The organism is Paenibacillus senegalensis JC66 (assembly GCF_000285515.1).
In the GTDB taxonomy this organism is placed as follows: domain Bacteria; phylum Bacillota; class Bacilli; order Paenibacillales; family NBRC-103111; genus Paenibacillus_L; species Paenibacillus_L senegalensis.
Genome location: NZ_HE610957.1, coordinates 1,425,731 through 1,525,426, shown reverse-complemented (window position 1 = coordinate 1,525,426; position 99,696 = coordinate 1,425,731). Strand labels below are relative to the sequence as shown.

Annotated in this window: 89 protein-coding genes and 1 pseudogene; 53 read left to right on the top strand and 37 right to left on the bottom strand. The window is 48.5% G+C overall.

The genetic code is table 11. The features are described from left to right. Positions 1 to 464 precede the first annotated feature (464 nt). Complete coding sequence (locus tag PSHG_RS07070; protein WP_010271293.1) at positions 465 to 1,418, bottom strand: aldose 1-epimerase; 954 nt, start codon at positions 1,416 to 1,418, stop codon at positions 465 to 467. A gap of 677 nt (positions 1,419 to 2,095) precedes the next feature. Here PSHG_RS07070 and trpS point away from each other — a divergent pair. Next, positions 2,096 to 3,079 (top strand): tryptophan--tRNA ligase, encoded by a 984-nt coding sequence (trpS, locus tag PSHG_RS07065; RefSeq protein WP_010271290.1) that lies wholly within the window; start codon positions 2,096 to 2,098, stop codon positions 3,077 to 3,079. A gap of 76 nt (positions 3,080 to 3,155) precedes the next feature. Here the strand turns inward: trpS and PSHG_RS07060 are convergent, their stop codons facing one another. Further along, positions 3,156 to 3,335, bottom strand: coding sequence for a DUF5325 family protein (locus PSHG_RS07060; protein ID WP_010271287.1), 180 nt, complete (start codon positions 3,333 to 3,335; stop codon positions 3,156 to 3,158). A 234-nt stretch (positions 3,336 to 3,569) separates the two neighbouring features. Next, positions 3,570 to 4,556 carry a metal-dependent hydrolase gene (locus PSHG_RS07055; protein ID WP_010271283.1) on the bottom strand — a complete coding sequence of 329 codons (987 nt, stop codon included), beginning with the start codon at positions 4,554 to 4,556 and terminating at the stop codon, positions 3,570 to 3,572. A 103-nt stretch (positions 4,557 to 4,659) separates the two neighbouring features. Between PSHG_RS07055 and PSHG_RS07050 the strand changes: the two genes are divergently transcribed. The 3 genes from PSHG_RS07050 (at position 4,660) to PSHG_RS07040 (ending at position 9,002) form a co-directional block, all read left to right on the top strand. After that, positions 4,660 to 4,944, top strand: a complete 285-nt coding sequence (locus tag PSHG_RS07050; RefSeq protein ID WP_010271282.1) for a hypothetical protein — start codon at positions 4,660 to 4,662, stop codon at positions 4,942 to 4,944. Between the two features lie 141 nt (positions 4,945 to 5,085). Beyond that, positions 5,086 to 6,891 carry an ABC transporter ATP-binding protein gene (locus tag PSHG_RS07045; protein WP_010271281.1) on the top strand — a complete coding sequence of 602 codons (1,806 nt, stop codon included), beginning with the start codon at positions 5,086 to 5,088 and terminating at the stop codon, positions 6,889 to 6,891. Continuing rightward, positions 6,888 to 9,002, top strand: coding sequence for an ABC transporter ATP-binding protein (locus PSHG_RS07040; protein WP_010271278.1), 2,115 nt, complete (start codon positions 6,888 to 6,890; stop codon positions 9,000 to 9,002). The genes PSHG_RS07045 and PSHG_RS07040 overlap by 4 nt, the downstream gene beginning before the upstream one ends. Positions 9,003 to 9,087: 85 nt before the next feature. Here PSHG_RS07040 and gerQ read toward each other — a convergent pair whose 3' ends face one another. Both gerQ and PSHG_RS07030 read right to left on the bottom strand, forming a co-directional pair. Further along, positions 9,088 to 9,591, bottom strand: a complete 504-nt coding sequence (gene gerQ, locus PSHG_RS29895; protein WP_010271276.1) for a spore coat protein GerQ — start codon at positions 9,589 to 9,591, stop codon at positions 9,088 to 9,090. 42 nt (positions 9,592 to 9,633) lie between these two features. Next, positions 9,634 to 10,056: a cell wall hydrolase gene (locus PSHG_RS07030; protein ID WP_010271274.1), complete on the bottom strand. Its 423-nt coding sequence runs from the start codon at positions 10,054 to 10,056 to the stop codon at positions 9,634 to 9,636. Positions 10,057 to 10,270: 214 nt separating this feature from the next. On the opposite strand from PSHG_RS07030, the gene cyoE reads away from it, so the two are divergent. The 3 genes from cyoE to PSHG_RS07015 all read left to right on the top strand — a co-directional run bounded on the left by cyoE (position 10,271) and on the right by PSHG_RS07015 (position 12,885). Then, entirely contained in the window at positions 10,271 to 11,206 is a 936-nt protein-coding gene (gene cyoE, locus PSHG_RS07025; protein ID WP_010271273.1) for a heme o synthase, read from the top strand. Between the two features lie 135 nt (positions 11,207 to 11,341). Beyond that, positions 11,342 to 11,959, top strand: a complete 618-nt coding sequence (locus tag PSHG_RS07020) for an SCO family protein (RefSeq protein WP_010271270.1) — start codon at positions 11,342 to 11,344, stop codon at positions 11,957 to 11,959. Between the two features lie 2 nt (positions 11,960 to 11,961). After that, positions 11,962 to 12,885 (top strand): AEC family transporter, encoded by a 924-nt coding sequence (locus PSHG_RS07015; RefSeq protein WP_010271268.1) that lies wholly within the window; start codon positions 11,962 to 11,964, stop codon positions 12,883 to 12,885. Positions 12,886 to 12,917: 32 nt separating this feature from the next. Here the strand turns inward: PSHG_RS07015 and PSHG_RS07010 are convergent, their stop codons facing one another. The 3 genes from PSHG_RS07010 to PSHG_RS07005 all read right to left on the bottom strand — a co-directional run bounded on the left by PSHG_RS07010 (position 12,918) and on the right by PSHG_RS07005 (position 15,017). Next, positions 12,918 to 13,277 (bottom strand): toprim domain-containing protein, encoded by a 360-nt coding sequence (locus PSHG_RS07010; RefSeq protein WP_010271264.1) that lies wholly within the window; start codon positions 13,275 to 13,277, stop codon positions 12,918 to 12,920. A gap of 296 nt (positions 13,278 to 13,573) precedes the next feature. After that, positions 13,574 to 13,675: a dihydroorotate dehydrogenase gene (locus tag PSHG_RS31395; RefSeq protein WP_148497659.1), complete on the bottom strand. Its 102-nt coding sequence runs from the start codon at positions 13,673 to 13,675 to the stop codon at positions 13,574 to 13,576. 196 nt (positions 13,676 to 13,871) lie between these two features. Then, on the bottom strand, positions 13,872 to 15,017 hold the full coding sequence (locus PSHG_RS07005; RefSeq protein WP_010271261.1) for an MFS transporter: 1,146 nt from the start codon (positions 15,015 to 15,017) through the stop codon (positions 13,872 to 13,874). 193 nt (positions 15,018 to 15,210) lie between these two features. On the opposite strand from PSHG_RS07005, the gene PSHG_RS07000 reads away from it, so the two are divergent. The 7 genes from PSHG_RS07000 to PSHG_RS06965 all read left to right on the top strand — a co-directional run bounded on the left by PSHG_RS07000 (position 15,211) and on the right by PSHG_RS06965 (position 24,847). Beyond that, complete coding sequence (locus PSHG_RS07000; RefSeq protein ID WP_010271259.1) at positions 15,211 to 15,648, top strand: hypothetical protein; 438 nt, start codon at positions 15,211 to 15,213, stop codon at positions 15,646 to 15,648. 70 nt (positions 15,649 to 15,718) lie between these two features. Continuing rightward, a complete protein-coding gene (locus tag PSHG_RS06995) occupies positions 15,719 to 16,864 on the top strand; it encodes a transglutaminase domain-containing protein (protein ID WP_010271257.1) in 1,146 nt (381 codons plus the stop codon). A 195-nt stretch (positions 16,865 to 17,059) separates the two neighbouring features. Then, entirely contained in the window at positions 17,060 to 19,111 is a 2,052-nt protein-coding gene (locus PSHG_RS06990) for a peptidoglycan D,D-transpeptidase FtsI family protein (protein WP_010271256.1), read from the top strand. Positions 19,112 to 19,953: 842 nt separating this feature from the next. Beyond that, a complete protein-coding gene (gene asnB, locus PSHG_RS06980) occupies positions 19,954 to 21,843 on the top strand; it encodes an asparagine synthase (glutamine-hydrolyzing) (protein WP_010271255.1) in 1,890 nt (629 codons plus the stop codon). A 94-nt stretch (positions 21,844 to 21,937) separates the two neighbouring features. Further along, positions 21,938 to 22,678 carry a Cof-type HAD-IIB family hydrolase gene (locus PSHG_RS06975; RefSeq protein ID WP_262362337.1) on the top strand — a complete coding sequence of 247 codons (741 nt, stop codon included), beginning with the start codon at positions 21,938 to 21,940 and terminating at the stop codon, positions 22,676 to 22,678. A gap of 39 nt (positions 22,679 to 22,717) precedes the next feature. After that, entirely contained in the window at positions 22,718 to 23,197 is a 480-nt protein-coding gene (locus PSHG_RS06970; RefSeq protein WP_010271252.1) for a DUF456 domain-containing protein, read from the top strand. 27 nt (positions 23,198 to 23,224) lie between these two features. Continuing rightward, on the top strand, positions 23,225 to 24,847 hold the full coding sequence (locus PSHG_RS06965; RefSeq protein ID WP_010271251.1) for a putative polysaccharide biosynthesis protein: 1,623 nt from the start codon (positions 23,225 to 23,227) through the stop codon (positions 24,845 to 24,847). On the opposite strand, the gene PSHG_RS26810 is transcribed toward PSHG_RS06965, so the two are convergent. Continuing rightward, entirely contained in the window at positions 24,833 to 26,332 is a 1,500-nt protein-coding gene (locus PSHG_RS26810) for a DUF2515 family protein (RefSeq protein ID WP_010271249.1), read from the bottom strand. The genes PSHG_RS06965 and PSHG_RS26810 overlap by 15 nt on opposite strands. 520 nt (positions 26,333 to 26,852) lie before the next feature. Between PSHG_RS26810 and PSHG_RS06955 the strand changes: the two genes are divergently transcribed. After that, complete coding sequence (locus PSHG_RS06955) at positions 26,853 to 28,346, top strand: copper amine oxidase N-terminal domain-containing protein (protein WP_010271247.1); 1,494 nt, start codon at positions 26,853 to 26,855, stop codon at positions 28,344 to 28,346. Positions 28,347 to 29,028: 682 nt separating this feature from the next. Here the strand turns inward: PSHG_RS06955 and PSHG_RS26805 are convergent. From PSHG_RS26805 to PSHG_RS06915, 6 genes and pseudogenes are all read right to left on the bottom strand, one after another. Next, entirely contained in the window at positions 29,029 to 29,643 is a 615-nt protein-coding gene (locus PSHG_RS26805; RefSeq protein ID WP_052310047.1) for a PepSY domain-containing protein, read from the bottom strand. A 156-nt stretch (positions 29,644 to 29,799) separates the two neighbouring features. Continuing rightward, positions 29,800 to 30,408 carry a PepSY domain-containing protein gene (locus tag PSHG_RS29200; protein WP_010271240.1) on the bottom strand — a complete coding sequence of 203 codons (609 nt, stop codon included), beginning with the start codon at positions 30,406 to 30,408 and terminating at the stop codon, positions 29,800 to 29,802. Between the two features lie 373 nt (positions 30,409 to 30,781). Then, positions 30,782 to 32,131 carry a sensor histidine kinase gene (locus PSHG_RS06935; protein ID WP_010271237.1) on the bottom strand — a complete coding sequence of 450 codons (1,350 nt, stop codon included), beginning with the start codon at positions 32,129 to 32,131 and terminating at the stop codon, positions 30,782 to 30,784. Further along, positions 32,128 to 32,825: pseudogene (locus PSHG_RS26795) on the bottom strand (response regulator transcription factor). The gene PSHG_RS06935 and the pseudogene PSHG_RS26795 overlap by 4 nt, the downstream one beginning before the upstream one ends. A gap of 737 nt (positions 32,826 to 33,562) precedes the next feature. Further along, entirely contained in the window at positions 33,563 to 33,769 is a 207-nt protein-coding gene (locus PSHG_RS06920) for a hypothetical protein (RefSeq protein ID WP_010271232.1), read from the bottom strand. Positions 33,770 to 33,779: 10 nt separating this feature from the next. After that, positions 33,780 to 34,628 carry an SPFH domain-containing protein gene (locus tag PSHG_RS06915; RefSeq protein ID WP_010271230.1) on the bottom strand — a complete coding sequence of 283 codons (849 nt, stop codon included), beginning with the start codon at positions 34,626 to 34,628 and terminating at the stop codon, positions 33,780 to 33,782. Positions 34,629 to 34,835: 207 nt separating this feature from the next. Here PSHG_RS06915 and PSHG_RS06910 point away from each other — a divergent pair, with 207 nt between their 5' ends. The 11 genes from PSHG_RS06910 to PSHG_RS06855 all read left to right on the top strand — a co-directional run bounded on the left by PSHG_RS06910 (position 34,836) and on the right by PSHG_RS06855 (position 48,868). Next, complete coding sequence (locus PSHG_RS06910) at positions 34,836 to 35,180, top strand: thioredoxin family protein (RefSeq protein WP_010271228.1); 345 nt, start codon at positions 34,836 to 34,838, stop codon at positions 35,178 to 35,180. A gap of 229 nt (positions 35,181 to 35,409) precedes the next feature. Beyond that, positions 35,410 to 36,354, top strand: coding sequence for a COX15/CtaA family protein (locus tag PSHG_RS06905; RefSeq protein WP_010271226.1), 945 nt, complete (start codon positions 35,410 to 35,412; stop codon positions 36,352 to 36,354). 394 nt (positions 36,355 to 36,748) lie between these two features. Continuing rightward, positions 36,749 to 39,127: a hypothetical protein gene (locus tag PSHG_RS26790; RefSeq protein ID WP_010271224.1), complete on the top strand. Its 2,379-nt coding sequence runs from the start codon at positions 36,749 to 36,751 to the stop codon at positions 39,125 to 39,127. A 110-nt stretch (positions 39,128 to 39,237) separates the two neighbouring features. After that, positions 39,238 to 40,611 (top strand): extracellular solute-binding protein, encoded by a 1,374-nt coding sequence (locus tag PSHG_RS06890; RefSeq protein ID WP_010271221.1) that lies wholly within the window; start codon positions 39,238 to 39,240, stop codon positions 40,609 to 40,611. A 333-nt stretch (positions 40,612 to 40,944) separates the two neighbouring features. Continuing rightward, positions 40,945 to 41,520, top strand: a complete 576-nt coding sequence (locus PSHG_RS06885) for a cache domain-containing protein (RefSeq protein WP_026021223.1) — start codon at positions 40,945 to 40,947, stop codon at positions 41,518 to 41,520. After that, entirely contained in the window at positions 41,517 to 43,280 is a 1,764-nt protein-coding gene (locus PSHG_RS06880; protein ID WP_026021222.1) for a helix-turn-helix domain-containing protein, read from the top strand. The genes PSHG_RS06885 and PSHG_RS06880 overlap by 4 nt, the downstream gene beginning before the upstream one ends. Positions 43,281 to 43,452: 172 nt before the next feature. Beyond that, positions 43,453 to 45,081, top strand: coding sequence for an extracellular solute-binding protein (locus tag PSHG_RS06875; RefSeq protein ID WP_010271218.1), 1,629 nt, complete (start codon positions 43,453 to 43,455; stop codon positions 45,079 to 45,081). 156 nt (positions 45,082 to 45,237) lie between these two features. Further along, positions 45,238 to 46,200: an ABC transporter permease gene (locus tag PSHG_RS06870; protein ID WP_010271215.1), complete on the top strand. Its 963-nt coding sequence runs from the start codon at positions 45,238 to 45,240 to the stop codon at positions 46,198 to 46,200. Positions 46,201 to 46,212: 12 nt separating this feature from the next. After that, positions 46,213 to 47,091 (top strand): carbohydrate ABC transporter permease, encoded by an 879-nt coding sequence (locus PSHG_RS06865; protein WP_010271213.1) that lies wholly within the window; start codon positions 46,213 to 46,215, stop codon positions 47,089 to 47,091. A gap of 114 nt (positions 47,092 to 47,205) precedes the next feature. Further along, complete coding sequence (locus tag PSHG_RS06860; RefSeq protein ID WP_010271211.1) at positions 47,206 to 47,859, top strand: Cthe_2314 family HEPN domain-containing protein; 654 nt, start codon at positions 47,206 to 47,208, stop codon at positions 47,857 to 47,859. A 214-nt stretch (positions 47,860 to 48,073) separates the two neighbouring features. Continuing rightward, the gene (locus PSHG_RS06855; protein ID WP_010271210.1) at positions 48,074 to 48,868 is read left to right on the top strand and encodes an SDR family oxidoreductase; all 795 of its coding nucleotides are present in this window, start codon (positions 48,074 to 48,076) and stop codon (positions 48,866 to 48,868) included. A gap of 71 nt (positions 48,869 to 48,939) precedes the next feature. Here the strand turns inward: PSHG_RS06855 and PSHG_RS06850 are convergent, their stop codons facing one another. Then, a complete protein-coding gene (locus PSHG_RS06850) occupies positions 48,940 to 49,185 on the bottom strand; it encodes a NifU family protein (protein WP_010271208.1) in 246 nt (81 codons plus the stop codon). A 101-nt stretch (positions 49,186 to 49,286) separates the two neighbouring features. Between PSHG_RS06850 and PSHG_RS06845 the strand changes: the two genes are divergently transcribed. After that, positions 49,287 to 49,541 (top strand): YuzB family protein, encoded by a 255-nt coding sequence (locus PSHG_RS06845; protein ID WP_010271207.1) that lies wholly within the window; start codon positions 49,287 to 49,289, stop codon positions 49,539 to 49,541. A gap of 11 nt (positions 49,542 to 49,552) precedes the next feature. On the opposite strand, the gene PSHG_RS06840 is transcribed toward PSHG_RS06845, so the two are convergent. Together PSHG_RS06840 and mqnE are read right to left on the bottom strand one after the other, a co-directional pair. After that, positions 49,553 to 50,620 (bottom strand): NAD(P)/FAD-dependent oxidoreductase, encoded by a 1,068-nt coding sequence (locus PSHG_RS06840; protein WP_010271204.1) that lies wholly within the window; start codon positions 50,618 to 50,620, stop codon positions 49,553 to 49,555. 209 nt (positions 50,621 to 50,829) lie between these two features. Beyond that, the gene (gene mqnE / locus PSHG_RS06835) at positions 50,830 to 51,930 is read right to left on the bottom strand and encodes an aminofutalosine synthase MqnE (protein WP_010271201.1); all 1,101 of its coding nucleotides are present in this window, start codon (positions 51,928 to 51,930) and stop codon (positions 50,830 to 50,832) included. Positions 51,931 to 52,270: 340 nt separating this feature from the next. Between mqnE and PSHG_RS29890 the strand changes: the two genes are divergently transcribed. The 4 genes from PSHG_RS29890 to PSHG_RS06815 all read left to right on the top strand — a co-directional run bounded on the left by PSHG_RS29890 (position 52,271) and on the right by PSHG_RS06815 (position 54,029). Beyond that, a complete protein-coding gene (locus PSHG_RS29890) occupies positions 52,271 to 52,438 on the top strand; it encodes an aspartyl-phosphate phosphatase Spo0E family protein (RefSeq protein WP_010271198.1) in 168 nt (55 codons plus the stop codon). Between the two features lie 118 nt (positions 52,439 to 52,556). Next, on the top strand, positions 52,557 to 52,919 hold the full coding sequence (locus PSHG_RS06825) for a HesB/IscA family protein (RefSeq protein ID WP_010271196.1): 363 nt from the start codon (positions 52,557 to 52,559) through the stop codon (positions 52,917 to 52,919). A 339-nt stretch (positions 52,920 to 53,258) separates the two neighbouring features. Next, positions 53,259 to 53,600: a hypothetical protein gene (locus PSHG_RS06820; protein WP_026021221.1), complete on the top strand. Its 342-nt coding sequence runs from the start codon at positions 53,259 to 53,261 to the stop codon at positions 53,598 to 53,600. Between the two features lie 243 nt (positions 53,601 to 53,843). Then, positions 53,844 to 54,029, top strand: a complete 186-nt coding sequence (locus PSHG_RS06815) for a DUF7167 family protein (protein WP_010271188.1) — start codon at positions 53,844 to 53,846, stop codon at positions 54,027 to 54,029. 151 nt (positions 54,030 to 54,180) lie between these two features. Here PSHG_RS06815 and PSHG_RS06810 read toward each other — a convergent pair whose 3' ends face one another. Further along, positions 54,181 to 55,179 carry an NAD(P)/FAD-dependent oxidoreductase gene (locus PSHG_RS06810; protein ID WP_010271187.1) on the bottom strand — a complete coding sequence of 333 codons (999 nt, stop codon included), beginning with the start codon at positions 55,177 to 55,179 and terminating at the stop codon, positions 54,181 to 54,183. A gap of 392 nt (positions 55,180 to 55,571) precedes the next feature. Between PSHG_RS06810 and PSHG_RS06805 the strand changes: the two genes are divergently transcribed. Beyond that, entirely contained in the window at positions 55,572 to 56,762 is a 1,191-nt protein-coding gene (locus PSHG_RS06805) for an NAD(P)/FAD-dependent oxidoreductase (RefSeq protein WP_010271185.1), read from the top strand. A 34-nt stretch (positions 56,763 to 56,796) separates the two neighbouring features. Beyond that, positions 56,797 to 57,048, top strand: a complete 252-nt coding sequence (locus PSHG_RS06800) for a hypothetical protein (protein ID WP_010271183.1) — start codon at positions 56,797 to 56,799, stop codon at positions 57,046 to 57,048. A gap of 74 nt (positions 57,049 to 57,122) precedes the next feature. On the opposite strand, the gene hemQ is transcribed toward PSHG_RS06800, so the two are convergent. Further along, complete coding sequence (gene hemQ, locus PSHG_RS06795) at positions 57,123 to 57,869, bottom strand: hydrogen peroxide-dependent heme synthase (RefSeq protein ID WP_010271181.1); 747 nt, start codon at positions 57,867 to 57,869, stop codon at positions 57,123 to 57,125. 283 nt (positions 57,870 to 58,152) lie between these two features. Here hemQ and PSHG_RS06790 point away from each other — a divergent pair, with 283 nt between their 5' ends. The 3 genes from PSHG_RS06790 (at position 58,153) to dnaI (ending at position 61,151) form a co-directional block, all read left to right on the top strand. Beyond that, positions 58,153 to 58,395, top strand: coding sequence for a YuiB family protein (locus tag PSHG_RS06790; protein WP_042121524.1), 243 nt, complete (start codon positions 58,153 to 58,155; stop codon positions 58,393 to 58,395). 182 nt (positions 58,396 to 58,577) lie between these two features. Beyond that, the gene (locus PSHG_RS06785; RefSeq protein WP_026021220.1) at positions 58,578 to 60,050 is read left to right on the top strand and encodes a DnaD domain protein; all 1,473 of its coding nucleotides are present in this window, start codon (positions 58,578 to 58,580) and stop codon (positions 60,048 to 60,050) included. Positions 60,051 to 60,188: 138 nt separating this feature from the next. Then, positions 60,189 to 61,151, top strand: a complete 963-nt coding sequence (gene dnaI / locus PSHG_RS06780) for a primosomal protein DnaI (RefSeq protein ID WP_010271174.1) — start codon at positions 60,189 to 60,191, stop codon at positions 61,149 to 61,151. 219 nt (positions 61,152 to 61,370) lie between these two features. Here the strand turns inward: dnaI and PSHG_RS30260 are convergent, their stop codons facing one another. After that, the gene (locus PSHG_RS30260) at positions 61,371 to 61,514 is read right to left on the bottom strand and encodes a YqzM family protein (RefSeq protein ID WP_010271171.1); all 144 of its coding nucleotides are present in this window, start codon (positions 61,512 to 61,514) and stop codon (positions 61,371 to 61,373) included. A 344-nt stretch (positions 61,515 to 61,858) separates the two neighbouring features. On the opposite strand from PSHG_RS30260, the gene trxA reads away from it, so the two are divergent. Then, positions 61,859 to 62,176 (top strand): thioredoxin, encoded by a 318-nt coding sequence (trxA, locus tag PSHG_RS06770; RefSeq protein ID WP_010271169.1) that lies wholly within the window; start codon positions 61,859 to 61,861, stop codon positions 62,174 to 62,176. A 118-nt stretch (positions 62,177 to 62,294) separates the two neighbouring features. Continuing rightward, complete coding sequence (gene uvrC / locus PSHG_RS06765) at positions 62,295 to 64,172, top strand: excinuclease ABC subunit UvrC (RefSeq protein WP_042121521.1); 1,878 nt, start codon at positions 62,295 to 62,297, stop codon at positions 64,170 to 64,172. Positions 64,173 to 64,328: 156 nt separating this feature from the next. On the opposite strand, the gene PSHG_RS26785 is transcribed toward uvrC, so the two are convergent. Further along, positions 64,329 to 66,056 (bottom strand): CPBP family intramembrane glutamic endopeptidase, encoded by a 1,728-nt coding sequence (locus PSHG_RS26785; RefSeq protein WP_010271166.1) that lies wholly within the window; start codon positions 66,054 to 66,056, stop codon positions 64,329 to 64,331. Between the two features lie 163 nt (positions 66,057 to 66,219). After that, positions 66,220 to 67,125: a LysR family transcriptional regulator gene (locus PSHG_RS06755; RefSeq protein WP_010271165.1), complete on the bottom strand. Its 906-nt coding sequence runs from the start codon at positions 67,123 to 67,125 to the stop codon at positions 66,220 to 66,222. 351 nt (positions 67,126 to 67,476) lie between these two features. Between PSHG_RS06755 and PSHG_RS06750 the strand changes: the two genes are divergently transcribed. The 5 genes from PSHG_RS06750 to sda all read left to right on the top strand — a co-directional run bounded on the left by PSHG_RS06750 (position 67,477) and on the right by sda (position 72,975). Further along, positions 67,477 to 68,130 carry a succinate dehydrogenase cytochrome b558 subunit gene (locus PSHG_RS06750; protein WP_010271164.1) on the top strand — a complete coding sequence of 218 codons (654 nt, stop codon included), beginning with the start codon at positions 67,477 to 67,479 and terminating at the stop codon, positions 68,128 to 68,130. A gap of 20 nt (positions 68,131 to 68,150) precedes the next feature. Continuing rightward, positions 68,151 to 69,923, top strand: coding sequence for a succinate dehydrogenase flavoprotein subunit (gene sdhA / locus PSHG_RS06745; RefSeq protein ID WP_010271163.1), 1,773 nt, complete (start codon positions 68,151 to 68,153; stop codon positions 69,921 to 69,923). A gap of 2 nt (positions 69,924 to 69,925) precedes the next feature. Then, positions 69,926 to 70,690, top strand: coding sequence for a succinate dehydrogenase iron-sulfur subunit (gene sdhB / locus PSHG_RS06740; protein ID WP_026021219.1), 765 nt, complete (start codon positions 69,926 to 69,928; stop codon positions 70,688 to 70,690). 218 nt (positions 70,691 to 70,908) lie between these two features. Beyond that, on the top strand, positions 70,909 to 72,426 hold the full coding sequence (locus PSHG_RS26780) for an ATP-binding protein (RefSeq protein ID WP_010271160.1): 1,518 nt from the start codon (positions 70,909 to 70,911) through the stop codon (positions 72,424 to 72,426). Between the two features lie 390 nt (positions 72,427 to 72,816). After that, positions 72,817 to 72,975, top strand: coding sequence for a sporulation histidine kinase inhibitor Sda (sda, locus tag PSHG_RS29885; RefSeq protein WP_010271159.1), 159 nt, complete (start codon positions 72,817 to 72,819; stop codon positions 72,973 to 72,975). 863 nt (positions 72,976 to 73,838) lie between these two features. Here sda and PSHG_RS06725 read toward each other — a convergent pair. After that, on the bottom strand, positions 73,839 to 74,645 hold the full coding sequence (locus tag PSHG_RS06725; protein ID WP_010271157.1) for a histidinol-phosphatase: 807 nt from the start codon (positions 74,643 to 74,645) through the stop codon (positions 73,839 to 73,841). A 46-nt stretch (positions 74,646 to 74,691) separates the two neighbouring features. Next, positions 74,692 to 75,594, bottom strand: a complete 903-nt coding sequence (locus tag PSHG_RS06720) for a LysR family transcriptional regulator (RefSeq protein ID WP_010271155.1) — start codon at positions 75,592 to 75,594, stop codon at positions 74,692 to 74,694. Positions 75,595 to 75,917: 323 nt separating this feature from the next. Between PSHG_RS06720 and PSHG_RS06715 the strand changes: the two genes are divergently transcribed. Then, positions 75,918 to 76,799: a sugar phosphate isomerase/epimerase family protein gene (locus PSHG_RS06715; RefSeq protein ID WP_010271154.1), complete on the top strand. Its 882-nt coding sequence runs from the start codon at positions 75,918 to 75,920 to the stop codon at positions 76,797 to 76,799. Positions 76,800 to 76,989: 190 nt separating this feature from the next. On the opposite strand, the gene PSHG_RS06710 is transcribed toward PSHG_RS06715, so the two are convergent. Continuing rightward, a complete protein-coding gene (locus PSHG_RS06710) occupies positions 76,990 to 78,474 on the bottom strand; it encodes a sensor histidine kinase (protein ID WP_010271152.1) in 1,485 nt (494 codons plus the stop codon). Beyond that, positions 78,467 to 79,165, bottom strand: a complete 699-nt coding sequence (locus PSHG_RS06705) for a response regulator transcription factor (RefSeq protein WP_010271148.1) — start codon at positions 79,163 to 79,165, stop codon at positions 78,467 to 78,469. The genes PSHG_RS06710 and PSHG_RS06705 overlap by 8 nt, the downstream gene beginning before the upstream one ends. A 192-nt stretch (positions 79,166 to 79,357) precedes the next feature. Here PSHG_RS06705 and PSHG_RS06700 point away from each other — a divergent pair, with 192 nt between their 5' ends. Then, a complete protein-coding gene (locus tag PSHG_RS06700) occupies positions 79,358 to 80,128 on the top strand; it encodes a YheC/YheD family protein (RefSeq protein ID WP_010271147.1) in 771 nt (256 codons plus the stop codon). A 72-nt stretch (positions 80,129 to 80,200) separates the two neighbouring features. On the opposite strand, the gene PSHG_RS06695 is transcribed toward PSHG_RS06700, so the two are convergent. After that, positions 80,201 to 80,995, bottom strand: a complete 795-nt coding sequence (locus tag PSHG_RS06695) for an HAD-IIA family hydrolase (protein ID WP_010271145.1) — start codon at positions 80,993 to 80,995, stop codon at positions 80,201 to 80,203. Between the two features lie 163 nt (positions 80,996 to 81,158). Further along, positions 81,159 to 82,529 (bottom strand): endonuclease/exonuclease/phosphatase family protein, encoded by a 1,371-nt coding sequence (locus PSHG_RS06690; protein ID WP_010271143.1) that lies wholly within the window; start codon positions 82,527 to 82,529, stop codon positions 81,159 to 81,161. A gap of 511 nt (positions 82,530 to 83,040) precedes the next feature. Between PSHG_RS06690 and PSHG_RS29195 the strand changes: the two genes are divergently transcribed. The 8 genes from PSHG_RS29195 (at position 83,041) to PSHG_RS29190 (ending at position 90,234) form a co-directional block, all read left to right on the top strand. Then, complete coding sequence (locus tag PSHG_RS29195; RefSeq protein WP_010271141.1) at positions 83,041 to 83,859, top strand: GNAT family N-acetyltransferase; 819 nt, start codon at positions 83,041 to 83,043, stop codon at positions 83,857 to 83,859. Between the two features lie 215 nt (positions 83,860 to 84,074). Then, a complete protein-coding gene (locus PSHG_RS06680) occupies positions 84,075 to 84,533 on the top strand; it encodes a chemotaxis protein CheX (RefSeq protein WP_010271139.1) in 459 nt (152 codons plus the stop codon). Positions 84,534 to 84,717: 184 nt separating this feature from the next. After that, positions 84,718 to 85,503 carry an SDR family NAD(P)-dependent oxidoreductase gene (locus tag PSHG_RS06675; protein ID WP_010271137.1) on the top strand — a complete coding sequence of 262 codons (786 nt, stop codon included), beginning with the start codon at positions 84,718 to 84,720 and terminating at the stop codon, positions 85,501 to 85,503. A gap of 112 nt (positions 85,504 to 85,615) precedes the next feature. After that, positions 85,616 to 86,590, top strand: coding sequence for an alpha/beta hydrolase family protein (locus tag PSHG_RS06670; protein ID WP_010271136.1), 975 nt, complete (start codon positions 85,616 to 85,618; stop codon positions 86,588 to 86,590). A gap of 74 nt (positions 86,591 to 86,664) precedes the next feature. Next, entirely contained in the window at positions 86,665 to 87,243 is a 579-nt protein-coding gene (locus tag PSHG_RS06665) for an RNA polymerase sigma factor (protein ID WP_010271133.1), read from the top strand. Beyond that, positions 87,236 to 88,066 (top strand): DUF4367 domain-containing protein, encoded by an 831-nt coding sequence (locus PSHG_RS06660; protein ID WP_010271129.1) that lies wholly within the window; start codon positions 87,236 to 87,238, stop codon positions 88,064 to 88,066. Before PSHG_RS06665 ends, PSHG_RS06660 begins: the two co-directional genes overlap by 8 nt. Positions 88,067 to 88,368: 302 nt before the next feature. Next, on the top strand, positions 88,369 to 89,559 hold the full coding sequence (locus PSHG_RS06655; protein WP_162137280.1) for a DEAD/DEAH box helicase: 1,191 nt from the start codon (positions 88,369 to 88,371) through the stop codon (positions 89,557 to 89,559). Between the two features lie 75 nt (positions 89,560 to 89,634). Further along, a complete protein-coding gene (locus tag PSHG_RS29190) occupies positions 89,635 to 90,234 on the top strand; it encodes a hypothetical protein (RefSeq protein ID WP_010271123.1) in 600 nt (199 codons plus the stop codon). Between the two features lie 143 nt (positions 90,235 to 90,377). Here the strand turns inward: PSHG_RS29190 and PSHG_RS06645 are convergent, their stop codons facing one another. From PSHG_RS06645 to PSHG_RS06610, 8 genes are all read right to left on the bottom strand, one after another. Next, positions 90,378 to 90,941: an HXXEE domain-containing protein gene (locus PSHG_RS06645; RefSeq protein WP_010271121.1), complete on the bottom strand. Its 564-nt coding sequence runs from the start codon at positions 90,939 to 90,941 to the stop codon at positions 90,378 to 90,380. Beyond that, entirely contained in the window at positions 90,913 to 91,527 is a 615-nt protein-coding gene (locus PSHG_RS06640) for a TetR/AcrR family transcriptional regulator (protein WP_010271118.1), read from the bottom strand. Before PSHG_RS06640 ends, PSHG_RS06645 begins: the two co-directional genes overlap by 29 nt. 717 nt (positions 91,528 to 92,244) lie before the next feature. Next, positions 92,245 to 93,336: an efflux RND transporter periplasmic adaptor subunit gene (locus tag PSHG_RS06635; protein ID WP_010271116.1), complete on the bottom strand. Its 1,092-nt coding sequence runs from the start codon at positions 93,334 to 93,336 to the stop codon at positions 92,245 to 92,247. Between the two features lie 80 nt (positions 93,337 to 93,416). Further along, positions 93,417 to 94,781, bottom strand: coding sequence for an ABC transporter permease (locus PSHG_RS06630; RefSeq protein WP_010271114.1), 1,365 nt, complete (start codon positions 94,779 to 94,781; stop codon positions 93,417 to 93,419). Next, positions 94,778 to 95,476, bottom strand: coding sequence for an ABC transporter ATP-binding protein (locus tag PSHG_RS06625; protein ID WP_010271112.1), 699 nt, complete (start codon positions 95,474 to 95,476; stop codon positions 94,778 to 94,780). The genes PSHG_RS06630 and PSHG_RS06625 overlap by 4 nt, the downstream gene beginning before the upstream one ends. Positions 95,477 to 95,667: 191 nt before the next feature. Further along, positions 95,668 to 97,269, bottom strand: a complete 1,602-nt coding sequence (locus PSHG_RS06620) for an FAD-dependent oxidoreductase (protein WP_010271109.1) — start codon at positions 97,267 to 97,269, stop codon at positions 95,668 to 95,670. A 296-nt stretch (positions 97,270 to 97,565) separates the two neighbouring features. Beyond that, positions 97,566 to 98,873: an aminotransferase class I/II-fold pyridoxal phosphate-dependent enzyme gene (locus PSHG_RS06615; RefSeq protein WP_010271106.1), complete on the bottom strand. Its 1,308-nt coding sequence runs from the start codon at positions 98,871 to 98,873 to the stop codon at positions 97,566 to 97,568. A gap of 141 nt (positions 98,874 to 99,014) precedes the next feature. Next, a partial coding sequence (locus tag PSHG_RS06610) for a pyridoxamine 5'-phosphate oxidase family protein (RefSeq protein WP_316244835.1) occupies positions 99,015 to 99,696 on the bottom strand: 682 nt, incomplete at its 5' end.

Below are 99,696 nucleotides of genomic sequence, written 5' to 3'. Positions count from 1 at the left end.
GAGGAACAGGAACAAAAAAAGAAGAAAGCCCCTACAAGCATCCAACGTGTCGGATAAGGGCTTTACATGGAGAGGTGGGCATGATAGGCTAGTTCGCCTGGCGAAGCGTTAGTTTCCCCTTCGCCGTGTTCGCTCGAAATCATGCCCATAGAGGCTCCATGTCAAGCCCGGCACCTCAGCTTCGCCCTTCTAACCGAGAAGCATTTTACACACAATTTAGGACTTGACCGGGATTGAGGTGCGATTGCCCGGATTTGAACGAAAAATCGTCTGAGTGCAGAGCTTCGCCGGGCTTACTGACTGCGTTTTGAACGAAACATGGCCGCCTGGTCACAACTCCTGCATGACTATATTCAAGGTGTTAGAGTAAGGTTTAGAGTTAAAATTAAAAAATCGCATTCATCTCGCTTCTGCCAGCGATCCAAGCCGATGCTTCCATACATCGGGACGAATTATATAATAAGTTAGCTGTGCCGAATTTCCAAAAGCACTTCCAGCTCGAGCTTTTTACCCGGATCAATAGTGCGGAAGCCGGTTGTATCTGCATCCAAAGACAGATTAGGGGCATTGGTAACCCATGTGTAGGGCTCCAGGCAGATTACGTCCTCCGTCACTCCTTTTGTGTAAATAACCCATTGTTTAAATTCGGCTGAAGGAACATAGCGAATTTCATAATTATCGCGACGAAGCACAGCCAGCGGAGTGTATTCCCCAATCTGGAACACATCATCGAGGTTGCGGTTCTGCAAGTTAATTCCGTTAGTTAGTTCTGCTAGGTCTCCGAGAGGGAGCAGGTTGCCGGTTGGAGTCAGATCTGAGCCGAGCTCCCAGGAGGCTGATACGGGAAGCTGCAGCTGCCATTTCTCCGGTTGATGGTCAAGCAAAAACCAAGTATGTAAACCAAAACCGAACGGGGCAGGCTTAGAACTGTCGTTACGCACGACAACCTTTTGCAGTAAAGCTGAGCCTGAAAGCTCATAGGTCATTTCCATTAAAATTTCATGGGGGTACTGCTCAAGCAGCTCCGGGAAATCCGCAGTGCTGAACTCAGAAGTGATCGTTAGCTTGTCCTCTCCTTTGCTGGCCCCCGTCACTTTCCATGGACGGCCTACGGAAAAACCATGAATATGATTGCCGGTATTGTTTTTCTCGTTGCGTTCCAGGCGATACTCTTGCTCGCCCACTTTGAAATAGCCGTTCTTGATCCGGTTAGGCGGCGTTAAAACAGGAGTTCCGTAATGAACCGGGCTAGCAGCTAACACAGAAGGATTATCCGGTACACGGAGTACTTCCCGCTGAGCAGCTTTGTCAAATAAGCGATAACCGTTATTGCCTATAGAAGGGCACAACGAAAAGGAGAGCTGCTCGTTCTCCAGCACATAAATATCGACACCATGCCACTGCTGCTTAGTAATCATCTAAAGTTCGTTCTCCTTTGTCTATAAGAATTAAGTATAATTACATTACAGTTACTTCCTTATATTGTAACAGAGGCACTTTCGTGTGCCAACACGTGCTTAGTGCCAGCAGGGGCTGCTGCCCACACGATCTACTGGAGTTATTGTACTGCTGTTGCCAAGCACATGTGCTAGTGCCAACACGTGCTAGTGCCAGCAAGGGGAGGTGCCGCCACGGGCCGCTACCCGGACGAGCTGGCGTCAACACGGACCTGCCTGCCAGCACCAGCTGCGCCATGAGCGTATACAGAATTCGTTTGACAACAGGCTTGCAGGACTATACAATATAAGACAATATTCTGACACGTGACGACAGGAAAGAGTAAACGGCGTGAATGATGCAGAGAGCCGGTGGGTGGTGAAAACCGGTGAAATTCAACCGTTGAATGGATCCTCGAGCGTTGACCTGAACCTTCTGATGATAGGGTGTTTTGACCGCGATGTATCAGATCAGTAGGGGATACGGATGCTCTCCGTTACAAGAGCTTTAAGGCCTTTATAGGACTCCGGCAGCTCTTACTTACCTGCCGGAACGAACATAGGCGAATTAGGGTGGCACCACGGTCTCTCGTCCCTTGCGGAGAGAGGCCTTTTTATTTTGTTCAATGATTGCAAGCAACAAAAGGAGGAAGGAAAAAGTGAAAAGAGTATTGTCAGGTATTCAGCCCAGCGGAAAAATGACGTTGGGAAATTACATTGGAGCTATGAAAAATTTCGTCGAACTGCAGGACGATCATCGCTGTTATTTTATGGTCGTTGACATGCATGCGGTGACCGTTCCCCAGGAGCCGGAAGATTTGCGTGAACAGACGGAAATGCTGGTAGGACTCTATTTGGCTCTTGGCCTTAATCCCGATCGGGCCAGCATATTCCTGCAATCTCATGTCCCTGCCCATGCGGAATTAGGCTGGCTGATGACAACTCTCGCCTATATGGGAGAGCTAGAAAGAATGACCCAATTCAAAGACAAGTCGCGCGGGAAGGAATCCATAGGAGCAGGTTTATTCGTCTATCCTGCCCTCATGGCAGCGGATATCCTGCTCTATAATGCAGATTTGGTTCCGGTAGGGGATGACCAGAAGCAGCATCTGGAACTGACCAGAGACCTTGCTCACCGCTTCAACCAAAGATACGGGGAGACGTTCCGGGTTCCCGAGGTGTTCACCCCGGAAATAGGGGCCAGAATTATGTCTTTGGATGACGCCTCCAAAAAGATGAGCAAAAGCAATCCGAATCCAGGCAGCTATATCGCGCTTCTGGACCCTCCTGACACGATTCGTAAAAAAGTAAGCCGGGCTGTTACTGATTCGGGGCGGGAGGTGCGCTTCGATACGGCAAACAAACCGGAGGTCAGCAATCTAATGAGCATCTACGCGCAATGCTCCGGGCTGTCGCTGCAGGAAATCGAGGCGAAATACGAGGGACAGGGTTATGGTACCTTCAAAAAAGAGCTCGCTGAGCAAATTGTTAGCCTGCTAGAGCCGATTCAAGAGAGATACCATGAAGTCCGGAGCTCTGGCGCCATCCATGACGTCCTGAAAAAAGGGGCAGGAGAGGCAGCTGAAATCGCAAATGAGACTTTAAGAGAGGTCAAGCAAAAAATGGGCTTTGTTCTAGGCTAAAGTCTATAGTTTGGCAGCCATTTAACAGCCATTTAACAGCCATTCAAGCATTATTGCTTGGTACCCGAGCTTAGCTTTAAGAATTATTCCGTTTTCGGGCTTTGGCCTTATAGACGAAGCCCAATCCTATAAACAAGATGGTGGCCAGGGAGAAGACGAGCACAAGCCAAGGCTTGTGAAGGCTAATTGAAACGCTGATGCCGATCATCAGCAGGACACCGATTACCGAGAAAATCAGGGCCGGGATGCGCTGCATACCACTAACCTCCTTCTGTGGAGAAATAAACGATTATGATGTTTCATCATAATACAACTTTCCCGCTAAAGAAAGTGCAGAATTGTACTTTCCAGCCGATGAATCAGCTTGGGAAAAGCGGACCATTCATGCCAGACCCGTGAAAGAACAAAGCACCATGCATGGTTTTATACCCACAAGGGCGGTCCCGTAACGGGACCGCCCTTGGAGTAAAGCAACACAACAGCAGCAGCTTTAAGATAATGAATCGATGCGAAGCTTCTTTTCCAGGCGTGAATCACTAACCCAGCCAACGTAGGAATCAATCGGCTTCAAGTTCTTGTTGAGCCTCAAGACAGCCACGAATGGATACTGCTTGCGGTGCCGGTAGCGCACATCAGCCCATCTCACTTCGTACCCCCACTCATATTCCTTAACTTCCGCGCAGGCGAATGAAGAAAAATATAAGAAAGAAGCAACGCTTGGGTGAGACTTGGATGCGGTAATGGCTGGATGGCTCATGCACTTCACAGAGTCCAGCCATTGCAGCTGATTGTTCTTCCATTCTCCGAGTGTGTAGGCTCCGTCTCCATGACTCTTTACAATATTCCACTGGTTCAGGTGCACCGTCGGGAGCGCATAGTAATGGTCATTGGGAAGACGGTAGGGGTCATGCTCAGGCAAGCTTTTCTCCAGACGGTAATGAACGACGGACCTCCATACATAGTACAGTGCAATTAATGCATAAAGACCCGGGAACAAAACGGTAGGCGGCGCAAGCTTCATTACCCAAGCGAATATGGCGGCGAGATGGGAGAAAAAAATAAAGGGATCAAAAATGTGGATAATATTCCACGCGATCCATTTCTCAGAAAAGGGCCTCATCGCCTGAGTACCGTAAGAATTAAACAAATCGGTGAACACATGGAAGCAAACCGCCGCAAACACCCACAACGTAATATTAACAATGGGCAGTCCGGTAAAGAATAGGGCCAGCCCTCCCGAAATTAACACAGTCCATAAAAGAATGGCAGGCAAAGAATGGGACAATCCGCGGTGATTTTTGATATATACGGCATTGCCTTTAAGGCGCAGCAATCCATCAAAATCAGGAGCCTGCGACCCCAAAACCGTACCGATCAGCACGGCAATAGAAGTGGTAGTGCTCGCAGAAACAGCTGGATCAAGCTGGGCAAGACCGGCTAAGCCTACTCCAATAACAAAATGTGTGCCAGTATCCAAAAGCTTTCCTCCTGTAATGTGTGTAATCTTTTATTATATACATAAAGCGTTACATAATGATTGTATCATGTTTGCTGAACAAAAAAATGTGTGGGGGTCTAAGATGAATTTAGTCTTTGTTGAATACCGCGTATTTGATACATCGAAAAAAGCGTTTTTAAAGTTTATTCGAAATTGCCCCGGCCATGAGCGCATGGAATTGTTTGAGAGCCCTGAGCAGCCTGGTTTATACGTAGAAATTTGGAAAAATATGAGTGAAGAGGACTATAGGGAGCTGAAGGAGAGCAGACAGAAAGGCAGTGGAGAATGGGAGAAAATGAACGGTTTTTTGCAGGGGGGGCTGGAAAGAGTGCATATATGGCTGTTTACTCCAGTGCTGGAGGGATGAACGTATAGGAATGCATAGGGATAAATTGGAATGATAAGATAGTCCAGTTTTTTTGGTAAGTAAATCCATGGTAACTCCACCAATCAGAGTGTAACCTTACTATTGCAGGCCATTTAACGGCGTACTTTCAAGGGGGACACCATGGACAGGAAATCAATATTTCGCGAATATATTTTGCAGAATCGGTGGCTTTACTTGCTTGGTTTTGCCTTGGTGGCGGTTTCCAGCTTGATCCAGCTTATGATTCCCAGGCTGCTTGGCGAGTTTACCGATAAACTCGAGCAGAACTTGTTAATCAGGGAAGAGGTTATTCACTTTGCCTTTTGGCTAATCCTTACAGGCATTGGGGTAGCCTTTTTTCGTTCGGTCGGGCGGATTTACATCTTTCGCATGGGCCGAACTCTTGAGATGAGGGTCCGTAATGACTTGTTTTCCCATTGGGAGCGCTTATCTGCCCAATATTTCAATAATCGCCGCGTTGGCGATCTGATGTCTCACGCAATCAATGATGTAAATGTGATTCGCGAAGTTATGATGATGGGCATGTTCAATACGATGGAAGCGCTATTCCTGATTACGGTGACAACCATTGCCATGGTATATACCGTCAATCCCTGGCTTACTTTGCTGACTATGCTGCCGCTTCCCTTGCTAAGCCTGCTGGCCTATCGCTTTAATCGCAGAATTCAGCGGCAGTCTGTCGACGTTCAGGAAGCAGTCGGCCGTTTAACGAGCAGAGTTCAGGAATTCACCTCCGGTATCCGTGTGGTCAAGGCTTTTGTTCAAGAAAAAGAGGAACAGCAGCTGTTTACCCGGGATAATCAGCATGCGGTACAAATGAACCGCCGTTTCGTTCGCTCAAACTCTTTATTCACTTCTTTAAGCGCGGGTATCGTTGGACTCAGCTTTCTTGTTTCAGTAGTGCTGGGAGGATTGATGGTGCTACGAGGCACTATTACGCTGGGGGAATTTGTTGCCTTCAATACTTATTTGGCTCTTTTAATGGGACCGATTGAAAATCTGGGGAAGGTTGTCAACCAGCTGCAGCGGGGCCGTGCGTCGGAGGGAAGGATTCTTGAGATTCTGAATACGAAGCCGGATGTGGCGGATGATGGCCAGGCTGATATGCAGATTAAGGAATTGAAGGGAAACATTGTGATTCGCGGATTGACCTTCACTTATCCGGAGGCTAGGCACCCTTCCCTAAGAGATATTTCCCTGACTATCCCCCAAGGCACTAGTCTAGCTATTGTTGGCAGAATCGGAAGCGGCAAAAGCACCCTGGCCAATCTGCTGGTCAGAGTGTTTAATCCTCCGCCGGGAACTATATTTATTGACGGACATGATATTCATGCCATTCCGCTGGAGGTTTTGAGGGGACAGGTCGGAATGGTGCCGCAGGACCAGTTTCTGTTCTCTTCCACGATTAAGGAAAATATCGGATTTGATCCCAAACCCTATACAGATGATGAAATTGAGAATGCCGCGAAAATAGCCCAGGTGTATGACAATATTAACGAATTTCCATACCGGTTCGATACGGCCTTGGGGGAAAGAGGCGTATCCTTGTCCGGGGGTCAGCGGCAAAGAGTCAGCATAGCCCGCGCGGTGATTAAAAAGCCATCGATCCTGATTTTTGACGACAGCCTGTCTGCGGTAGATACGATTACGGAAGAGCTGATTTTGGAGGGGCTCCGTTCGGAAAGGAATAACCGCACCACGATCATTATTGGACACCGGATTTCTTCCGTGCAGGACGCAGACCAAATTATCGTTTTGGACGAAGGACGCATTGTGGAGAGAGGGGCACACGAGGAACTGGTTCAGCTTAACGGTATTTATGCAGATATGTATCATAAACAGCTGCTGGATCAGGAAGCCGAGTCTGAGGATAAAGCAGCGTCTGCAAGGCTCGCAAAAAACCGCTGGGGAGGGGTACAGGCATGAGCATTCACCAGGAAAAAGAAATCGTCCCTATTAAGGACTCTCAGATGCTCGCAAGAATGCTAAAGTATGCAGCCCCTTACTGGAAAATGATCCTGTTGGGCATCGGGCTCGCCTTCTTGATAGTGGTCGCTGATTTGGCAAGACCCTATTTGCTCAAGCTGGTCATTGATGATACGGTTAACGGCATCAGCAAGCCAATGGTCGCTGTGCAGGAGGATCAGGCTCATAGGCTGGAAGGTTATGGCGCTTTGACATTGTGGGATGGCAGAGCTTATGCGAGGCTTTCCTTGGAGCAGGCGGCATCGGACCCGGTCCTTCCCGAGGAAGCAACCATATGGCAAATTATCACCATAGAAGGAACAGAATGGATGGTTGAAGGGTGGATAGATCCCCGGGAGAGATCACTGCAGACAGTACAAAAGGAAGATCAGAATACGTTTGTGCAGGCGGGCAGTGATTTGCTGCCGGCAATCATGCTTAGCAGCGAGGCCAAGAGCGAATTTCGCGAGCAGGATTATTCTAGCCTGATGACGATCGGAATCTTATTTTTGATTACGGTGGCCGGGGGCTCCTTGCTCACTTATGTTCAGGGCAATCTGCTGCAATTTACGGGACAAAAGATTATTTTTAATATTCGTCAGCAGCTGTTCCGCCATTTGAACAGGTTGTCTTTGTCCTTTTTTGACCGCAATCCTTCCGGCCGCATAGTCGTGCGCGTAACACAGGATACAGAAGCCTTAAATCAGCTGTACTCCCAGGTCGTCGTGAACTTGGTCAAGGATATTATCGTGGTGCTTGGCATCATCGGTATGATGCTGTTTATGAGCGTAAAGCTATCCTTGCTGGCATTCGCCGTACTGCCTGTTCTGGCGGTCATAACATTCTGGTACCGCACGATCATCCGTAAAGGACAGCGGCGCGCCAGACTAATCCTGTCGAGGCTGAATTCTTTCCTGGCCGAAAACTTGTCCGGCATGCGCATTACCCAGCTGTTCATCAGAGAGAAAAAGCAGTATGAGCAGTTTAACAAGATGAATCGGGATTATTACCGGGCAGGGATGTTTACTTCAACGGTAAACTCGATTTTTCAACCCGTGATCGGCTTTCTGGGCAATTTGGCCATTGCTCTTTTGGTCTGGTACGGAGGGATCCATGTCATAGACGGAGCCCTTACCTTTGGAATTGTGTATGCGTTCACTCATTACATCCGGCAATTTTTCCAGCCGCTGATGAGTCTTGCTGAGAAATATAATCAGATTCAGACGGCAATGGTTGGTGCTGAACGGATTTTCGAGTTGCTGGACGAGAAGCCGGCGATTGCAGATGCTCCGGATGCTAAACCGATTAAAGGAGCAGTGCGTGGAGAGATTGAATTCAAAAATGTCTGGTTTGCTTATCAGGACGAAGACTGGGTGCTGAAGGATGTTAGCTTTAAGATCGAGCCCGGACAGACGGTAGCCTTCGTTGGGGCGACCGGTGCCGGCAAAAGCTCCATTATTCAGCTGCTTAACCGGTTCTATGACATTCAGAAGGGCTCCATCACACTTGACGGGGTCGATATCCGCAAGCTGCCGCTTGATGATTTGCGCCGCAAAATCAGTGTTGTTCAGCAGGATGTATTTCTGTTCACCGGGGATATCGCCTCGAATATCCGTCTGAACAACCAGGCGATTACGGAGGAGCAGATCAAGGAAGCTGCCCGTATGGTTCATCTCGATCCCTTCGTATCGAGTCTTCCTGACGGTTATGCGACTCTTCTCGGCGAGCGTGGCATCACCTTGTCGCTAGGCCAACGCCAATTGCTATCCTTCGCGCGAGCGATCGCCTTCAAGCCGCAAATCCTGATTCTCGATGAAGCGACATCAAACATCGATACCGAGACAGAGCTTATTGTTCAAGATACGCTGCATAAGGTATCGAAGGGAAGAACAACTGTCATTGTCGCTCATCGGCTGTCAACGATTCAGCACGCTGATCAAATTATAGTGATGCATAAGGGGCGGGTACGGGAGGTAGGCAACCATTATCAGCTGCTTTCTCAAAAAGGCTATTATTACCGTTTATACGAGCTGCAGTACAAAGAACATAACAAAGTCCGGCATGCCAGATGATGCCGGACTGTATAGCACCACGGCCCGCGGCAAAGCAGAGCCCTTCCATTGGAGCTGCTAGATCCCGTTTAGCAGAGTGATTCTGTCAGCCTTCTAGAAATTCCTGTTCAAACTCACGGTAAGGGTACTCGTAGTTTATCGGTTCGTCAAATGTAATGTAGTTGAGGAAAATGCTCAAAAGAATATATCGTTTTCCGGTTTGCGGGTCGCTTAAAATAATGTGATCCCTTCCGGCGGCTTCGACACGGCCGCGGAAAATTTTGGCATTCCATTCCCGGTTTCCTTCAAAAGTCATATAGACTGTAGCGATCTTGCCAAGATTTAATCTAAGTATGTTTTCGATGTATGATTCCTGCCTCGGCGGTACGGCTACTCCTGTGGGCGAGATTCCTTGTCCTGATAAGGTCGGGGGTGCAGGCTGGGGCATAGGATACCCGTTGAAGAACGGTGCGGCCTGCTGATTGCTTTGCGCCATTGGGTTTACATTTTGGGCCATTGGAAACGTGTTAACATTTTGCGGTATGAACGACGGTTGAACATTTTGCGGCTGCATGTTTTGCGGCGGGACATTGCGGAACAAATTGAACATTAGTTTCTTTCCTCCTCTTGGGTTTGAAGTTCATGAAACAACCTAATACACCTGCGGACAATCTTCACCGGACGGTGCAAAGAAGCAGTGCAGCTTAAAGCGGCCGACGTTGGCCTGATTGTACCAAGTTGCCGGACAATCGCCTTGCGGGCGGAAAAACCACAAAGAGTTGCTGGCGGGATGGAACCTTTCTCCCCTAATGACTCTTCGGGCTAAGCGGATATCCTGTTCTCTGGCAGGCTGATAGAAGTATCCCTTTTGAGTCGCCTCAAATCCGCCAGGGCTTTGGTATACCATATGCTCAATGTTGCGGATGTCGCGGAAATCCAGACAATCAGCCAGCACGCGGTTAACACCTACATTTCCGACCATCAGCATACCAAGCTGTCCTTCCCCCTCCGCTTCCGCTCTCATCAGGCGGGCTAACAAGCGCACATGTTCAGTCGTATGCGGAACAACAGCCATCGATTCACCTCCTTCTTTTGCAAGCAGCAGCACCTCTCTATAGGCTAATGCCCTTCTGACAACAGCTTATAGCGGATGCTGCCGTTTGGTGCCTGACCGGTTAGCAAAAACGACAAAATGATGAAAAAGCGCAGCTGTTGTTGTAATAAAATAAACGCATTGGTATTATAGAAGAAGTGCTTGGAATGAAGGAATAGGAGGGGTTTAGGCAGTCGTGGACAATCCAGTTGGTTACACAAATACGGCGGAGTCAACACAAGAAGCCAGTAAAGAAGCTGCGAGATCGGCAACCTGGAGAGACTTTGTAAGCTTGGCGAAGCCTGGAATTTTATTTTCGAATTCAATTACAACCTTTGGCGGGTTTTGGATAGCATCCCAGTGGAATATTCATTGGCCAACGATGATCTGGGTTTTAATAGGCACCATTCTGGTAATGGCGAGCGGCTGCGTGCTTAATAACTACCTGGACCGGGATCTGGACATCAAGATGGAACGCACCAAGAACAGGGCGCTGCCTTCCGGTGTTCTGCAGCCTCCCACCGTTATGGTTTATGGGATTGTGCTGGGGGTAGCCGGGCTTACTGTCCTGGGGCTTCTGGTCAACGTTTTGGCTGCGCTGCTTGGTCTGTTCGGTCTTTTCGGGTATGTTTGGATCTACACGGCCTTGTTAAAGCGCTCGTCGGTTTGGAACACAACCGTTGGAGCCGTTTTTGGCGCTGTTCCTCCGGTCATCGGATATGTCGCTGTAGCAGGAACGTTGGACACTACGGCGTTAATTTTATTTGCCATCCTGTTTTTCTGGCAGCCCCCGCATTTCTGGGCGCTTGGCATTCGGCGGATCGATGATTACCGCAATGCCGGTTATCAGATGCTTCCCGTAGTTAAGGGCACTTATCAGACCAAACTAAGCATGATGAGATACATTGTGCCGCTTGTACCGACCTCAATGCTGCTCTACTTTACGAATAATACGGGAACCCTATATTTACTAACCGCTTCCATTCTGGGTCTGATCTGGATTTGGAAAGGAGTTCAGGGCTTTAAAGCAAAGGATGAAACGCTCTGGGCTAAAAAAATGTTCGTGTTCTCCATAAATTATTTAACCATTTTGTTCATTGTCATGATCATTGATACGGTATCGACTAAATAATTTCTGATGTGGTCAGAAATACAAAACCAATCCCGTCATTCACCATGGGATTGGTTTTGTTTACCACAATAGAATTAACAGGTACCCGAGTCCTTACATTAGGGAGAGAAGAGAGACAGGGGAGGATTATGCATCATGCGGCAATTTATTAAACAGCATTGGTTTAAGCTGAACTTTGTGGTGCTAGTTATGGTCATTATCGGAATTTCAATTTATCAAATTAATGCCCAATCTGCCAAGCAGGAGTTTAAGCGTTTGGGGGCAGCCCCGGCCTTTCAGTTGGAAAACCGGGATGGCAATATGATGTCTTTGGATGACACCAGCGGCAAGGTTAGATTGATCTATTTTTACTTCTCCACATGTCCGGATGTATGCATGCCGACTACCGCTTTATTGGCAGAAGTACAGGAAGAGCTGAGGAAGAAAAAAGCGCTCGGGGATAAAGCTGTCATGCTGTCCGTTTCCTTTGACCCTGAGAATGATACCAAGGAGAGACTGGAGGAGTATTCCAGCTTCTTTAACGCAGATCCGGACGCCTGGTTTTTCCTGAGAGGCGATTCCGAGGAACAGATGAAAGAGCTTGCTAACGAATATAGCATTCTAGTGGAAAAAGATCAGGACGGCAACTTTGTGCATAACAACAACTTCATTCTAGTAGACAGCCAAGGTGAAATTCGGCATTTTTACTCCGTTGATTTAGAAACGAAAGCGGATCAGATTGCGAATGACATGGTTGCTCTATATAACGAGTAGACATGGAATACTTTTTATATATTTTACTTAACAATATCATACCTTTGTCTGTCCTGATTGCTCTTGGTGTTTTGCTGCAAGTCATTTTTAAGCTGGATATAAAGACTTTATCGAAGCTGAACTTTTATTTGTTTTCTCCCGCAGTCATATTTAAGATGCTGTATGAGTCGGAGATTTCCCTTAACGTATTGATGCAGGTGCTGCTGTTCTTTGTCATTTTTATTGTGCTGTTATTTGCTATGGTAGAAGTGATTATCCGAATCAGAGGCTACCGCAGGGATATGAAAAGCGCGATGCGCAACAGCGTTATTTTTTATAACAGCGCCAATTATGCGATCCCGCTCAATCAGCTCGTCTTTGTTGGGGATACATTTACATTATCGATCCAGATCATCATTATGATGCTGCAAAGCCTGCTGCCGAACACCTATGGAATATATTCCGTTAATGCCCACAAAGCGAGTACAAGGGATACGCTGAAGCGCATCTTTTCCTTGCCGGTCATTTATGTCATTCCTATCGGATTTCTGATGAGAGGATTTGAAGTGCCTATTCCCGATCCGGTTTATCAGCCGATCAATCATATTGCCAATGCCTTCATTGCTACTGCGCTGCTTACATTGGGGGTCCAGCTCGGCAGCATGAAGTGGAAGCTCAATCTGTCCGATGTGGCCATTTCCAATACGCTAAGATTGCTGATTGCTCCCGCCCTTGGTTTCGCTGTTGTATGGATGCTAGGAATAGAAGGGATCATGGCACAGGCGCTGGTATTGTCCTGCGCGGTACCAACCTCGTTAAGCAGTGTTTTGCTGGCGGTAGAGTTTGACAATGAGCCGGAATTTTCTTCACAAGCGGTATTCTCTTCGACTGTGTTTAGTATTTTTACGGTAACGCTTGTCATTTATTTGCTGCAGTACATCCCATAAGCCGCATTGGCTTGTACCCGCTTAAGCTCAAGTTAAGTCGGATACTGGAAGGCAGGGGGAGGGTAAATAATATACTCTTCGAGCCCTGCCTTTTCTAATTGCTCAATTAAATATTCCTCAGGGGTTCCTTCAACACCTGCATAGCCTTTACGTGTGTAGATCGGTTCGGCATCCGGAAAGGCGTCGCCGAGAATAACGCGAATGCGTTTGCCGGAGGAATCATTGTCGGTAAATACATAAATAGTGGAATAAACATTCAGCTTTTTTTTCAGCCGTTCGACGGACTGAGTGCCTGGTGTTCCAAAGGTGCATTCGATATGTACTGCAGAGGAAAGCACTTTCCTCAACTTTTTACGGTCATTCTTGCCTTCAACGATAATAGCGATGGACATAGCTCCTCCTTGAAACATCTGCTATATAGTAAATGGTAAGACTCGGCAGGGAATATGATGCCAATCATGCCGTATCTCCATAATAGGTCATTTTGCTTTTATTTCCCAGGAAATTGTCGAAATACCTCGTCCGTATTTTAATTAATCGTTGATGCGGGAAATTAAATGAAACTTAGCGCTAGCCTGATTAGTATATATTATCACAAAGAATGAGAACAAAAGAAATGGCGGCCTGCCGGGTTGGTCAAGCCGCTTTAAAATGGGAGGAGTTATGCCAAGTTATCCGAAGAAACAGCTTAGATCCAGCAGGCGCAAGCCACAATTACGAGAAGAATAAACAGAACTAGTATTACTCCGCTGGAAGTCCAGCCACCGAACCCTCTTACTTCTGCACTCATATTCAGCACCCCTTTCCAAGAAAACCTTTCGTTTGCTTGCAATTATAGTTTATGTAGATAGGTAAAAGTGGTCTGTGCATAAACCCAGTAGCAGAAAAAATGGGTTTTTGCCCTGTAAGAGCAAATGGCGGATCGACAGGCAGCTGCAGGTTCTTTTGCAGCTTGTGCAGACTGCTATAGGGGAAGCAGCCAGCTGTCAGGCCGTTACAATAGGCCGGCTTTTTCCGTAGGGCAGCAGCGTAAGTCCTATCATCAAAACCAGGAAAGCAATATAATAAGGGGATATGACGCTTCGCAGCTGACCAGCTAGTACAGGACCGATAAAAGATCCGACGGAAAAAGCGACAGAAAGAATGGAAAAAATTCTGCCATAGCGGCTGCTGCTGGTTGAGCTGGCCAGGTAAGTGGAAATCGCGGGCAAAATGATGCCTTTGGCCATACCGATCATAAACAAGGATACATAAAGCGGGATCGGCCATTTAACAGCCAGCACGAAGAATATCATCGCTAGCGCAAAGCAGCCGATCAAGGTCCGCATGTAGGGAGAATAACGATGCAGGAATAACAGGCTCAAGGTGGTTAAGGCGCCCAAGCTGACCAAGGAAAACAGCAAGCCGGAGGTAAGAATCGACTGCTCGGCGCTGGCCATTAAAGGCAGCTCAAAAAACAAGATGCCCTGGGAGCAGGAAATGCCCAGCGGAGCGAGGTAGAACAGCCAGGGCACAGCTGCTGGCGGCTCTTCTGTCTCTGTCATTGTCCCGGCCTGGAGGCTGGACAGGACAGGAGCTGCGGAGCTCTTGCTTTCTTTAACAAAGAATATAGCGAGAAATCCGGTAAGGAGCAAGCCCCAGCCGAGCCATGTAAAAGATGCTGTAAATCCGAGCTTTGCAACGAGCATGGCGCCTGCGGCCGGAGACACAACAGATGCCAGCGTATGGATGAGACCGTTCCCGGCCATCAGCTTGCCCTGCTGAATTTGGTCTTTGGCGATTTTGGCCAGCATAGCCAGACATGCCGGAGATAAAAAAGCCAGCACAAAGCCGCTGATCGAACGGATGACGAGTAGCTGCCACGGATCATGGACTTGTGCTTGCAGCAGCAGGAGTATGCCGGCTCCGATCAGGCTGATAACGAGAAACGGCTTGCTGCCGTAACGGTCTACTCCGTACCCGGCAAGCAGGTTTCCGGGAAGATGAGTGATCGAATACATGCCGAGCAAAAGACCTATGAAGGAAGGCGTGGCTCCTAAGGACACGGCAAATGGAGATAAGATCGGATACTGCGCGTGCAAATCAAAGAAAGCCACAAAAATAAACAAATAGAGCCAAACGGCTGTTTTCACAATAGGACACCTCCCGGGAGGATAAGATCATCATTACTACGTTTACGCTGCTTGTCTAAAACATATTCCGCCATAACGGGGATCTTAGCTTCATCGAAGCAGGAAGTTTGCTGATTTAGTCATTATGCTAGGTTCACCGATAGTATAATAGAAACAAAAAAGCCAACAATGAACAAAATAGGGGGATAAAGCAATGGACCAATTGACATTATTTCTGCAGGAGCGATGGTATATTGTCGTAATAGGACTGGTGGTCCTCTTTCTGGCAATAAAATTGATTAGAACGGTTGTGAAATGGGTAATTGTACTGGCCTTGATTGCGGTAATTGTAATCTATGCCGCCAATTATACTGAGGAACTTGGAGCCTGGGCCTCTACTATCCAGGACAATGTGACTGCAGAGGTTAAAGAGCAGGCGGTTCAGGCTATGCGGCAGGAAACCGAGGAAGCAAAATATAAAGCGAATTCAGATGGTTCTTTTACGATTACAACCAAAAACCTTCTAGTGGAGGTCCCGCCTGGATCTTTAAATGCCGAGGTCACCTACCTGGGACAATCCTTTACCATTCCAATCGACTCGATGGTACAGGGCTTTATCGATCAAGCGATGAAGGCATCCAATAAGGACTAATCGGCTCGGGCTCGGCATCTGGCGGCGCGGTTAAAGCATAACAAGCAGTATTATATGAAAGGAGTCTGCTATGGGTAATTGGATAGAGCAGCTGTACAATCTCAATTGGGTATCTTTGCTCATTGCAGGCTTGGTTTGCATTTCAGCATGGCAGGGAGCGAAGAAAGGAGCTGGACGATCGGCCAAGCAGCTTATGGTTCTGGTTTTGGAAGCCGCCGCTACTATAGCAGCGATTGCCGGATCCTGGAAGCTGATGGAATGGGGCTCGCCTCTCATCAAAGAGTGGCTTGTGCAAAAGGATATTGCCATCCCCAGGGAGAGGATGGGCGGAGTCCAATCGTTTTATTATACGTTTATCACAACGGTGCGCGACTTTTCCTTAATGCGTTCAGGACTGTTGTTTTTGCTGGCCTATTTGCTCATCAAACCGATATTGGGCATGGTTTTGTACCGTTCCTTCGGGGTGTTTACGCAGGAAAGCGCTGCTGGCAGAAGCCAGCCGCAGGGCTGGTTCAGCAGTATTCTTGGCGGCGGGATCGGGGCGGTTACCGGTGTTGGGCGGGCAATGCTTGTTATTGCCGTTTTATTTATATTTACGGTATTAATGCCCCATTCTTCCTTTGCAGGATATGTGCAGCAGTCCGAGCTCTATAGGAAGGGAGCCAACGAAGTCATACAGCCGTTCACCGGAGATTTTCTGCAGCGGAATCTGCCGGTATTCACGCGGGCCGTAGAAGAAGAGTTCCATCATATTCTGCAGCGCAAATATGAAGTGCTGGATGCACATGTGCCGGATGATATCGTGCTTGCGGCTGAGCAAATCACTTCCGGATTGAATACGGATGAAGAAAAAGCCAAGGCACTCTATGAATGGGTCGGAACCCGGGTCGCCTATGATTGGGAAAAAGTGAGAATGTATGAAGAAGAGCGTTATTGGAAGGAGCAAACACCGGAGGATACGTTTCGCACCCGGGAGGGAGTATGCATCGATTATTCCCGCCTGTATGCATCCATGGCACGTTCCGTAGGCCTCGATGTTAAGGTCGTCACGGGATTGGGATATGATGGCCGGGGCGGCTACGGTCCTCATGCCTGGAATGAGGTGTGGCTGGCTGAAAAGGAAGAATGGGTCCCGCTCGATTCGACGTGGGTATCCAGTGGCGGCAACTGGTTCAATCCTCCGGATTTCTATGAAACGCATGTTAAAGATGTCTAGCAGCCTGTAAGATCATCTTTGGAGCTGGAAAGGTCCTTGAATCCTTAGGTGCTGCTAACCCATGAAATATGCGGCCTTCAGGATGATTTAAGGTTATTAACTATGTTAAACTAAGAGAGCGCATAAAGAGATACAGCGGAATGAAAAGCCGTTAGGAAAAAGCGCACAGTTTTGTTGGGGGGGATATAGCGGTCCATGAGTAACGGTTCCCACGATTCAGATCAGAATAAAAAGAAAATCAGACAGCGCAGAAATTTTTCCATTCGGATTAATGTATTCTTTTTTGCCGTATTTTTGCTGTTCTCTGTACTCATAATCCGTCTAGCTTTTTTGCAGTTTGTTGAGGGAGAGGAGCTCTCCGCTATAGAAAAGCGAAATCTGCGGAGGGATGTGACGATTTCACCGATTCGCGGAAACATCTATGACCAGCAGAACTATCCGATTGCATCCACAACCTCGACGCAATCCTTATCCTACCGCATGGAGCCGGGACCGACTAAGGAAGAGCGAATCGAGCTTGCCTATAAACTGGAAGAAATCTTTCAAAAGTTCGGTGATTCTACCAAAACCCAGCCTACAGCCGAAGAAATAATCGAATTAATGGATGTGGGCCATGATATCAACGGTGAACCTACCAAGGAGGCTAACTATGCTTTTTGGCCAAGACGGATTAAATCCGGATTGACGAAGGAAGAGATCGCCTATATCTCCGAGCATCGTGACGAGCTTCCTGGAGTAGAAGTAGCGGAAGAGAGCACCCGGGTATACGACCATAATCAAATAGCCGTTCAGCTTGTTGGCTATTTGCGGCCTTACTCGACAGCTGTCAATCAGCAGTCAAAACCGCTGCAAATCTACAAGGGGGAAGACGCGGACTACCGGAATGACGAATATGTCGGGTTTGACGGGCTGGAACTGATGTATCAGGATGTGCTGCGCGGGGAGAACGGCCGCCGTTCCTATCCGGTTAATAACCGTGACCAGATTGTCGGCCATGTACAAATTACGCCCCCGGTTAAGGGTAACAATCTGCACCTGACCATTCACAGCAATGTGCAGTTAGCGACCCAGCAGGCTATTACGGATCATCTCCAGCTGCTTCAGACCACAACGAACCGGACTTATGCCCGGGGCAGAAATGCAGTCGCCGGGTATGCGGTCGCAATTGAGGTCGATAGCGGAAGGGTGATTGCGATGGCCAGCATGCCGGACTATGATCCCAATGTATGGATAGGCGGAATCGGTACTGACACCTGGAATGAGATTACGCATCGCTACACGAATGGAACGATCCGTGAGCGCTATGCCGATTTGCCGGCGGATCAGCTTGCCCGTCACCCTTCTTCTCTCGTTCCTCCGGGCTCGGTCATCAAGCCGTTGACGGTTCTGGTGGGCTTGAATGAGGGATTGTTCCGCCCGAATGACACATACAATGATACGGGCTTGTTTACTTATGGAAGAAACAATAATGCCAAAGTAGGAAACTCCGGTGGTGCCCGGAATGGAAGAATTACGCCCGCGCGCGCTATCCAAGTATCCTCCAATACATTCATGGCCGAAATGGTGGGCAACAAGCTCTATATGACGGTACCTGACGCATTGAATGTATGGGATTCCTACATGAAAAAATTCGGACTGGGTGTATCCACGGAAAGCGGCCTGCCTTGGGAAAATCCCGGGGATATTTACTATTTCAGTACAGCCGAAAGGCTGCAGGCACAGTTTCCGCTGGTGAACGCTTCCTTCGGACAAGAAGGGCGTTACACTACGTTGCAATTAGCCCAGTATGCGGCAATGCTTGCAAACCAAGGTATCCGCTACAAGCCTTTGTTTGTCGACCGGATCACAACCTATGAGGGCGAGCTTGTGGAGGAGATTCAACCGGAGATACTAAACCAGGAAGAATTTCCGCAAGCTTACTGGAACGTGCTGAAGGAAGGAATGCGGAGTGCCGTGGACGGGTTCGATAATGTCCCATATACCTATGTTCGCAAAACCGGTACTTCGGAATGGCAGGTTGGCGGACAAAATGTGGATAATGCTGTGTTTATCGGCTATGCGCCTGCCGAAAATCCAAAAATCGCAGTAGCCGTCGTTGTGCCTGAAGGCGGATTTGGTGCTTACGGTGCCGCGCCAATCGCCCGTAAAATTTTTGATGCGTATGATCAATATATCGGGCTGGACGGTGTGCCTAAAGGGGCTTCCCAAGGTGATGAGGATTCTGCTGATGAAGAAGATCCCGAGTGACCGTATCTTCGGGAATAGACACCTCCCGGGACGGTTCTGCATAGTCTAAATTATATGTGTAATACATTTTGACAAGCTGCGTACTTGAAATTGGTTCTTGCCGGATCAAATTGTGGTTTTGATCCGGCATCCAAAACTATCTCCTGAAAAGATCCGGAACAAAACAGCTGGCTAGCTGGCGGTAAGAGGATGAAGCGACAGCCGTTCCGTAGGAGGTAGTTTTTATTTACTGTAAAAGTTTCCTTAAGGAAAAATAATTTATGAATAGAAATATTTTTTCATGTAGTGAAAATGTCTTGGTAAAGCAAAATGCTTTGTATAAAGTGAAAATGCTTTGGCTTTGTGTAAGTAAAAATGTTCTTGTCAGGAGAGTGGGGAATATGGAGATTCGCTTAAAAAAAGCACCACTGTACCGAATAGCGCTAAGTGTATGTTATTTACTAATTATGGCTGAATGTCACGGTGCATGGATTTTCACTTTATGGGGGTGAAGCGTGGCTTCTCTGCCAATTCCCTCTTAGCCGGCATCGCTGTTGCAGTGAAGGATTCACAGAGTTTGTAAACAGGGTGGAGCCGCCTTTAAATAGAAGATGCCAACCACCCTGCGCGCTGCCGGTTAGAGGATAGCAAAATTAATTTTTCCGGGTGACGTTTTCGCAAGCAGCCTAGGGTATGGTATACTTAGACATTGGCAAGCTTTATAGATGTGCAAGATGCATAACAGCGATCAGAAGAATGATCGCGGCTATCTAACAATGATTAGTTTTCACCACAATGCTGGTGCTTTCGTTACATAGTTCGGATTACATATCCATATAAGACAACGTTTGGAGAGGGTAAGCATGTGCGGAATAGCTGGACTGATGTATTTCTCGGAGAGAGAGCCTTCAATAGAGCAACTAAAAGGGATGACGGATATAATAGAGCATCGCGGTCCCGACGATAGTGGATTCTGGACGGATCCGGGCATTGGCCTCGGCTTCCGCCGCTTATCAATTATTGACTTGCAGGAGGGGCATCAGCCGCTCGCCAATGAGGACGATTCGGTTTGGATTGTGTTCAATGGGGAGATTTATAATTATAAAGAATTGCGCCAGGAACTGGAAGGCAAGGGCCACCAGTTTCGAACACAGAGTGATACGGAGACGATTGTCCATTTATATGAAGAGTACGGACGGGAATGCGTGAAGAAGCTTAGAGGCATGTTCGGGTTTGTTATTTGGGACCGCAGAAAAAAACTGCTGTTCGGAGCGAGGGACCACTTTGGCATAAAGCCGTTTTATTACAGCACGTCTCCTGAAAGATTCGCCTTCGGCTCTGAAATTAAAAGCTTGCTGGCTGCCGGTGATTGCGGGCAGGCTGTGGAGCGGGAGGCATTTTACAACTATTTGACCTTTCAGTATGTGCCTGAGCCGATGACGATGTTTGCGGGCATCCGTAAGCTTCCGCCCGGTCATACGATAACCGTAACACCGGATGGAGAGATGTCCATCGAACGCTACTGGGACCCGATGTTTGCACCAGTGTCCAGATCGCTTGATGATTATGTGGAAGAAATCCGGGAGAAGCTGAAGGATTCCGTCATTCATCACATGCAGAGCGATGTGGAGCGCGGCTGCTTTCTTTCCAGCGGGATTGACTCGACCACGATCGCATCGTATATGCGCAGTATAGAGCCGATCCGCACGTTCTCGGTCGGCTTCGAAGGAGCGAACAATGAGACGGTGATTGCCCGCGAAACGGCGCAGGCGCTCGGCACTGAGCATTATGACAAAGTAATTAGCGAGCGGGATTTCTTCGCGTCTGTGCCCAAAGCTATCTGGCATCAGGACGAGCCGGTAGCCGATCCATCGGCTATTGCCCTCTACCATGTGGCCGAGCTGGCACGCCAGCATGTTACGGTCGTGCTTTCCGGCGAAGGCGCGGACGAGCTGTTCGGAGGCTACCGGATCTATCGTGAGCCGCTGGCACTGCGCCCGCTTTCCTGGCTGCCGCTGCCGGTTAAACGGCTGCTGCACCGTATGGCAGCGTGGCTTCCTGCAGGCGTGCCCGGCAAAAATTACTTGCTGAGAGGGACGACACCTCTGGAAGAGCGTTTTTTGGGCAATGCCAAAATTTTCACGGAAGATATGAAAGCAGAGATTGTGCAGGGTGGACGTGAGCTCTTGCGGCAACACCTGCAGCCTGTACAAATTGCCGAACAATTTTACAGCCGGACCCGCCATTTGGATCCGGTCAGCCGGATGCAGTACATTGATATGAACCTGTGGCTGCCGGGTGACATTCTTATGAAGGCAGATAAAATGACGATGGCGCATTCCTTGGAATTGAGAGTTCCCTTTCTCGATAAGGAGTTGTTCGAGCTGGCAAGGCAAATTCCAGCCGATTACCGTCTAATGCAGGGCACGACGAAATATATATTTCGTAAAGCGATGGAAGGGATTATTCCGGAATTTATTCTCCAGCGTCCGAAGCTTGGTTTTCCCGTTCCGATGCGCGATTGGCTGAAGGGAAAAAGCGGAGAGGTCGTGCTTGAACAAATTCTCTCAGGAGGAATAGGGGACTTTGTCAATCTGGACGCTGTTGAGCAAATGGCCCGAAAGCATCGCCAGGGCGAAGGCGATTATGCGAGAAGGCTGTGGGTTCTCTATGTATTTGCTTTATGGCACAGCACTTATATGATGGGACAAAGCGGGCAGGTTATCCGGCCAGCTAGTTCGGGGGCTGTTTAATTCAGCGGGTTGTCCGCGTTCTGGCGAAGAGCTGTGAACGCGGATTCCATTATAAATGAGGTAGCAGCAAAATGAAGTGGAGGGAGAATTCAGCTTGTACAAACTAGTTGCGTTAGACATGGATGGGACGTTTTTAACCAAAGAGCACACGATTTCAGAAGCCAACCGAAAATGGGTTAACAAGGCGATTGACGCTGGTGTCACGGTAATGTTTTCTACAGGGAGAGGGATTCAGAACATCTCCCCTTACATCGAGCAAATGGACTTGAAATCCCCGATCGTTGCCGTAAACGGCGGGGAAGTGTGGGGTTCACCCGGCATTTTGCTGAAAAGAACGTTAATGAAAAACGAATGGATAAGTCAATTGGCTGAGATGGCTAAAGAGTTCGGCGTATGGTATTGGAGCTATGCTGTCGATGGTTTGTATAATAAAGAGAATTGGACCGGCAATGTGGAAAAGCATGAATGGCTGAAGTTCGGGTTTGCGACTGAAGATCTTGAGCGGCTGAAGCAGGTTCGCGACCGCTTGGAGGATTGGGGAATATTTGAGATTACCAATTCGAATTTGACCAATCTTGAGCTGAACCCGAAAGGGGTTAGCAAAGCGAGTGGAATTATGGAGGTGTGCAACCTGCTGGGCATTAAAATGCAGGAGGTCATCGCCATGGGGGACAGCCAAAACGATATGACAATGATTAAAGAAGCCGGGCTCGGCATCGCCATGGGAAATGCCCAGGACGCCGTGAAGCTTGCTGCTGATACCGTTACGGATACGAACGAGGAAGATGGCGTAGCCAAGGCGATTCAGAAATATATTTTTGGCGGGGCCGAGTAATTAAGAAGCGAAATAAGGGTTGAGCGGGAGGGTAAACGCATGGAGATTCTAGGTTGGGCACTGATCATTATCTTGTTTGTCGTAGGGATGCTAGGTACCGTGTATCCCATTCTTCCCGGAGTTTTGGCGGTGTATGCCGCTTTTTTCGTTTACGGCTGGTTTTTTAGCTTTGCCCCTTTCGGATTTTGGTTTTGGGCGATTCAGACGGGCATTGTCGTGGCGGTGATTGTAGCCGATTACTTAATCAGTGCTATGGGCGTTAAAAAGTTTGGCGGCAATCGGGCATCGGTCATCGGCAGTATGATCGGGGTGCTCGTCGGCCCCTTTGTCATTCCGTTTGCCGGATTGATTTTGGGCCCTTTTATCGGCGCGGTGCTCGGAGAGCTGCTGTCCGGAACTCGGCCGGATCTGGCGATCAAATCGGGGATTGGTTCAGTGGTCGGATTTTTCTCAAGTGTGATTGCTAAGATCATCCTCCAGATGATCATGATCGTTCTATTTTTCATCTGGGTGCTGTAAAACGTGAATTAGGAAGAAGGGTTTCAGGTGTCCAAGGATTCCTTAATCAAAGGAACGCTGATTCTCGCTGTGGCGGCGCTGGTCGCCAGAGTGCTGGGAGTGGTGCAGAAGGTGCCGCTGATTCACTTGATCGGTGATAGCGGCATGGCAACCTTCGGCATAGCGTTCAATATTTATACTATATTGATGACAGTAGCTACCGCCGGAATTCCGAGCGCATTAAGCAAAATGGTGTCTGAAAGAATGGAATTGGGAAGGTATGCGGAAGCAGAGCGCGTATACAAGGCTGCGGTGATGTTTGCTATAGCCGCCGGAGCTTTTATGACCATCCTGCTCATTCTGTTTGCCCCGTTATATGCGAGCAAGGTAGGGGATGAATCTGCGGTGCTTGCGATTCGCGCTCTAGCTCCGGCGCTGCTGCTGTTTCCGCTGATTGCGATTATGCGCGGATACTTCCAGGGCAGGCAGCGCATGATGCCGAACGGAATTTCGCAAATTATTGAGCAGGTGCTGCGCCTGATTACGGCGATTGGGCTTGCTTACTTGCTGCTTCAGTTGGACTGGGGGCATGACTGGGCGGTCGCCGGAGCTTCATTTGGCGGAGTGATGGGCAGCGTTGGAGCTTTCGCCATTCTGTACATGTTTTATAAGCTGCTGCGGGCCAAGGATGAGGAGCACGGAAGAACCCCTACTCCATCCGGCTGGGAGAAAGCGCGGCAGCTTTCTTACGGAGTCATCTATCGCGATATTTTCCGTTTGTCGGTGCCGATTGTCTTGTTCTCCATAGCTGTGCCGCTTATTTATTTCATTGACAGCTCCACGGTGATTCCGCTGCTGCAGGATACGATTGGCGCAGACCAGGCCAAGGATGAGCTGGGGATTTTGACTGGACGGGCTCAGTCGCTTGCCGGGATTCCGATCATTCTGGCAATCGCTTTAAGTCAATCGATCGTGCCGATCGTATCGGCTGCTTATGCGCGCAAAGACTTGACTCAGGTCAACCGCCAGGCATCAAAAGCGCTGCAGATATCGCTGCTTACCGGGCTGCCGGTCATTCTGGCTATTGCTGCTGCCGGCCGTTCTGTCAACGGGCTGCTTTTTCCCGATGAGAAGGGAACCGGGGTGATCGTATTTTTGACGCTTACCGCGCTGTTCCAAATTTTGATGCAGACATCAGGCGCTATCTTGATGGGGATCGGTCTAATGCGTCCATTGATCGTCAATGTCGTTGCCGGTATTGTCATCAAGGTCGCTTTCAGCTTTATACTGGCACCTTGGCTCGGAATATACGGGATCGTAACGGCAACCGCGCTCTGCTTTATTACGATGATGCTGTTAAACTTGCGGGTGCTGCGACAGCGGGTAAGATTCCGGGTGCTGACGCTGCCGCGGTGGATTCGCCTGTTGTTCATTGCGGCCGTGTCGTTTACAGCCGGCTTCGCTGTGGAACGCGGTCTGCATGCTTTGATTCACGATTGGCCGTTCAAGCTTGGCTATTTCTTGACCGCAGGCATCACTGGCGGCCTGGTTACAGCGCTGTTCATCGCTCTCCTGATCGGCCTGCGGGTTATCAAACCGGAAGAGCTGGATCGCCTTCCGGGGCCTCTCCGCAAGCTGCTGCGCAAAGGCGCGGCGCTACTCGGCCGCTAGCTCGCGCGCGGCTGCGGCCAGCTCCAGCTTGCGCCAGCAGGCGCTGTGCTCACGCGTGATGTCGACCGGCTCGGCCAGCTTCGCGGTAGTGAGGTAGGCGATCGCAGACAGATCGCCAAACCAGTCATACCGCTCCACCTCGCCGAGTGTCCGGTCGGGCCACGCGTCGCCAAGCGCCGGGCTGGCGTGCCGCTGGGCGGCCGCATGCGCGGCGTCGCGCCCGTCGCCCGCGGCGAGGCTGCTGCGCTGCTGCGCGCCTGCCTGCGCCGCCCGCGTCGGCTCGGCCGCATGCGCGCCCGCCTGTGCGCCCGCATGCTGCGGCTCAGCAGGCCGCACCGCGCCGCGCGCCTGCGCGTCCGCCGCGTGCGCTGGCGCAGCGGTGAATACGTGCGGCCAATAGTCCGCACGAGAGCCGCTGTGCGGCACGGCTTGAGCGAAGCGGAGGAAGCCGCGGTGCCGCGCAGGGTCGGCAAACAGCAGAGCATACAGCTGTTTGCCGAATTCGATGCGCTCCTGCAAATCGGAGAAGTTCTCCAGCACGCGGCCAAACAACTGTGTGGTCGGGGCTGGATGGTTAGCTGCAGACAGCGGCCGCAGCGTCTCCTTGGCGGACTCGGGCAGCCAAGGAAACACGATTTGGTTCAGCTGCAAAGCCGCCTGCATAATCCTCTCCCATGAATGGGGGTATGCTTTACTTTGCAGCTCTTTATTTTCAACCACCCGACGCTGGATATACTGCTGTTCATTAATAATCAGGCCGATGGCGAGCAAGGGCTCATGCCCTTCCTTCCAAAACTGCTCCCACAGCGGAAGCATAAAGCGGGATACGCCAAAATGGGGAAGCAAAGCAAACAAGGGCTTGCCCTGGCGTTTGCTTTCCGCATAGAGCAGCAGCTGCGGGTAAGCGTCCTGAAAAATGAGCGCATTCGCTTTTTCCAGCAAGGCAAACAACGCTTCGATCTGTTCTTTATCGAGCAAACGAGAGAGCAGGTCTCCCCGTAAATCGGTCATATTCCAGCCGCCGTTCCGCGATACCATATGAGCAAGAAAAGCCCAGTGAAGCTCGGGATGCTTTAAATATATATCCAAGTAGGCCTGCGTGCGCGTAAGGTTATTCCGGTTGGCGGTTTCCGTATGCTCCCGGATCGTCTCTACCCATTGCAGTTCCTCAGCGGTTAAGCGGTCGAACGGGATAGCGGGTGAGGTTTGCAGCAAAGCCCGAGATTCGGCTCCTTCGGCGTCGGTCAGAGAGGCCGATATGGTCAACTGGTCTGCCAATGGCTTGCGGATGATCCGGCGGTCGAGATTGGATATTTCCATTTCCTTTCCGGAGGGGAATAGCTTGGAACGTAAGGAATGCTGGCTCGAATTCCGGAGGACGACGTTTCCTAGCGTTCTGTAAATGGAACGAACCAGCACGAACAATAAAGCCGCTCTTCGTACCCATTTGCTCTCTGTTACTGCTTTTTGTGAAGTTCTGCTCATCCAGGAGCACCTCCTACGTGTTATCCATTCCCTAAATTTTCTTAATCCATGTATCAGGTTCTTAACTTTTTCCAGAAGTGGAAAGGCAAACCGGAAGTCAAGACCAACAACAAAAAATCAAGGTTTAAACCAAGACCAACAAAACAAACAAAACAAAACCGTTTGGTTTTGCTTTGACCTATATTGGTTTAATGAAAGATAAGCAGATGGTATATGTAAAATATCGCTGAACATGGCGTTGCTGAACATGGCTTTGCTGAGCATGCAGACTGGTTTTCCATGGAGCGCTAGTACCATGCGGTGCCGTGGAACATGGCGTTATTGTGCACGCAGTGCTGCTCTTTCATAGAGCGCTGGTACATGCAGTGCCATTGAACATGCCGTCAAGCTGATATGCAGTGCCGCTGTACTAGCAGATTAAATTGTTTTATGAAATTCATTCGGCTGTGAAACTTTTGCTTTTTCGTTCCGTAATACATGGGGAGAAGAATTATTATACATTCATGGAGGAGACGATAGTATGGGGAAAAAGAAGTACATACGCTGGTTTTCGGGCTGGCTCGCTGCTATGGTTCTGTTTTTGACAGCGTGTCAAGGAATTGGCGGCGTCGATTTGAACAAAGCGTTAAAGGACAACTTATTATTGGAGTCCTATGAAGGATCAGGCACCGTGAGCCTGGAAATTTCCGGCCTTAATGAAGATTGGCTGGTTGAAGAAGGCGTGGACCTGTCCTTCTTGCAAAACCTGAGAGTTGACTTTACGAACATGAAAGTTCAGGATTTGGAAACTATGTCCTCGGACGGAGTTGTTCTGCTGGGAGAAAGAAAGATTCCATTTTCCTTTTCCATGGATAAAGAAATCGTAGCTTTTGATGTGGAAGGGCTAAAAGGACCCATCTACGTAGATGCGAGCTATAACGAGTTTGAAGACGCAGGCCTCGGTCTTGAAGGCATTGAGGAAAATGCGATGGAACTGGCTCGCTCATTGGGTGGGTTCATCATTGACAACTTCCCTAACCCTTCTAAGGTAGGGCTGACGAAGGTCCAGGAGAATATCAACGGAGAGCCGGTGGAATTGAACAAAGTTCACCTGCAAATTAAAGGCAGCGAAGTTGTTGATCTGTTTAAAAAGTTCATCGAGAATGTACTGGCTGATGAAGAAGCGTTAAAAGGAATTATCGAACAGGTCTATACCTTGGTTATTGCCCCAATGGAAGGTGGAGAAGCTGCTGGCTTATTGGGTGATGGATTAGCGGTTGACCAGATTTACCAAGTTATCAAAGAAGAGCTGGAAGTCTTTTCTGCTGAAATTGATACGTTAAAGGATGATCCGGATCTGGCCGCCATCTTTAATGATGACAACTACATCAACATGGATTTCTATGTGGATAAGCAATTGCAGATTCGCAAGTCTGCTGTAGAACTGGTAGTAGTTATTCTTAGTGATGAAGGGCCGGTTACGGTCAGGGTCGCTTCCGACCAGGATATATGGAACTTGAATGGCAATATTGCTGCTGACCTTCTGGATATAAGCAAAGGCTATTCGGTTGAAGATGAATCTTTAACTTCCGGATTCTTGATTGCTAACATGGATCGTCAATCCGATCTGTTCAAGCTTCTGGATGAAGATTTGAATCTTCGCGCTAAGTCGCTCTTCCTGCCAGTCTGGGAAGGTGATGTGCATGATTATAAATGGGGAGAGCCATACCTCGATCCTGTTACCGAAAAAACAATGGTGCCTGTTCGCCTGGTAGCTGAGGAATTGGATGCTGTAGTGGAATGGGACAACGATCTTCGCCAAGTTAACATTGTAGACGCTTGGACAGGGAAAACAATCGTTCTAACCATTGGCAGCACGACGGCGCTTATCGATGGTGTCGAAACTCAGCTGGAAGGACCGGCTGTATTGACTGATGATACGACTTATGTACCTGTTCGTTTCGTAGCTGAAGCCTTTGGTGCCGAGGTGGATTGGGATAATGAATTCCGCGCGGTCATTATCGAACGGAATTAAGTAATTGGAATAAGAAGTTTAGAAGGCCTCCTGGCCACAGTGTTATCTAAGAACTGTGGCGCAGAGAGGCCTTTTTTCTTGCGGTATTTTGATAAATCCCCAGAGGAGTTTTGGAGTCGAACAATATATTGTTCAAACAACTTATATAGATGAATCAAAAGGGCTTGTTGCCTGCGCTTTGTACGAAACGTCGTACAAATGTATGGGGTTTAAGTGCTATTTCCGGAGATTTATATGAAACGTCGTACAAATGCAGGGGATTGAGGTGCGATTACCCAACATTTGTATGACAAATCGTACAAATGCATGGGATTAAGGTGTGATTACCCGAAATTTGTATGACAAATCGTACAAATGCAGGGATTTAAGCTACTAAGGAGCTGCAGCCAGTGTTTCAGATGAAACGTCGTACAAATGCATGGGATTTAGGTGCGATTACCCAACATTTGTATGACAAATCGTACAAAAGCATGGGCTTGAAGTGTTATTACCCTGGATTGCTAATCATGCGGGGAGTTTTATTTTCTCAGAAAAACCGCATACGTTTGCCGCCGAGTGGGGCCCGGATGCGAATTGTATGCGGAAAACCGTATACAATCGCCGCAGCGGCGGGCCCGGTGGCGGAATTCATAATGCTAAATTAATCGTGCTAAATTAATCGTGCTAAATTAATCGTGCTAAATTAATCATCATACTCAACGGACAAGATTTCTCCTGTGCGAGCATCTATTTCTACTTCAACTTCTTCCCGTCCCGAACGAATTTCAATTTCGTAATAAAGCTGACCGTCATCGGAATCCAGCTCCGCTTTCGTAACGATTCCTTGCACCTTCTCAGTAGCTATGGCTACCGCTTCAACCATCGTCAATACATCCTTCATTCGCTCGCTTTTGTACGCATTGCGGTCACGCTCTTCTTTAACTTTCAGAATTTCGCCTGAGTATGCATCTACGTAAATATCATACTCCTTGGAGCTGCTTTCGACTTCTACTTCATAGTAGACGGAGCCTTTGTCCCGTTCCAGCTCAATGCTTTCCACATAACCTTCTGCCTGGGTCAATGCTGCTGCTATCGCTTGCTCAACAGTCAGCAGCGGCTTCTGTCCGGACGTCTGCTCTGCAGCCCGGATAGAGCTTGGAGCTTGCTGCTCAACGGAATGTCTGTAACCATTCTCTCGCTTCAAATTGGAGTCCGGATTATCCATCGCAAACCCGATGCCCATGGTGCTCACACCTAAAGCCCCTCCGACCGCAATGGCCACGGCCAGTGTTCCTACCATCCATCTTCTTTTCATCATTGTGCGCCTCCTTCAATGTCTCATTTGTTATTACAGCTTTACTATACCGCTCCAAAATGAGAACTCGCGGAAAGCTTCATTAGAATTTCATGAGAGAGAAACAGATGGACTCCGTTTATAGAAACTAAATATAGAAAATAGAATTAACTAAAGACGTTAGTCGTCCCAGGAAACGGACATCACTTCACCTGTAATCGCATGGATTTGTACGATCGCCTCGCGACCATCCTCCAGCTCAATTTCCACAAGATAGAAGCCGGTTCCGTCAATTTGCTTCAAATCTACGTCATCGACCTCCCCCGAAATATGCTGAAGCGCACGTTGTGCCGCTTCTTCCTCAGTCAGCAGCAGCGGAGGCTCTGAAGGTTCCGAAGATTCTGAGGGCATTGAAGGCTGCGAAGGTTCCGAAGGCAATGAAGGCGAGGGTTCAGGATGAGAACCTTCATCAGATGGTTCAGGCAGCGCATCTTCACCCGCAGAAGGGAAAGCTTCGACTCGCTCCAAGGACAGAACGTCACCGCTTTGGGCATGAATTTGAATTTCGTATACACCTGTATCTAATCGCAAATCGACAATATACTTCTCTCGCTCCTGTCTGATATCTTTAATCTCGCCGGAATATCTGGATATTATAGAGTCCCGGACTTCTTGTTCAGTTAATGTTTCGGCAGAGGACAATGCCGGCCTCCATTGCATCAGGAGCACCAGAAGCAGGAGCGCTAGTGCTGTTCCGCCAGCGGCGACAAGCCATCTTGTTCTGTTCATCGCTTCACCTCATTGGTAGATCCTTAATGGACAGTGCTTCCTTTAAAAACAGTGTAAATCACAAAGATGAGAATTCGCTGAGAATTACTTGGTTCAAAACTTAAACTAGTGGTTGACAACAAAGGAGGAAATCACAACGGGGAATGAGGGGACCTCCGATCGCTGTTAGCATATGCTCCCGAAGTACGCTTTCTTCCAGAAAGCGTTGACCCCAGATTTCTTAATCATAGCCGCCTCAGCGGTTGAAATCCGGTGGCAAAGGCGAACGCTTCCACGCTCCCGAAGCTGCTTTCCTTCGGAAAGCTTTGACTCCCTTTTCCCCTCCGCTTCTGCTATCTTATACTGTCAACCTCTAATTATTAGAGTGAGCCAATTATTTATCGGGCAAAATTAAGGTTGCCGTTGTGCCTGCTCCTTCCAGGCTGTCCAGCTCTAACCTTGCTCCTATGGCTTCTGCAATCTCTTTGGCGAGGGAGAGTCCAAGTCCTGCACTGCCATCCTTCCGGCTTCGGGATTTGTCTACACGATAGAAGCGGTCGAATACCTTTTCCAGCTCATTCTTGGGTATGCCGATCCCCCGGTCCTCAATGCGGATGTAGGCTCCATTGGTCGTGCGGCCGACATAAAGCACGATTTTATCTTCACTATATTTACGGGCGTTATCCAAAAATATAAATATCAGCTGCTTCAGCTTTTTCTCATCGCTGTAACCACTGACTGCCTGGGGAGCTATGATTTCAATAACTCTGCCGTAGGCGTTCTGAAACGCTTTGGCCGAAGAGGACACCAGCTTCTTCAAGTCCAGTTCTTCCTTGTGCAGGTTCCACTGCTCATCATGTTTAGCTAGAAGAAGGAGCTGCTGAGTCAGTTCCCTCATCCGAACCGCTTCCGAATGAATTGCATCTACCGATTCAACGAATAAATCGGGCTGTTCCAGACCTCTTCTTTTCAGCAGGCTGGCGTAGCTTTCGATAACGGTGAGAGGCGTTTTTAATTCATGAGAGGCATTGGCAACGAATTGCTCCTGCTTCTCAAAGTGAGTCTCCAAGAGTTCAATCATCTGGTTGAACGTTTTGCCCATTTCGTAAAGCTCGTCTTTAGAGCGCTTTGGCAGCTCCAAGCGTTTAAACCGCCCGCTGGCACGTATCTCGCGCATTGTTCCGATCATGGACGATATGGGACGCGAAATTAAATTGCTCAGGAGCCGTCCGGACAGGAAAACAGGCACGGCCGCAAGCAAAGTGACCAAGATCAAAACATTCCGCAAAAGTTTCAAGTTGCTTTCCATCGTTTGCAGACTTTCTGTCACTTGCAGATTCACCACTTGCCCGTCCACCCATATAAGCGGAATTGAGGCAAGCGCATATTTGTGCCCCTTATAGGAAACCACCAGACTGCTTTGTTCCGGGTACCGAGTGACGGGACTTTGGCTTAATTCTGCTTCAGATGGTGAGGTGACAACGAATAAACTTCTCGCCTCTTGATCCACGATACGGATCATGCCGTTGACCGGTACGTAGGCGCGGAGCAAGTCCTTTGGTGAGATCATATCGGCTGACCGGGTAACATTGGCTGCGATATTTTCAGTTGTTAGTTTAATTTTGTCCAGTTCGCTGTTCAGAGTTTGTCTGCTAAATAGCATATAGATAAACAATAGGACAAGGACAAGCAGCAGGACAAACATGACGGAAGAATATAAATGGATCTTATTGCTCAGCCTCATGACCATTCCTTCAGCACGTAACCAACACCGCGAACAGTATGAATTAGCGTTGGCTCGTAGCCTTGATCGATTTTTTTCTAAGGTAGCGCACATAGACGTCGACTACATTCGTATCTCCGAAATAATCGAAACCCCATACCGCTTCCACAATTTGTTCTCTGGTCAGCACCTGGCGTTGGTGCTTCATAAGGTACACCAGAAGGTCGAATTCACGCGGGGTCAGCTCAATTCGATCCGTTTCCCGGAGCACTTCGCGGGTCTTTTCATTGAGCTTCAAATTCCCGACGGCCAGCCATTCCTGCTCATTAGAGAGGGGTGACCGGGCGGAACGAAGTCTTAAAGCCGCGCGGATTCTGGCCAACAGCTCCTCAATTTGGAACGGTTTTGTAATATAGTCATTGGCGCCCAAATCGAGTCCTGAAACTTTATCCTTCACTTCGTCCTTTGCTGTGAGCAAGATGATCGGGGTATGAAGATCGTCAGCGCGGATTCTGCGCAGCAGGTCTATTCCGCTCATGCCGGGAAGCATTACGTCCAGTAAAATTAAATCCCAGGCTCCGGTACGGTATGCCGCCAAAGCTTCCAGCCCGTCCGTTGCTTTGCTTACCTCATACCCTTCATGCTCCAGTTCCAGCTGCAGCACTCTGGCGATTTTCACTTCATCTTCTACAATCAATACGCGTTGGTTACTCATAATTCACCCTTTTCTGCACCTGCTCCAAAATAAAAGAATCTGGAAGCTGATTAAGTACCTTATCAGCCAGCTGATCTAAATCAAGTATACCAAATGCGCCATCGTCAGACATAACGCTAATAAACGCATGCTTCATGTAAAAATTTATAGAAATATGAAGACGTTAGAGCAAAGAATTCGTTTATAGGAGTAAGATTAGGATAGAAGAGAAGAAGGCTAGCTACTCACTCGTTAAGGGGAAATTGGGATTCGGCGGGAAACTTTATCAATCATATGAAGTGAGGGAGGACTTGACTTCTTTGGACATTACTAGAGAAGCGGCTGGAAAATGTTGATCTGATGCCTTCTAAGCTAAGAGGACACCATGGAGGCCTTAAAGCATACTTACGGGAGAGAGGATGGGACCGGGAGGCAGTGAACTCACTTGAATTTTAGCATATCCGAAGCCATCACAGCGACACCAAAAAGCACTCTTATGACTTCGCAGCCATCCAAATATTTGATCCCATCATGAAAGCCCAGCCGATGCCATCCGAAAGATGGACGACTGCCAAAACCCGAACCTCAAGCTCCTCCCATATTTCTGCCGACTCATCCTGATTGACATCGAAAATGCATCTGAATACATCTTGCTCAATTCGCCATAAAATCGAGAGGCAATGTCGCCATAGCTATTCGTAAAATCCTTCCTCGACAAAGAACAGCCGCAAAGTCAGCTGCGGGTGTCTTGCTGCCCGTTACCCGTTCTCGGATTCGCTTTCAGAGGGGGCCGCGGGCTGTTGTGAATCCCGCCGCGGACCGGGCAGACGTCCTGCTCTAGAGGCTGCTTCGCGAAGCAGAAACTCGATGTGCCCGTTAACACTGCGGAATTCATCGTTGGCCCAGCGCTCCAGTACCTCGTACAGCTTGGGGTCGATGCGTAGGGGAAAGCTTTTTTTAGCCATAAATTAGTCTTTAGCCGTATAAGCTTCCTGTATTAATGACTGGACTCGCGGAGCGGTCCGATACGATGGAAACCATCAGATTATTCACCATCGCCGCTTTGCGCTCATCATCTAACTGAAAGTTCCCCTCAGCTTCCAGGCGGGCGATGGCCATCATGACCATAGTGACTGCGCCTTCTACAATTTGCTGGCGCGCCGAGATAATGGCAGAGGCTTGCTGTCTTTGCAGCATGGCACTGGCTATTTCCGTAGAGTAAGCCAGATGAGTCAGTCGGGCTTCCATGACCTCGACACCAGCGACGGACAATCTTTCCTGAAGCTCTATTCCTAATTCCTGGGCAATTTCTTCGGCATTTCCGCGCAAGGAATAGCCGTCATTGGCGAAGTTGTCGTAAGGATATTTGCTGGCAACATGCCGCAAGGCGGTTTCGCTTTGAATCTCCACAAACTCTTCGTAATGGTCCACATCGAATGTTGCTTTGGCCGTGTCGACGACGCGGAATACGATGACCGCTGCGATTTCTATCGGATTTCCTTCTACATCGTTAACCTTTAGGCGGGCGCTGTTAAAATTACGTACCCTTAGCGAGATGCTGGTGCGGACGGATAGGGGGATGGTGATCCACATTCCGGTATCGCGGATGGTTCCCATGTAGGTTCCGAAGAAGGTAACGACCTTTCCCTGATTAGGCTGGACGATCGTGAAGGAGGTGCTGAAGAAGAGTACAGCAATCGCCAGCAGCAGCAAGCCCCATAAGACGAGCTGTTTAAGCAGCAGAATAGCACCTAGGCAAGTAAGAGCAAGCAAAATTATTAATCCTAAATAACCGTTTATTTTCCATACTGGTTTTTCATTCATAGCTGTCCGTCCTTTCTTAAGTTGGAATTTTTTTATCAAATATTATTTTGATATAACAATGATATCACTTTTTCAAATAAATGTAAACAAAATTAATTGCTCTAATTTCTGCTAAAAAGGATCTTATTAAACCGCTTGATTCTTATCACATTGACAATCAGGTTCTAGGCATGCTATAAAGGGGAAAATCAACCGGAGGGATAAAAGATGAGACCTGTAACGAGTGAAGCAGAATTTAACGAGATCATCCGCCAAGATAAACCTACACTGGCGGTATTTAAAGCCGATTGGTGCAAAGACTGCCACTTTATTGATCCTTTTATGCCAGAAGTGGAAAGCCAATACGCCGATTCTTTAACCTTTGTCGTTGTAGACCGGGATCAACTTCCCGAGCTTTGTGAGCATTATCATATTCTAGGCATTCCCAGCTTTATTATGTTCCGGAACGGCCAGGAAGTTACCCGGTTTGTGAGCAAGCTGAGAAAAACGCGGGAAGAAATCGAACAATATTTAGATAAGTCGCTGCAGGTTGCCAAATCACTCCAGGCGTGATGCAAAAATGGCCGCTTTTTTTTGAAGGTTTTCAATAACGAAGCAGCGCTAGCAGAACCAATCCGCCCCCCTTATGCTTGTTAAGAGAGGGGGCTTTTTTTATTTGTTAGGCCAGAACTTTAAGCGCCTTCAATGCATTGTCACAATTACACATGGTATTATGCGCGATTTATCGATATAATTGGATTTGGTATCTTTCTGCACGAGATAAAACTTAGGGGTAGACAACATGTATAATTTTTGGCGAAGGCTTCCATTAAATAAATTATCCCTGGCAGCGGCTATCGGGATGTTCATTGTGCTGCTGCAGGGCGCAATTGTCACCAAGACGGGCTCGGGAGAAGGCTGCGGAGATGATTGGCCATTATGTAATGGCAAATTTGTGCCCAGCTATACGATCGAATCCATGATTGAGTATTCCCACCGGCTTGTAAGCGGGATTGAAGGCATACTGATCCTTATGCTGTTTATAGCGGTGATGGTTCAGGTGAAGCGCAAAGATGTCCGCTGGTACATCACATTAGCTTTGCTCTTTACGATAATTCAAGCGATACTTGGCGCGATGGTTGTCGTATTTCACCAGCCGCCATTAGTAAAAGCGCTGCATTTTGGGATTTCCCTGTTTGCCTTCGGCTGCTCCTTGCTGACGGCAGTGGTTATTCGCCACTCTGCCAAAATTCCTGAAACGCTGCCTTCCGGCGTTGTGGCCGGGCGCACCTTTAAAGCACCTTCTCGTCTGTTACAATTCGGGATTTGGCTAACGACGGTTTACTGCCTCGTCGTAGTATATTTAGGTGCTTACATTAGACACACCAAATCATGGGGAGGCTGTTCAGGATGGCCGCTCTGCAATGGACAAGTCATCCCGGAATTGTCCGGTGCTACCGGAGTTGTTTTTCTTCATCGGACGGCCGCTTTGATCTTTTTTATCGTCCTTCTTTGCCTGTATCTCATTGTGCGCAGACAATCCGAGCTGCCGGGTGAGTTTCGCCAGTGGACCGGCTGGGCGTTTGTTCTGGTCATTCTTCAAGTTCTCAGCGGGGCGCTGGTTACCTTTACAATCGCGAGTGAATGGATTATTACGACCGGTCTGCTCCATGCGGTATTGATTGCCGGATTATTCAGTGTGCTTCTCTACCTTTGTGTACGTGCTTATCAGCTGGGCGAGCGTTAACTACACTGAAATACGATTTAAAGTTAATAATCAGCCAACATACTCTCCTTCGGGAGAGTTTTTTTTACCGCTATACCGGGCTGTTAATCTTCGAATGGACTTCGTTACTATTTCTATAATTGACAGCGCTTCCATAAGGAATTATACTCTTTATTAAACCAGAAACAAACCAGGGATGAGATTTGCAGCGCAATTTTGCAGTTATTTAGTTAGATATTAAAACCTGAAGTAAACCACGATAATGGAGAAACCACAGACGCGAGGGAATTACAGGAGTAATGGGAAGCCACAGGCTGCTGGTAGTAGAAGAAAGCTGTACCCATGGTTCAGGGCTTGGACTGTTGACGGCAGGCTGGCAGCTTTGCAGCTTCACACATGTTAAGGAGGAGACAGGATGACCGAGGAAAAAAGAATGAACATGACTGCTAATCAGCAGCAAGAAGTGGGAAATCAGCCACTGAATAACGTAGCAGATCAAGCATCGGCCTCCAGGGAGGCCAGCGGACATGGTATCAGCCGCAGACGAATGCTGAAAGTGCTCGGTCTGGGTGGCGTTATGCTGGCTGGGAGTGCTTTGGGCTCCAAAGTTCTTGCTGCTGAGGAGACAATTAGTCGCGATCCGGAGGCAAGCTTAACGTCTGCAGGACGCAGTGGGATTATCTATGTTCCTACAATAAGCGAGCTGCTCAATCTTCCTCCAGGACAGTACAAGAAAGGTACGGCCGTATATGTAGGCGGTTACCATCGAGAAGGAGACGGGGGAGGCAAGTGGGTCCGCTGGGACGCAGACAGCACGCTGCAGGATAATGGGGGAACGGTGCATGCTCCCGGGAGAGGGAATTCGAGAGGGCGCTGGGTGGCTGTTCATAATGGAGTGGCCGATTTTCGCTGGTTCGGTGTTCTCGATGCCGGTACGAATGCGGACCAGGCATTGGAGGCTATGGTAAATGATCCTTCCATTCACCGCATAGAAGCGCATACGGATTTGAACTTTGTCCGTCGTCATACGTTTCACCGCAGCGGCGTGGAGCTGGACTTTCACGGACATACAGTGACGACAAGGGATATTGCTTTAAATACGCCTAATAATCCTTTTGGCGCGGTCATTTTTTTCCAGGGGCAACCGACAGGAGCAACCCAATCCGTAACCCTCTCCAAGGAAATAGCTGAGCTTTCGGACATTTTGGAGGTAGCGGACGCCTCCGCCTTTCAAGTGAACGACTGGTGGCGGGCTAGAATTAGCAATCATCCGGGAGGCCGAGAGCAGAGAGAGCTGGACTACCTGCTCATGGTAACGGAAATTATGGATAACCGACATATCCGGGTTAATTATAAAATAGGCTGGTCCCTTGCTGCCGGACGCACCATTGAATATACCCAAATCAATCCTGTGTTTAATAGTCATGTCCGCAATATGAACTTTATCGGGGTACCAGTACCGCCTAGCGAGTCTACTAGCGTGCCTCCATTTGATACATGGGACCAAATCGGCTCCAACCCCGTCGCTTACGAATTCGCCGTACGCTGTGACGTATCCGGGATTCGTGCTGCGCAGGTGTTTTGGCCGGTAATCCAGCGCCGTTATTGCACCCATTATGTCACGGAGCGCTGCGAATTATATAACCCGGAAGAAAGGGACTGGGGAGGTACAGGATATTTGACCCAGCAGCTCAATGTATTGTATGCTCACGTTAAAGATTGCAATACGAGCAACGCCCGCCATCTGAATGACTTTACTTGCGCTGCCTACTGCTTGGTCGAGAACTGTCACGGCGACGGAGATGATTACGGACCGTTTGTCACCCACGGCCAATTCGAGCATGATTTGGTTTACATAGGGAATTCCGGGTTAATGTCGTTTGCCAACAGCGGAGTTACGTGGGGAGACAGCGCCAAGCGAATTACAGTCAAAAAACATACAGCCAGCCGGATTGTAGTCAACAAGCGAATTACTGATTTGACGTTGGAAGATGTACATGTATATGTCAAACCAGGGCTGGATAATTCCGGTTCTATCTGGGCTAACGTGGATGGCCTGCAGCTTAGAGGGTGCACGGCTCAAGCAATGCTTACTTTATCACAAGGCTCTTCCCGCTCAATGAGACCTAACATATTGGAGAACTGCTCCTTTGTTATGGTGAAAGGCTATGAGATCGCCCGTCCTGTGCGTACCCAGTCACTCGGCTTTACCCCTACCTCCGCCAATCTGCGTATCGTTAACTGCGAGTTTTTAAACGTGGAGGACGTTAACATAGGCAGCATCAATCGTTTGGAGCTGATTAATACCTGGTTCAGAGGTACCTCTGCCAACTCAGGAAGAATTGCAATTGGCAGCAAGGAGATCTATATCCAGGGAGGCGGTTTTGCCGATTGCGGCATGGTATTTACGGGTGCTTGGGACAAGGCGGAGACCGGGACAGCCCGGCAGGAAGTTACAATTGCAGGGGGAACGGAATGTCGCGGAACGAACGGGGAGAAGGCATTCTTTAAAAGCGCGCAGCCGGATAATGACGTCGTCTGGAGACTCAGCCATTATTCAAGCACTGCATCGGATGGAGAGACGGCCCATCTGGCGCTTGTCGGCGGGGGCCACCAGCTAAGTATGATCGGATGCCGCCTGACCGGCGGCAAATACGAGGTTAAGCCGGGGTCCATTCCAGCGGGAAGCAGCTTGTACATTGCTTCCTGTCTGGAAGCAGGGGTTAACCGGACGATGCTCCCTCCTGAAGGAGATCGGATTAAGCATACGGAAGGGAATATGATTATTCCGTAGCTTGCGGTTTGCTATTCCCCGGGCAGCCTTACATCTCGAATGCTGCATAGCTTTATAGTTGAATTTAAGTAAGGATATCAGCGTTCAACTGTACAGAAGGGAATATGACAATGGCTGATCCAAGAACGAGCCGCCGCTCATCACGAGCAAGGCTGGATGAACTCGTGAACCGCTTAAGAGAACAAATATTGACTGGTGAGTGGGCTGCCGGCCAATACTTGCCGTCCGAGAAATGGTTGGCTGCCGAACATCAGTTAAGCAATCAGTCGGTACGCAAAGGTCTTGCCAAACTTGCGGAAGAAGGGTTGATTCGTAAAATTCCCCGGGTAGGAACCAGAGTGGTCGGACCTGCGGAAGGCGTAACGGCGACGATTCGATTAGGTTATCATGCTTCGGTTACCGGCGAGGCTGACATTCTTCAGCTTATCGCCAAATTCCATAAGCAGCACCCGCAGTTTAGAGTTCAGGCTGTTCCGCTAGCGATCAGCAGCTATAATAATTTGGGCAGTTACTTGCAGAACGAGATTTTGGATGTCGTCATGCTCAACTATAATCAATTCCTTACTTTTATGGATGCGGGAGGTGCCTCCTCTCTAGAGTCCATGGACAGCAATGGCGAGCTCTATACGTTTCTGTCCGAGGCATTTGCTTATGAAGGGCGGCAGCTGGCCCTGCCCTTTATCTTCTCGCCGCTTATTCTCTGCTACAACCGCCGGCACTTTCAGGAGCAAGGCCTGCCGGAACCGGACAGCGGATGGAGCTGGACAGATTTGACAGAGGTTGCATCCAGGCTATCTAAGCAAAAGGAACGAATTGGCTTTCATTGTGATTTCTATTCGATCAATCGCTGGCCACTCCTGCCTTTGCAGCTGGGGGCGAAGGCTGAGCGTTACGCTGACGGCCGTATCCGATTGACGGGGACTAAGCTGATGGAAGCGCTGCACAGGTGCAAAGCCATGAAGGAGATGTTCCCTCTTATTGCAGACGGCACAACGACCGGCCAATCGGAGCGGATGCTGAGAGAAGGTAAAGTGTCGATGATTATGACGACTTATTTTTACCTGAATTATTTGCGTGGGGCCTCGCTTCCTTTCGATGTTGCCCCGGTGCCTCATTTCGGCCAGCCGGCGACGATGCTGCTGAATATCGGATTGGCTGTCAGCCGGCAATCCAGGGTAAAGGAATCAGCCTTGCAGCTTGTCCGCTTTTTGACCTCTTCTGCAGCTCAGCAGTATATCCGGCTCAACACGTACAGCTTGCCGGCCCGAAAGCTGGATGCGGAATGGAGCGGGGAAGAAGTTATTTACCGGCCTTCACGCTTTTCCCTTTTCCGGGAGATCATTCCGAGCTTCCATTACATCAGCGATCTCGGGTTAAGCGCAGCCGAATTGGAGAGGCTTCACGAATCGGCGAAATGGTATTGGGCCGGACTGGAAAGCGAGGAAGGTCTGGCCCTGAAGATGGAGAGTCCAGAAGAAGGATAAGCTTTTTCGTGCCGGTAAAATTCCGAAATGCATCATAAGTTAGCATTCTGATTAGCATAGCCTGGCGGTCCTTGATTATAGGACCGTTTTTTATTTAGAGCAATGCTTTAAAGAGAGGAATCAGATTAAGCTGGACGAACCGTGCAAAAAAGGCTTAATCTTAATATTGGTACGCGGATCATAAAAACAGACAGTATACTTCGTAAAACAGTATTGTTCATAATAAGAGAAGCCAGCGGAAAGAAAAGTATGCAGCAGGAGACCATGGCAGGATGTTGTAGACTATGCATGCATACAGATTATGAGTATTCCAGCACAAGAGGAGGAACAGAGATGACTGGACTAATAAACCCCTCCCGCAGTAAAGAAGGCCGCAAACGAAGCGCATTTATTACTTTGCTAACGTCTTACATCATATTGCTGCTGCTTCCTGCATTGATTGGAAGCGTTTTATATACCCAGGTGGCTAAGCACATGGTGGAGAATGCCAACCGCACCAATCTGGGGATGCTCGAACAGGTCAAGCGAATCATGGACAGCAGGCTAGGTGAGATTGATGCCATGACGGTGCAGATTGGACTGAATCCGCGCCTGGCCTGGCTGCTTAACAATATGGGGGAGGATCCGCTGGATGACCAGATGAGAGTTATTGAGTTCATGCGGGACCTCCGCAGCTTTCGCAACGTGAATACATTCATGAATGATTTCTATATCTATTTGAGAAATAGTGATACAGTCATCACTCCGTATATGAAAACGAATTCTGCTCTTTTTTTGAACGGATTCACGTCTATCAGAACAAAGAACCGGACTGGGTTCAGGAGACCCTGCTATCCGGCCCGCATTATAAAACTTTTTTCCCTGTTTCCACTATTCGGGACACTACCTCCCGCAAGCAGAACAATATGATCACTTATGTTCAGGGGCTTCCCTTGGAGGGCTTGGCCCAGCCTGACGGGTATCTGGTCTTTAATGTGGATGAATCGGAGTTTGATGATATGCTGCGGCAGGTGGAATGGGTGAGCCGGGGGGATATTTATATATTAAACGATAACCTCGAGGTGCTTATCTCCAATTCTTCAGATAATTCTTTAGATCCATCCCTTTATCCGCAATTAGATGGAAGCAGCAGCTTCTTCCGTATTCAACAGGGGGGAGAAGAGAAAATGCTCTCCTATACGACGAGCAGCTACGGCTGGAAGTATGTGTCGGTCGTGCCAACCGATATTGTGCTCTCCAAAGTGAATGCAATTAAAAACTGGGCGCTCGTCCTGCTGATCCTGTATCTGGTCGGCGGCATAATCGCCGCATACTTCCTGGCTTACCGCAATTACACACCGATCCGTGAAGTGGTGCAGGCGATTACGAAGCGCAAAGGGATCAGTTCGCCCCGTCTGGATAATGAATACGAATTTATCAAAAAAACGATTGTCAGCGCTATGGACGAAGAGAACAACCTGCGCAAGATGCTATCGGAACAGGCGCCGGTTATTCAGGCAAATTTCCTGTCCCGCCTCATTAAGGGGTACGTCGATACATCGGATGAACAGGACTCGTCCCTCGCTTTTATGGGCATTCAATTTCCCTATAGCTTCTTTGCTACGGTTATTATCGATATCGAGGATTGCAGCGAGTTTGCCCGCGGCGAGGCGACTGAGCAGGAATGGGCTCTGGCTCGCTTTGTTATCAGCAATCTCGGCAATGATCTCCTGCGCAAATCAGGCTATATCATTGAGATGGACCGCAGCCGGCTTGCAGTGCTGATGAATTTCAGCGATTCTGCGACTGGACAGAAGCTGCGAGATGAGGTTGTTTATGAATTGAAACGGCTAACCGAGGATAAATTCAGGCTGAAAACGACGATGGCCGTCAGTCAGATTCATCAGGGATTGGAAGAACTGGGCAGAGGCTATAGCGAGGCGCTGATTGCTCTAGATTACCGGATTATTCAGGGATCCAACGAGATTATTTTTTACGAGCAGATGGAAAATTTGGAGCAGCATTATTACTATTACCCGATGGAAACGGAAACCCAGCTGGTCAATTATGCAAAAAGCGGGGATTACGAGCAGGCTGAGAAGCTGCTGGAGCATATCTATGAAACTAACTTTGTTACTCATGGGATCACTCCGGAAATGGGCCGCTGTTTGTTTTTTGACATGCTCAGCACGGTGCTGAAGGTACTGAACGGTCTCAATCGGGGAGAGCGGGATTGGTTTGAAGGAGCGTCCGATCCTGCCAAATATATTTCGGATTGCTCCACAGCTGAGGAAATGCTGGCCAAAATGAAAGGATTATACTACAGGATATGCACGGTAACCAAAGAAGAGCGGACAGATCACGGGGAGCGCTTGTTCACGAGAATTACAGAATATATCGAAGAGCACGGGATTGACGGGAATTGGAGCCTGACGGCAATGGCAGACCATTTCTCTTTGACTCCGCAGTATTTGTCGGCATTTTTCAAAAAGCATGGGGGCATCAATATTACCGATTACATTGCTAAGGTTAGGATTCGGGAGGCTAAAAGACTATTGGCTGACCGCAGTCTGACGATCACGCAAATTGCTCTTAAGGTCGGTTATTCCAACGATGTCGGCTTCATCCGATTCTTTAAAAAATACGAAGGCATTACACCGGGGAAATATCGGGAAATGCTGCAGGAATAAGGGCAATCTTGCTTGCAGATAGCCGATCCTAAAAAAAGATAGCCGGCTTTCTTAACCCCGTATAACCAATAACGAATACGTAGGGTATATACGGCCCCCGCTCTCTATTATAGTGAAATCAAGCTTTACTTTCAGTTTAACGATCCATAAAAAGGGAGGTTGTATTCAAACGATGAAGCAAATGAATAAAACGACAGCCGCTGTCATGTCCTTCACTTTATTAGGAAGTCTGCTGGCAGGATGTTCTTCGGGCGACAGCCCTGCTCCTTCCTCATCACCAGGAGCATCCACGAACCCCAGCTCGACTCCTGTTGAAAGCGATTACCCTGAAAAGCTCAGCTATTGGGTGGCCTTAAATGCTAATGCTGCGGCTACGATGCAGAGCTACAACGAGATTGGTGCCTACAAAGAAAAAGAAAGGATCACCGGAACAAGAGTCGAGTTTCAGCATCCTCCGGCCGGGCAGGGAAGCGATCAGTTTAACCTGATGTTTAACTCCAACAACCTGCCGGATGTGATTGAGTATACCTGGACCGGAAGCTCTCTTCCAAAAGGCCCCGATGCAGCGATCAAGGAACAGAGAATTATCCGCTTAAATGAATTGATTGACGAGCATGCCCCGAATTTGAAAAAAATACTGGATGAGAACCCGGACTATTTAAAGCTGATCACGACAGATGAAGGCAACATCTATACGTTTCCGTTTCTTAGAGGAGATGAATTCCTGCTTGTTTATATGGGGGTGGCCATCCGCCAAGATTGGCTGGATCAATTGAATCTGCCAATGCCGGTGACGCTGGATGATTGGGAGAAGACGTTAACTGCCTTCCGCGATAACGATTTGAACGGCAATGGCCAGCAGGATGAAATCCCTCTCTTGATTAGCCGGGATTTCATCGATTCGACGAATGCCTTTATCGGCGCTTTCGGCATTACTCACCAGTTCTATCAGGAGAATGGTCAAGTGAAATACGGCCCAATGGAACCGGAGTACAAAGAATTTCTCACACTGATGAACAAATGGTATACCGAAGGACTGATTGACCAGGATTACGTAACGACAGACGGAACCTTGCGCGATGCCAAAATGACCGGAGAGCAATTAGGCGCCGTAATTACTTATGTGGGAAGCGGAGTGGGCCGGTATAACGATTTGATGGAGGAAAGCAATCCTTCCTTCAAGCTCGTGGGCGCGCCTTATCCCGTAAAAGAAGAAGGAATGCCTTCCATTGGCCAGTATGAATATCCGTTCACAGGCATTGGCGCATCCATCACGGTAAGTGCCTCCAATCCTGAAGCTATTGTCCGCTGGCTTGACTTTAATTACAGCGAGGAAGGCCACATGCTGTTCAACTTCGGAATTGAAGGGGAAAGCTACGAATTGGAAGGAGATTATCCGAGATTCACCGATACTGTAATGAACAATCCAGACGGACTGCCGATTACTCAGGCGATGGCCAGATATAATCTAGCGAGCTTCTCGGGGCCATTCCTGCATGATAAGCGTTACAGCGAGCAGTACAATGAGCGCCAGGAGCAGATCGATGCCATCAACGCTTGGCTTGATGCTGACCATAGCAAGGTTCTGCCCCCTCTGCAGCCTTCTGCCGAGGACAGCAGCCGCTATGCTTCAATTATGAATGACGTGAAGACGTACCGAGATGAAATGTTTGACCGCTTTGTGATGGGAACGGAATCTCTGGATGATTTCGATAAATTTGTTGAAACGCTGAAAACAATGGGCATTGAGGAAGCTATTCAAATTCAGCAAGCCGCCTTGGATCGCTTCAACGCCCGCTAAAGCTAGAGGTATGAATTCGTGCCGGGACTTCCGGCACGAATTCCCTTAACGGGGCTGAACCATTTTTAATGTTCGCTTATAGTCCACGCAGAAAACGATGTCTTATCTCCGGAAAGTTACTTCGGCCTTATTACACAGGAATAGGGGTTATTCATTATGCCAGTTGTAAGCAAAGAGCAGCCATCCCCCAAGAAGACAATTGACCGCAACCGGTTTCTTTACCGGGTAATCCGGGATGCCAAAGTGAATAAGTACGTATACCTGATGCTGCTTCCTGTTGTCGCGTATTATGCGATTTTCCACTATGGGCCCATGTACGGGGTGCAGATCGCCTTTAAAGATTACGTTCCTTATCTGGGCATATCGGGAAGTGAATGGGTAGGATTAAAGCATTTTGAGGATTTTTTTAACAGCTATTATTTTTGGAGAATACTGCGGAACACAATTATTATTAGCGTGCTAGAGCTTTTGTTTGCATTTCCTGCACCTATTATATTGGCCCTGCTGCTCAATGAAATCAGAAATAACCGGTTCAAACGGACCGTTCAGACGATAACCTATCTCCCGCATTTTATTTCGATAGTTGTCATTGTCGGGATTCTCGTTGATTTTCTGGCCAGAGACGGATTGATTAACAACGTGCTCAGCATTTTTGGAGTAGAGCCTGTTGCCTATTTGCGGGAGCCTGAATGGTTCCGCACGATCTTTATCGGATCGGGGATTTGGCAATCCGTTGGCTGGGGCTCGATTATATATTTGGCGGCGATGTCGAATATTGATCCAACGCTTTATGAAGCCTCCAGGGTGGATGGCGCGAACCGCTGGAAGCAGACGATTCATATTACTATCCCGGGCATTATGCCCACCATTATTATTTTGCTGATTCTGCAGATTGGAAATCTGATGTCAGTAGGCACAGAAAAAATATTGCTAATGTATAACTCTAACACTTATGAAACAGCGGATGTGATAGGCACATACGTTTACCGTAAAGGGCTATTGGAATCCAATTTCAGCTTTAGTTCCGCAATCGGCTTGTTTAATTCCATAATCAATTTTACGCTCCTGGTCTTTGCTAACTATTTGAGCAAAAAGACGACGGAAACGAAGCTGTGGTAAGGAGGCCTGCAAATGAATAAACCTTCCTTGAGTGGTCGCCTGTTTGATTGGCTAAATGCGCTGTTTATGATCGTATTGTGCTTTTTGACCTTATACCCGTTTCTCTATGTGCTTATTGCGTCATTGAGTGAACCGACCTGGGTTGTCCAGCACCGGGGGCTGATGTGGTGGCCTCACGGGTTTAATTTCGAAGCCTACAAGCTCGTATTTGCCAACCCGTCTATTATTAGCGGGTATATGAACACTTTGTTCGTGGTTGTGGTCGGCACCGCTTTGAATGTTTTCCTGACCTCGCTCGGGGCCTATGGGCTTTCCAGGCAAAATGTGATGTGGAAAAATCCGATCATGTTTGCCATCGTGTTCACCATGTTTTTTAGCGGGGGCTTGATCCCTAACTATGTACTTGTCTCGAATATCGGGATAACCGATACGATATGGGCTCTTATTTTCCCTACTGCTATAAGCACCTTTAATTTAATTATTATGCGAACGTCCTTTCAGGGAATTCCGGTAAGTCTTGAGGAGTCAGCGAAAATGGACGGTGCCAACGATTTTACTGTACTGTTTAGAATTATCATCCCTCTCTCTCTCCCCGTTGTGGCGGTGATGGTCTTGTTTTACGGGGTAGCTCACTGGAACTCCTGGTTCCAGGCGCTGATTTATTTGCGGACACGTGATTTGTACCCGCTGCAGCTTATTTTAAGGGAAATTCTCATCACGAACAGTACGGAGAGCATGACGACCGGAGTTGGCGGCGGAGACCGCATGCCGATTGGAGAAACGATTAAATATGCCACGATTATCGTGGCCACGATTCCAATACTGCTGCTTTATCCGTTCCTGCAACGATTTTTTGTAAAGGGTGTTATGATTGGAGCGATTAAGGAATAGAGGACCCATGTATTTCCATGAATGATTCGGCTATGGTTAAAATATCGGGGAAGCGGCTATTCTAATATAGAATTTATTAAGTTTGCTGAATTATTGGTATGCAGGAGGAGTGGAATGTTCCGGTATTTGCTTGGCGAGCAAAAGCGAGTGGAGAAGGGAATATATGCTGACACGGTTAAAGCATTGAACCGGTACAGCGACCAGGCGGGAGAAGACCGCGCACTGGCGATCAAAATCGGTTCGTTCTCCCGCTCGCTGGATGAGCTGGAGCAAAGTCTGTACGCAGCTGAGCGATTCTCCAAGCTTGTTCGCAGCAAGTATTTTCAGGATTTAGGCGGGGAAGAGCTTCATCATTACCACTTGCATTTATATTTTTATAAAAATGCGCTGCTGCGTATTTTCTCCATTCTCGATAAATTAGGTTCTTTTCTTGATGAGCAGCATGAGCTGAATACCTCGGCGGTCAAGTCCCGCTTTTCTTATTTTACCGTGCTTCGTCATTTGGAAGCTTCTCCTGAGCTCAAGCCGCTGGCGAAGAAGCTGGGGGAGATCAAGCACCGCTACAAAGAGGAAATGGACGTATTACGCAAAGAGCGAAATATGGAGACCCACTTAATGAACACCGAATTGCTGGATGACTTGTTCCAGGCCGTTCATGCTGCAGCACAGCAAAAAATGCTCCTCGAGGACCGTGTGGGCAGGCTGCAAACACTTCAAAAAGGATATGAGATGGTTTGTTTGACCCTGCAAGCTGCTTTTTCGGATTGAGGCGATGGAGCCTCCTGAAAAGCGGCTTGCCTTTTGATTTTATTGGCCTTACGCATCTTGCGGTTCGCCCTGGCATCAGTAGAATCTTTTGCGGGAATGCACTATACTTAAACATAGTACTCATCAAGAATACCATCTTGACAATATAGGATGAGGGGGCTTTTTTTAACGAGAATCCAAAAGCCCCGGGCTTGAACTTTACAGGAGGGTGGCTATGGCGCAAAGGCAGGGTAAAGTCGCATTAATTACAGGAAGTGCCAAGGGACTCGGTAAAATGTCTGCAATCCAGTTGGCAGCACAAGGTTGCGATATAGCCATAAATTATGTTCATAGTGAAGCAGAGGCCGGCGAGCTGACCAAGTGGCTGGAGCATCTTGGGGTGCGAGCAATTGCTGTGCAAGGGGATGTCTCCCGTTCCGAGGATGTCCGTTCGATGGTAAAGGAAGTTGAGGAGCGGCTGGGGGGCGTAGATATTCTCATTAACAATGCAGGTCCCTTCGTCCGCGAGAGAAGGTTATTCGCTGAATATGATATGGATGAGATAGAGTATTTGATGCGTGGCAATTTACTTGGCGTGATGGAGCTGGATCATCTGGTGCTGCCCATGATGCGGCGCAAGCAGTGGGGAAGAATTATTCATTTTGGTTTTGGACGGGCCGGGGAAGCGACCAGCTGGCCGCATCGGGCTGTTTACGCGGCGGCCAAGGTTGGACTCGTTTCATTTACAAAAACGTTGGCTGTGGAAGAAGCCCCTTATGGAATTACGGTTAATATGATATGCCCTGGGGATATCCGCGGGGCAAACAAAGAAAAGCATATTCATGAGGTTGAGCATCTGACGGATGAAGAGTCTCCGCGAGGCCGCCCGGGTACGGGAGAGGATGTAGCGAGAATCGTGACCTTTCTATGTCAGGAGGAGTCTGATTTTATTACGGGCAACATTGTTGATGTCTCTGGGGGATTGGATCCGATCCGCAGCATTAAAGGGCCGGCCTCCTCTTCTCAATAATGGAGTATATAAAAGAAGAGGCCGTCTCACGGGGCGTGTCCGCTGTGAGAAAGCCTCTTGGTTAGCAGCCATTAAAATACTTGAACGACTTCTTCAATGCCTTCGACTTCTTCGACCAAAGCCCGTTCAATACCGGCTTTTAAAGTAATGGTGGAACTAGGGCAGCTGCCGCAAGCTCCCATTAATTTTAATTTAACGATACCATCCTCTACATCCACCAGCTCAACGTCACCGCCGTCGCGCTGCAGGAAAGGACGCAGTTTATCGAGAACTTCCAAAACTTCATCATACTTGGTGCTTTGAACATCCTGACTCATAATACGCCAACTCCTTTCTTATTGTTTATTATAATACAAATTGCATTAAATTTAAATGGTCTGCCCTAAAAGCCGGTCAGAAATTGAAGGAGGGATCCCGGATGAGACCGATCATTGAGTTTTGCGTTAACAATATGCATCACGGGACCGATGAGCTCGTTGCCAAACTGGAGGAAAATCCGGATCTGGATGTCATTGAATATGGCTGTCTGGGCAACTGCGGCGAATGCTACTTGAGTCCCTATGCTTTGGTAAATGGTGAAGCGGTATTCGCTCCAACCGCGGATGAGCTGTATGAGCAGATCCTGGCCAAAATTAAAGAAATAGAGGCCATGGACGAATTGTTCGACCTATGAGGCAGAACAGTTTAGCCAAAGTGGTGCTTGGACATCCAAAGCACACCGCTTTTCAATATACGGGGCACTTTGCCAAGCATGACAGTCCGTTTTCCCATTAAGGCGAAACCGGACTTTTTGCCGAGGGAGCCTAACACGCCCTTGAGCTTGATTTGCGTCAACTGAGGGGTTTCTCCCTTGTGCAGGGCTTGAATAATTTCCGCTACCTGCTTGCCTTGACCTTCTGCCGCTTGTGCGCTTGGCGAAAACCCCATGCTGGCACAGTCGCCCACGACATAAATATCAGGATAGCGCGGAATTTGATGGTATTCATTCAGCAGCACTCTGCCCTGGGAGTCCTTAGGCACATCGAGCTGCTGAACGACAGGACTTGGCTGAATGCCGGCCGTCCATACTGTAGTGTCCGTATACAGCATGTCTCCTTGATTGTAAATTACGCCTTCCTCCAGCCGCGTCACCGATACCTGGTTCAAAATTTCGATATCATGGCGTTCAAACCAGGTTCTGACAAATGATTGCAGTCTTCCGGGAAAAGCGGACAGAATACTTGTCCCTCTATCGAGAATACGGACATTTAAATCCGGCCGGCTTTCTCTTAGCTCGGCGGCCATCTCCACTCCGCTTAGCCCGCCGCCAACGATCGAAACGGTGCCATAAGGCTTGACATCATTAACCTTTTGAAACGTTTTTCTTGTGGCTGACAAGGATTGAATGCTGCTGGAATAAAGCTCTGCTCCGGGAATGTTATGGAATTTATCTACACAGCCAAGGGCAACAACGAGCTGATCATAGTTTAGCGGATCACGGTCTTGGAAGCGGACTTCTTTGGCTTCCGGGTCAATCTCAGCGATTTCTCCGTAGCATTTGCTTAATTGGGGGTGCTCGGGAAAGCCAGCTCGTATATTGATCTCAGCCACAGTACCGGCAGCGAGTGCATAATACTCCGTCTTCAATCCCTGGTAAGGGAGACGGTCGACCAGGATCAGCTCCGTCGTGTCGGGCAGTTCCTTATCCAGCAATTGATGGGCGACGGTTAGTCCGCCATAGCCGCCGCCCAAAATTACGATCTTCTTATTCATTAGCTATAAACCTTTCTGCGATAAAATGAGTAGCTATGCATATGACCTTATCATTAATGTAACCTAAGATTACCCTCGATTAATCTAGATTAATCTCCCATTGTCCGTTCAGAGGGTTGCGGTTTAAGGAACTGAACAAATTCCACCATTATTTTCCCGTGCCAAAACGCAAATTCATTCCATGATCGTTGTATGAGGAGTTAAGGTGTTTAGTATTCCTGAATAGGCTGATAGAACGTATCCCGCTCAACAGGTATCCGGCCAGCGCCTTTAATAAGCCAAATGAGCTCATCCTTGGTCAAGCCTTCGGGAGTCAGCGCTCCGGCCGCATGGCTGATCCGTTCCTGGACGATGGTTCCGTGCACATCGGAGGCGCCGAAAGTAAGAGCTAATTGCGTCAGCTCTGTGCCTAAATTAATAAAGTACGCTTTAATATGCGGAATATTGTCGACCATTAGCCGGCTTATCGCCAGTGTTCTCATATTGTCGTAAGCTGACACCCGTCTTTTGATGCCTGCTTTGATGCTGGCCGGCTGAACGGAATTAGGTATGAAAACCATAAATCCATCGGTTTCGGCTTGCAGTTCACGCAAATAAATCATATGCTGGATTCTTTCTTCCAACGTTTCGATGGAGCCGTACAGCATCGTAGCGTGTGTCTTTAAGCCCAGACGGTGTGCTGTCCGTTGCACTTCCAGCCATTGCTCGGTAGTGGCCTTGCCGACGCCCATTTTTTTACGGTATCGCTCCGACAGAATTTCAGCCCCTCCGCCTGTCAGGGTGCCTAAGCCGGCTTCCACCAGTGTTTTCAGCACTTCCTCATAAGTTAGCCCGCTAATTCTAGAGAAGAACTCAATTTCCGCAGCCGTGTGGGCTTTGATGGTCACATTCGGATATCTTTGCTTCAGCGCCCTTACATAATTCACGTAATAATCAAAGGGGACATGGGGGTTATGCCCTCCCGTAATGTGAAATTCCCGCATTTCGGGGTGAATGTGCTTGTCGATATATTCGAACATTTGCTCCGGACTTAGTGTATAAGCACCTTCTTCGCCTTCATCTCTGCGGAAGTGGCAAAAAGCGCAGTGAGCTTCACATACATTTGTAAAGTACAGGCTCATATTTTGGATAAAATAAACTTTGTTTCCGTTTTTGCGGAGATTAAGCTCGTTAGCCAGTTGGCCCACAGACAGAAGATCATCGGTTTCATAGAGAAACAGCCCGTCCTTAAGATTAAGCGGCTGTCCATGTGCAACCTTTTCTCTTATGCTCTCCATCATTGTATTTGGGGTGGGGACTACTATACCCATTTTGTCACACACCTTTCTTTATTCATTTTGCTGGAGAAACCAGCGCCAACCGGTCGTGAAATGATAATTACAAAAAAAGATAGTCCGCCGCAAAGCTGCGGAAACACTCGAGCCCAATTAAAGATATAACAAGCCATTAGAGCTGGCCATGCAACCTTTGTCCTTACCATTATAAACCTAGCTCCAAAGAAGCGGCAAGACAGAGTTCGACAGGAAAAGGGAGTAAAAAAATTGAAATTCATACGTTTTTCTGCAATTTATGCTTCCAATTATTTGAATTCTGTGTATACTAAATAATTGGTGATTAATTTTTTTAAGGTGATTAAAGGTGAAAAGTACGATGATGAATTTGGAAATTAATGAAGAAATTGAAGATGCCCGTAAACAAATGATTCAATTAGGGTGTCAACTCGGACTTCTTCATCCAAGAGTTGTTGAAAGCAGTGAGAACCTGGACAAATTATTGTTAAGTTATTATCACCAGCAAAAGAACCGGAGCCGCTATTAGTTTTATGTCACTTGAGACTTATCCCGAATAAGAGTATACTTATTTCTATAAAGAATAGATAAGAACTATTATTAATTAAACCTGCGTAATTCTGTTCTATATAGAGGAGGGACTCGTGATGATCCGAATCAGTGACTCTGCATCAGAGAAAATCAAGGAAATGCTGACTAGCCAGGACACACCCGATATGTTTTTGCGTGTAGGTGTCAAGGAAGGCGGCTGCAGCGGTTTTTCCTATGGTATGGGCTTTGATAACGAGCAGCACGATAACGATAAAACTTACGATATTAACGGACTGCAAGTAGTAGTCGATGAGGAAAGCTCGAAATACCTGTATGGTGTGGAGATCGACTACAAAGATGTTGGCATGGGCGGAGGATTTACGATTAACAACCCCAATGCGATTGCCACTTGCGGCTGCGGCAGCTCGTTCCGTACAAAGCCTGAAGAAGAAGCGCTGGCAGAGAAGTGCGATGATTAACGTATAACAGCAAGACCAGCATAAAGCCGCTGGGCGGTTTCCCGGTACAGATTGGTACTTGGAAATCGTCCTTTTTGCGTGTGCCGACTTCCACTACTTTCCACCGAACAAAGGTGTGTTTTTGTGGTATACTTTATACACGGATACAGGAATTCATGTATCCGCCTTCATAACTTTTTTTCTTTCTCTTCATTCATTTGCGCCTGTTCCTGCAACAGGCGCTTTTTTGCAATCCATCCCCAAATTACTGCCGGCTGCAGCTGGAATAGAATCTGGCAGGCGGGAACATATTTGGACCCTTCCGGTCATACATGTTATACAAAGGACGGTGGGACCGGAATGGAAAATAAGTTGGCCGCATATTTTGAGCTGAAGCAGCGTCAGCGGGAACTGGAAGCGCAGCTGGCAGAGCTGAGAGACGAGCTGATTGGATGGTTTGACGAGCCTATTCAAACTACATATGGCGGATATCATCTCCGCATTTCACTGCAGGAGAGAAGGGAATACGACGATCATTTGCTGTATAATCGCCTTCCTGATGGAGCGTTATGGAGAATGATGTCAAAGGCGGATCCCGCAAAAATTGCGGGCTTAGTGAAATTGAATGTGGTGTCCGAAGATCTGCTGGAGGGCACTTACAAAATCAAGCGAATCCCCTACGTGTACGTAAATAAACTGTGAAATAGTCCCAGCCGGGTTTTCGTTTGGGTGCACAAAGGCTTTGAGGCTGGCCGCTAGATTGATTCGGACGGAACTAGCAGGGAGGCAATACTTCACTTTCTGGGGGATTTGTCATAAATTCTTACAGCCGGACAACTTGTAATGTACAATAGGATAAAGAACTGCGGGCTTGTCAGCCCGCGAGTTCGATCAGATTAAGTGCAGTTGACCTTGGGGACAAGCTGTAAGGATGGGGGATATCGGGTGAAAATTAAAATCGTCATGGACGTGCAGAATTATCAGATTGAGGATGTGCTGGAGCTGGACGATGATAAGCTCGAGCCGCTGACGGAAGATGAGCTGCGGGCTGCAGTAGAGATTAATATCCGGGAATGGGCCAACAATCAAATTCAGATTGCTTGGGAGGTCTTGGAGAGCGAAGAAGAGTAAGCAGCTATTTTAACGATAGATAGTAACATCAGATTAATGTGAGGATTCACTCAGGGAAATGCGGGGAAATGACAAAACGGACAGAATAAGATTAAAGAAGGCAGCTCACGGATTAACCCCGCGAGCTGCCTTCTGCATATGATTTCATTAATTAGAACTTCAAGTTGCTGCTGTGTCCTGGAGACAATCTGGCTTCAGGATCTATATAAACCTTGGCGTTGTTTACAGCGGTTGGCGCTTCCCCGAAGCCTACGCAAATCAATTTCAGCTTGCCGGGATAAGTTGTAATATCGCCTGCGGCAAAAATACCGGGAATAGTAGTTTCCATTCTTGAATCAACTACTATCGAATTGCTCTCAATCTCAAAGCCCCATTCGGAAATGGGTCCTAGGGAGGAGACGAAGCCGAAATTAACAATGACGGCGTCAACATCGAGCACCGCTTCTTCCTTAGTCTTCAAATCAGTCAAGGTGACTTGATTGATTTGATCGTCACCATGAAGCCTGGTGATTTCCTTGAAGGTTTGAACTTGAACCTTGGATTTCATCAGCAGTTCAACGCTGTGCTCATGCGCTCTGAATTTGTCTCTGCGATGAACGAGAGTAACCTGCTTGGCGATCGGCTCGAGCATCAAGGCCCAGTCAACCGCAGAGTCGCCGCCACCGGAAATAATGACGTTCTGACCGGCAAAAGCGTTAAGATCACTTACGAAATAATGAAGATTCTTATTTTCGAATTGTGCAGCTTCCGGCAGGGTCAACTTTCTTGGTTCAAATGCGCCGATTCCGCCTGTAATAATGACCGCTTTGGAATAGTGCACGCCTTTGTCCGTCTTTAATTCGAACAGCCGCTCTTCTTGTTTCTTCAATCCGATAACCTTTTCTTCAAGACAAACCTCTACAGGGAATAAGCTCATCTGCTGGGATAAGTTGTCCACCAGCTCTTGGGCCCGGACTTTTGGAAAACCCGCTACATCATAAATGTATTTCTCGGGGTAAAGCGCAGCCAGCTGACCGCCCAATTGAGGCATGCTTTCGATAATTTTGACCGATGCCTGACGCATACCAGCATAGAAGGAGGCAAACATTCCTGCAGGACCCCCGCCAATGATTGTAATATCGGTTATTTCTTGTTGCTGTTGTGATGACACAGTACCAAACACCTCCGGGCAAATTTGAACAATCGTCTTATATTATAAACTTACACTGTCCTGAAATAAAGACCCTGCTTATTAGTTTTACTTATAAGAAATCGATAATTTGTTGAACAAAATCTTATATTGGCGGAGTTATGACGATTATCAGTGGTAATTAATGGTACCAGCCAATTTTGATGACGCAGCTAATTCCAGAATTCAGGAAATAAATGAGCAAGCAATCGTTGGAAATTGGGCTTGATATTTACCAGCGTAAAGTTTATTCTTTCATATGAATAGCTTGTTTAAACAGAGAAAAAGACAAGCAGGTTTTATGATTGGTAACTTTGTGTAATTTTTCACAATAGACTAGACTAACATACAATAATGGAGTGGTGGGAAACCCTATGGGCAGAATACCAAGAATCGTCATTTTGGGTGCTGGGTATGGAGGGATTGTGACGGCAATCCGGCTGCAGAAGGATCTGAATTATAATGAAGCCGACGTCACACTGGTTAACAAGCATGATTATCATTATATAACGACTCATCTGCATATGCCTGCTGCGGGGACGGACAAGCCGGAAAATGCGCGTGTGGAAATTTCCAAGCTGATTGATGAATATAAAATCGATTTTGTCAAATCGACCGTTACCGAGCTTAAGCTGAATGAGCAGAAGGTTGTACTGGAGGACAGCACATTATCCTATGATTACTTAATTATCGGCTTAGGCGGAGAGCCGGAAACGTTCGGTGTGCCCGGACTGCTGCAGAACGCGCTGAATATTCGCAGCATCAACAGTGTACGGCTTATTCGGGAGCATATCGAATATCAGTTCGCCAAATATAAAAGAGAGCCGCACCGTACCGATTATTTGACCTTTATAGTGGGCGGAGCGGGCTTTACCGGGATCGAATTTGTCGGCGAGCTGGCCGATCGGGTCCCCAAGCTTTGCAAGGAGTTTGATGTCAACCCGGAGCTGGTAAAAATTTATAATATTGAAGCGGCCCCGACCGCCTTGCCTGGTTTTGATCCCCAGCTGGTGGAATATGCCATACAGGTGCTGGAGGAAAAGGGTGTCACCTTCAAATTAGCCACGGCGATCAAGGAATGTACACCGGAAGGTGTTGTCCTGGCTACAGGGGAAGAGATACGTTCGGCTACTGTAATTTGGACTGGGGGGATCCGCGGCAATCATATGCTGGAGGAAGCAGGGCTGGAAACGATAAGGGGCCGTGTGGTCGTCGATGATTATTTGCGGACTCCCGAATATGACAACGTATTTGTGCTGGGAGACTGCTCTATGGTGATGAGCCCGGAGGGTAGGCCGTATCCGCCTACTGCACAGATTGCTACCCAGCAGGGGGAGCTCTGTTCATACAATCTGGTAGCGTCGATTCGCAATGCCCCTCTTAAAAAATTTTCCTTCCATAACCGGGGAGTAGTGGCGTCTCTTGGCAGGCGGCAGGCGATCGGTCTGGTAGGCAATCATAAGCTGACTGGAAGGAAAGCAGCCTGGATGAAAAAAATGATTGATTTAAGATATTTGTACATGATCGGCGGCATTCCGTTAGTTGTTAAGAAAGGCAAGCTGTAGGAAAGACTGTGTTTCGTTAAAGGGGGGGATGATGATGAGACATTGCAGCGTCCAAGTCAGAGGACTGCTCACGCGGGAAGAACTCGACCGTTACAATGCCCTTATGGAGGTCGGTCACTACTTGGAGAGCCAGAACCGCTACGACTTGGTTTATCCGGTGCAGAAAGAAATTGATATTCTTATTCTGCCGGCGATTGAGCGGTTGAAAGAAAAGGGCCGGCAGCGTGACCGGGATACGGAGGAATATTTAAAAAGCAAGCAGGAAAGCCAGGAAGACGGCGAATAATGATGATGAGAGGCCGCTGCCAAAGCAACGATAAAATGACTTTAGCGGCGGCCTCGTCTACGTTGTCGTTCCATTTATAAGGAAAGCATTTGTCTCGCTTTATCTGCATCAAGCAAATTGCCAACATAAAATTCGCCGAATTCTCCGAAACGCGCGCTCGCCTCGTCGAATCTCATTTCGTATACCAGCTTTTTAAATTGCAGGGCATCGTCAGAGAATAAGGTTACGCCCCATTCCCAATCATCCAAGCCAACGGAACCGCTAATAATTTGCTTAACCTTTCCGGCATAACTGCGCCCAATTAAGCCGTGGCTGCGCATCATTTCGCGGCGCTCTTCCATAGAAAGCATATACCAGTTATCCTGGCCTTCGCGCTTTTTGTTCATTGGATAGAAGCAGTAATGCTTGGATTTAGGCATGATCGGCTTCAGCCTGGCAGCAACATGGGGATCTTCCATTGGATCCGTGCCGGGCTTGGCCATATAGCTGCTCAGCTCCACCACCGAAACATAGGAATATGCAGGCAGCAGGTGCTGGGCCAGGATTGTTTTATTGAAGGCTGTCTCCAGCTCATTAAGCTCTTCCAACGTTTCTCTTAGATGAGTAAACGACAAGTCTGCTTTTTGTCCGACAATGCTGTAGAACGCAGAGCTTCCTTGCTTATCGTTCTCGATGCTTTGCCAATCCTGGAGCAGCTGCTCCAGCTCCTCTATCGCTTGAGCTCGTTCTTGATCACTTGCGTATCTCCAAGACGGCCAGTTGATGGTGCGGAAATCATGCAGGGCATACCAGCCTTCCAGCGTTTGGACGGCTTCACTCATGGGCATTCACTCCTTATTTATAGTGCCTGAACTGGCTTGGAACAGCTAAATTATGCTGTTTCTCGACAGCTTGTTCCTCTTCATTGTAGCTAAATGGAAGCCTGGGAGCAAACGGTAAAAGCGTCATAATAATGACAATTTGTTGGCTTTACTTTTTCTTTCGCGGTAAGCTACAATAAATAGAGAATTGATGTTTTGGAACAACTAAGCAAGGGGTGACCATACTTTGAACATCGTCATAGAGGTCCTGCAGCTGTTCGTGCTGATTCTGCTGGCCTTTTGTATGTTTTTCGGCCTGGGCTTCATTTTAAATATGCTGCTGAAAACCACATGGTTTCCAATCTATGCGTATATTATTTTCGTTGTTGGCCTCGTTTATTGGACTTGGGGACACGAAACTTTTTTAGAGAATATCAGCGGGTATACTTTGGCTGACTATTTACCGCTGATTAGCGGGCTGGCCGGTGCTGTGCTGAGCGGGTATACGATCAGGCTGCTGCGGGTGAAGGGCTATAAAATGTTTTAACCACAGCGATTATTATAGTGAAGAGCATTTCTTGGATAAAGATCTGGAAAATGGGGACAAGCCTCTTTCTAAGCAAAGGGTTTGTCCTTTTTCTGCACTTGCAGGCATTCTCTGTCTTTAGAGAGGATCAATAGTGTGGTAAAATGAAGATTCAACAGTTTAAGGCGGGTGACCAAAGGAATATGCGCATCACTAACCAATTGCATTTTACAGAAAATCACCGCTATTGCGTATACCGGGATTTTGCGCTCAGCAGCCTGGATTACCGACTGCTTGGAAGCCTCTACCAGCCGATGATCGGAGCTATGGCAGTAGGCATTTATTACAGCCTGTATCAGCAGCTGCCGGGGGACCGGATCGGATTTTCTGCCCTGGAGCAGCAGAGGCGCCTGTTTCTCAGTCTGGATCTCGAGCCGGGAGAGAAAGGGCGGAGTTTTTTTATTGAGCAAAGCTCGAAGCTAGAAGCTGTAGGCCTTATGCAAACCTCCCGCCGATATTTAAGCTCTAGTGAAGATTATGTTTATGACTATCAATTATTCCGTCCATTGTCACCGGAGGAGTTTTTCAAGAACCAGCATTTGACCCTTTTGCTGAGGGACAAGGTGGGCAAATATATGGTCCTTTCCTTGAAGGAAGAGCTGATGTCGGAAGAGCCCGCGGAGCTGACCGGCTCCCAGCGGGAGAACCTGTCCGTTCCATTTTATGATCTGTTCCGTCTGAACACTCAGGTGGTTGATTATGAGCTGGAGCAGGCGATTTACCAAACCGCTTCTGACAGGCAGACTGGCGGGGGACCTGATGTGATCAGTAAAGGGTTTGATTATGCTGATATTATACGCAGATTTCCTAGAGAATCGGTTAACCGCAGCTATGTAGAAGCTTTGAAATATAGGCTGGATCAGCTGGCGGTCATTAATATTACGGCAAAGAAATACCAGCTAACGCTGTTAGAAACATGCCGTTTGCTGGATGAAGACGAGGTTTTTGATGAGGAAGGACATCTTCAGGAAGATGTGCTGAAATATAAGGCAAATCTTTATTTTCGCCAAAGCAAGAGAAGAACTGAGCAGCATGCAAGGCATCTGGCCGACCGCCAAGCGAATCAGCAGGACGAGCCGGCTGTGGAGCAGCCCGTAGAGATGAATTATTATGTCGAGGTTCCACCTCTATTTCAGGGGCAGTGTGATATTCACCAATACAATATGATTCTCCGCAATGAGCCTTATACGCTCGTCCTGCAGCGTTTTTTTTCACAGGGCAGCGTGCCGGACGGGGTTCTCGACATTTTTCAAAAAATCGATTTAAATTACAAGTTGAAAGAAGAAGTTATCAACGTTCTTATCCATTATATTCATGTTGACCGCCGCTCCTGGGCCAAATCTTCGATAGAGGCTGTCGCTTCCGACCTGCTCGGCAAGCAGATTCATACATATGAGCAGGCAGTCGAATATATCCGCGAGAAAATGAACTACAAACAGCAAGCGGAACGCAGACGCGGCACTAAAAGGGCTTCCTCCCCGGGCTGGAAGAACAGCAAGCTGAAAGGCAAGCCGGAAATTCCGGTGATTACGGACAAGCCTGCTGCGAAGAAACTGTCCCAGGCGGAGCTGGAAGCGATAAGACAGAAAGCGATGAAGCTTGACGGCAAGCTGTAAAAAGCGGCAAGCTGACAATGAAACACACTAGAGCAGCATAACTTGAGAAACAAGCTAGGTAAGGATGCCAGGTAAACATACTAGGTAGACATACTATCTGGCCGATACTATTGAAATAACAAGAACAGGGGGAAGATGATGGAATCGCTCGGGGATTTGCTTAAACAGCTGGCGGACAGGCCTATGCTCAAGAGCCGGGAGGAAAAAATCAGCAAGCTGCTTTCCGACCCTTTGATCGAGAACTGGAGAAAAGCATATCCGCTCGCTAGCCAGGAGGACATCAGGCTGAACCTTAACAAGTTCTACCAGTATGCGCTGGAGCATCGTAACTGTTCCCAATGCCCGGGACTCGAACGCTGTCCTAACGACTATCCGGGGCACTATACGATGGTCTCTGCGGAACAGCTGGAGGGCAGCAGTCATATTTATGAACGCAAAGTCAGCTGCGACAAATATAATGCCAGCCTTAAGCAGGAAGCTATCCGCAACCGGATTCGCAGCTTCTATGTAGATCAGAGATCACTGCAGCAGGGATACTCTGCGGATGAGATCGTTCGCATGGATTGGGAACGAGCGGAAGCGGTAGATCGGGTGCTGGACTATATTTTGCTGACGAAGGAGAATGGCCTGCAGACCAAGGGTCTGTATTTAGCCGGGTCGTTCGGTACCGGCAAAACCTTTTTAATGGGCTATATGCTGTATGAGCTGGCCAAATCGGGATTAAGCGGTGCGATCGTGTACATGCCGGATTTCGCCGAGGACCTGAAGGGGATGTTCCAGGAGCCGCAGAAGCTGAAGGAAACGATCGATCTGCTCAAGGAAACCGATCTTCTCGTGTTTGATGATATCGGTGCGGAGAATCTTAACCCATGGTTAAGGGATCATGTGCTTGGCACGATATTGAATTACCGGATGAACCGCAAGCCAACTTTTTTTACCTCCAATTATGAATTGGACGACTTGGAAAAGCATTTCAGCTTTACGAATCGCGATGGGGAAGAGGAGTTCAAGGGAAAGCGGATTATGGACCGGATTCGCCACTTTGTCGAAGAGGTGTACGTTGCCGGATTTAACAAGCGGGAACGCCGTGAGGCCACATAAAGAGGCGTACCGTGCTGTCGTATGTGGCAAGGATTAAAGCAAGCGCAAATCACAGCCTTTGGTACGGGAGAAGAAACCGCGATCACAAAAAAAGTTGGACAGAAACTAGCTTTCCGTCCAACTTTTTATCTTTTGGGGCTTAATTGTACATCACAGCCCTAATTACAACTGTAGGGACTTATTGCTTGGAGCCCCTTCCTTCTGGCAAAGTGCGGATAGTTAAATGATCTGTTTCAACAATACCGCTACCACAAAGATCAATGTCATTACGGCAAACATTCCTGCGAAGCCAAGTGCCACATCTATGAAATCATTGCGGGGTTCTTCATTGACGTGGTGCCCCGGATGCTTAGGATCCAACATGGATATTCCCTCCTTGAACGGCTATCCCTCGATGCATTTCTTAGTCTATATCCAAGTATACCGAACTATGCGGATTGTTGTAAAGCTTTAGGTACTGCCTGAAATCATCCTTTCAATTATTCGTAACAAGTTAGCCATATTTGTCCTGAGTTTTTTTTATTTTAGCTTAACTCGATTTCATCTACAATTAGGAAAACAAAGGATGATATGATATACTTAAACATGAGCATTCGCATAACTTGTTAATGCAAATGCTGACATAGCAGGCATGACTTTCTTAGTATCATGGCCACGGTCTGCAGATACAATATGAACACGAACAAAGATAAGGGAGGACATCCATCATGGCTATTGTTAATGTTTCTGACTCATCCTTCAAAGAAGAAGTAGAAGGTCAAGGCACTGTCCTTGTTGATTTTTGGGCCCCTTGGTGCGGTCCTTGTAAAATGATTGCCCCAATTCTGGAGGAACTGGACGGGGAAATCGGGGATCAAGTAAAGATCGCTAAAGTGAACGTGGACGAAAACCCTGAGTCCGCATCTCGCTTCGGGGTCATGAGCATTCCTACGCTGATTGTCTTTAAAGACGGCCAGCCGGTTGACAAGGTAGTTGGTTTCCAATCGAAGGATGCACTGAAAGGCGTAGTATCTCGTCATCAATAATTAATGGGATTCCATACACATGGTGAACAAGAACTCTTTTTCTGCTATGCTGAAAAAGAGTTCTTTGTTTCGTGCGGATTACCGGAAGAGGATTGAAGCAGTGGAGGGGGGGATTGCGATGGAAACCTATCATGACGTAATCAGGGGCAAGCTGGCCCATCTGCCGGACAAGCCCGGATGCTATTTGATGAAAAACGAGCAGGGGACCGTCATCTATGTTGGCAAGGCGAAGGTGCTTAAAAACAGGGTCCGCTCTTATTTCACCGGCAGCCATAACGCCAAAACTCAGCGGCTCGTCAGCGAAATACGCGATTTTGAATATATCGTGACGGCGAATAACGTTGAAGCGCTTATTTTGGAATGCAATTTAATCAAGAAGTTTTACCCCCGCTATAATGTGCTGTTAAAGGATGACAAATCTTTTCCTTATATTAAAATTACGAATGAAGCCCATCCGCGATTGGAAGTAACGCGCAGAGTCGTCAAGGACAAGGGGAAATACTTCGGTCCGTATCCGAATGCTTATGCCGCCCAAGAGACCAAAAAGCTGCTGGACCGCCTGTACCCTTTGCGCAAATGCAGGACACTGCCTGATAAGGTTTGTCTCTATTACCATATTGGACAGTGTATCGCCCCTTGTGAATACGAGGTCGATCCTGGGGAATATGAACGGATGATTCAGGAAATTATTCGTTTTCTCGGCGGCGGACACAAGCAAATTCGCAAGGAATTAGAGGAAAAAATGATGGCGGCGGCCGAAGAGCTGCAGTTTGAAAGGGCCAAGGAGCTGCGTGATCAGATCGCCTATATTGATGCGGTGATGGAGAAACAGAATATTACGGTAGCGGATATGGTGGACAGGGATGTGTTCGGCTACGCTGTCGACAAGGGTTGGATGTGTGTTCAGATTCTTTATATGCGGCAAGGTAAAATGGTTGAAAGGCACGCGTCAGTGTTTCCATTTTACGGTGAAGCCTATGATGACTTTCTGTCGTATGTCGCTCAGTTTTACAGTGACAACCCGGCGCTGCCAAAGGAAATTCATCTCCCGGGTAAGCAGGAGGAGACAGCAGATAGCGAATCGGGAACATCTACAGAGGAAGCGGCGCACTCTCTGGAGGCATGGCTTAACGTAAAAGTGCGGATACCCCAAAGAGGGGTGAAAAAACAGGCTACAGATATGGCCTGCGATAATGCAAGGGTAGCGCTTGAAGAAAAATTCAAGATGATTGAGCGGGACGAAAGCCGTACCGTCAAAGCCGTAGAGGCTTTGGGAGAGTGGCTCGGGACCGCACCGGTCAGAAGAATAGAGGCATTTGACAACTCCAATATTCAAGGAGTTGAGCCGGTTTCTGCCATGGTTGTCTTTACGAATGGCAAGCCGGACCGCAAGGAATACCGCAAATACAAGATTCGTACTGTCAAAGGTCCGGATGATTATGAGACCATGCGGGAGGTAGTCCGCAGGCGGTATGAGCGGGTGCTCAAAGAAGGCCTGCCGCAGCCGGACCTGATCGTGGTCGACGGAGGAAAGGGGCAAATCTCCGCAGCTGTTGACGTGCTTGAGAATGAGCTTGGGCTGTTCATTCCTGTTTGCGGCCTGGTTAAGGACGACAAGCACCGGACCGCTCAACTGATGACCGGAGATCCGCCTGAGGTTGTTCCGCTGCCGCGGGACAGTCAGGAATTCTATTTGCTGCAAAGAATCCAAGATGAGGTTCACCGGTTTGCCATTACTTTTCACCGGGAGCGCAGAGCCAAATCGATGGTTGCTTCCAGGCTTGATTCAATTCCTGGAGTTGGCGAGAAGCGGCGCAAGCAGCTGCTCAAGCATTTCGGCTCTTTAAAAAAGATAAAAGAGGCGCAAATCGAGGATTTCAAGCCGATTGGAATAGGGGAGAAGCTGGCCCGGACGATCCTCGATTTTTTGAACGATGCTGAAGAGCAATTGCCTTCCCAGGGAGATCGGGAGCAGGCGCCGGACCAACAATCGTAGAAGCTGTGCCAAAGAAAAAAAAGGTTGCCTCCCGCTTCATCTTCGTGAATGGAAGCGGGCGAGAGCAACCTATTTTTTACCCCATCAGAAAGTATAGAAGTGGCTTCGTTGAAGCTTTTCTTATTATGGCCAAATCAGAATTCCTTCCTTCAGGAGCTAACGGCGCGATGACCAGTATTCATTGTCATTTCGCGTGGAATAAGGCTCCGGGGACGGTGGGGCGTCTGTCCCGTAAGGCTTACTGCCTGCAGGTGCCGGCCGATTCCAATAGCTGACCGGCCCGGCTGGTAGACCATCGTCTCGTTTATTCCGCCGAGACCATGTATGCAGCCACATAAGGACGTAACCGAGTATCGCCGGAAAGGCGATATAGAACAAGCCCCAGGCGATGTCAGCGGGAGTGCCCAGCGTAAACATCAGCGACATCGCCATCAAGGTGCTGTTCATAATGGCATGGGCAAAAATAACGGTAAATAAGCCGTATTTCAAGAACATATAGCCAAAAATAATCCCCAGTACAGCAACTTCAAACAACCGGGTGTAGCTTGGATAAATCGTATAGCCGGTATGGCCGAGTGCCCAGATAATGCTCGAGATGATAATGGCAATGACCGGCAGACGGAACAGCTTTTTGAACGCTGAAATTGCAAACAGCCGGTAAATAATTTCTTCGGATATGGCAGCCATCCAGGCGAGCAGCGGGAACAGCGCCGGAATGTAAAGATTGTGCACGGATTGGGTAGGATCGCTGATGGCGAATGAATCGAAGCCAACCCCTGCGATCAGAAACAAAAACTGCTGCACCCCAAGGATGAACAGACAAATCAGATAACCGCGGCCCATGGCGTAAAATACTTCCCGGCCAAAATGCGCTTCCCGCCATCTTGGCCAGGAATTCCAGCCTTCTTTTCTCCACAATTGCTCTCCGGATATTGCCGTGAAGTATTGGGCAACCGCAAGCAGAGCGACCAGGCCAAAGGTGAAGAAAATATAGAACATATTCATAAATGCCGCTTCCTGCGGAGATACCTGAGTGCTGACTCCAGGCAGACTATTCACGGTATGGATAAAGTAGATCAGCGCGAAAATAATAGCGAAGACAATTCCTCTTACAAAGAGCACCTCTTTGCGGTTGATGATGACTAGAATAATCGCGGCCAGGTTAATCACAAAAGTACCGGCGAGGGCAATCCAGGACATGGTGCCGGCCAGCGCTTCTTCCTTGGCCAGCCACAGCTTAAAGTTGTCCGGCACAGAGAAAGACGGCATAAATCCGCTGATCGTATCTCCGGTAAACTTAAGCGCAAGCTCCAGTACGGATTCGCCGATCTGTTGGTCGAGACTTTCGTAAACGAACAGATTGGATGCTGATCCAGGAATAAGCTGGAAACGTGACAGGTCATAGCCTTGCTCCAGCAAATAGGCGTCCGCGGCAGCACGGCGGTCCTGTGTACTGGAAGAAGCTATGGCGGAGGAGCTGAGCTTGTTCCAGGAGGTTACTTCCGGGATGGTCATCGAAACGCGAAGCACCCACATTGGCTGCGCTGCTTCGCCTGAAATTCTGATTTCCCAGAAGTCAACCGGATGCCTGTCTCCATACTGCTGTTTATAATCCTGGGCCAGCTTCTGCTGCTGCAGATAGGCGCTTAACGTCTTATCTGTTTGGAACAGGACCGTCGTATCCGTTATCCGGTAGTCTGGTTCCAAACTCATAACCAGCTGTTCAGCCAGACGTCCGGCTTCCTCCTTGGTTACGGTGGGACGTGACAAATCTTCTTCCAAATCACCTGATAACAACGGGCTTATCAGAATGGCCCCGAAGTAGAGTATAATTCCGGCTACAGCGAGTAAAGCAAGAGAGCGATTAAATTTGTGAGGAATCAATGTCCATTCTCCTTAACATAATCTATTGCTTACAAAGTATCATATCCAGGCTGGTGATTCCAGTTTTCTCCTGTGTACTACCATTTTTCCTGCTAATCCCGGTTCGTATACAGCAAAATTTTAGGTTTAATAAACAATTCGTATCTACTGCAGGTTTAACCAATCAAGGGGAGCGGCCGGCCTTGGAGAAATATTCACGGGCCTTTCCGATAAACGTGCTGATCACCGGGTCGGCGGCTGCTTCAGTAATGTACATCAAGGATGTGGTTCGTTTACGCTCTTCAAGCTCCGGTATCGTTCTAACCGACAGATCGTTGTTGTCCAGCAGATGACCGCGCAAATACGATTTGGGCAGCAGGGTAGCCACTTTAATAGAAGAAACGAGCCGAATGATCGCTTCAAAAGAATCAATCTCCATTTTCACATTCGGGAATACAGCGTATTTGTGAAACAACTCATCCATCATGACGCGGTACCATGTTCCTTTGGAGAAGAGCAGCATCGGCAGATCCTGGATGTTTTTCATTTTGATTGCTTTCATTTCCGCGAGCGGATGTCCGGCAGGCAGGACCAGGCATAAATGATCCTCAAACAAGGGCAGACAGGTTAAGCCCGGGCTTTCGCTTTGCGAAGCAACGAGGCCAATGTCGACTTTTTTTTCTCTTACCATTGTAACGATTTCATGGGTTTTGCCTGTTAATGCTTTAATATCTGTATGGGGGAAATCGTTAGTATAAAAAGTAATCAAATCCGGCAGAGTCGATTGCAGTGTAGTTAGGCTCGCCCCTATCGTTAAGCTTAAAGTGGACAGACCGGAGCGGAACTGGCTTAAGGTCTGCACCATTTCCCGGTGGATTTTCCGCAGCTCAACGGCGTATTCGTAGCAAACCTGACCAGCGCGGGTAAGCTCCAGGCGCTTTCCCTTGCGCTCAAACAGCTGAATGCCCAGCTCCGCCTCCAGCCCCATGATTTTGCGTGAAAGCGCAGGCTGTGACAGCTTAAGCACTCCTGAAGCGCGGTTCAAGCTCTTTTGCTCGACAACGGTAGCGAAAGCATATAAATCCTCCAATGCGTTTCACCTCATCTAATGGATAGTATGATGATAATTTCATTCGTTATGCAAAAAGTTAATAAACATATATAATGAATAAGCACTTCCATTATAAGTGATCTACCAGTAAAATGAAATATGTCACGTAATGTTCACAAAAGATGAAGCCTTCCCTATATTTTCGACAATCAATGGAAAGCCTAAGGGCAGGTGAAGAGACTCAAAGCCCGGTCTAACATGAAGCGATAGAATGAGTGTGTCCATATCGTGACGAATCATGTTACAAATTGTTGACGCTTCATCGGCTTGGGTTTACAATGAGTATTGGTTTTGACAAGCTCCATAATTTTGAAAGGGGAACGTTTTCAGATGGCAGGAAACTCTTATTACTATCGCAAGCTGCACTCACTGCTTGGGATTATCCCGGTCGGAATGTTTCTGATCTTCCACCTGGTGTCCAACTATTCAGCCTTTGAGAAGGGGCATGCAGGGTTTATCGAGCAGGTAGAGTTTATCAACAGCTTGCCTTTTGTGCTGGCCCTGGAGATTTTCGGCATTTATCTCCCGCTGCTGTACCATGGGGTGTACGGCTTATACATGGCCTACACATCGCGGAATAACGTAAACAATTACGGCTATTTCCGTAACGTGATGTTTATGCTGCAAAGGGTTACAGGCGTCATTACGCTGCTGTTTGTAGTATGGCATGTATTTGAAACCCGTGTTCAAGTAGCGTTAGGCATCGTCAGTCACGACGAATTGGGAGTTCGGATGCACGAAATTGCGACACAGCCTTGGGCTTTTGCCTTGTATATTATCGGGATTGTAGCGGCTGTGTTCCACTTTTCGAATGGAATCTGGTCTTTCCTGGTCAGCTGGGGAATTACTGTGGGACCACGTGCCCAGAAGGTTTCCGGCTACATTTGCATGATCTTTTTCGTGGTGCTGTCGGTTATCGGTATTTTGGCGATTACTGCCTTTACCGGGGCGGAATTTCAAGACACTAGCGTTCTGAATCAATAATCGAGGGGGGACTAGACGCAATGGCTAATACAAAAATCATCGTAGTTGGCGGAGGGCTGGCCGGACTTATGGCAACGATCAAAGCAGCCGAAGCCGGCGTTCATGTAGATTTATTCTCCCTGGTTCCGGTCAAGCGTTCTCACTCTGTTTGTGCCCAGGGCGGAATTAACGGGGCTGTAAATACAAAGGGGGAAGGAGACTCTCCGTGGGAGCATTTTGACGACACGGTATACGGGGGAGACTTCCTGGCGAATCAACCGCCGGTTAAAGCAATGTGTGATGCTGCTCCTGGCATTATTCACTTGATGGACCGGATGGGCGTTATGTTTAACCGGACTCCGGAGGGGCTTCTGGATTTCCGCCGTTTCGGGGGAACCAAGCATCACCGCACAGCGTTTGCCGGAGCTACTACCGGCCAACAGCTGCTGTACGCATTGGATGAACAGGTTCGCCGTTGGGAAACGGCTGGTCTGGTCAAGAAGTACGAGCATTATGAATTTACATCCGCTGTATTGGACGACGAGGGAGTGTGCCGTGGAATCGTCGCCCAAGACTTGCGTTCAATGGAAATTCACAGCTTCCCGGCTGATGCCGTTATTATGGCTACAGGCGGTCCGGGAATTATTTTTGGTAAAACAACCAATTCTGTCATCAATACAGGAACCGCTGCCGGTGCGTTGTATCAGCAGGGCGTTCATTACGCCAACGGCGAATTCATTCAAATTCACCCGACGGCTATTCCGGGGGACGATAAGCTTCGTCTGATGAGTGAATCGGCCCGTGGGGAAGGCGGACGGATCTGGACCTATAAAGACGGCAAGCCTTGGTATTTCCTGGAGGAGAAGTATCCGGCCTACGGGAACCTTGTTCCGCGTGATATTGCAACGAGGGAAATCTTCCATGTGTGTGTAGATTTGAAGCTCGGTATTAACGGGGAGAACATGGTATACCTTGATCTTTCCCACAAGGATCCGAAAGAGCTGGATATTAAGCTCGGAGGCATTATCGAAATCTACGAGAAATTCATGGGAGACGATCCGCGTAAAATTCCGATGAAAATTTTCCCTGGGGTTCACTACTCGATGGGCGGAATGTGGGTCGATTACAACCAGATGACCAATATTCCGGGACTGTTTGCTGCCGGCGAATGTGATTACTCCATTCATGGGGCTAATCGTCTTGGCGCGAATTCGTTGGTCTCCTCGATTTTTGGAGGGATGGTCGCCGGGCCTAAAGCTGTAGAGTATATTAAAGGCCTGAGCAAGCATGCCGAGGATGTATCCTCTTCTGTGTTTGAAAGACAGAAGAAGGTGGAGACCGATAAATACGAGAAGCTGCTGAAAATGGACGGCACCGAAAATGCTTACGTTATCCATAAAGAATTGGGAGAATGGATGACTAACAACATGACGGTTGTTCGTTACAACAAGAACCTGGAGGAAACGGACAACAAAATCCAGGAGCTTATGGAAAGATACAAGAACATTAACATTGTAGATACGTCCCGCTGGAACAATCCTGGTGTGGCGTTCACCCGGCAATTGTGGAACATGCTGACACTGGCCCGCGCAATGACAATCGGCGCTTTGATGAGAAACGAAAGCCGCGGTGCCCACTATAAACCGGAGTTCCCAGAGCGTGATGATGATAATTTCATGAAAACTACAATCGCAACTCATACACCGGATGGTCCGAAAATTACGTACCAAGAGATCGATGTTTCCCTGATTCCGCCTCGTAAACGTGACTACTCAACTGATAAACAAAGCAACCAGAAGAAGGGAGGAGAATAAGCATGGCTGAGGCAGTGGCGAGCAACAAAACGATAAAGCTGAGCATTACCCGTCAGGATAATGCCAACTCGAACCCGTACACCGAGGATTTCGAAATCCCGTACCGTCCCAATATGAACGTGATCAGCGCGCTGATGGAGCTGCAGCGTAATCCGGTTAACGCGAAGGGACAAAAGACGACTCCGGTTTGCTGGGAATCCAACTGTCTGGAAGAAGTGTGCGGAGCTTGCTCCATGATTATTAACGGCAAGCCCCGTCAAGCATGTACAGCGCTGATTGACAAGCTGGAACAGCCTATCCGCATTGCGCCAATGACCACTTTCCCAGTTGTGCGTGACCTGGTCATTAATCGTGAACGGATGTTCTCAGCCTTGAAGAAGGTTAAAGCGTGGATTCCGATTGATGGAACCTATGATCTGGGACCGGGTCCCCGGATGGCTGAGACCAAACGTCAATGGGCTTATGAATTGTCCAAATGTATGACATGTGGAGTTTGTCTTGAAGCTTGTCCCAACGTGAACGACCGTTCCGACTTTATCGGACCGGCTGCGATTTCTCAGGTCAGATTGTTCAATGCTCATCCGACAGGAGAAATGAACAAGGATGAGCGTCTGGAGACCCTCATGACCGATGGAGGCATTGAAGGCTGCGGTAACTCGCAAAACTGCGTGCGCTCCTGCCCGAAAGGAATTCCGCTGACGACCTCCATAGCAGCGATCAATGCAGACACCACGAAGCATCTATTCAAGAAATGGCTGCGCTCGTAACCATTTTTCGATTATCAGCCTATGAGCCTGGAAGAATTCGTTTGGCGAATTTCTTCCAGGTTTTTTACTATATCAGAAATTGTAAGTTTCCGTGTTTGGATTTGCAAAGTGCCCGGTGTTTGGGAATTCCGCCTTTTTTCGACAAGCAATATCCAAAGCTTGAATGACATAGTATAATTTAGTCAAAGTGGCACCTCAAAGAGCGGAGTGGTAAAAAGATGAGTGACTTGGTGAGCAGAGTCCGTTCCCGGACAAGGGGACAAGCCGGTTTAATCGGCAATGGGGAGAATTCGGCCTGGAAACTGGTTGAGCAGCTGATCAGCCAGTTACAGGAAGGGGTCCTGGTGTGTGAAAGAGATGAGAAGGGCCAGCTGAATCGGGTATGGGTAGTTAATTCAGCGCTTTGTAACCTGACCGGTTATAATGAGGAAGAGTATTTGGCTATGGATGGGGCAGCGCTTACCGGACATACTCGCTTAGCATTGTCTGCTTCCGATTGGAAACAGATCGATTCCGGCCAAGAGCTGCAGCTTCTGGGAGTATGGTCTACTAAAAATAAAGAGGCGCTGCCGCTTAAGATCCGGGCAAGCTCTGTGGAACTGCAGGGTGCGCGCCTGTTGCTTCTCGTTACCCAGGACAGAAGGAATCAGGAGAAGCTGCAGCAGTTGGAGGACTTTGTTATAGAGAGGGATAAGCGCAACAGCAGTATGCTGAAAGTTCCGCCGGAGCCGATATTGTTCCACAGCGAGGACGTCATTATCTATGCTAACGATGCAGCGCTGCAGTTATTGGGAGCTAAATGGGAAAGAGAACTGCTTGGACGTTCTATTCTTGACTTCGTCCACCAGGAGGATAGGGAAATTGTCAAGGAAGGACTGGAAACGCTGCAATTTAATCAATCCCGGGCCAGCTTCAAGGAATACCGCATGATTCGAATGGACGGACAATCTATAGAATTGGAAATGTCCAGCATCGCAGTGTTTCAATATATGCAGCGTCCCGTTATTCAAAGTATGCTCAGGGATGTGACGGAACAGAGAAAACGGGATCGGCAGAAGCGGCAATCGGACAAGCTGCTGGCGGTCAGCCAGCTGGCTGCCGGTCTTGCTCATGAAATGCGCAACCCGTTGACGGCGATGAAAGGGTTTCTCCAGCTGATGAAATCCAAGTCGGAAGGACATCAGCCCTACATCGATATTATGCTTACTGAACTGGAGCGGATTCACTATACAATTGGAGAATTTATGGTGCTTGCCCGGCCTTCGGAAGCCCAAAATTTCAAGAATCATCAGCTTGATGAACTCATACAGGAAGTGCTGGTTGTCATGGAGCTGCAGGCGGCTGCTGCGAGAGTGGAATTGTTCTGTCACGTTGATTCGAACGTTCCGGAGCTCTATTGTGACGGAAGACAAATGAAGCAGGTGTTCGTCAATATTGTAAAAAATGCAATCGAAGCAATGGCAAACGGCGGAGGGACATTGTGGATCCACGCATCCCTAACCGAGAACGGAATGATTAGGCTGAAATTTACGGATACCGGTACAGGCATAGAACCGGAAGTAATTTCCCGCCTGGGCGAGCCCTTTTTTACTACGAAGGACAATGGAAGCGGACTGGGGCTTATGGTGTCGAATCAAATTCTCGAACAGCACGAAGCAAAGCTGCAGATTCATTCCGAGAAGAATGTCGGGACAACGGTATGGATCGATCTTCCGCTTCAGAAGCAGGAGGAGTAAGTAGCCCAGTGTTAAATGTATCCTGACTTTCAGTCCCCGCGAACTAGTCTTGTTTATTGAACCGTATTAAAATCATGAAGAGACGGAAGTTTTGGCAGCGCCCATTAATCCGTCTTTTTGCTATGCCCTGAAAAAACTCCGGTCTGGCATGGAAATCATTATTAAAGGGATGAGCTAAAAAAATTTATAAAAATATTTTTCAATAGAAAGAGGACGGCGTTTTTGTGGATAACGTTATACACATTATCCACGGGCATTAGGGTAAGCTTCAAGACGGTTATGCACAATTTATCTACATATTGCCCACAAGTTAGTGTGGATAACAGAACAGTTGTTCTAAATAAAGATCAATGTTAGGATGAGTACAAAGAGTAAGAAAGGGTGAGAACAATGACTCTATTAAATGACGACATCCTGGTGGAGACTTATCAAAAAGCGGTGGAGTTAAACTTGGATAGGGAATTTATCTCGCTCCTTTTAGCGGAGATTAATCGAAGAAAGCTGGAGCTGCCATTACTGGAGCAGAGCTCTTCATCAAAGGGAATCTAGCAGAAAGAACGGCCATAATGCGTAGTAACTGTGAAAGGCAGTTAAAGTAACAAAGAAAAGTAAAGGAAGATTAATAAGGAAGTGGAATAAGGAAAGTGTAATAAGGGTAGGACAAGGCAAGAAAAGTGCAAGAAGCGCAATAAGGAAAGGTAATAAGGAAGTGCAGTAAGGAAGTGCAGTAAGAAAGTGTAATAATAAAGTGTAATAATAAAGTTCAATGGGCCAGGGTAATATGAAGTATAAGGTAAGCAAGTGTTGCGAGGAAGGTATAGTAAGAGAGAGCGTAAGGCAAGAAGAGGAATGCGGAAAGTTTTGTAATCAAAATGAAATATTCCTGTTACGGTTTGTTAACGTGGCTGGGGTACTATAATGACATGACCCCCTTTTTAAAATAGATTTACACTTAAGGACCCTGCCCCGTTGGCAAGGTCCTCTTTTTTTGTATCGAATTTCAGCTTTTCATTGCACCTAAAAGATTCTGACCACTGTCGTGCAGCACCACCGTTTTCCGAAAGCTTCGCACGGTGTGTAAGATCGACTAGAGGGTGTCGATTTGTATCATTCGTTGGCCAGTAGTAGTCCTGTAAGCTGCCTGTCCTAATGGGGGCTGCGACACGTTCCGCGTAGGTGCTTTGCGAGACGGATTGCGCTAACGCTCGCCCTCGCTCTTATTTGTGACAAAAAGTCCAGAAACCCGCGATCTGAGCAAAATAAAGACCGCTGCGAGCGTTAGAATTCGAAGCGGCCAGCCACGACAGCAAGCAGCAGCTACGGCCAGCAAAAAGCTTGCCGCCCGCTGCCAGTGCCGCTGATACGGTTATGCACAGTAAACGGGCTGCCTGGACTAATAATGACTAATTATTCTATAGGGGGACGGAAACGGGCTGCTTTTGCCGGTAGAAAACCCATTCCTTATAACCAATTTCCCGGAGTTTTTGCTGAACCAACTCCCACTCATCACCGATTCTGGACGGAATGTGGGCATCTGAACCGAAAGTGACCGGCACCTTGTAATAGAGAGCTTTTTCTAAAATATCATCCGCTGGGTACCAGCCTCCGCAGGATTTGGTTTTGCCGGATGTATTGATTTCGATAGCGATCCCCGTATCGCCAATGATTTTTAACGTTTCTTCCACCATCTTGGTAGGAAGATTCGAAAATTCCGGGTAGTAGCCTTTCATCGCATCAATGTGCCCAAGAATCTGGAACATGCCTGAACGGGCTGACTCCGCGATTCGCTGATAATATTCTTCCTTGGCCTGGATCTGCTGAACCTGGGTCAGCCCTTTCCAGCGGTTTTTGTTGAAAATGCTGACGCCGCCTGTGAAATGAACGCTGCCGATTATGTAATCAAACGGATAAGGCTCGTACATTTGCTTGTATAAATCAGCATGTTGAGGGAAGAAATCCGACTCTACTCCCAGCAAAACTTCAATGCGATCCTTGTATTCTTCCTTTAAGCGGAGCACCTCGGATATATAATTGGAAAAGTCGCTTTTGGCCATTGCAATACCGGGTTTCTCCTGATCCACCTCGCTGGCGAAGTATGGAGAGTGGTCGGAAATTCCGATTACCTGAAAATCCGCTTGAATAGCAGCCTCAATATAATCGCGAATGGTTCCTTCAGCGTGACCGCAGCGGTCATGATGCGTATGCAAATCGAACTTCATAATTAGCCTCCTCAAGTTCTTGGTTACTATTAACTAACGTGTTTATTTATTCTGAGCCAATAAACTGGGTTTCAGGCATTCCCTTCAAGTCGCTCAAAAACTGCTTAATAGCCGAGCTCAGGTAGCGACCTGATTTATAAATGACTCCGACAGGATGAGTGATTTCTAGCTCACTAACCTGGATAACCTTTAATGTTCCCATCTTCAATTCATTAGCCACGGACAGTTTGGAGATAATAGCGGCTCCCAAATTCAGCTCGACCATTCTTTTCACCTCTTCGCTGCTGGATAGCTCCATAACGATTTTGGGCTGGACATCGAGTTTCTTGAATATTTGATCTACAAACCGGCGGCCGGCAGTGTTCGGAGTCAACATAATGAAAGGAAGATGGTGGAGTGATTCCACTGTGCTGTAAGAAGAATGGGCTAACGGATGTTCGGGGGACACAACCAGCTCAAAGGTATCGTAATACAAAATCGAAGTCTCCAGGCTGGGAGATTTGTCAATTAAGTAGGCTATCCCAATATCCACAGTGCCATTCTCAACACTGGACATGATTTGGGATGAAGGCATGGAGTGAATGGTTGTGCTGATGAGCGGGTATTGATTCTGAAAATAGGACAGCACCCTCGGCAAAATTTGGATTGCAATCGAAGTGGTGGTTCCAAGGTTGATGTTTCCCTGGGGTTTGTGTTCCAGATCGGCCAATCTTTGCTTCAATTCTTCCACAATGGCCAAAATTTTATGGGCGTGCTCTAAAAAAATGATCCCGCTGTCCGTTAGCGTCACAGGTTGATTGCGGTCAATGAGCACGGTCTGAAATTGGTCTTCCAGCGACTTGATCTGTGCGGATACCGCTGGCTGGGTCAGATTAAGCTGCTCGCCCGCTTTGCGAAAGCTCATCGTTTGAGATACGGTCAGTAAGGTTTCCAATTGATTAATGTTCATTCTAAGTTTGGCCTCCCGAATGGAATCCAATGAGTCAAGTAGTGAATCAATAACAGTTAGTTATCAGCTGGCTGTACGGTATAAACAATTCTTTTTAATAGTACATTATAGCCAAGATTAAGCCGCTGGGCAATCCCTTTACGGTTAATGCTATGACAAGTATAATACAGTTCATTCGTAAAAAAGAATAAGATGGGTCAGAAGAAGGGTTAGAAGTATAAGAAGGGTTAGCAGAAGAGTTAGAAGTATAAGAAGTAAAAGAAGTAGAAGTATAAGAAGTAGAAGAAGTATAAGAAGCATTAGAAAAATAAGAGCAATAGAAATTGGTTAAAAAAGGATGGATGACCGATATGCGAATCGGACGATGTATCAGAATGGACCCGGCTCCCCGAGAACCGGTGACTGAAGCGGCCCTGGCGCGGTGGATGGATTCTTTTCAACATCAGCTGGAGCTCACAGCAGAGCTGGGATTTGATTTTGCGGAGCTTCCGCTCCATGTATTTGCAGAGCTGCCGGAATCAGCCTTTAATAAGGCTCTGGAACTGCTAAGACAGTCTCCTGTATCCTGTGAAGCAGTCAATTCGCTGCTTCCGGCTGCTCTGCCTGTAACCGGTCCGGCAGTGGAAGAGAAGAAGCTGGACGCTTATTTGGCACGCGCCTTCCCCCGGGCTCAAGCGATAGGGGCCAGGGTGATCAATTTTGGAGGGGGAGCCGTTCGCAAAGTCCCTCCGGGATTTGACCGTGCTCAGGCTATGGAGCAATTGTCTTCTTTCCTGCAGCGCTGCGAGGTTTACGCGGAGAAGTGCGAAGTGCTCGTTGCTGTAGAAGCTTTAAACCGCAAGGAATGCAATATGCTGAAATATGTGGAGGAAGCCGTTGAGTTCGTTGCTTCCCTGTATCTCCCTCATCTTCGTGTACTTGCAGATAGCTATCACATGCTGATGCAGAGAGAGGATGCGGATATTTTAGAAGATGCAATAGAGATGGGCTTGCTGGCTCACGTCCATTTGGCCGATAAAGACCGCCAGCTTCCGGGGCTGAATGACATCGAAAAAGGAATCGATTGGGAACGATTCCTGAAGGTGCTGAAGGAAAACGGCTATGACGGGCATGCGGCGCTGGAATGCGATGAGCCGGCAGATGAACAAGCGGAAGCTTTGACCGCTTCCTTGACCTATCTTCGTTCCCTCTGGGAGAAAGCGTGACAGCTTTCTGGGAGAAAACGTGACCAGTGTTCTGGTAGAAAGTGTGGCCACGTTGTGGGAAAGTGTGGCCACCTTCCGGGAAAGCGTGACAACCTATCAACCGGAGCTGCCCAAACATAGAGGCTGAGGAAGCGGGTAAGCTAAACAGACGGATAATTTGGAGAGCTTAAGGCCCTGGCTGCATGTCAGATTAAGCGAGCTGCAGTCGTACGCAAAAGCGAATTTCAGTCTGATCGGATTCAGCCCAGATCAATCCACCATGAGCCTCTACAATGCTTTTGGCTATAGCCAAGCCTAAACCTGAGCCCCCGGTATCGGAGCTGCGGGATGCATCTACACGGTAGAAGCGGTCAAACAGTCTTTCCAGCTCTTCTTCTGGAATAGGGTCCCCACGGTTAATCACGGTAACCTGGACATAGGAATCTTCCTCCGTTGTCATAGAGAGTCGGATGGCTCCCGGCTTTTTGCTGTATTTAATCGCATTAGACAGTAAATTCTCGAAGACCCGGATCATTTTTGGGGCATCGATGCTGACCATCAGCTTGCCGGGAGGAAAAGTCCTTTCCAGCTTCACTCCGTTCTCATCGGCATAAGTGACCAATTCTTCCACGAGCTGCTCGAGAAGTTCCTTCAAGCAGAGCCGCTCGCTTTCAATTGGGCTGTCCATGCTGCTCAGCTTAGTGTATTCAAACAGATCATCGATAAGGCTCTTAAGCTTTTCCGATTTGTTGGAGACGATTTGCAGATAAGCGTCTGCCTGTCGCTCATCCTCATAATTTTTATCCTTCAGCAAGCGCAAGTAGCCGATAATTAAGGTAAGCGGTGTGCGCAGATCATGTGAAACGTTTGTGATCAGCTCATTTTTCGTCCTCTCCGCCTTTCTTTCTTCTTCAATCGTCCGATGCAGTTCCTCAGCCATGTGGTTTATGTTGCGACCGAGCGAACCAAGCTCATCCTTGCCCCTTGTTGCTACGCGATGGTGGAGATTCCCTTTGGAAATTTCGAGCAAACCTAAGGCTAGCTCCTCAATATTTTTCATCTTTCTTTTGGTCAGTACATAAAACAGCACCAGAAAAGAGACAGAAGCAGCAATAGGAGAGAGAGGACTTTTCCCTGGAATCATGGTGATGTTGGCAGCGGGAACACCGCTTACGACTAAATAGGCCTTCTCGCTGATCAGGTCAACCGGGTAGAAGGTCATAAATTCCTCTTCAAAAGAATTGTAGATTCGGTCCTGCATCGCATTAGCGATCATCTGGTGGACATCGACTTCGGTTTCGGTCGCTTTTTCGCTCTTGTAAAGGACTTGTCCGTCCATATTCAGTACCAGAACTTTGAGGGGGGTCATTTCCAGCTGCTGCTGAAGGAGTTGTTTCAATTGCTCCTCCTCAAGATAGGGATTTTGCAGCATAGCTACCATATGGCGTGCTTCCTGCTCGATCCGCTGCTTGCCCTGCGTGTAGTCGATTCTAGCGGTTTTGTTGACCTCCCCGAAGAAGGCCGAGCTGGTTGCAAAAACCAGCAGGGAAAATAATAAACAAATGATAAAAGTAAATATCAACTGCAGCCGCAAGCTCTCCAGCACCTTGTTTAGCAGCACAGTAATTAGCTTGCGGCATAAATGAATCAAATCCCCGAACCAATTAAAGGGGAACCAGTTTTTTAATCTATTCAATTCGGTAGCCAACCCCCCAGACTGTTTTGATGAAGCGGGGCTTTCTAGGCTGCTCCTCTATTTTCTCGCGGATTTTTCGAATGTGCACCATTACGGTATTCTCCGACTCAAAGAAGGCTTCCTTCCATACCGTTTCATAGATTTTCTCAATGCTGAACACGATTCCCCGATTGCGCGCAAGCAATTCGAGAATGGAGAACTCCCGCGGAGTCAGCTTGACTTCCCGCCCATCGACCTTCACTTCCCGCGTCGCTATATTGATTGTGAGATCATCGACTTCAATCTCGTCCTCCTTGTGCTGCGCCGGTGTATTAAGCCGGTTGTAGCGGCGCAGCTGAGACTTCACGCGGGCGAGCAGCTCCAACGGATTAAACGGCTTGGTGACATAATCGTCAGCGCCCATGCTTAATCCGTTGATTTTATCCATGTCCTGGGTTTTGGCGGACAGCATGATAATTGGCATGTTCATCTTCTCACGGATTTTCAGACAGGCCTGAATGCCGTCCATTCTAGGCATCATGATATCGAGAATGATCAAGTCGACCTCGGCTGCCTTCGCCTGCAAGAGCTGCAGCGCCTCGAGGCCGTTGTAAGCTTTGAATACACGGTAGCCATCGTTAGTCAAATAAATGGTCAGCAGCTCTACAATCTCCTTTTCATCATCTACAATCAGCACCGTTTCCTGAGGCATGTCCCTTCGCTTCCTTTCATTCACATGCGATCTAGCGTTACTAGATTAACTTACAAATCTTAATAGATTCATTTTATAAACCTTAAAGTTATCTTAACACGGAAAGGGGACAATCGACCATTTTGCATGAACTCCACATAAGCACATACGGAATGGTTCTTATGTCCATAGGTTATGGTGAGGTGAATCGGATTGAAAAAAAATTATAAAAGCTCAACTATTGTCGGCAAATTAAAGGTTTATCGCTATCTTTCGGCCGATTCCCGGCTGAAAAAGCATCTTCCGCAAACGATGTCCTTTTCCAGAAAGAATTTACGCAAAATGGCCTCCCGGCATAGTGTGCTCTATATTAAACCGAATGTAGGTTCTTTAGGATTGGGGATTTTCAAAGTGACGTGCGCTGAGGATGGATATACGGTAAAAACGAACAAGCGCACCCGCCATTATGAAGATTTGAACGAGCTGTACGCCTTTATTAAAAGCAAAAAAGAGGAGAACAAAAAGCTGATTATCCAAAAAGGGATCAGGCTGGATAGGGTGCAGGATAAGCCCTATGACTTAAGGGCAATGGTGCAGCGCAAGCCGCGGGGAAAATGGACGGTGACCGGAGTTTTCGCAAAGGTGGGCAAGGCCGGTAAAATCGTAACCAATTTTCATCAGGGCGGCCGCCTCATGAAGATGTCCACCCTGTTCCGGAAGCAAGGAGTGTCAGAGGGAGAAGCGGAGTCCAGGCTGGAGCAGATAGAATGGCTGGCCTTGACCTCCGCTAAGGAATTAAGCGGGCGCAAAAAAGGAATGCATGAAATGGGTATTGATATTGCACTGGATGAATACACCAAGCAGCCGTACGTTCTGGAGGTCAATTCCAGACAGCCGCAGTTTTATCCTTTAAAGAAATTAAGCCGCAAGATGTATCAGCGTATGATGTCGTACGCCCGTGCGTACGGACGCAAGCACGGGTAAGAGACCAAGCGGGGCATATTGGTGACCCGGAAGAGCCAGGCCGAATGGCCTTGGTTAGGGGATGGCGCAGGGTTAGTGCTTCTGACTCAGCTGCAGCAGCAAATCGGGCAAATCCCGGCAGATGAGGTCGCTTTTGAGGTTTGCTTGCTGCAACAGCTCGCCGGCCTGTTCCGCCCGTGTAATTCCTGTCAATACCAAAGCGGTGCGGCAGCGTGCGGCCACCCCTCCGGCGATATCTGTCTCGATATTATCGCCTACCACCCAGATATCGTTGCGGGGCAGGCCGAGCTTCTCTACCGCCAGATTCAAGATAATCGGAGAGGGCTTGCCAATGACGACAGGCTCGGTTCCGCTGGCAGTCTTTAGAGAAGCTGCCACGGAACCAGCGCCTGGCAGCAAGCCGCCATCACCCGGAAGCAGCCGGTCGGGGTTCGTCAGCAAATATTCGGCTCCGCGGTGAATATAGCGGGTGGCCTTGGCCAATTTGTCGTAGGTGAAGCCCCGGTCAATCCCTTGCACCACAAAATCGGGAACTTCATCTTCCCGTACAGGGACAAGCCCGGCTTCCTCAAGCGCGTGCATGAGACCTTCCTCTCCAATGGCAAAGAAGCTTGCCCCGGGCTTGCGGCCGGCGGCATACCGGGCCGCTGCCTGGGAAGAGGTAAGAATGTTCTCTGCCGATGCGCTGGCGCCTGTTACCCGCCGGATATGCTCAGCCACTTGTCCCGGCTTCCGGGAGGAATTGTTCGTTACATACAGATAAGGGTGTCCCGCCTCGGTTATCTGTGAAATAAACTGTGCTGCTCCTTCTACAGGCATGTTGCCCCGGTACATAGTTCCATCCAAATCTATTATCCATCCAGGCATAGCAATCGTCTCCCTTCCCATGCATTGTATGCCATGCCCGGAGCGAATTCAATAGGTGCACCGGATCACTTGCAGCAAAGCAAGCTCAGGAAGGGCAGGACGCATGCAATTTCCCAACAAGCAGGACTTATTGCAGGCGGTTCCCAACAAGGAGCCCCCTGCATCATGGTGTACCCGGAGAGGGCTGCTGATGGCTGCCTGACTTTTGCATAATGCTGCTTAAAGCTTCAGGTTCCGTATAAGTGATGGCTTGATTGGTATGTACGTCCAGCGAGCCATCGTTGTATTGAACGCCTACCAAATGGGCTCCGTCCGGGGATACGAGACCTAGGGATCGTCCCGTCGTCGAGGTACCATTTAGGCCCTGATTGTCTCCAGGCGTAAACACCGCGAGCAGCTGATCTGGACCGAGTTCGTCCGCAGTGATCGAGTAGTTGGCCAAAAATTGCTCCATTCCGAGCTCATAGCAGCAGGGCTGCTTTTTTATCCAGATCACTTTAGTTTCCTGCGGACCGATGACCGTGTTTGTGCTGTACGAATCCTTCGTAATCGTCCAGCGGTTCGATTTTGATTTGTCAAAAGGCAGCTGAGGATCATAGTAATAGTAGATTTGATAGCCTTCCAGATCGATTGGCTCGCTGCCCGGATTGTACAGCTCCACATAATTATAGTTGCCCCGCTCGTGGGAGTTAGGCACGACTTCCGTGATGTGGAGGGCGGTTCGGATCGGCGGCTTCTCTACCGTATTCTCTGCCGTCTTGCTGGACTTTTTCAAAATGGCTTCAATCATGACAGGAAAATGATCGCTTGGATACTGACCGTCACGGTTGTAGGTAATAATTTCTGCGTGCAGCACATTTACTTGATCGCTATGCAGAATCCAGTCAATACGGCGATTAGCTCCTCCACCTGTAGGATCCCCGTAGTTATGATACGTTCTGAGCTCGGCGTTGACCGTTTTCTTGGCGCTGAGCATGCCGTCCTGCAAGCCGCCCTCACCAAAAATAGAATACGTCAGACTGGAAGGGCTGGCGTTGAAATCTCCTGTAATGACAACCGGAATGTCCGGGTCAAAGGACGAGAGACGCTGTAAAATAAGCTCGGCACTTGCCTGACGGGAGATTTCCGACTGGTGATCGAGGTGGGTGTTCAAGAAATAAAACGTTTTGTTCGTTTGTAAATCTTGAAAGCGCACCCAAGTAACCATACGCGGAATCCGGTTGCCCCAAGTCGTGGAGCTTATAATTTCCGGGGTATCGGAAAGCCAAAAGTGGGAATGCTCCAACGGCTTCAGCCGTTGCGGATTGTAAAAGACCGCCATATACTCGCCAAGCTGACCGCCTTCCCGGCCGACTCCGATCCATTCGTACTCCGGCAGCGCTTCATCCAGATCGGCAATTTGGCGATGCAGCCCTTCCTGCGTCCCGATCACATCCGGCTGCTGCTCCTGAATGATCTCTTGTACGATTTCCCGCCGGGTTTCCCAAGGATAGGGATCATTTGCAGCCGCATAGCGCAGGTTAAAGCTCATCATTCGCAGCGGCCCGGAAGAAGCCTCTGTCGATATAAACTGATAAGCTCCGAAAAAAACCTCCTGTCAAAATAACGCAAGCCAAGATCAACCTAATTGATTTTTTGCCCCGTGTCACCGAAATACTCATCCTCTCTATCTAATTATAAAAATGCCGGAATGTTCGAAGAAAGCAGCCGCTCAACGGTTTCTCCCGGCGTTACTATTCTAACGGATACTTGACATCAACACGTATAGACACTTTTTTTGGTATTTGCCGTTTTTTTAGCTGGGACCTTTTCTTAAGGCTGCTCTTGCCTGGACGGGACCCCTGGCAGGAAGGAGGTGACCGTCTCTCGCAGCAGCAGCGGCGATTGGCTTAAGCGCCGATGAGTGAGATAGCCGGTAAGAGGGTATTATGATTTAATAGCAAGACTTAGGCAGCTGCTCGGTCTGGAGCTGATATCTGCCCCAGCACCGGATGAGAGCCGGGCGCAAGTAATGATTCTAAAGATACAGTACGAGGAGGAGTCTGATGGAAAAGACCAAGGCAACAACTCAAGCCGTATCCGGATGGGTAGAGGCTCTTGAAGTCAACATGCTCGATTATATGGAGTACTATGCCAAGCACTTGTCATCTATGGAAGCTGTCGAAAAGGATGGTTTGCAGCTTATTAATGCCAAGGTGCCAACTGTGCTGTTCAATTATGTGTGCCGGAGCCGGTTAACCGGTAGCGACGAGCAGATTCAGCAGCAAATCCAAGAGGCCGTAGCTTATTTTGCCGAGCAGCGGCTGCCTTTCGGCTGGTGGATTACGCCATCGACCGTTCCTAAGGATCTGCCTCGTTATCTGAAGCAAAATGGACTGCGCCGCTCGCACCAGGTCTATGAGGGAATGGTGATGCCCCTGGAGCAGCTTCCACAGCAGGATAAGCCGCAAGATTTGGCCATTCGCATAGTCTCTAATGATGATGAGCTGCAGCATTTTGCTGATGTGGCCGCCGAAGCCTTCCGAGTGCCTAAGGACGTTATGCGCAAGTATTACGGTCAGGCGGGAGAGCTGTCTTTTTCCAAGCATCATCCTATCCGTTTATATATCGGTTATTGGGAGGGACATCCGGCAGTAACCTGTATTTTGTACCGCGAGAAAGAGATGGCCGGCATCTATTCGGTAGCTACGGTGCCGCATGCGAGACGAAGAGGCTTTGGAACCGCCCTGACTTTGGCCGCCCTGCGCGATGCACGTGAAGAAGGACTGCGCCTCGCGGGACTGCAGGCTACGGAAAAAGGAAAATCAGTATATGAGCAAATCGGTTTCGTCCGCTGCTGCACCTTTTTGGAATATGTCCAGTAGTCCCATGATCCTATGTGAGCTATCTGCAGCTTCAGCGCTCCGCTCATCCCAGTAGATAAAGATGATAAAAGACCTAAAGAAAATTAAAGGTAAAATGTTTTCAGAAGGAGTTGTTCGCCTTTAGACCTATGGGGTATAATGTGGACAGTCGGAAAACATGACCATAAACCTAATTCTTTAGAATTAGATCAATGGGGAACGGAGGATCGCTCAGGATGCGTGCGGAATACATCAATTCTTTTTTGGAATCGGCAACCCTGGTTCTGGAACAATTAATTCAAATTCGACCTCTGCCGGGTCAGCATGGACTGAAGGAGCTGGTGCTGGTCGATAATTACGTGTGGATTCAGATCGGCTTGAAGGGGCAAATGAACGGGGATGTGATGTTCGGCTTGCACGAACAGGTCGCTTTGAAGCTCGTTTCGGCGATGATGGGCGGGTTTACGATCACCGAGCTGGATGAAATGGGCCGCAGTGCCATCTCGGAGCTCGGCAACATGATTAGCGGCAATGCAAGCACTCTGCTGTACAGTCAGGGCCTTGCGGTGGATATTACACCTCCGCAAATTATCGGCTCAACTTCCTTCGCAGCATGGGCATCCAGACGTGCGCTAACTGTGCCACTGATCATGGAAGGAATCGGAGAAATGGACATCCAGGTCGTTGTGGCCTAAGCCGGCCGGCAGCTGTTTCTTCGCTTATAATCGCCACTCTCAGCACAATTTCATACAGTCCTTTGCGGACACCCATTCATCCCCCACACAGAGAGCGGATTTCATCCGTTTAAGGTGTGGGGGATTTTGGATTGCGCTCAATATTTGTTACACTATCGCTAACAGATGTGAAAGAGGGAGTGCTATGAAGCAGGATCAGATGTCCGGTCAAATAATTGTCATTACGGGAGCATCCAGCGGAATTGGAGCTTTATTGGCTAGAGAGACGGCTCGTCTGGGGGCGATTCCTGTGCTGGTCGCCCGCTCGAAAAACAAGCTGCTTAAGCTGTCACATGAACTAGCGGCAGATCACGATATTCATATTGCCGATATAGGCTCAACGGCTGATGTACAGCGGACGTTCCAACGTATATATGATAAACACGGCCGGGTGGATGTGCTGGTGAACAATGCAGGCTATGGCGTCTTTCAGAAGCTGGAGGATACATCTGTCGAAGTAATGGAGGATATGATGAACGTGAATTATTTAGGGGTGGTGCGCTGCACGAAAGCAGTGCTGCCTGCCATGCTGGAAGCCGGGCGTGGGCAGATCGTTAACATAGCTTCTTTGGCAGGAAAAGTGGCAACCGCCAAATCCAGCGGATATTCTGCGAGCAAGCATGCGGTGCTGGGATTTACGAACAGCCTGCGGCAGGAGTTAAGCGGTACGGGAATCGTTGTCTCTGCTGTTAATCCCGGCCCGATAGACACGCCTTTTTTTGCTCAGGCCGACCCCGGCGGCAGTTATGTTAAAAACATAGCGTGGCTCATGCTTCAGCCGGAAGAGGTAGTGCAGCGAATCATCAAGGTTATAGCGGATAAGCGCGCAGAAGCCAACCTGCCCTTTATAGGCGGACTCGGCGGCAAGGTGTATCAGCTGCTTCCCCGTTCGCTTGATCACTGGCTGCGGCGGTGGATGGACAGGAAATAAGCTGTTTGCTTGCATAGCAAGTTGCGATAATGACTTATACGTTGAGTCTAACAAGATCATTAGCAAAAGATTGAAGCAGAATAGGCTCAGGGCGGCTGGAGGACATTCGAGCATGACAAGAATAACGGGATACGGTATCGGAAACGGAAAAATAAACGTAATCAGAAACGGAAAAGGAAACGGAAACGAAAGGGAAAACGTAAACAAAAACAAAAACGAATACGAAAGCGAAAACGAAAACGAAAACGTAATCAGAAACGAAAGCAAAGCGCTGCAGCTTCCTGCCGCTGACGGGCATATAGTCAGGCAAACGCTGCGAAGCTCCCTTGTTTGCGGAATAGAGGCCTATGATGTCGCATACCGCAGCCAAGGGCTTGTTGTCCATGGCTGCCTGGTAGTTCCCAAGACGCTGCAGCCGGCTCCGGGGCTTCTCTACTGCCGCGGAGGCATTGGCAAGGTCGGACTGGTTGGGCCCGAGCGGCTCGGGCAATTCGCGAAGCTCGGATATGTGGTCTTCGCTCCCTATTATCGCGGAACTAACGGGGCAGAAGGTCGCGATGGCTTCGGCGGGGACGATATTTATGACGTGATAAACGCTCTGCGCCTGCTTCAATCTATTCCGCAAACGAATGATCAGCCAATAGCCCTTTTCGGGTTTTCCCGGGGGGCTATTATGGCCTTGGCAGCCGCCAGGCAGTACCCGCAGGCGGGGCCGGTCATCATATGGGGCGGAGTCAGTGACTTGCGTCTTACTTATGAGGAAAGAGTGGATTTGAGAAGGATGCTGCGCCGGGTTGTCGGCCATCCGCATAAAAACCGCCGAGCCTATGAGCAGCGTTCGCCGGCGTGCTGGGTAAAGGAAATTACCGCTCCCGTGCTGATCATTCATGGCACATGTGACCAGCAGGTAGGCGCTGAACACGCTTCACGCCTCGCTTATGCTTTAAGCAAAGCACTCCTTCCCTTTGAGCTGCACTGGTTTGCAGGAGAAGGGCACCGCTTTGCTCCGGAAGCTGATTTCTCGGCACTGCGGCTCGTTGATCAATGGATACAAAAATTTCAAATAGAGAAGAAATGGCAAGTATAGTATAATATTGGGAAACTTTTGAAATTATTTTGGAAACAAACCAGCAACAGGAACGGGTTTATTGGGGGAGAGTTATGTCGAAGCATTTGATCCTATTATATACAGATGATTTTTATTCCTTGTCAGAGCCGCTGCAAAAGGAAGTATATCGCGAATTTTACTCCCTGGTCTACCCCTTAGTATATGTCATCGTGAAAGATCACGGGGCTTGCGAGGACATCATACAGGATGCCTTTTTGCGGGCCGTAACTAAAATTCATCAAATCGAGCAGGTCGAGAAACTGGAAAGCTGGTTGAAAACGCTTGCCAAAAATGTAGCTTTAAGTTTTTTGAAAAAATGGAAAAGACAGCGTGATGAATTAGGCTCAGAAGATGTCTTTATCAATAGTACCGCATCGTGGGGAGGATACGGGCTTCCCACTGAACAGGAAGTCGAGGGAAAGCTGATGAAGGAGGCTATTACAAGCTACATGAATCAATTGAAACCGGAATACCGGAATATACTTGAAATGAGGTGGCTTCATAATTTTTCGTATAAAGAAATGGCTGAAATTCTGAACACATCCGAAGGGAGTGTCAGGCAAAAGCTGTTTCGCGCCAGGGAAGCGATTAAGCGGAGATTAATGGAAGAATGGGGGGTTAGGGATGAATAAGGAACAGTTCGATCAATGGTTTGATTCGGCTTTTGAGGAATCGGTCCGTGAATCCAGCCAACATCCAATTCCTGAGGCCGATGCATCCTGGCAGCGCATCAGCCAGAAGCTGAAATTGCAGCGCAAAAGAAGAATCCGCCGCCGCAGATGGCAAATGGCAATCGCGATTGCAGCCTCTCTATGCGTAGGAGCCTTCATATTTGGAAGCCCTCAGCTTACCAAAGCTATTGAGCCAATCAAAGCGATGATCACGCAGCTGTCCGATGAGATGGTAGGGATTTTCTATGGCGAACGCGAAGAAAAGGAAGAAGCACCTGACGCTCCTCCGCCTAATGCGGAATCGCAGGATACCAGTTGGGGAGCTTCACAGCCGTTTGCTCCTTATGTTCCAGCTCCGGATCCGGGGACCGTTCAAACCAAGGCAGCAACGCTGGAGGAGGCTATTCAGCAATCCAGATTCTCCGTATATACTCCGCAATATGTGAAGAAAGGTTACGACCTGACCGGGGTAGATCTTACGGTGAATCAAGAAGGCGAAGTTGTGCTGGTTAATTTCACTTATGAGAGAGAAGACCGGGGAGATGTCTATTTAATTAATCAATCGCAGCTTCAACCGGATTCCTTAATGAACTTTTATAAGAACGGGGAAGAGGTTGTTTCTGATATTGCAATAGGGCAGACCCAGGGAAAGCTGTTTGAAGGCAAGCGCTCCATGCTGGTGCTGTTTCACCAAGAGACGTTGATCATGATTAGAGGCGCATTGACATCCGAGGAGATACAGCAGATTGCCGAGAGTATGATTAGCCCGCTTGAGGCCCAGTAGTATTTGTCTTCTGCGAGCAGTGGAATTCCACACAGGTAACGGGCGCTGTATCGGATTATGCCATTTCAACACCTTAGAGAATAATAGCCGTATAGGACAGGGATGTTCCTGTGAAGGCTGATTTTCCAAGGGTGTTTTTTTGTTTTTTCGTACGGTTTGGCTACAATAGAACGAGTCTCCTTGTGATATGATAAAATAGGGGCAAGTACCCGTTGGAAAAATATTGTGAAATGAGGAATTCCATGCAGGCGAGCTTTGAAAGTTTACCGTTGAGTAAACATTGGATAAAGAAACTGGCTGATATGAACATAACGAATCCTACCCCTGTCCAGCAGCAGGCTATTCCCCATCTGTTGGAGGGCAAGGATCTTATCATTGAATCCCAAACCGGAAGCGGCAAAACATTAGCTTATTTACTGCCCCTTCTGGAGAAGATCGATCCCGCCTCGAACCGGGTGGAAGCTGTTATTTTGACGCCAACCCACGAACTGGCTATGCAGGTAGTTAAAGTAACGGAGTCCTTGATCGATCCTTCTTCCCTGAAGGTGCAGGCGCTTATCGGAGGGGCTTCGGTTAAGCGCCAGGTGGAACGATTGAAGCTGCGGCCACAGCTGATTGTGGGGACCCCTGGCCGAATACTGGAGCTGATCAAGCTCAAGAAGCTGTCGATGCATTATGTGCGTACGATTGTTGTGGACGAAGCGGACGAGGTGCTAAGACTGGGTGCGAAAAAAGAAGCGGAAGCGATTATTCGCTCAGCTCTCCGCGATCGCCAGCTGGCGTTTTTTTCCGCGACGGTGTCCTCAGAGTTAAGAAGCTGGGCTTCTCAATGGGTTCAGGCTGTTGAGGAAAAGGTTAAGGTGGCCGGCGATGCTTTCACTCCTTCAGGCATCCAGCACTATTATGTGATGTGCGACGAGCGGGACAAGATAGAGACTGCACGCAAGCTGTATCACGCGCTTCAGCCGGATTCGGCGATTATTTTTATTAACGATTCAGAGCTAATCGCGGAAGTTCAAGAAAAGCTTCGCTATTCCCGGTTGAACGTAGAAGCTTTGTACGGTGATGCGGATAAGCAGGAGCGTGCGCGGGTCATTCAAGGATTCCGCGACAAACGCTTCCCGCTGCTGTTGGCTACCGATGTAGCGGCGCGGGGCCTGGATTTTCCAGATGTAACTGTAGTGCTTAATTTGGAGTTGCCAGTCAGCGGCGACCATTATTTGCACCGCGCTGGCCGAACTGGACGGATGGGACGCAAAGGTGTTGTCGTTTCGGTAGCTGCCCGCAACGAATTGTTCATTATTGAGAAATTCGCCAAGCGTCTCGGCATCCGCATAGTGGAGAAAGAATTGTACGAGGGACATTTGATTAATGCGGGAAATCGGCCTTCGCCCAAGCCGCCGGTGAACCGCAAATCGCCCAAAGCCAAAACACAAAGCTACAGTACCTCGAAGACGAGCCCACGAGGTTCTATGAGAAAGGGGCCTAAATAATAAGGCGGCTTCTAATTCTTATCCGCCCAAGCATATCCAATCACTGATTGAGCAGGACAAGGGGAGAAACATCGGATGAAATGGATAAAACGGCTGGTCATCATCATGGCAAGTCTGGTTCTGGCAGCCGTGATAGGAACGTCAGCATTGCTGTGGTATTCTCAGCCAGACGAAAAGCTTGATTTGCACTACGAGGAGCTGTCGATCTATCGCAAAGCGGAAGAGATGATTCGTAATAGAGAGCCAGCACTGACTTTAACGGAGCAAGAGGTCAATCACTTGCTGAAGCAGGCTGTGGTGCGTTATGTTGAGCTGCCGCCAGAAGTGGAGATTACAGGCGCCCGGTTCCGCCTGGGGGATAGCCGGTTGATGGCAGACCTCCAACTACGGTATCGCGAACTGGTGTCTGCAGGAGCCACACTCGATTTTGTAGTGGCATGGGAGGCGCCCGACCTGGTTATTTCGCTTGACCGCCTCGCTGTTAAACGCCTAACGATCCCGGCCTTGATAGAGCCGCAAAGCTTCCGCTTTTCCTTGGAGGACCAGCTTCCGGCAGTCATTGATGTTACGGATGTCAGCATTCAGCCTTCAGGGCTGCGCATGGAGTTTGCGGTCGATCCCGCTCAGCTGAATCAGCTGCTGGAGGAGCTGCAACAGCAGTTTCAGGGATGGTGATGCTGCGCATCTGAAGTGCTGTTGAACGGGCAATGCAGTTGGACGGGCAGTCTGTTGAACAGGCAATGCAGTAAACGGCTAGGCGCTTGAATACCGGGCCACCGTGCAGATCGGAAGCCCGTTGGCCGGCAGCCCATTCCGCCCTAGTTCTTTTGCTTCGGGTTCACATAATGAGCCCTCCCTTTTTTTAAGAGCATCAGGAAGAAAGGGAGAGAACCCAGCATCAGCAAACTGCTGATAATGATATCACGGCTGCTGATTACTTCTTCTGCAAGCAGCCGGTAATACGCGTACAGAGAATAAGGGAGTACCAGCAGTGGGGTCGTGATCACTCCGGGCGTATAGCTCCGCAGCCAGGCGGCCTGACCAAGATGGGTAAACCCGTGGATGAAAAACAGAAAAAGAAATGCCAGAAAGAGATAGTAAAAAGAGAAAAACACGGCTAGAATAGTCGATAGAACAATGGCCGTATAAATCCAGAACACATCTTTGGAGAAATGCAGGGTGTTCATTTTGAAAGAGTCAGACAACAAGTTTTGCACAAATACTGGTACACGGGACAGCACCTTTTCCTGGTTCGTCTTCACCCAATTCTCAACGGTAAGAATCTCCTCAAAATCATGAAACATAAACACGATAGGAAAAAGCCATAACAACGACAGCAGCTCGACATGGCTATTAAGCGTCGTGATCATGTTCAGCAGCATACTGCCGTCCTCCTTTAGCCAGAAGTCCGTGGCATAGCAGCTTGGCAAGCTCCCTGCCTAGTTCCTCAGCCGACCGCTCGCCAGTAATGCCAAAACGGTATACCAGCTGTTCTATTGCAGCGACTGCCGCCTCCGCCATTAGCTCGGGGTCCAGATCGGGTCTAATCAGGCCGGCAGCCTGATTGATTCGCATGTTGCCGACAATTTGCGAGACAATGCTGCCGCGCAGACGTTCGCTTTGCTCCGTTTCCTGCAATACAATCTTCGTCAGGTGGGCATTCTCGCCGAATAGCTTGAACAGTCCGGTATAGGAATGGGCTAAAAACTCCTCAATCTCCCCGGCAGACACTTCTCTAACTTTAATGCCTGTATTCGTATAGAGCTCAAGCCTCTTTTCAAAATGCTGCAGCATCTCCGCAAGAAGGTCTTCTTTGCTTTTAAAATAAAGGTAAAATGCGGCCTGTGTCATTCCAGCATAGGACACGATTTGGCTTACAGTTGTCCCGTGGTAACCTTTCTCGGCAAACAGCTCTTCAGCGGAAGCCAGCAGCTTATCCCGGCTTCTTTCTCCTTTGGTTTTAGGCATGTTATTCATCCCTTCATAACTAACACTTCGTCATTAACGCTTGGTGGCTAACACTTTGTAATTAACGTTTAGTGGCTAACGCTTGGTGGCTACACTTCGTCATTAATGCTTCATAACTAACTAATTAGTTAGTTATATTTTAGCTCTTCCATGTGTCAACTGCAACACGTTTCCCATTTCGGTAAAAAAATCGTTCATAAAAGAAAGCTGCGCGTACCCAGCGCGATGATACTCGAGAAGCTGCGCGGCTCCAGCACGATGACTCGCTCGAGAAGGCGCACGGAGCCTAATGCAATGTATCGCGTGATGTCGGGCGTTAACGTTCGATATCACTATCATTTATAATTACATTGATGGCGTCCTCGAATGTTATAATCTGTATGCTGATGAAATAATAAATTCAAATATTGCTCTGCAGCATTAGCCTTTGGCGCACAGTATCTCCTTTAATGCTTTGTTAGCTTAATGCCGAAAAAAGCGCAAGTTCCCGGTCGTTCTCCGGAACTTGCGCTTTTTTGAAACTCGCCGTTTATTCCTGTGCGTTACATAGACGCGTAGAGAGGAAATCCAATTATCCTTTAGCTGAATGCGGAGACTGGCGAGGAATGGGTTGCAAAACAGCTGCAAGACAGTGTGCGACAGCAGAGAGACGGCAGCGAGATAGCAGTGAGACAGCAGCAATCAACTGCAAGACAGCTGCAAGACAGTTGTACGACACTATTGCAGTACGACGATGTCGCCTTCCTCTAGACCACTCACAATTTCAGTATGTTCAGAGGTTTCCATGCCAAGCTGCACCGCTCTGCGTTCGATCTGCTCCCCTTGCTTTACTAGAACGTAAGCCTCTCCTTGCTCCCTATAAATGGCCAGGGAAGGAAGGGCGAGTGCCTGATCCTTAACCTCCGTCACAATTTCTCCGGTGAGGCTTAGTCCGGCGATCAGCTGTTCATGGGGCTCCAGGGCAATGATGATTTCAAACTGGGAGCTGACTGAGCTGCCCGAACCCTGCTTGGCAAATTTGGAGACGGAGGTTACGGTTCCTTTAATTTTTGTATTTCGCAGGGCATTTATTTTAACCTCCACATCCATGCCTGGCTGTACTTGAAAAACATCGTGTTCGCCAACCGTACTGATCATTTCCAGCTGTGAGATGTCAACGATTTTGCCTACCGGTTCATTCTCGCTGATCACTTGCGGGGGCGAGGTGCCGGTGAACAGGAAAATCCCTTTCTCCGGCGCCGTTACTACCGCTTGAGCGAGCTTATTTTCGCTTTCCTGGATTTGGGCTTGATCGAGCTTGGCCTGCAGCTTATCGAGCTCCGCCTGCAGCTGGTCTTGGAGCTTGCGGGTCTCTCTATCCAAATATTGCTGCCTGGACTCTTCTTCTGTGAGACCCAGGGCAATATCCTCCTCAGGAGTAATCTGCCGGGGCGCCTCCCGCAGTTCTTTTTCCAATTCCCCCCGGCGTAAATTAAGCTGATGAAGCTCCAACTGCTTATGCACATCCGTGACATCCAGCTCGAAAAGCACAGTGCCTGCTTCTACCTCTTGGCCATCCGTTACCTTCCATTCCTTTACCTTGGAGGAAAAGGGGGAGTAGATTTCCGTTTCTTTAACATACGAGGATTTCCCGCGAATTTCTACAGAGCGGGATAAGTTTTCCCGTGTTACCGGAATTTCGAGATAGGACGGCTCCATGGAACCGGCGGGTGCCAGCTTCGGTGAGCTGCTTTGTTTATAGAGAAACACGGAAATACCTATAATCAGAACGGCGGCGATTAGGCTGATCCACCGGCTTCTTTTTTTCATATGGCCTGCCTGCTCCTTTCATTTAACACAGCTATGCTTGAAACGTAGTTGGTACAGCTATTACCTTCCGCTGCGTCTTGCTATTCTCTTTTAATAGCTGTCAGCGCATCGGTTTTTGCCGCTTTGAGGGCGGGATAAATTCCTGAAAAAATACCGGTTAAGGCCGCGAACATTAAACCGATCGGTATAATCCAGAGGCTGATGAACAAAACTTCGGGGTTTGACCCGCCTGGAGGAGAGTCGCTTAGCTGAACGATCAAAATATTAATGCCCCATATTACCCAATAGGAGAGCAGGACACCGACCAGTCCGCCTAACAAACCAAGCAAGGTAGACTCAACAATAAACATATTGCGGATCTGCCTTAGATTGGCGCCGAGCACTTTCATGATCCCGATCTGGCGCCGCCTCTGGTAAGTTGACATGGTCATCGCAACAACAATGGAGAGAGAAGCGATGAGGAGTACAAACAGGCCGGCTCCGCCCAGCAAAATCCGAACAATCGCGAACTCGCCTTCCATCTGTTTGATCTGATCCAGATTGCTGTAAGCGGTCAGTCTCAATTGGCCAATCCATTGTTCCAGCTGAGGAATATATTCCGCGTCTTCGGCCTTCACCTTTATTTCGTTAATTTCGTAAGAAGGCTGGCCTCCGCTGTTCTCATCTGTTGTGAGGTTAGCCAGCTCCTCCGAAATCCTCAAGCCTAACTCAGGAGATATGTATCCTTGCTTGCTGTTATATACCATATAAGGCATAGCGCCTTCCGGTTCTTTTAAAACTCCAATGACACGAACAGGAATTTCCAGCGGATCGGCATTATCCCGTCCGGGGATATCTATTTGCAGCAAGATTTGCTTCTGATATACGGGATAGGCAATGCTATTGGAGTACAAATCCGGCATCATGACGTTGGAGGAACTGCTTTGCTGCAGGCTTTCTTCATCCACAAGACCGTATGCCGCTCCATAATTAAGAATAATAGCATTGTCTATATCTGCGGCCTCGCCCTGCTGGAATTCCATGCCGAGAGCTTGCAATGTATCCAGCTCGGTGGCGATTAGTTCAAGCTGCCCGCGCTTCGTGCCATCAATCTGGAACCAATGGTAGCCGACATTCCTGTACGAGGCTGCAGCCAGAACATGGGGAAGTCCGCGAATTAAATCCAGCTTAGCTTCGGTAATCGCATAGACCGATACGTCCTCGGATTCATCTATCTGACGGGTAGGGCCCGGCCCCCGGTTCGTACCGCTGACTACGGTCATTTCATCTGCTTTCAAATAGTAGCTCATCTGCTGCTGGGTATAATGAGTAACCGATTCCCCGAAAGCGAGAGCTACTATAATAGAGGCCGAACCAATGGCAATGCCCATAGCGCACATAGCCGTTACGACTTTGCGCCGTTTTAGCTGGTCCCAGGCCATCCGCCAATAATCGCCTAGCTTCATCCGGCAGCACCTACCTTGTCTTGAGAGGCGTCTTCGACCAGACATCCGTCTCGCAGCTGAATAATCCGGTCAGTACGGGCGGCTACTTCATGCTCGTGAGTTACAATGACAAAGGTGATAGCCAGCGAGCGATTTAAATCGAGCAGCAGCTTCAAAATTTCCTCCTCTGTGCTTGTATCGAGATTACCGGTCGGTTCATCGGCAAACACAATATGAGGATGGGTAACGAGCGAGCGGGAGATGGCTACACGCTGCTGCTGGCCGCCTGATAACTGCGAGGGGAAGAGAGCAGTTTTATCTCCCAAGCCAACTTGCTCCAAAAGTGTGCGTGCGCGCTCTCTTCTTTCCCTGCGCGAGATTCCTTGGAAAACTAAGGGCAGTTCTACGTTTTCCATGATTGTGAGGTGGGGGATCAGCTCATAGGACTGGAAGATGAACCCAATATGGGTCCGCCGAAATTCCGCCAGCTGGTTTTCATTCATCTCACTGACCGCCTGTCCATGAATCCATACCGATCCTTCTGTTGGCTTCATCAATCCGGCCATCAAATTCAGCATTGTCGATTTCCCGGAGCCGGAGCTTCCGAGCAAAGCGACAATTTCCCCTTTCTTCACCTCAAAAGAAATGTCCTTCAGCACGGGAGTAAGCTCTTCCCCGTTCTTGAATACATGGGATAATTGTTTGACTTGAAGCACTGGCGTCCTCCAATCTCTAGTTTTTTGGCAGGCCTTGTCCAAAAGGCCATAACAGTTCAATCATACCTTGTAAAGCTTAAAGAAACTGGAAATATTTTTAAATATTTTCTTAAGAAATAACATGTGAAACGACGAGAAAGCCAAGAAAGCCCAGACGGCGGTATCCACGCCCGCTGCCTGGGCTTTGCTAGTTATCTTTGCCGAATGTACAACGGGTAAATAATTTCCCCGGCATTCAGCTTCCGGATTTCTTCCTCGGTCCATCCAGCAATGCGGTTCTCAGCCTGCACTCCGGTCAGTTTGAGGTTATACTCGCTTTCCAGATAAGCATGGAGAGCGGGCCAGTCGTCTTCCACGAGCTCTCTCAGCTTCTTCTCACCATCGATCTGCGCGAGTATGATGCCAATTGTTTCGGCGGCGAGAGCCGTATTGGGCTGAATTCTTGCGCTGCCGTATGCGAGAGCCGAGCTGCCGACATTTTTGCCGGCCATAATGACATTCTCGTAGCCTTTGAGAAGGAAGCTGCGCAGCGGCATGCCATATTTATCCGGCCTGCCCATTTCGGTTCCCCATTTCTGATGGTAGACGCCTTGCAAATCGAGAGGATAACCGCCAATACTGACGTTGTCGTAATACATGCGGCCGCTCATCAGGTCGGATACCTGCAATACGTAATCCGTTTCATAATGATCGAACTCCCGGATGTACAAATAGCTCGGGAACCCGTTCAGCTCCGCATTTTCCCAGCCGACGATATTCTCGCGAAAGTGCTCCAGAATTAGCGGAATCTCCGCTTTACCAAGCTCCATCGCTTCAGCGATCGACTCGTCGTCCGAAGGGTCTACCGTATAGATCAGAAAAGCATTAATGATAACTTCGCCGTCACGCTGATTGACCGCGTTCAAGCCACGCAGGAAAACCCTGTCGTTCGTTGCCGTATAGCGGTTAGTCATCCCTTGCAGCCCAATGGCATAGCTTTCGTTGACAGAGCCGTAGCCGTATCTCTGGTTGCGTTCTTCTCGGGACAAACTGTTAAAATGCTCATTAAACCGCTGCCAATCGACATTCTTGAACTTCATCATCATGCCGGAGCTCATGTATTCGATGTCATACGGGCTTCCGAAAAAACCTTCCAGCCCGGGCATCCGTTCAACATTCAGGTGCTGGGTCAATCCGCCAAAATCGGAATTCTCCACCCAGTAGGAGGCGGTCACCCGCTGTTTGCTGCCATCCGCCGTTTCATATACGATGGCGGCGAGCGCTTCCGTTCCGTCTAGGCCGGGAGCGGTTTCCACGGATTCAATGCGGACACCGGAATGAATCGGTATGTCTTGGGCCAGTCGCTGCTCATAGTATTCCGTAAATTCGGACAGCTTGCGAATACGGCCCGCCCGGAAGCCGTCAAACAATTCTTTGGCCCGGCCTTGAACGAGCAGGCGGCCGCTGCCGTCGCGTGTTTCATCGAGGAAGAGCATCTCGCCTTGCAGCAGCTGTCCTCCAACTCCATCGCGAGGGTCCAGCACGATCACGTCAAGCCCTTCGTCCTTGGCTGCCCTGGCCAAATACATTCCTTCCATCTCGCTGCCGATTAACACAATATCGTAGCTAGCTTCCTCAATCGGCTCAGGTGTAGGGGAAGGGCTTGTCTCTTCTGGAGGGGAAGGAGAGGCGGTTTCCTGAGCCGCAGGGGGTGTCAATGAAGGAGATTCGGATGATAGCTGTTGAATCGCAAAGATGCCGATGGCTGCAGCAACGATGGCAAGCGCAGCCCATATAAACGTTTTTCGTTTCATAATACTTATCGATTCCTTTCACGCTATATTCGCTTAACTAACGTCTGCCTGTCGTTTTCTTATGATTCGAAAGAGCAAGCTCCTCCTGGATAAAGCTTAGCGGTTGCGCCGACCTCAAAAAAACAAAAGCGCTATTGGTAAATCCAGCCTTCTCTAGTCTACCATGTTGTCCGTAGTCTCTCAAACGGATTGTAGAACCGTTCAGAAGAAAAAAACTCCTCGCAGGAAAACGGCAGCCGGAGAGGCTCCCCATATCCTTTAAGGAGTTTTGCAATGCGCCGGGCTCTAGCAGCAAGCTAGGAGACAGACACTTTCTCTACGTCCTTGACCCCTTGGTAGATAAGCTGGAACAAGTCTTCGATCTGTTCCTCCTCGGTACAGGAGAAGGCGATTCTTAAGTCTGTATCGCCAAGGGCGATCGTTCCTATTCCATATTCGTTCAGCAAATGCTTGCGAAGCTCTTCCGCTCCGACGGTTTTTAATTTGAGGCACATAAAGTAACCGGAATTGAACGGATAGTAGTCCCAGGCGTCATCGTAAGCGCCGCTGTCGAGAAGCTTTTTAACCTTATTGGCGCGTCCTTTCATAATTTCATATTTCTCCTGTTTTTGAGCAGCAAATTCAGGAGCCTGCAGCGCGTGCAGAACAAAGGTCTGCGAAGGATGAGGACCGCTGGAAATGGTCGCCCGGATGATGCCGAGTGTTTTTTGCTCCAGTGCATCAAGCAGGGCGCTGCTCGTATGGCCGTAGGTGATAAAGCCTACACGAAACCCCCATACATACTCTTCTTTAGTCGCGCCGTCAATTTTAATAGGCAGTACATTAGGATGCAGATGACACAGCTGGCCAAACATAGACTCCGTAATGGAATCGTCAAAGAACAAGCCGTAGTAAGCATCATCGGTGACGGCAACAACCTTGATTCCCGCTTCCGCGCCAGCTTTGACGGCTTCAGCGATGCGGGCTACCTCTGCACGGCCGGGTGTATAACCAGTAGGATTGTTAGGGAAGTTGAGGACAACGATAGCCTTTCCCCGGTCTTTTTGGGCAAGAATCGCTTCTTTGAGCCCGGCATCGTTGAATTCATTGTTGTCATTATAAAGCGGATACTGAACGATAGTTGCACCGCGGCGAATCCCGAAGGTGAGCTCGTAATTCTCCCAGTTCTTATCCGGAATAATGACAGCGTCCTCCGAGTCTGCGAACAAATCGGCGACAATGCTAAGCCCATGGGTCAGGGCGTTCGTCACGATCGGATTGCTGAAGCTTTTGCCTTGCAAATTCGGATTTTCTTCTATCATTTTATTTCTCCACGCACTGCGCAGCTCAGGCTTGCCCGCAGGCGGGGCATATTCATAAAGATCCTTGGGGGAGTATGCGGACAGTGTGTCCTGAATGACTTTTAAATGCATCGGCTGCCCATTCTCCAGAGCTGTGCCGATAGTTGCGTTATATTTATTGGCCTTGGCCTTCGCTTCGGCCGATTGGCTTAATATTCCGATTTTTGGAAAATATATCTTTCTTCCAAGGTCGGAAAGCATCTCGTACACAGATTTCTCTTCTTGTTGAATGGTTTCGTTTAATTGCAATGCCAGTTCATTCATTAGGTCCACCCTTCCATGGTCAGTCATGCTTTTTAGCCCATATTATAACATTTAACGGACAGAGAGTCATCCGAAAATCCAGATTTTGCAAGAGCGGCCGCTCGCAGCGATGTCTCTTCAAATTACTATGAAAAGCTGAAATTATCTATCCGAATCCGGGGAGGAGGGCTCTGTTTTTCGATGTGCCGGGCAGTAAAGCTCCATTAATCTAACGGTCTCTTCATCCCATTCGGAGCTGCGGTTCAATAATCCGTTAATAATTGGCTGCCTTTCGCTGTCTTTGAGGTTTAGCCCGAATTTGAATTTGGCCGTTAAAGAATCGATTGTAATCCCCACGACGGCGACTCCCTTCAACCTAGAAGTATAGAGCTCATCCTGCTCATCAATCGGTTTATATCCGCCTTCGGGCTGCAGCTTCTTCATCAGGGCCTCCAGCGCTTCGGCTTTTTCCTTAAGATCTGTGACTGCATCGGCATAGCCGTAGATCAGGAGCGACTTGAAGTAGGCTGTGGCCGGACAGGCTATGATGGGGTCGGTGAAATAAGAAGGGATAATCGCATATTCCTTCGATATACAAAAGGTGACCTTTCGGCTTGCCGCCAGATCCCGCATTTTTTGACCGTTTCGGCTGCCATGGAAATACAGCTTGCCGTTAGTATAAACATAATTTAACGGGGTAAGGCGGGGCCAGCCTTCCTCGGCATCAGCCGTTCCTAGCACGCCATAGCTCATTTCATGCAAAAAAGCCTCTATTTCCACTGAATTTTCAACCTGGAATTCCTTTCTTCTTATCTTCGTCAAGATCATCCACTCCTCCCTCAAT

What these genes read in the sequence shown, in the direction of transcription:
- PSHG_RS06880 (WP_026021222.1), top strand. Translation starts at nt 41,517, where the DNA reads ATGATCACTTATGTTCAGGGGCTTCCCTTGGAGGGCTTGGCCCAGCCT.
- PSHG_RS06850 (WP_010271208.1), bottom strand. Translation starts at nt 49,185, where the DNA reads ATGAGTCAGGATGTTCAAAGCACCAAGTATGATGAAGTTTTGGAAGTT.
- PSHG_RS06690 (WP_010271143.1), bottom strand. Translation starts at nt 82,529, where the DNA reads ATGATGAGCTTTAACCTGCGCTATGCGGCTGCAAATGATCCCTATCCT.
- PSHG_RS07045 (WP_010271281.1), top strand. Translation starts at nt 5,086, where the DNA reads ATGGACAGGAAATCAATATTTCGCGAATATATTTTGCAGAATCGGTGG.
- trxA (WP_010271169.1), top strand. Translation starts at nt 61,859, where the DNA reads ATGGCTATTGTTAATGTTTCTGACTCATCCTTCAAAGAAGAAGTAGAA.
- PSHG_RS06935 (WP_010271237.1), bottom strand. Translation starts at nt 32,131, where the DNA reads ATGAGGCTGAGCAATAAGATCCATTTATATTCTTCCGTCATGTTTGTC.
- PSHG_RS06870 (WP_010271215.1), top strand. Translation starts at nt 45,238, where the DNA reads ATGCCAGTTGTAAGCAAAGAGCAGCCATCCCCCAAGAAGACAATTGAC.
- PSHG_RS06630 (WP_010271114.1), bottom strand. Translation starts at nt 94,781, where the DNA reads ATGAAGCTAGGCGATTATTGGCGGATGGCCTGGGACCAGCTAAAACGG.
- PSHG_RS30260 (WP_010271171.1), bottom strand. Translation starts at nt 61,514, where the DNA reads ATGTTGGATCCTAAGCATCCGGGGCACCACGTCAATGAAGAACCCCGC.
- gerQ (WP_010271276.1), bottom strand. Translation starts at nt 9,591, where the DNA reads ATGTTCAATTTGTTCCGCAATGTCCCGCCGCAAAACATGCAGCCGCAA.
- PSHG_RS06915 (WP_010271230.1), bottom strand. Translation starts at nt 34,628, where the DNA reads ATGAATGAAAAACCAGTATGGAAAATAAACGGTTATTTAGGATTAATA.
- PSHG_RS29200 (WP_010271240.1), bottom strand. Translation starts at nt 30,408, where the DNA reads ATGAACAGAACAAGATGGCTTGTCGCCGCTGGCGGAACAGCACTAGCG.
- asnB (WP_010271255.1), top strand. Translation starts at nt 19,954, where the DNA reads ATGTGCGGAATAGCTGGACTGATGTATTTCTCGGAGAGAGAGCCTTCA.
- PSHG_RS07015 (WP_010271268.1), top strand. Translation starts at nt 11,962, where the DNA reads ATGGAATACTTTTTATATATTTTACTTAACAATATCATACCTTTGTCT.
- PSHG_RS06635 (WP_010271116.1), bottom strand. Translation starts at nt 93,336, where the DNA reads ATGAAAAAAAGAAGCCGGTGGATCAGCCTAATCGCCGCCGTTCTGATT.
- PSHG_RS06970 (WP_010271252.1), top strand. Translation starts at nt 22,718, where the DNA reads ATGGAGATTCTAGGTTGGGCACTGATCATTATCTTGTTTGTCGTAGGG.
- PSHG_RS06665 (WP_010271133.1), top strand. Translation starts at nt 86,665, where the DNA reads ATGTCGAAGCATTTGATCCTATTATATACAGATGATTTTTATTCCTTG.
- PSHG_RS06855 (WP_010271210.1), top strand. Translation starts at nt 48,074, where the DNA reads ATGGCGCAAAGGCAGGGTAAAGTCGCATTAATTACAGGAAGTGCCAAG.
- PSHG_RS07030 (WP_010271274.1), bottom strand. Translation starts at nt 10,056, where the DNA reads ATGGCTGTTGTTCCGCATACGACTGAACATGTGCGCTTGTTAGCCCGC.
- PSHG_RS06695 (WP_010271145.1), bottom strand. Translation starts at nt 80,995, where the DNA reads ATGCCTGGATGGATAATAGATTTGGATGGAACTATGTACCGGGGCAAC.
- PSHG_RS06680 (WP_010271139.1), top strand. Translation starts at nt 84,075, where the DNA reads ATGCGTGCGGAATACATCAATTCTTTTTTGGAATCGGCAACCCTGGTT.
- PSHG_RS06845 (WP_010271207.1), top strand. Translation starts at nt 49,287, where the DNA reads ATGAGACCGATCATTGAGTTTTGCGTTAACAATATGCATCACGGGACC.
- PSHG_RS07000 (WP_010271259.1), top strand. Translation starts at nt 15,211, where the DNA reads ATGGACCAATTGACATTATTTCTGCAGGAGCGATGGTATATTGTCGTA.
- PSHG_RS07010 (WP_010271264.1), bottom strand. Translation starts at nt 13,277, where the DNA reads ATGTCCATCGCTATTATCGTTGAAGGCAAGAATGACCGTAAAAAGTTG.
- PSHG_RS06840 (WP_010271204.1), bottom strand. Translation starts at nt 50,620, where the DNA reads ATGAATAAGAAGATCGTAATTTTGGGCGGCGGCTATGGCGGACTAACC.
- PSHG_RS06660 (WP_010271129.1), top strand. Translation starts at nt 87,236, where the DNA reads ATGAATAAGGAACAGTTCGATCAATGGTTTGATTCGGCTTTTGAGGAA.
- PSHG_RS26790 (WP_010271224.1), top strand. Translation starts at nt 36,749, where the DNA reads ATGACCGAGGAAAAAAGAATGAACATGACTGCTAATCAGCAGCAAGAA.
- PSHG_RS06805 (WP_010271185.1), top strand. Translation starts at nt 55,572, where the DNA reads ATGGGCAGAATACCAAGAATCGTCATTTTGGGTGCTGGGTATGGAGGG.
- PSHG_RS06705 (WP_010271148.1), bottom strand. Translation starts at nt 79,165, where the DNA reads ATGCCTCAGGAAACGGTGCTGATTGTAGATGATGAAAAGGAGATTGTA.
- PSHG_RS06825 (WP_010271196.1), top strand. Translation starts at nt 52,557, where the DNA reads ATGATCCGAATCAGTGACTCTGCATCAGAGAAAATCAAGGAAATGCTG.
- PSHG_RS31395 (WP_148497659.1), bottom strand. Translation starts at nt 13,675, where the DNA reads ATGAGTGCAGAAGTAAGAGGGTTCGGTGGCTGGACTTCCAGCGGAGTA.
- PSHG_RS06785 (WP_026021220.1), top strand. Translation starts at nt 58,578, where the DNA reads ATGCGCATCACTAACCAATTGCATTTTACAGAAAATCACCGCTATTGC.
- PSHG_RS06670 (WP_010271136.1), top strand. Translation starts at nt 85,616, where the DNA reads ATGACAAGAATAACGGGATACGGTATCGGAAACGGAAAAATAAACGTA.
- sda (WP_010271159.1), top strand. Translation starts at nt 72,817, where the DNA reads ATGACTCTATTAAATGACGACATCCTGGTGGAGACTTATCAAAAAGCG.
- PSHG_RS06910 (WP_010271228.1), top strand. Translation starts at nt 34,836, where the DNA reads ATGAGACCTGTAACGAGTGAAGCAGAATTTAACGAGATCATCCGCCAA.
- PSHG_RS26810 (WP_010271249.1), bottom strand. Translation starts at nt 26,332, where the DNA reads ATGAGCAGAACTTCACAAAAAGCAGTAACAGAGAGCAAATGGGTACGA.
- PSHG_RS07060 (WP_010271287.1), bottom strand. Translation starts at nt 3,335, where the DNA reads ATGCAGCGCATCCCGGCCCTGATTTTCTCGGTAATCGGTGTCCTGCTG.
- hemQ (WP_010271181.1), bottom strand. Translation starts at nt 57,869, where the DNA reads ATGAGTGAAGCCGTCCAAACGCTGGAAGGCTGGTATGCCCTGCATGAT.
- PSHG_RS06905 (WP_010271226.1), top strand. Translation starts at nt 35,410, where the DNA reads ATGTATAATTTTTGGCGAAGGCTTCCATTAAATAAATTATCCCTGGCA.
- sdhA (WP_010271163.1), top strand. Translation starts at nt 68,151, where the DNA reads ATGGCTAATACAAAAATCATCGTAGTTGGCGGAGGGCTGGCCGGACTT.
- sdhB (WP_026021219.1), top strand. Translation starts at nt 69,926, where the DNA reads ATGGCTGAGGCAGTGGCGAGCAACAAAACGATAAAGCTGAGCATTACC.
- PSHG_RS06620 (WP_010271109.1), bottom strand. Translation starts at nt 97,269, where the DNA reads ATGAAACGAAAAACGTTTATATGGGCTGCGCTTGCCATCGTTGCTGCA.
- PSHG_RS26805 (WP_052310047.1), bottom strand. Translation starts at nt 29,643, where the DNA reads ATGATGAAAAGAAGATGGATGGTAGGAACACTGGCCGTGGCCATTGCG.
- PSHG_RS06875 (WP_010271218.1), top strand. Translation starts at nt 43,453, where the DNA reads ATGAAGCAAATGAATAAAACGACAGCCGCTGTCATGTCCTTCACTTTA.
- PSHG_RS06800 (WP_010271183.1), top strand. Translation starts at nt 56,797, where the DNA reads ATGAGACATTGCAGCGTCCAAGTCAGAGGACTGCTCACGCGGGAAGAA.
- PSHG_RS06890 (WP_010271221.1), top strand. Translation starts at nt 39,238, where the DNA reads ATGGCTGATCCAAGAACGAGCCGCCGCTCATCACGAGCAAGGCTGGAT.
- PSHG_RS06615 (WP_010271106.1), bottom strand. Translation starts at nt 98,873, where the DNA reads ATGAATGAACTGGCATTGCAATTAAACGAAACCATTCAACAAGAAGAG.
- PSHG_RS06645 (WP_010271121.1), bottom strand. Translation starts at nt 90,941, where the DNA reads ATGCTGCTGAACATGATCACGACGCTTAATAGCCATGTCGAGCTGCTG.
- PSHG_RS07070 (WP_010271293.1), bottom strand. Translation starts at nt 1,418, where the DNA reads ATGATTACTAAGCAGCAGTGGCATGGTGTCGATATTTATGTGCTGGAG.
- PSHG_RS29190 (WP_010271123.1), top strand. Translation starts at nt 89,635, where the DNA reads ATGAAATGGATAAAACGGCTGGTCATCATCATGGCAAGTCTGGTTCTG.
- dnaI (WP_010271174.1), top strand. Translation starts at nt 60,189, where the DNA reads ATGGAATCGCTCGGGGATTTGCTTAAACAGCTGGCGGACAGGCCTATG.
- PSHG_RS07040 (WP_010271278.1), top strand. Translation starts at nt 6,888, where the DNA reads ATGAGCATTCACCAGGAAAAAGAAATCGTCCCTATTAAGGACTCTCAG.
- PSHG_RS06750 (WP_010271164.1), top strand. Translation starts at nt 67,477, where the DNA reads ATGGCAGGAAACTCTTATTACTATCGCAAGCTGCACTCACTGCTTGGG.
- PSHG_RS06640 (WP_010271118.1), bottom strand. Translation starts at nt 91,527, where the DNA reads ATGCCTAAAACCAAAGGAGAAAGAAGCCGGGATAAGCTGCTGGCTTCC.
- PSHG_RS26780 (WP_010271160.1), top strand. Translation starts at nt 70,909, where the DNA reads ATGAGTGACTTGGTGAGCAGAGTCCGTTCCCGGACAAGGGGACAAGCC.
- PSHG_RS06995 (WP_010271257.1), top strand. Translation starts at nt 15,719, where the DNA reads ATGGGTAATTGGATAGAGCAGCTGTACAATCTCAATTGGGTATCTTTG.
- PSHG_RS06675 (WP_010271137.1), top strand. Translation starts at nt 84,718, where the DNA reads ATGAAGCAGGATCAGATGTCCGGTCAAATAATTGTCATTACGGGAGCA.
- PSHG_RS06885 (WP_026021223.1), top strand. Translation starts at nt 40,945, where the DNA reads ATGACTGGACTAATAAACCCCTCCCGCAGTAAAGAAGGCCGCAAACGA.
- PSHG_RS06865 (WP_010271213.1), top strand. Translation starts at nt 46,213, where the DNA reads ATGAATAAACCTTCCTTGAGTGGTCGCCTGTTTGATTGGCTAAATGCG.
- PSHG_RS06720 (WP_010271155.1), bottom strand. Translation starts at nt 75,594, where the DNA reads ATGAACATTAATCAATTGGAAACCTTACTGACCGTATCTCAAACGATG.
- uvrC (WP_042121521.1), top strand. Translation starts at nt 62,295, where the DNA reads ATGGAAACCTATCATGACGTAATCAGGGGCAAGCTGGCCCATCTGCCG.
- PSHG_RS29890 (WP_010271198.1), top strand. Translation starts at nt 52,271, where the DNA reads ATGATGAATTTGGAAATTAATGAAGAAATTGAAGATGCCCGTAAACAA.
- PSHG_RS06990 (WP_010271256.1), top strand. Translation starts at nt 17,060, where the DNA reads ATGAGTAACGGTTCCCACGATTCAGATCAGAATAAAAAGAAAATCAGA.
- PSHG_RS06955 (WP_010271247.1), top strand. Translation starts at nt 26,853, where the DNA reads ATGGGGAAAAAGAAGTACATACGCTGGTTTTCGGGCTGGCTCGCTGCT.
- PSHG_RS06655 (WP_162137280.1), top strand. Translation starts at nt 88,369, where the DNA reads ATGAACATAACGAATCCTACCCCTGTCCAGCAGCAGGCTATTCCCCAT.
- PSHG_RS06920 (WP_010271232.1), bottom strand. Translation starts at nt 33,769, where the DNA reads ATGGCTAAAAAAAGCTTTCCCCTACGCATCGACCCCAAGCTGTACGAG.
- PSHG_RS06820 (WP_026021221.1), top strand. Translation starts at nt 53,259, where the DNA reads ATGGAAAATAAGTTGGCCGCATATTTTGAGCTGAAGCAGCGTCAGCGG.
- PSHG_RS06860 (WP_010271211.1), top strand. Translation starts at nt 47,206, where the DNA reads ATGTTCCGGTATTTGCTTGGCGAGCAAAAGCGAGTGGAGAAGGGAATA.
- PSHG_RS07020 (WP_010271270.1), top strand. Translation starts at nt 11,342, where the DNA reads ATGCGGCAATTTATTAAACAGCATTGGTTTAAGCTGAACTTTGTGGTG.
- mqnE (WP_010271201.1), bottom strand. Translation starts at nt 51,930, where the DNA reads ATGGGTATAGTAGTCCCCACCCCAAATACAATGATGGAGAGCATAAGA.
- PSHG_RS06725 (WP_010271157.1), bottom strand. Translation starts at nt 74,645, where the DNA reads ATGAAGTTCGATTTGCATACGCATCATGACCGCTGCGGTCACGCTGAA.
- PSHG_RS07050 (WP_010271282.1), top strand. Translation starts at nt 4,660, where the DNA reads ATGAATTTAGTCTTTGTTGAATACCGCGTATTTGATACATCGAAAAAA.
- PSHG_RS06790 (WP_042121524.1), top strand. Translation starts at nt 58,153, where the DNA reads ATGTTTTTCGGCCTGGGCTTCATTTTAAATATGCTGCTGAAAACCACA.
- PSHG_RS29195 (WP_010271141.1), top strand. Translation starts at nt 83,041, where the DNA reads ATGGAAAAGACCAAGGCAACAACTCAAGCCGTATCCGGATGGGTAGAG.